General features: G+C 57.6%; 109 protein-coding genes (2 of these 109 cut by a window edge). 74 read left to right on the forward strand and 35 right to left on the reverse strand.

Annotation, left to right across the window (positions count from 1 at the left end):
- Positions 1-669: the 3' portion of a pyridoxine 5'-phosphate synthase gene (gene pdxJ, locus FDP08_RS17365; RefSeq protein ID WP_137437552.1), read on the forward strand. It extends 81 nt beyond the left edge of the window; the window shows 669 of its 750 coding nt (coding positions 82-750); the start codon falls outside the window, past its left edge; it ends in the stop codon at positions 667-669.
- Positions 670-687: 18 nt separating this feature from the next.
- Here pdxJ and FDP08_RS17370 read toward each other — a convergent pair whose 3' ends face one another.
- Positions 688-3,567: an ATP-binding protein gene (locus FDP08_RS17370; protein WP_137437553.1), complete on the reverse strand. Its 2,880-nt coding sequence runs from the start codon at positions 3,565-3,567 to the stop codon at positions 688-690.
- Positions 3,568-3,814: 247 nt separating this feature from the next.
- Between FDP08_RS17370 and cysM the strand changes: the two genes are divergently transcribed.
- The 5 genes from cysM to FDP08_RS17395 all read left to right on the forward strand — a co-directional run bounded on the left by cysM (position 3,815) and on the right by FDP08_RS17395 (position 9,704).
- Positions 3,815-4,708: a cysteine synthase CysM gene (gene cysM, locus FDP08_RS17375; protein WP_137437554.1), complete on the forward strand. Its 894-nt coding sequence runs from the start codon at positions 3,815-3,817 to the stop codon at positions 4,706-4,708.
- A gap of 35 nt (positions 4,709-4,743) precedes the next feature.
- The gene (gene rlmD, locus FDP08_RS17380) at positions 4,744-6,081 is read left to right on the forward strand and encodes a 23S rRNA (uracil(1939)-C(5))-methyltransferase RlmD (RefSeq protein ID WP_137437555.1); all 1,338 of its coding nucleotides are present in this window, start codon (positions 4,744-4,746) and stop codon (positions 6,079-6,081) included.
- Between the two features lie 58 nt (positions 6,082-6,139).
- Positions 6,140-8,377 carry a GTP diphosphokinase gene (gene relA / locus FDP08_RS17385; protein WP_137437556.1) on the forward strand — a complete coding sequence of 746 codons (2,238 nt, stop codon included), beginning with the start codon at positions 6,140-6,142 and terminating at the stop codon, positions 8,375-8,377.
- Positions 8,374-9,231 (forward strand): nucleoside triphosphate pyrophosphohydrolase, encoded by an 858-nt coding sequence (gene mazG / locus FDP08_RS17390; RefSeq protein ID WP_137437557.1) that lies wholly within the window; start codon positions 8,374-8,376, stop codon positions 9,229-9,231. Before relA ends, mazG begins: the two co-directional genes overlap by 4 nt.
- A gap of 128 nt (positions 9,232-9,359) precedes the next feature.
- Complete coding sequence (locus tag FDP08_RS17395; protein ID WP_137437558.1) at positions 9,360-9,704, forward strand: pilin assembly protein; 345 nt, start codon at positions 9,360-9,362, stop codon at positions 9,702-9,704.
- Between the two features lie 78 nt (positions 9,705-9,782).
- On the opposite strand, the gene FDP08_RS17400 is transcribed toward FDP08_RS17395, so the two are convergent.
- Complete coding sequence (locus FDP08_RS17400) at positions 9,783-10,016, reverse strand: hypothetical protein (RefSeq protein WP_027831232.1); 234 nt, start codon at positions 10,014-10,016, stop codon at positions 9,783-9,785.
- A 101-nt stretch (positions 10,017-10,117) separates the two neighbouring features.
- Here FDP08_RS17400 and ppc point away from each other — a divergent pair, with 101 nt between their 5' ends.
- The 7 genes from ppc (at position 10,118) to FDP08_RS17435 (ending at position 17,825) form a co-directional block, all read left to right on the forward strand.
- Complete coding sequence (ppc, locus tag FDP08_RS17405; protein ID WP_137437559.1) at positions 10,118-12,763, forward strand: phosphoenolpyruvate carboxylase; 2,646 nt, start codon at positions 10,118-10,120, stop codon at positions 12,761-12,763.
- Positions 12,764-12,788: 25 nt separating this feature from the next.
- Positions 12,789-14,159: an HDOD domain-containing protein gene (locus FDP08_RS17410; RefSeq protein ID WP_137437560.1), complete on the forward strand. Its 1,371-nt coding sequence runs from the start codon at positions 12,789-12,791 to the stop codon at positions 14,157-14,159.
- Positions 14,160-14,362: 203 nt separating this feature from the next.
- Positions 14,363-15,016 carry an adenylate kinase gene (gene adk / locus FDP08_RS17415; RefSeq protein ID WP_137437561.1) on the forward strand — a complete coding sequence of 218 codons (654 nt, stop codon included), beginning with the start codon at positions 14,363-14,365 and terminating at the stop codon, positions 15,014-15,016.
- A 4-nt stretch (positions 15,017-15,020) separates the two neighbouring features.
- Entirely contained in the window at positions 15,021-15,716 is a 696-nt protein-coding gene (gene tsaB / locus FDP08_RS17420; protein WP_137437562.1) for a tRNA (adenosine(37)-N6)-threonylcarbamoyltransferase complex dimerization subunit type 1 TsaB, read from the forward strand.
- A 33-nt stretch (positions 15,717-15,749) separates the two neighbouring features.
- Positions 15,750-16,547: an undecaprenyl-diphosphate phosphatase gene (locus FDP08_RS17425; protein WP_137437563.1), complete on the forward strand. Its 798-nt coding sequence runs from the start codon at positions 15,750-15,752 to the stop codon at positions 16,545-16,547.
- Positions 16,548-16,653: 106 nt separating this feature from the next.
- On the forward strand, positions 16,654-17,016 hold the full coding sequence (locus tag FDP08_RS17430) for a UDP pyrophosphate phosphatase (protein ID WP_137437564.1): 363 nt from the start codon (positions 16,654-16,656) through the stop codon (positions 17,014-17,016).
- A complete protein-coding gene (locus FDP08_RS17435; RefSeq protein ID WP_137437565.1) occupies positions 17,016-17,825 on the forward strand; it encodes a class I SAM-dependent methyltransferase in 810 nt (269 codons plus the stop codon). Before FDP08_RS17430 ends, FDP08_RS17435 begins: the two co-directional genes overlap by 1 nt.
- A 21-nt stretch (positions 17,826-17,846) precedes the next feature.
- Here FDP08_RS17435 and plsB read toward each other — a convergent pair whose 3' ends face one another.
- A complete protein-coding gene (gene plsB, locus FDP08_RS17440) occupies positions 17,847-20,315 on the reverse strand; it encodes a glycerol-3-phosphate 1-O-acyltransferase PlsB (RefSeq protein ID WP_137437566.1) in 2,469 nt (822 codons plus the stop codon).
- Between the two features lie 144 nt (positions 20,316-20,459).
- Between plsB and nudC the strand changes: the two genes are divergently transcribed.
- Positions 20,460-21,281, forward strand: a complete 822-nt coding sequence (gene nudC, locus FDP08_RS17445) for an NAD(+) diphosphatase (protein ID WP_137437567.1) — start codon at positions 20,460-20,462, stop codon at positions 21,279-21,281.
- Positions 21,278-22,126 (forward strand): glutamate racemase, encoded by an 849-nt coding sequence (murI, locus tag FDP08_RS17450; RefSeq protein ID WP_137437568.1) that lies wholly within the window; start codon positions 21,278-21,280, stop codon positions 22,124-22,126. The genes nudC and murI overlap by 4 nt, the downstream gene beginning before the upstream one ends.
- On the opposite strand, the gene FDP08_RS17455 is transcribed toward murI, so the two are convergent.
- The 4 genes from FDP08_RS17455 to FDP08_RS17470 all read right to left on the reverse strand — a co-directional run bounded on the left by FDP08_RS17455 (position 22,104) and on the right by FDP08_RS17470 (position 28,232).
- Entirely contained in the window at positions 22,104-23,111 is a 1,008-nt protein-coding gene (locus FDP08_RS17455; protein ID WP_137437569.1) for a DUF2156 domain-containing protein, read from the reverse strand. The genes murI and FDP08_RS17455 overlap by 23 nt on opposite strands.
- Positions 23,112-23,160: 49 nt before the next feature.
- Positions 23,161-23,814 (reverse strand): class I SAM-dependent methyltransferase, encoded by a 654-nt coding sequence (locus FDP08_RS17460; protein WP_137437570.1) that lies wholly within the window; start codon positions 23,812-23,814, stop codon positions 23,161-23,163.
- A 241-nt stretch (positions 23,815-24,055) separates the two neighbouring features.
- Complete coding sequence (locus FDP08_RS17465) at positions 24,056-26,230, reverse strand: EAL domain-containing response regulator (protein ID WP_137437571.1); 2,175 nt, start codon at positions 26,228-26,230, stop codon at positions 24,056-24,058.
- 22 nt (positions 26,231-26,252) lie between these two features.
- Complete coding sequence (locus tag FDP08_RS17470; protein ID WP_137437572.1) at positions 26,253-28,232, reverse strand: HDOD domain-containing protein; 1,980 nt, start codon at positions 28,230-28,232, stop codon at positions 26,253-26,255.
- Between the two features lie 316 nt (positions 28,233-28,548).
- On the opposite strand from FDP08_RS17470, the gene FDP08_RS17475 reads away from it, so the two are divergent.
- The 4 genes from FDP08_RS17475 to FDP08_RS17490 all read left to right on the forward strand — a co-directional run bounded on the left by FDP08_RS17475 (position 28,549) and on the right by FDP08_RS17490 (position 34,608).
- Positions 28,549-29,892, forward strand: coding sequence for a MinD/ParA family ATP-binding protein (locus FDP08_RS17475; RefSeq protein ID WP_137437573.1), 1,344 nt, complete (start codon positions 28,549-28,551; stop codon positions 29,890-29,892).
- A 238-nt stretch (positions 29,893-30,130) separates the two neighbouring features.
- Positions 30,131-31,669 (forward strand): fatty acyl-CoA reductase, encoded by a 1,539-nt coding sequence (locus tag FDP08_RS17480; RefSeq protein ID WP_137437574.1) that lies wholly within the window; start codon positions 30,131-30,133, stop codon positions 31,667-31,669.
- A 282-nt stretch (positions 31,670-31,951) separates the two neighbouring features.
- Complete coding sequence (gene acs / locus FDP08_RS17485) at positions 31,952-33,898, forward strand: acetate--CoA ligase (RefSeq protein ID WP_137437575.1); 1,947 nt, start codon at positions 31,952-31,954, stop codon at positions 33,896-33,898.
- Between the two features lie 44 nt (positions 33,899-33,942).
- Positions 33,943-34,608, forward strand: a complete 666-nt coding sequence (locus tag FDP08_RS17490) for a LuxR C-terminal-related transcriptional regulator (RefSeq protein ID WP_027831250.1) — start codon at positions 33,943-33,945, stop codon at positions 34,606-34,608.
- A gap of 173 nt (positions 34,609-34,781) precedes the next feature.
- Here the strand turns inward: FDP08_RS17490 and FDP08_RS17495 are convergent, their stop codons facing one another.
- Positions 34,782-35,762: a D-2-hydroxyacid dehydrogenase gene (locus FDP08_RS17495; protein ID WP_137437576.1), complete on the reverse strand. Its 981-nt coding sequence runs from the start codon at positions 35,760-35,762 to the stop codon at positions 34,782-34,784.
- A gap of 257 nt (positions 35,763-36,019) precedes the next feature.
- Here FDP08_RS17495 and FDP08_RS17500 point away from each other — a divergent pair, with 257 nt between their 5' ends.
- The 3 genes from FDP08_RS17500 to FDP08_RS17510 are packed head-to-tail and all read left to right on the forward strand — an operon-like array spanning position 36,020 to position 38,026.
- The gene (locus tag FDP08_RS17500) at positions 36,020-37,246 is read left to right on the forward strand and encodes a pyridoxal phosphate-dependent aminotransferase (RefSeq protein WP_137437577.1); all 1,227 of its coding nucleotides are present in this window, start codon (positions 36,020-36,022) and stop codon (positions 37,244-37,246) included.
- A gap of 5 nt (positions 37,247-37,251) precedes the next feature.
- Entirely contained in the window at positions 37,252-37,443 is a 192-nt protein-coding gene (locus FDP08_RS17505) for a CPXCG motif-containing cysteine-rich protein (protein ID WP_137437578.1), read from the forward strand.
- Positions 37,444-37,456: 13 nt separating this feature from the next.
- The gene (locus FDP08_RS17510) at positions 37,457-38,026 is read left to right on the forward strand and encodes a YceB family lipoprotein (protein WP_137437579.1); all 570 of its coding nucleotides are present in this window, start codon (positions 37,457-37,459) and stop codon (positions 38,024-38,026) included.
- Here the strand turns inward: FDP08_RS17510 and FDP08_RS17515 are convergent, their stop codons facing one another.
- A complete protein-coding gene (locus FDP08_RS17515) occupies positions 38,027-39,178 on the reverse strand; it encodes an isocitrate/isopropylmalate dehydrogenase family protein (protein WP_137437580.1) in 1,152 nt (383 codons plus the stop codon).
- Positions 39,179-39,371: 193 nt separating this feature from the next.
- Here FDP08_RS17515 and FDP08_RS17520 point away from each other — a divergent pair, with 193 nt between their 5' ends.
- Positions 39,372-40,139, forward strand: a complete 768-nt coding sequence (locus FDP08_RS17520; RefSeq protein WP_170979088.1) for an EAL domain-containing protein — start codon at positions 39,372-39,374, stop codon at positions 40,137-40,139.
- A gap of 21 nt (positions 40,140-40,160) precedes the next feature.
- Positions 40,161-40,517 carry a hypothetical protein gene (locus tag FDP08_RS17525; RefSeq protein WP_170979089.1) on the forward strand — a complete coding sequence of 119 codons (357 nt, stop codon included), beginning with the start codon at positions 40,161-40,163 and terminating at the stop codon, positions 40,515-40,517.
- 9 nt (positions 40,518-40,526) lie between these two features.
- On the opposite strand, the gene FDP08_RS17530 is transcribed toward FDP08_RS17525, so the two are convergent.
- Positions 40,527-41,420: a LysR family transcriptional regulator gene (locus tag FDP08_RS17530; protein ID WP_137437581.1), complete on the reverse strand. Its 894-nt coding sequence runs from the start codon at positions 41,418-41,420 to the stop codon at positions 40,527-40,529.
- Positions 41,421-41,540: 120 nt separating this feature from the next.
- On the opposite strand from FDP08_RS17530, the gene FDP08_RS17535 reads away from it, so the two are divergent.
- The 5 genes from FDP08_RS17535 (at position 41,541) to FDP08_RS17555 (ending at position 46,380) form a co-directional block, all read left to right on the forward strand.
- Complete coding sequence (locus tag FDP08_RS17535; protein ID WP_137437582.1) at positions 41,541-42,752, forward strand: acyl-CoA dehydrogenase family protein; 1,212 nt, start codon at positions 41,541-41,543, stop codon at positions 42,750-42,752.
- A gap of 229 nt (positions 42,753-42,981) precedes the next feature.
- Complete coding sequence (locus FDP08_RS17540) at positions 42,982-43,797, forward strand: SDR family oxidoreductase (protein WP_137437583.1); 816 nt, start codon at positions 42,982-42,984, stop codon at positions 43,795-43,797.
- A gap of 42 nt (positions 43,798-43,839) precedes the next feature.
- Positions 43,840-44,904, forward strand: a complete 1,065-nt coding sequence (locus FDP08_RS17545) for a phosphotransferase family protein (protein ID WP_137437584.1) — start codon at positions 43,840-43,842, stop codon at positions 44,902-44,904.
- Positions 44,904-45,593 carry a histidine phosphatase family protein gene (locus FDP08_RS17550; protein ID WP_137437585.1) on the forward strand — a complete coding sequence of 230 codons (690 nt, stop codon included), beginning with the start codon at positions 44,904-44,906 and terminating at the stop codon, positions 45,591-45,593. Before FDP08_RS17545 ends, FDP08_RS17550 begins: the two co-directional genes overlap by 1 nt.
- A 16-nt stretch (positions 45,594-45,609) precedes the next feature.
- Entirely contained in the window at positions 45,610-46,380 is a 771-nt protein-coding gene (locus tag FDP08_RS17555; protein WP_137437586.1) for an SDR family oxidoreductase, read from the forward strand.
- A 2-nt stretch (positions 46,381-46,382) separates the two neighbouring features.
- Here the strand turns inward: FDP08_RS17555 and FDP08_RS17560 are convergent, their stop codons facing one another.
- Entirely contained in the window at positions 46,383-47,252 is an 870-nt protein-coding gene (locus FDP08_RS17560; protein WP_137437587.1) for a DUF6279 family lipoprotein, read from the reverse strand.
- Between the two features lie 214 nt (positions 47,253-47,466).
- Between FDP08_RS17560 and FDP08_RS17565 the strand changes: the two genes are divergently transcribed.
- Positions 47,467-48,891, forward strand: a complete 1,425-nt coding sequence (locus tag FDP08_RS17565) for a DUF4397 domain-containing protein (protein WP_137437588.1) — start codon at positions 47,467-47,469, stop codon at positions 48,889-48,891.
- Between the two features lie 133 nt (positions 48,892-49,024).
- Here FDP08_RS17565 and FDP08_RS17570 read toward each other — a convergent pair whose 3' ends face one another.
- The 3 genes from FDP08_RS17570 to dacB all read right to left on the reverse strand — a co-directional run bounded on the left by FDP08_RS17570 (position 49,025) and on the right by dacB (position 52,048).
- Positions 49,025-49,834 (reverse strand): OmpA family protein, encoded by an 810-nt coding sequence (locus tag FDP08_RS17570; RefSeq protein ID WP_137437589.1) that lies wholly within the window; start codon positions 49,832-49,834, stop codon positions 49,025-49,027.
- A gap of 26 nt (positions 49,835-49,860) precedes the next feature.
- Positions 49,861-50,235: a DUF4398 domain-containing protein gene (locus FDP08_RS17575; protein WP_137437590.1), complete on the reverse strand. Its 375-nt coding sequence runs from the start codon at positions 50,233-50,235 to the stop codon at positions 49,861-49,863.
- A 292-nt stretch (positions 50,236-50,527) separates the two neighbouring features.
- A complete protein-coding gene (dacB, locus tag FDP08_RS17580; protein ID WP_427901861.1) occupies positions 50,528-52,048 on the reverse strand; it encodes a D-alanyl-D-alanine carboxypeptidase/D-alanyl-D-alanine endopeptidase in 1,521 nt (506 codons plus the stop codon).
- 326 nt (positions 52,049-52,374) lie between these two features.
- On the opposite strand from dacB, the gene FDP08_RS17585 reads away from it, so the two are divergent.
- Positions 52,375-53,298 (forward strand): aldo/keto reductase, encoded by a 924-nt coding sequence (locus FDP08_RS17585; RefSeq protein ID WP_137437592.1) that lies wholly within the window; start codon positions 52,375-52,377, stop codon positions 53,296-53,298.
- Positions 53,295-53,981, forward strand: a complete 687-nt coding sequence (locus FDP08_RS17590; RefSeq protein WP_137437593.1) for a DUF6064 family protein — start codon at positions 53,295-53,297, stop codon at positions 53,979-53,981. Before FDP08_RS17585 ends, FDP08_RS17590 begins: the two co-directional genes overlap by 4 nt.
- On the opposite strand, the gene dkgB is transcribed toward FDP08_RS17590, so the two are convergent.
- A complete protein-coding gene (gene dkgB / locus FDP08_RS17595; protein WP_137437594.1) occupies positions 53,950-54,759 on the reverse strand; it encodes a 2,5-didehydrogluconate reductase DkgB in 810 nt (269 codons plus the stop codon). The two genes, FDP08_RS17590 and dkgB, sit on opposite strands and share 32 nt — an antisense overlap.
- Positions 54,760-54,883: 124 nt before the next feature.
- Here dkgB and FDP08_RS17600 point away from each other — a divergent pair, with 124 nt between their 5' ends.
- Entirely contained in the window at positions 54,884-55,297 is a 414-nt protein-coding gene (locus FDP08_RS17600) for a GFA family protein (protein ID WP_137437595.1), read from the forward strand.
- A gap of 23 nt (positions 55,298-55,320) precedes the next feature.
- Here FDP08_RS17600 and FDP08_RS17605 read toward each other — a convergent pair whose 3' ends face one another.
- Positions 55,321-56,403 carry a PQQ-dependent sugar dehydrogenase gene (locus FDP08_RS17605; protein WP_170979103.1) on the reverse strand — a complete coding sequence of 361 codons (1,083 nt, stop codon included), beginning with the start codon at positions 56,401-56,403 and terminating at the stop codon, positions 55,321-55,323.
- Positions 56,404-56,660: 257 nt separating this feature from the next.
- Between FDP08_RS17605 and FDP08_RS17610 the strand changes: the two genes are divergently transcribed.
- Positions 56,661-58,838 (forward strand): TonB-dependent siderophore receptor, encoded by a 2,178-nt coding sequence (locus FDP08_RS17610; protein WP_137437597.1) that lies wholly within the window; start codon positions 56,661-56,663, stop codon positions 58,836-58,838.
- Between the two features lie 96 nt (positions 58,839-58,934).
- Here FDP08_RS17610 and FDP08_RS17615 read toward each other — a convergent pair whose 3' ends face one another.
- The 6 genes from FDP08_RS17615 to FDP08_RS17640 all read right to left on the reverse strand — a co-directional run bounded on the left by FDP08_RS17615 (position 58,935) and on the right by FDP08_RS17640 (position 65,905).
- Entirely contained in the window at positions 58,935-59,795 is an 861-nt protein-coding gene (locus tag FDP08_RS17615) for a (2Fe-2S)-binding protein (RefSeq protein ID WP_137437598.1), read from the reverse strand.
- Complete coding sequence (fhuB, locus tag FDP08_RS17620; protein ID WP_137437599.1) at positions 59,782-61,812, reverse strand: Fe(3+)-hydroxamate ABC transporter permease FhuB; 2,031 nt, start codon at positions 61,810-61,812, stop codon at positions 59,782-59,784. Before fhuB ends, FDP08_RS17615 begins: the two co-directional genes overlap by 14 nt.
- Positions 61,802-62,734 carry an ABC transporter substrate-binding protein gene (locus tag FDP08_RS17625; RefSeq protein WP_137437600.1) on the reverse strand — a complete coding sequence of 311 codons (933 nt, stop codon included), beginning with the start codon at positions 62,732-62,734 and terminating at the stop codon, positions 61,802-61,804. Before FDP08_RS17625 ends, fhuB begins: the two co-directional genes overlap by 11 nt.
- Positions 62,724-63,497, reverse strand: a complete 774-nt coding sequence (locus FDP08_RS17630; RefSeq protein WP_137437601.1) for an ABC transporter ATP-binding protein — start codon at positions 63,495-63,497, stop codon at positions 62,724-62,726. Before FDP08_RS17630 ends, FDP08_RS17625 begins: the two co-directional genes overlap by 11 nt.
- A 93-nt stretch (positions 63,498-63,590) precedes the next feature.
- On the reverse strand, positions 63,591-65,381 hold the full coding sequence (locus FDP08_RS17635; protein WP_137437602.1) for an ABC transporter ATP-binding protein: 1,791 nt from the start codon (positions 65,379-65,381) through the stop codon (positions 63,591-63,593).
- A gap of 71 nt (positions 65,382-65,452) precedes the next feature.
- Positions 65,453-65,905, reverse strand: a complete 453-nt coding sequence (locus tag FDP08_RS17640) for a YaiI/YqxD family protein (RefSeq protein ID WP_137437603.1) — start codon at positions 65,903-65,905, stop codon at positions 65,453-65,455.
- Between the two features lie 110 nt (positions 65,906-66,015).
- Between FDP08_RS17640 and FDP08_RS17645 the strand changes: the two genes are divergently transcribed.
- Genes FDP08_RS17645 through FDP08_RS17660 form a run of 4 tightly spaced genes read left to right on the forward strand, consistent with a single transcriptional unit; the run spans position 66,016 to position 69,529 of the window.
- Positions 66,016-66,582, forward strand: coding sequence for a histidine phosphatase family protein (locus tag FDP08_RS17645; protein ID WP_137437604.1), 567 nt, complete (start codon positions 66,016-66,018; stop codon positions 66,580-66,582).
- 36 nt (positions 66,583-66,618) lie between these two features.
- Entirely contained in the window at positions 66,619-68,580 is a 1,962-nt protein-coding gene (locus FDP08_RS17650; protein WP_137437605.1) for an alkaline phosphatase D family protein, read from the forward strand.
- Between the two features lie 57 nt (positions 68,581-68,637).
- The gene (locus FDP08_RS17655; RefSeq protein WP_137437606.1) at positions 68,638-68,976 is read left to right on the forward strand and encodes a zinc ribbon domain-containing protein YjdM; all 339 of its coding nucleotides are present in this window, start codon (positions 68,638-68,640) and stop codon (positions 68,974-68,976) included.
- Positions 68,977-69,013: 37 nt separating this feature from the next.
- Positions 69,014-69,529 carry a phosphate-starvation-inducible PsiE family protein gene (locus FDP08_RS17660; protein ID WP_137437607.1) on the forward strand — a complete coding sequence of 172 codons (516 nt, stop codon included), beginning with the start codon at positions 69,014-69,016 and terminating at the stop codon, positions 69,527-69,529.
- 26 nt (positions 69,530-69,555) lie between these two features.
- Here FDP08_RS17660 and FDP08_RS17665 read toward each other — a convergent pair whose 3' ends face one another.
- A complete protein-coding gene (locus FDP08_RS17665; RefSeq protein WP_137437608.1) occupies positions 69,556-70,284 on the reverse strand; it encodes a tellurite resistance TerB family protein in 729 nt (242 codons plus the stop codon).
- Positions 70,285-70,500: 216 nt separating this feature from the next.
- On the opposite strand from FDP08_RS17665, the gene FDP08_RS17670 reads away from it, so the two are divergent.
- Complete coding sequence (locus FDP08_RS17670) at positions 70,501-71,013, forward strand: copper chaperone PCu(A)C (RefSeq protein WP_170979090.1); 513 nt, start codon at positions 70,501-70,503, stop codon at positions 71,011-71,013.
- A 309-nt stretch (positions 71,014-71,322) separates the two neighbouring features.
- Positions 71,323-71,742: a GFA family protein gene (locus FDP08_RS20725; RefSeq protein WP_137437609.1), complete on the forward strand. Its 420-nt coding sequence runs from the start codon at positions 71,323-71,325 to the stop codon at positions 71,740-71,742.
- Between the two features lie 96 nt (positions 71,743-71,838).
- Here the strand turns inward: FDP08_RS20725 and FDP08_RS17680 are convergent, their stop codons facing one another.
- A complete protein-coding gene (locus FDP08_RS17680) occupies positions 71,839-72,468 on the reverse strand; it encodes a TetR/AcrR family transcriptional regulator (protein WP_137437610.1) in 630 nt (209 codons plus the stop codon).
- A gap of 202 nt (positions 72,469-72,670) precedes the next feature.
- Between FDP08_RS17680 and FDP08_RS17685 the strand changes: the two genes are divergently transcribed.
- The 6 genes from FDP08_RS17685 (at position 72,671) to FDP08_RS17710 (ending at position 76,635) form a co-directional block, all read left to right on the forward strand.
- A complete protein-coding gene (locus FDP08_RS17685) occupies positions 72,671-73,621 on the forward strand; it encodes a homocysteine S-methyltransferase family protein (RefSeq protein WP_137437611.1) in 951 nt (316 codons plus the stop codon).
- A 225-nt stretch (positions 73,622-73,846) separates the two neighbouring features.
- Positions 73,847-74,314, forward strand: coding sequence for a nucleotidyltransferase family protein (locus tag FDP08_RS17690; protein WP_137437612.1), 468 nt, complete (start codon positions 73,847-73,849; stop codon positions 74,312-74,314).
- An 85-nt stretch (positions 74,315-74,399) separates the two neighbouring features.
- Entirely contained in the window at positions 74,400-74,816 is a 417-nt protein-coding gene (locus FDP08_RS17695) for a GNAT family N-acetyltransferase (protein ID WP_137437613.1), read from the forward strand.
- Positions 74,817-74,902: 86 nt separating this feature from the next.
- A complete protein-coding gene (locus FDP08_RS17700) occupies positions 74,903-75,622 on the forward strand; it encodes a lysophospholipid acyltransferase family protein (RefSeq protein ID WP_137437614.1) in 720 nt (239 codons plus the stop codon).
- A gap of 131 nt (positions 75,623-75,753) precedes the next feature.
- Positions 75,754-76,182: a GFA family protein gene (locus FDP08_RS17705; protein WP_170979091.1), complete on the forward strand. Its 429-nt coding sequence runs from the start codon at positions 75,754-75,756 to the stop codon at positions 76,180-76,182.
- A gap of 147 nt (positions 76,183-76,329) precedes the next feature.
- Positions 76,330-76,635 (forward strand): NIPSNAP family protein, encoded by a 306-nt coding sequence (locus tag FDP08_RS17710; RefSeq protein ID WP_137437616.1) that lies wholly within the window; start codon positions 76,330-76,332, stop codon positions 76,633-76,635.
- Positions 76,636-76,743: 108 nt separating this feature from the next.
- On the opposite strand, the gene vapC is transcribed toward FDP08_RS17710, so the two are convergent.
- From vapC to FDP08_RS17725, 3 genes are all read right to left on the reverse strand, one after another.
- The gene (gene vapC / locus FDP08_RS17715) at positions 76,744-77,145 is read right to left on the reverse strand and encodes a type II toxin-antitoxin system VapC family toxin (protein WP_137437617.1); all 402 of its coding nucleotides are present in this window, start codon (positions 77,143-77,145) and stop codon (positions 76,744-76,746) included.
- Entirely contained in the window at positions 77,142-77,336 is a 195-nt protein-coding gene (locus FDP08_RS17720) for a type II toxin-antitoxin system VapB family antitoxin (protein WP_061334038.1), read from the reverse strand. The genes vapC and FDP08_RS17720 overlap by 4 nt, the downstream gene beginning before the upstream one ends.
- Positions 77,337-77,465: 129 nt before the next feature.
- Positions 77,466-77,825 (reverse strand): hypothetical protein, encoded by a 360-nt coding sequence (locus FDP08_RS17725; protein ID WP_137437618.1) that lies wholly within the window; start codon positions 77,823-77,825, stop codon positions 77,466-77,468.
- An 85-nt stretch (positions 77,826-77,910) separates the two neighbouring features.
- On the opposite strand from FDP08_RS17725, the gene frdA reads away from it, so the two are divergent.
- The 7 genes from frdA to FDP08_RS17760 all read left to right on the forward strand — a co-directional run bounded on the left by frdA (position 77,911) and on the right by FDP08_RS17760 (position 84,173).
- Entirely contained in the window at positions 77,911-79,707 is a 1,797-nt protein-coding gene (gene frdA, locus FDP08_RS17730; protein WP_137437619.1) for a fumarate reductase (quinol) flavoprotein subunit, read from the forward strand.
- Positions 79,704-80,540, forward strand: coding sequence for a succinate dehydrogenase/fumarate reductase iron-sulfur subunit (locus FDP08_RS17735; protein WP_228263377.1), 837 nt, complete (start codon positions 79,704-79,706; stop codon positions 80,538-80,540). Before frdA ends, FDP08_RS17735 begins: the two co-directional genes overlap by 4 nt.
- A complete protein-coding gene (locus FDP08_RS17740; protein ID WP_170979092.1) occupies positions 80,540-80,932 on the forward strand; it encodes a fumarate reductase subunit C in 393 nt (130 codons plus the stop codon). The genes FDP08_RS17735 and FDP08_RS17740 overlap by 1 nt, the downstream gene beginning before the upstream one ends.
- Before the next feature lie 2 nt (positions 80,933-80,934).
- Positions 80,935-81,285 carry a fumarate reductase subunit FrdD gene (frdD, locus tag FDP08_RS17745; protein WP_137437621.1) on the forward strand — a complete coding sequence of 117 codons (351 nt, stop codon included), beginning with the start codon at positions 80,935-80,937 and terminating at the stop codon, positions 81,283-81,285.
- Between the two features lie 75 nt (positions 81,286-81,360).
- The gene (locus tag FDP08_RS17750) at positions 81,361-81,702 is read left to right on the forward strand and encodes an EthD domain-containing protein (protein ID WP_137437622.1); all 342 of its coding nucleotides are present in this window, start codon (positions 81,361-81,363) and stop codon (positions 81,700-81,702) included.
- A gap of 513 nt (positions 81,703-82,215) precedes the next feature.
- On the forward strand, positions 82,216-83,346 hold the full coding sequence (locus FDP08_RS17755; protein WP_228263378.1) for an alcohol dehydrogenase family protein: 1,131 nt from the start codon (positions 82,216-82,218) through the stop codon (positions 83,344-83,346).
- 317 nt (positions 83,347-83,663) lie between these two features.
- Positions 83,664-84,173 (forward strand): MgtC/SapB family protein, encoded by a 510-nt coding sequence (locus tag FDP08_RS17760; protein ID WP_137437623.1) that lies wholly within the window; start codon positions 83,664-83,666, stop codon positions 84,171-84,173.
- 287 nt (positions 84,174-84,460) lie between these two features.
- Here the strand turns inward: FDP08_RS17760 and FDP08_RS17765 are convergent, their stop codons facing one another.
- Positions 84,461-85,243: a DUF5602 domain-containing protein gene (locus FDP08_RS17765; RefSeq protein ID WP_137437624.1), complete on the reverse strand. Its 783-nt coding sequence runs from the start codon at positions 85,241-85,243 to the stop codon at positions 84,461-84,463.
- A 320-nt stretch (positions 85,244-85,563) separates the two neighbouring features.
- The gene (locus tag FDP08_RS17770; protein WP_137437625.1) at positions 85,564-85,896 is read right to left on the reverse strand and encodes a DMT family transporter; all 333 of its coding nucleotides are present in this window, start codon (positions 85,894-85,896) and stop codon (positions 85,564-85,566) included.
- Positions 85,897-86,196: 300 nt separating this feature from the next.
- On the opposite strand from FDP08_RS17770, the gene FDP08_RS17775 reads away from it, so the two are divergent.
- Positions 86,197-87,030, forward strand: coding sequence for a PEP-CTERM/exosortase system-associated acyltransferase (locus FDP08_RS17775; protein WP_137437626.1), 834 nt, complete (start codon positions 86,197-86,199; stop codon positions 87,028-87,030).
- A gap of 155 nt (positions 87,031-87,185) precedes the next feature.
- Here the strand turns inward: FDP08_RS17775 and FDP08_RS17780 are convergent, their stop codons facing one another.
- On the reverse strand, positions 87,186-88,091 hold the full coding sequence (locus FDP08_RS17780) for a response regulator transcription factor (RefSeq protein ID WP_137437627.1): 906 nt from the start codon (positions 88,089-88,091) through the stop codon (positions 87,186-87,188).
- Positions 88,078-91,461 (reverse strand): hybrid sensor histidine kinase/response regulator, encoded by a 3,384-nt coding sequence (locus FDP08_RS17785; RefSeq protein WP_137437628.1) that lies wholly within the window; start codon positions 91,459-91,461, stop codon positions 88,078-88,080. Before FDP08_RS17785 ends, FDP08_RS17780 begins: the two co-directional genes overlap by 14 nt.
- A gap of 310 nt (positions 91,462-91,771) precedes the next feature.
- Here FDP08_RS17785 and urtA point away from each other — a divergent pair, with 310 nt between their 5' ends.
- The 15 genes from urtA (at position 91,772) to FDP08_RS17855 (ending at position 105,432) form a co-directional block, all read left to right on the forward strand.
- A complete protein-coding gene (urtA, locus tag FDP08_RS17790; RefSeq protein ID WP_137437629.1) occupies positions 91,772-93,043 on the forward strand; it encodes an urea ABC transporter substrate-binding protein in 1,272 nt (423 codons plus the stop codon).
- Positions 93,044-93,126: 83 nt separating this feature from the next.
- Positions 93,127-94,053: an urea ABC transporter permease subunit UrtB gene (gene urtB / locus FDP08_RS17795; protein WP_137437630.1), complete on the forward strand. Its 927-nt coding sequence runs from the start codon at positions 93,127-93,129 to the stop codon at positions 94,051-94,053.
- A 9-nt stretch (positions 94,054-94,062) separates the two neighbouring features.
- Positions 94,063-95,262 (forward strand): urea ABC transporter permease subunit UrtC, encoded by a 1,200-nt coding sequence (gene urtC, locus FDP08_RS17800; protein WP_137437631.1) that lies wholly within the window; start codon positions 94,063-94,065, stop codon positions 95,260-95,262.
- Positions 95,262-96,020, forward strand: coding sequence for an urea ABC transporter ATP-binding protein UrtD (gene urtD / locus FDP08_RS17805; protein WP_170979104.1), 759 nt, complete (start codon positions 95,262-95,264; stop codon positions 96,018-96,020). Before urtC ends, urtD begins: the two co-directional genes overlap by 1 nt.
- 2 nt (positions 96,021-96,022) lie before the next feature.
- Positions 96,023-96,712, forward strand: coding sequence for an urea ABC transporter ATP-binding subunit UrtE (urtE, locus tag FDP08_RS17810; protein ID WP_137437633.1), 690 nt, complete (start codon positions 96,023-96,025; stop codon positions 96,710-96,712).
- 26 nt (positions 96,713-96,738) lie between these two features.
- Complete coding sequence (locus FDP08_RS17815; protein ID WP_137437634.1) at positions 96,739-97,785, forward strand: aliphatic amidase; 1,047 nt, start codon at positions 96,739-96,741, stop codon at positions 97,783-97,785.
- A 15-nt stretch (positions 97,786-97,800) separates the two neighbouring features.
- Entirely contained in the window at positions 97,801-98,844 is a 1,044-nt protein-coding gene (locus FDP08_RS17820) for an AAA family ATPase (protein ID WP_137437635.1), read from the forward strand.
- A gap of 104 nt (positions 98,845-98,948) precedes the next feature.
- Positions 98,949-100,181: a formamidase gene (gene fmdA, locus FDP08_RS17825; RefSeq protein WP_137437636.1), complete on the forward strand. Its 1,233-nt coding sequence runs from the start codon at positions 98,949-98,951 to the stop codon at positions 100,179-100,181.
- Between the two features lie 5 nt (positions 100,182-100,186).
- A complete protein-coding gene (locus tag FDP08_RS17830; RefSeq protein ID WP_137437637.1) occupies positions 100,187-100,540 on the forward strand; it encodes a zinc ribbon domain-containing protein in 354 nt (117 codons plus the stop codon).
- Between the two features lie 198 nt (positions 100,541-100,738).
- On the forward strand, positions 100,739-101,749 hold the full coding sequence (locus FDP08_RS17835; protein ID WP_137437638.1) for a DctP family TRAP transporter solute-binding subunit: 1,011 nt from the start codon (positions 100,739-100,741) through the stop codon (positions 101,747-101,749).
- A gap of 60 nt (positions 101,750-101,809) precedes the next feature.
- Positions 101,810-102,304 carry a TRAP transporter small permease gene (locus FDP08_RS17840; RefSeq protein WP_137437639.1) on the forward strand — a complete coding sequence of 165 codons (495 nt, stop codon included), beginning with the start codon at positions 101,810-101,812 and terminating at the stop codon, positions 102,302-102,304.
- Positions 102,294-103,598 (forward strand): TRAP transporter large permease, encoded by a 1,305-nt coding sequence (locus FDP08_RS17845; protein WP_137437640.1) that lies wholly within the window; start codon positions 102,294-102,296, stop codon positions 103,596-103,598. Before FDP08_RS17840 ends, FDP08_RS17845 begins: the two co-directional genes overlap by 11 nt.
- Before the next feature lie 121 nt (positions 103,599-103,719).
- Positions 103,720-103,881, forward strand: a complete 162-nt coding sequence (locus FDP08_RS20350) for a hypothetical protein (protein WP_170979093.1) — start codon at positions 103,720-103,722, stop codon at positions 103,879-103,881.
- 45 nt (positions 103,882-103,926) lie between these two features.
- Positions 103,927-104,193 carry a DksA/TraR family C4-type zinc finger protein gene (locus FDP08_RS17850; protein ID WP_137437641.1) on the forward strand — a complete coding sequence of 89 codons (267 nt, stop codon included), beginning with the start codon at positions 103,927-103,929 and terminating at the stop codon, positions 104,191-104,193.
- A gap of 240 nt (positions 104,194-104,433) precedes the next feature.
- On the forward strand, positions 104,434-105,432 hold the full coding sequence (locus tag FDP08_RS17855; RefSeq protein WP_137437642.1) for a chemotaxis protein CheB: 999 nt from the start codon (positions 104,434-104,436) through the stop codon (positions 105,430-105,432).
- Between the two features lie 18 nt (positions 105,433-105,450).
- On the opposite strand, the gene FDP08_RS17860 is transcribed toward FDP08_RS17855, so the two are convergent.
- The 4 genes from FDP08_RS17860 to FDP08_RS17875 form a co-directional block, all read right to left on the reverse strand.
- A complete protein-coding gene (locus FDP08_RS17860) occupies positions 105,451-105,903 on the reverse strand; it encodes a universal stress protein (protein ID WP_137437643.1) in 453 nt (150 codons plus the stop codon).
- Between the two features lie 102 nt (positions 105,904-106,005).
- Positions 106,006-107,214 carry an efflux RND transporter periplasmic adaptor subunit gene (locus FDP08_RS17865; protein ID WP_137437644.1) on the reverse strand — a complete coding sequence of 403 codons (1,209 nt, stop codon included), beginning with the start codon at positions 107,212-107,214 and terminating at the stop codon, positions 106,006-106,008.
- 21 nt (positions 107,215-107,235) lie between these two features.
- Complete coding sequence (locus FDP08_RS17870; protein WP_137437645.1) at positions 107,236-109,614, reverse strand: ABC transporter permease; 2,379 nt, start codon at positions 109,612-109,614, stop codon at positions 107,236-107,238.
- 4 nt (positions 109,615-109,618) lie between these two features.
- Positions 109,619-110,341 (reverse strand): ABC transporter ATP-binding protein, encoded by a 723-nt coding sequence (locus tag FDP08_RS17875; protein WP_137437646.1) that lies wholly within the window; start codon positions 110,339-110,341, stop codon positions 109,619-109,621.
- A gap of 230 nt (positions 110,342-110,571) precedes the next feature.
- On the opposite strand from FDP08_RS17875, the gene ndhC reads away from it, so the two are divergent.
- From ndhC to nuoF, 5 genes are all read left to right on the forward strand, one after another.
- On the forward strand, positions 110,572-110,988 hold the full coding sequence (gene ndhC, locus FDP08_RS17880; protein ID WP_137437647.1) for an NADH-quinone oxidoreductase subunit A: 417 nt from the start codon (positions 110,572-110,574) through the stop codon (positions 110,986-110,988).
- A gap of 72 nt (positions 110,989-111,060) precedes the next feature.
- Complete coding sequence (locus FDP08_RS17885) at positions 111,061-111,738, forward strand: NuoB/complex I 20 kDa subunit family protein (RefSeq protein WP_137437648.1); 678 nt, start codon at positions 111,061-111,063, stop codon at positions 111,736-111,738.
- Between the two features lie 49 nt (positions 111,739-111,787).
- Complete coding sequence (gene nuoC / locus FDP08_RS17890) at positions 111,788-113,560, forward strand: NADH-quinone oxidoreductase subunit C/D (protein ID WP_137437649.1); 1,773 nt, start codon at positions 111,788-111,790, stop codon at positions 113,558-113,560.
- Positions 113,560-114,075 carry an NADH-quinone oxidoreductase subunit NuoE gene (gene nuoE / locus FDP08_RS17895; protein ID WP_137437650.1) on the forward strand — a complete coding sequence of 172 codons (516 nt, stop codon included), beginning with the start codon at positions 113,560-113,562 and terminating at the stop codon, positions 114,073-114,075. Before nuoC ends, nuoE begins: the two co-directional genes overlap by 1 nt.
- Positions 114,072-114,756 carry the beginning of an NADH-quinone oxidoreductase subunit NuoF gene (nuoF, locus tag FDP08_RS17900; RefSeq protein WP_137437651.1) on the forward strand. It continues 686 nt past the right edge of the window, so 685 of the gene's 1,371 nt are visible here — the first part of the coding sequence; its start codon is at positions 114,072-114,074; its stop codon lies beyond the right edge, outside the window. Before nuoE ends, nuoF begins: the two co-directional genes overlap by 4 nt.

Consider the following 114,756-nt stretch of genomic DNA (forward strand, 5'->3'; position numbering starts at 1 on the left):
ACCCGCTATCCTGATCCGGTTCAGGCGGCCATACTGGCAGAAGAGGCCGGGGCTGATGGCATTACCATTCATCCCCGGGAGGACCGCCGCCACATCCAGGATCGGGATGTACTGCTGCTCAAGGAAATACTGACCACCAAGATGAACCTGGAAATGGCGGTTACGGACGCCATGCTGGCCTTTGCTGAACAGGTGCGCCCGGAATGCGTATGCCTGGTGCCGGAAAAGCGCGAGGAGCTGACCACGGAGGGCGGGCTCGATGTGGACGGCCAGGAAGCCCGTGTCGCCAAGGCTTGCGAGCGGTTGGCAAGGATCGGCACAGAGGTGTCCCTGTTTATTGACCCGGACATTGCACAGATCGATGCCGCTGTCCGGTGCGGTGCGCCGGTGGTGGAGCTCCACACGGGCGAATATGCCGAAGCTGCTACGCCAGACGCTGAAAATGCCGCATTTGATACCCTGGTGACTGCGGTTGAGCATGCCCGGAAAAAGGGCCTGATTGTGAATGCCGGTCATGGCCTTCACTACCATAATACCGAACGCGTTGCGGCCATCGGCGGCATCAACGAGCTGAACATTGGCCATGCCATCATTGCGAGGGCTGTTTTCACTGGTCTGAAAGAAGCGGTCAGGGACATGAAGGCCATCCTGGTAGGCGCCCGCGGGTAAGCGGGCGCCTCACACACTTCAATCTGCAGTAGCCTGCTGATTTTGCTGGCGGAAAAGTTGCTGCCAGTCGGTCTGTTCACTCCAGGTTTGCAGGCGCTCCATGGCAACGAGCAACTGGCCTTTCTGGTATTCGGCATCCGGTGAGGCGCATTTCAACGCCGTTTCCAACTGGTTGGCGGCGCCTCGCAGTTCCGGTACTCCGCAGTATCGGGTGGCGCCGTGCAGTTTATGCACGCACTCCAGTAATTCTTCCCGCTCACCGTTTTCCCAGAGCCTGTTCACGCGGTCCAGATCTGCGCGAATCTGCTCAACCAGCATGCTGAACAATTCCTCTGCCAGGTCTGCTTTGCCGGCAGCCAACTGGATGCTCTCGGCGATGCTGACGCAATCCGGCTGTTTCTTGCGGGTGGAGGGGCGCAGTGCCCGGCGGGTATCGCGAACCTCCGGTACAGGCAAATATCCGGTCGCGGATTCTGCATCGCAGCTATACCCGGTGTAGTCGTAGATAATGTCGATCAGCTGGCTGTTACTGATCGGTTTGGCGAGATACCCGTCGAATCCCTGGCGCGAGAGCCGGTCCTGCTCTTCTGCCAGCGCATGGGCGGTGAGGGCAATGATACGGGTGCGATGGCTGTTGCCATCAAGGCCCCGCAGTCTTTCAGTGGTCTCGACGCCATCCATTCCCGGCATCTGCAGGTCCATGAAAACCAGATCAAACGGCTTCTGCCGTGCCTTGCTGAGGGCTTCGAAACCACTGCTGGCACCCTCGGCTTCAATCCGGCAGTCGTGTAACAGGGTCAGAACCAGTTTCAGGTTGGCGTCGTTATCGTCCACGGCCAGCACCCGCGGTACCCGGCCAGACCGTTGGGCTGTCGCCCGTGCCTCGGCCGGCACCGGAAGCTGTCGCTGTCCGCTGCTTATACCGTGTACCAGTAACAACAGCTCATCGTAGAGGGAGTCACGGCATACCGGCTTGGTAAGGTGGCCGCTGGCCAGGCCGGAGAGCGGTGTGTCATGTGTATCCAGCGTCGGGGTCAGCAATAGAGTGCGGCAGTCTCTCTCCAGTTCCAGGGTCCGTACCAGCGAGCAGTACTGGCTGGAGTTAAGTAGATGCCGGGTGATGCCGAGGAGGGCAATGGCGTAACCGGATTGTGCTCTCTGGGCCTCCTCGATCTGCTCCTGCATGGCGCCTGGCGAGGCAACCCGGTCTACCGTCATGCCCCATTCCCGTAGCAGGTGTTCTACTGCCAGACCAGTGGTTTTCTGTTGCTCCAGATAGATAACCCGCTCGCCGCGCAGGGCGTCTTTCGGTGCGATAGCCTCTCCGGTGGAGGACATCTCCGATGTCAGGGTAAACCAGAAGGTGGAGCCCTTGCCGAGTTCGCTTTCCAGGCCAATCTTGCCGCCCATTTCCTCGACCAGGCGCTTGGAAATGGCGAGTCCGAGACCGGTGCCACCATACTGCCGGGCGGTGGAGGCGTCCGCCTGGCTGAAGGCATTGAAGAGGGACTGCTGCTGGGCCCGGGAAAGGCCAACGCCGGAGTCGGTAATGCTCAGCCGCAGGGTCATCCGGTTACCTTCCTTGTCTTCTTCCTCCAGGCTGGCCCGTAAAACCACTTCACCGGTCTGGGTGAACTTGATGGCGTTGTTGACCAGATTGGTGATCACCTGCTTTACCCGCAGCGGGTCACCCATGATGTTGTCCGGTACATCGTTGTAAACCAGTGATACCAGGTCCAGATTCTTGCCATGGGCTGCCGGAGCCAGCATGACCATGACTTCCTCGACAATGTCACGGAGCTGGAAAGGAATGCGGTCGAGAATCAGTTTGCCGGCCTCGATTTTGGAGAAATCGAGAATATCGTTGATGATCGTCAGCAGGATTTCCGACGACTTGCGGATGGTACTCAGGTGGTCCCGCTGCTGGCGGGGCAGGGGGCTTTTCAGCAGCAGCTCGGTAAAGCCGATAATGCCGTTCAGGGGCGTGCGGATCTCGTGGGACATGTTGGCCAGGAATTCCGATTTTATGCGGCTGGCTTCAAGTGCTTCCTTGCGGGCAAAATCCAGTTCGATGTTCTGGATTTCGATGGTCTCCAGGGTTTCCCGCAGGTCTTCCGTGGCCTGGTCAATGTTCTGCTGCATCTCGGCCTGGGCGTTGCTCAGCTCCCCGGCCATGGCGTTCAGGCCCGATTCCAGTTGCTCGAATTCCGGGCCGGCGCCGGTATAGACACGGGTATCGAGTTTGCCTTCCTTGAGCCTGGCCACCGCTTCGTTGAGTTCGAACACCGGGTCCGTGAAGGCGCGGCTGAGGCGCAGTGCGATCACCAGGCTGAGGAGAACCCCGCCCAGCACCAACAGCAGAGAAATCAGCAGTGCCTTGTAGGTTTCCTTCTCGGTACGAACATGTGACATCTCCACCGTGACCCAGCCAATCGGCTTCTTGCCACTGCCCACACTCTGGCGGGAATCCGGCGCCAGCATGCTTTCAATCATCAGATCCTGCAGGTAAACCGGAGTGACAAATACCGTGCTGTCCGGTCTGCTGATCTGCCTGGCTTCGTCGCCGGTCAGGGCTTCCTTGGCGACGTCATCGGAGCTGCCAGGGCCGGTGTGGAGCAGCCGGCTATGCTCACTGTCGAAGAAGGTAATGGAACGAACGTCCTGCTCTTCCAGCAGGGCGTTGGAAAGGCTGCTCAGGAGGCTGCGATTGGCAGTGAAAAGGCCATACTCCGACCCGGCAGACAGTTGCCGCGAAAGGGATTCGCCACGATCCTTGAGCAGGTTTTCAATATTGTTGACCCAGCTGTAGGTAAAGAAAAGTCCCAGCATCAGGGTGGTCAGAAGGGTGGGGACGAGCGTCACCACAAGTACTTTTTTGCGTATGCCCCAGCGCCGCATAGTGTGTTCCCGATTGACTTCGCCGGCCGGATATCCGGCATTCTTCCCTGTCAGAATAGATGATTCCAACCAATCTGGCCGTGTTAGAGCTCCCGGATATAGCCCGCAGTCATGGATATAGCGAGAAGCTGTATTGGGAGGCAGCGGATATTCCGCGTATCATGCGAACCCGGAGTGTACCACAGGCTTGTGTTGTCGGCGTTAATGGCTGGCCGCGGGTTGCGGAAGATTTGAAGAAGGTAAAAGCATGCATTTCCCGACCATAGAAGATTACGTAGGGCATACGCCCCTTGTCAGGTTGCAAAGGCTTCCCGGTAAGACCAGCAACGTGATTCTGGCAAAGCTGGAAGGCAACAACCCGGCAGGTTCAGTGAAAGACCGCCCCGCGATCAGCATGATTCAGGAAGCGGAACGGCGCGGTGAAATAAAGCCTGGTGATACGCTGATTGAGGCCACCAGTGGTAACACCGGTATCGCGCTGGCAATGGCGGCGGCGATAAAGGGTTATCGCATGGTACTGATCATGCCCGAGAACGCGAGCGAAGAGCGCCGGGCCTCCATGCGGGCCTACGGCGCCGAGATCGTCAGTGTTACTAAAGAGGGTGGCATGGAAAGCGCTCGGGATCTGGCTCAGAAAATGGAGGCGGAAGGCAAGGGCAAGGTACTGGACCAGTTTGCCAACCAGGACAACCCGCTGGCGCATTACCGCACTACCGGCCCGGAAATCTGGGAGCAGACCGGGGGCAGGGTCACCCATTTTGTCAGCTCCATGGGCACTACCGGGACCATCATGGGTGTCTCCCGATATCTCAAAGAGCGCAATCCCGATATCCGCATAGTAGGCCTGCAGCCAAAAGAAGGTGCATCCATACCGGGTATCCGTCGCTGGCCGGAAGCCTACCTGCCGAAAATCTACGATGCTTCCCGCGTCGACACCGTGCTGGATATTGGCCAGCAGGAAGCCGAAGACACCATGCGTGCACTGGCCAGTGAAGAAGGCATCTTCTGTGGCGTTTCCTCCGGTGGCTCCATTGCCGCGGCACTGAAACTGTCTGCACAGGTTGAAAACGCGGTGATCGTGGCCATTATCTGTGACCGGGGCGACCGTTACCTGTCTACCGGTGTGTTTCCCGGCGCCTGAATTAACCAAGACCAGACCCCAGCAAGAGACGTCCTATGAGCAGAAGACGCAGGAAAGTCCTGCCCACCGAGCCGGTGCGTTGTGTTATTGAAACCCTGAGTCACGACGGCCGCGGTATCTCCCGTGACAATGGCAAGGCCCAGTTTGTGGACGGAGCGCTTCCGGGTGAGACGGTGATGGCCAAGGTGATCAGCTCACGCAGCAAGTTTGACGAACTGCGGACAGTCGAGGTGCTGGAAGCCGGTGAAGGCCGGATTACGCCACCCTGCGAGTTTGCGGACCTGTGCGGAGGCTGCAGCCTGCAGCACATGGACAGCGATGCCCAGATCCGGTTCAAGGAAGACACCCTGCGGGAACACTTTGCCCATTTCGGGGGCATCGAGCCGGAAGAGTGGGTGCCCCCCATGCGCTCACCGGCACTTGGCTATCGTCGCAAAGCCAGGCTGGGCGTGAAGTATGTGCCGGCACGGGAATCGGTCCTGGTGGGGTTTCGTGAAAAACGCAACAGCTTCCTGACCGATATCGACCGTTGTGTGGTTCTGGACCCGCGTATTGGTGATCGCATTACCCCGCTGCGGGAAATGCTCCATGGCCTGGAGGCCTATCGGCGCATTCCCCAGGTAGAAGTGGCCTGTGGGGACCAGGAGGCTGCAATGGTGTTCCGCAACATGGACCCCTTGAGTGAATCAGACACCGCAGCGCTGATCCGCTTCGGCCAGGCCCATGAATTGCATATCTACCTGCAGCCGAAAGGGCCGGATACGGTGCACAGAATCTGGCCGGATTCCGGCGAGGAACGTCTGTCCTATCGCATGGAAGAATTCGACCTGACCATGAAGTTTCATCCCATGGACTTTACCCAGGTCAATGCAGGGATCAATCGCACCATGGTACACAGGGCCGTGGAGTGGCTGGACATCCAGCCTGGCGAGCGGGTGCTCGACCTTTTCTGCGGGCTGGGGAATTTTACCCTGCCGTTGGCGCGTCGTGCCGCTCAGGTGGTTGGCGTGGAAGGCGATGAGGCCATGGTGGTTCGTGGTCGGGAAAATGCGGAACTCAACGGGCTTTCGAATGTCGCATTCCACGGTGCTGACCTGCAGGCGGATTTTACGGCACAGCCGTGGGCGGCAGAGGGGTTCGACAAGATCCTGATTGATCCGCCACGTTCCGGCGCCCAGGAGGTTTGTGAATACCTGACCGCTTTCGGCGCCAAACGGATCGTGTATGTTTCCTGCAACCCGGCCACGCTGGCCAGGGACGCAGGGGTTATGGTGCGAAATGGTTACCGGCTGGTGAGGTCGGGTGTTATGGACATGTTTCCCCACACCACGCACGTTGAATCCATGGCAATGTTCGAACGCGTGGATAACTGATGAACTTTGGTGCCGGTCACGGATGGCCGGATAAGCGACCAGGAAGAACAAGAGCGATATGGTAAAAGTTCGCGAAGATTACGCAGTCACGGGCGATGGACAGGTGGATATCGAACGCTGGGTTCGCCAGATCGAATCCCAGACACACCTGGAAGATGCCGAACAGTTCCGGCGGGCATGCGAAAAAGCGGCAGCTATCGATTTTCAGGCAGTCCGGGAAGATCGCGTATGGGCACCCGGCGCTAGCAGCTTCCGTACCGGTATTGAAATGGCCCAGGTGCTGGTGGAGCTGCACCTGGACCAGACCAGCCTGGTGGCGGCGATTCTCTACCGGGCGGTGCGCGAAGAGCGTATTCCCCTGGAGGAAATCCGTAAAGAATTCGGTGACGAGGTGGCCGGGCTGATTGATGGTGTTCAGCAGATGGCGGCCATATCGTCGATCCACCATCCGCTCAAGGGCAATGTGCTCGGCCAGCCCGAGGGCCAGCTCGACAACGTCCGCAAGATGCTCGTCACCATGATTGACGATGTCCGGGTGGCATTGATCAAGCTTGCTGAGCGGACCTGCGCCATCCGTGCGGTGAAAAATGCGCCCGAAGAAAAGCGCATGCGCGTTGCCCGCGAGGTTTTCGACATCTACGCACCCCTGGCGCACCGCCTCGGCATCGGCCATATCAAGTGGGAGCTGGAAGACCTCTCTTTCCGCTACCTGCACGAATCGGCCTATAAAAAGATTGCCAAACTGCTGGATGAAAAGCGGCTGGATCGTGAAAGTTACATCAAGCGGGTGATCACCTCCCTGAAAGGCGAGCTGGGGGCTTCCGGCATAGAGGGGGAGCTGTCGGGGCGCGCCAAGCACATCTACAGCATCTGGCGGAAGATGCGCCGCAAGGGAATCGATTTTTCCCAGGTCTACGACGTACGTGCGGTACGGATACTGGTGCCGGCCGTGCGTGATTGCTATGCCGCACTCGGCATTGTGCATACGCTGTGGCGCCACATCCCCAACGAATTTGATGACTACATCGCCAACCCCAAGGAAAACGGCTATCAGTCCCTTCATACCGCGGTGATCGGACCGGAAGGGAAAGTGATGGAAGTCCAGATCCGCACCCATGCCATGCATGAGGAGGCGGAGCTCGGGGTTTGTGCCCACTGGCTGTACAAGGGCATGGACAAGGGCAACCGTTCGGTGGGCTACGACGCCAAGATCAACTGGCTGCGTCAGGTCCTGGAATGGCAGGAAGAACTGGGCGACCTGTCCGGCCTGGCCGACCACCTGAAATCGGACGTGGCATCCGACCGGGTGTATGTGTTTACGCCGGAAGGCCACGTGGTGGACCTGCCCCAGGGTGCCACGCCTGTGGATTTTGCCTACCGCGTTCATACCGAGATTGGCCACGCCTGTCGTGGAGCCAAGGTCAACAGCCGCATTGTGCCGTTGACCTATCCCCTGAAAACCGGCGACCAGATATCCATTCTCACCTCCAATAACCAGGCGCCGAGTCGTGACTGGCTGAACCCCAGCCTGGGCTATATCCAGACCTCCCGCGCCCGGGCCAAGGTGACCCACTGGTTCAAACAGCAGGACCGTGACCGCAACATCATTGACGGCAGGGCGATTCTGGAGGATGAATTCAGGCGGCTGTCGCTTTATGACGTTGATCTGAACGACCTGGCCCGCAAGGTGAATTACCAGGCGGCCGAGGACATGTTTGCGGCGGTGGGAGCCGGCGACCTCCGTCCGACCCATGTCGCCAATATCGCCCAGCAGATGCTGGAGCCGAAATCGGAACAGCTGGACCTGAAGCTCAGCACCCTGAGGCGCAAGCCCTACGATACCGAGTCGGACATCCAGATCCGGGGTGTCGGCAAGCTCAAGACCCAGGTGGCGAAATGCTGCAAGCCACTGCCCGGAGATCCGATCGGTGGCTACATTACCGTGGGCCGCGGCGTGACTGTCCACCGGCAGGACTGCATTACCTTTCTGAGCCTCAAGGAGTTCGAGCCCAACCGGATTATAGAAGTAAGCTGGGGCGGACAACCCGTTGCCGTGTATCCGGTGGATGTGGAGATCCAGGCGTATGACCGTTCCGGATTGCTGCGGGACATCACCCAGGTGCTGTCGTCGTCCAAAAGTGATGTGTTGTCGCTGAACACCATGTCCAACAAGTATGAAAACACGGCCACCATGACGGTGACGGTGGAAATATCCAGCCTCGACCAGCTGGCCCGGTTGCTGGCTCAGATCCGCAACCTGCCCAACATCATCGACGTCAGGCGCAAACGCTCATGAGCTATACCATTGACGACCTGAAAACCCTGATGGCACGGCTTCGGGATCCTGAGACGGGGTGCCCGTGGGATACCCGCCAGACCTTCAGAACCATCATGCCCCACACCCTGGAGGAGGCCTATGAGGTTGCCGATGCCATCGACCGGGAGGATTATTCGCACCTGGAGGATGAACTGGGCGACCTATTGTTCCAGGTGATCTTCTACAGTCAGATGGGGAAGGAGCAGCGCCATTTCGATTTTGACTCGGTGGTGGACAACCTGGTGCGAAAGCTGGTCCGACGTCATCCACACGTGTTTCCCGATGGCACCCTGGAAAGCCGGATCGAGCCGGACAATCGCCCCGGTGAAGCCGAAATCAAGGCCAACTGGGAGCGCATCAAGGCCGAGGAGCGGGCGGCGAAACCGGAAAAATCAACTGGCTCCGGGCCTGCAAGACGGCTGGATGGTATTGCCCGGACACTCCCCGCAATGGTGCGTGCTGAAAAACTTCAGCGCAGGGCAGCCAACCACGGCTTTGACTGGCCGGATGTCGAACCGGTGTTCGACAAACTTCATGAAGAGATCGATGAACTGAAAGAAGCCTGGTATGACGCCCGCTCCGGCGCCGGCCCGGTGGAGGCTGTCGAGGATGAACTGGGGGACCTGCTGTTTGTATGCGTTAACCTGGCACGGTTCATGAAGGTTAATCCCGAGCAGGCCCTCAATAGCACCAATCACAAATTCGAGGCGCGATTTCGTGCCATTGAGGAACACCTCGAACGCGAAGGCCGTGATATGGATGGTGAGTCACTGGAGGCGCTGGATGCAGTCTGGCAGGCTGTCAAAGGGATTGAAAAACAGCGGAAAAAGTAACGGATAAGTACAATCCGTTACCATTATTTCCGCCCCCGGTGCGGTTGCTTCGTCTACACTTCCGGTTACGGATGCACACCTTTTGTGCGTCTGGTGGGCCACCAAGAAGATGCAGGAGTGAAGGCACCATGAAAATCAAAGATCTGGTCAATTACTGGGACAAGCATGCACGTGGTCGGCTGACCCGGGATGCGTATTTTGCCAACCTGTCCGACCAGCATCACCAGCGACTGGAAAAACTGGCCGCGCTGTACCCGATGAAGTCCTCTCAGGATCTCATGCGGGACCTGATCTCCGCTGCTCTTGACGAATTGGAGACCAGCTTTCCTTACGTCCAGGGCTCAAAGGTTGTCGCATTCGATGAGGACGGCTTCGAGATCTATGAAGATCAGGGCATGACCCCACGCTTTATCAGCCTCAGCCAGAAGCATATCCAGAAGCTCAAGGCACGCCAGCTGGAATCGGTTGCCTGATCAGGCCAGCAGCCTGATCACAACGGACCTGCGATAACCACGGGGTGGTCCCGCCACCCCGCAGTAGACTGCCCGCCGTTATTTTTCCTTGCCTTCCAGTTTGTCCTTCAACGGGCTCAGCCGGACCAGGTCGTCCAGTGCTGCACCGATCATGTCATTCAGAATATCGCTTTCCGAACGGTCCGGGTAAAGTTCCGCCAGCGCAGCTATGCGCGCAGCATCTTCCAGCGGCAAACGGAGATTGTAATCGTGGCTCCGCTCGACAGGTTCTTTCTTGCCTTCCCAGTGTTTGGGCAGATCGGTTACTTTCATGAATACTCCTTGCGGCCACAGGCTTTAATCGTTAGACAGGCTTTAAGAGTAAATAGTATCGTAAGTTTACTTCGCCTCCGTCAATTTAAAAGGACGTCAATGTGACCGAGCTACACCCCGAACTCCGAGAAAACGTGCGCATGCTGGGTGAGTTGCTGGGACAAAGTATCCAGCGCCAACCTGGCCAGGACTGTTACGAGCTGATTGAAGAAGTGCGCGCGGCGGCCAAGGCAGATCGTCTGCAGCAAAGTGGTTCCGGTCAGCGCCTGGTCGCCCTGCTGGGAAAATTGCGTGATGACGAGCTGCTACCGGTAACCCGCGCCTTTAACCAGTTTCTCAACCTGGCCAACCTGGCTGAGCAGTATCATGGCATTCGACGTAAGCGCGGCCACCAGTCTGACCTGATGGTGGAGTCCCTCAGTGAGGTGTTCACTCGCCTCAAGAACGGTGGTGTCAGTGCGGAGGATCTGCATCGGCGGGTTGCCGACCTGCGTATAGAATACGTGCTCACCGCGCACCCTACGGAAGTGGCGCGCCGCACACTGATCATGAAATACGACGAGATGTCAGACTGCCTGGCACAACTGGATCATGATGACCTGATGCCCGCGGAGCGCGAAGAAATCGTGGACCGGTTGGCGCAGCTGGTCACCGAAGCATGGCACACGGACGAGATACGCCACGAGCGACCAACGGCGGTAGACGAAGCCAAGTGGGGATTTGCCGTTATCGAGAACAGTCTTTGGCAGGCCCTGCCGCGTTTTCTCCGTAGCCTCGACCTGTCGCTTTCCGAGGCTACGGGGAAGGGGCTGCCGCTTGAGGCTTCGCCAATCCGCATTGCCTCCTGGATGGGGGGTGACCGTGACGGCAACCCCAACGTCACCCATGAAGTAACTCGCAAGGTGTTTCTGCTGGGTCGGTGGATGGCCGCCGATCTTTATCTGCGGGATATCCAGGCGCTGCGTGCCGAACTTTCCATGTGGCAGGCCAGCGATGAATTGCGTGCGGTCACCGGGGATTCCCGCGAGCCCTATCGCATAGTGCTGGCAGGGCTGCGGGATAAGCTGATCAAGACCCGGGATTGGGCGGAAGCCAGCGTTGCCGGCGAGCCGGCGGATACCAAGGATATCCTGTTTGCCAACGAGGATTTCACCGGTCCCCTGGAGCTGTGTTATCGCTCCCTGGTTGAGTGCGGCCTGGAAACCATCGCCAACGGACCGCTGCTGGATACCATTCGCCGGGCTCACACCTTCGGTCTTCCGCTGATTCGCCTGGACATTCGACAGGAAGCATCCCGCCATGCAGCGGCGGTGGCTGAAATGGTGGACTACCTGGGAATGGGCGACTACCTGTCGTGGTCAGAACAGGAACGCCAGGACTTCCTGGTGCGTGAGCTCAAGGGCCGGCGCCCATTGGTACCAAGACACTGGCGGCCCTCGGAAGAGGTCGGCGAAGTGCTGGCAACCTGTGAGGTAGTGGCGCAACAGACACCAGAAGCCCTGGGCTCTTATGTCATTTCCATGGCCAGCAAACCGTCAGACGTACTGAATGTGATTCTGCTGCTGCGCGAAGCCGGCATGGAAAACCGGATGCGGGTGGTGCCGCTGTTCGAGACTCTTGATGACCTGCGTGGTGCACCCGACAGCATGGCGGCGCTTTATAATGTGGATTGGTACCGGGATTATTGCGAGGGCCGCCAGGAAGTCATGATTGGCTACTCCGACTCGTCCAAGGATGCCGGCCAGATGATGGCTGCCTGGGCTCAGTACCAGGCCCAGGAACAGCTGACAGAAGTTGCCACGGAGTACGGCATTCACCTGACGCTGTTCCATGGCCGTGGTGGCACTGTAGGCCGTGGCGGCGGCCCCGCCAACCGTGCGATTCTGTCCCAGCCGCCGGGGTCGGTTAATGGCAGCTTCCGGATCACCGAACAGGGTGAGATGATCCGCTTCAAGTTTGGCCTGCCCCGGCTGGCGGAACAGAGCCTCACCCTGTATACCACGGCCGTGGTGGAGGCCACCCTGGCACCACCCCGTGGACCGGAACCGGAATGGCGCGAGGTCATGGACTGGCTGACGGAGCGGTCCCTGAAAGCTTACCGGGACGTGGTCCGGGATAATCCCGAGTTTGTTCCCTATTTCCGCCAGGTTACCCCGGAACAGGCCCTGGGCAAGCTGGCCCTCGGCAGCCGCCCGGCGAGGCGCAAACCCGGCGGCGGCGTGGAAAGCCTGCGGGCCATTCCCTGGATATTCGCCTGGACCCAGATGCGCCTGATGCTGCCCAGTTGGCTGGGTAGTGACGTTGCCCTGGAAGAGGCTTTCCGCGAGGACCGCGTGCCGGTGCTGCGGGAAATGATGCAGAAATGGCCGTTCTTCAAGACCTACGTGGATATGCTGGAAATGGTGCTGGCCAAATCTGATCTGCGAATTGCCAGCTACTATGAACAGACCCTGGTCAGCGACCCTGAATTGCTGGAGCTGGGCAGAAGCCTTCGGGAACGCCTGCAGGGTTGCATCCGCCACTTGCTGGAACTGAAGGAGCAGGAGACGCTCCTGGAACAGGAACCTGTATTTGCCCATTCCATGCGTGTACGTAATCCGTATACTGATCCGCTACACTACTTACAGGCCGAACTGTTGAAACGCGACCGCGAAAGTGAAGGCAAAGGCGAAGTTCCGGACATGGTAGAACGTGCCCTGAAGGTCACCATGGCAGGCATCTCGGCGGGTATGCGGAACACCGGATAATGAAACGGACCACAGGAGTAACGCCGTGGCGTTAGCGGCAAGACTGGAAGGTTTTCTGGCTCGCAAGGGTATCGCCTACCGTGAACTGGCGATTGATCAGGTGCTCAACTTCGATGCCGCGGTTATGGCGTCTGGTCGCTCGCAGGACGAGTTTATCCGTGCCACGCCGTTGATCGACATCAACGGCGTCATCATGGCTGTCCATGGATACAACACCACTCTCGATATGGATCTGGTCCACAAACTTACGGGCAGGCGCTTGCAACCACTGACCGCCCGCCAGTCCGCACGCCTGTTTGCAGACTGTGACCCGGGGTTCCAGCCACCGGTAGGCGCTGCCTATGACATACCGGTATTGGTCGATCAGGACGTACTGGGTTACTCGCGCACGCTGATGTGCTGCGGTACCGACAACACTCTGTTGGAACTCGACCGCACGTCATTGGCCAGGGCATTGGCCGATGCTTCACCGGGACACCTGGTGATTCGTGGCCAGAACAACGGAGAACGTGAGGCACTGACGCTGGAAGAGGTGGCCGATAAACTACAGAAGTTATATCGCCTGCCCCCTATGCCGGCATTGGCATTACGTATTCTGAGGCTGACTGCCAACACCGAGGCCACTGCCCGGGAACTGGCGGAGCTGATCGAGTTTGATCCGAGTCTGACGGCGCAGATCATGCGCTACGCCCGGTCAGCACTCTTCAACTATCCCGGCCAGATCAACTCCGTGCAGGAAGCGGTTACCCGTGTGCTTGGCTTCGATCGCGTCGCCCACATAGCCCTGGGTATCGCGTCAGTCCGCGCTTTTGAAGTGCCCCGTCAGGGAATGCTGGGGATGGATCAGTTCTGGCGGCACTCACTGTATTGCGCCTTCCTGTGCCAGCGTATGGCACCGAAGTGCAATGCTGACAAAGGGCTGGCCTATCTTTGCGGTTTGCTGCACAACTTTGGCCTGTTACTGATCGGGCATCTGTTCCCACAGGAGTTCAACGAGCTCAACACCCTTCGCGAAGCCAACCCGGAAGCCAGCATGCATTCACTGGAGCAGCAGGTATTCGGTGCCGATAACAACCAGCAGATGCTGGCCGTCGGCCATGGCGCCATTGGCGGTATTCTGCACCGGTTGTGGGAATTGCCGGATCCGGTGGTCAAGGCTGCCGGTATGCACCAGCACCAGGGATATCAGGGCGAGCATGAAAGCTATGTGCTGATGGTTCAGCTTGCCAACGGGTTGCTCAAGGAGAAGGGCATCGGGGATGAGTTCAACCCGGATGATCTGACTGCCCTGGCAACGCCCCTGGGGCTTTCAGACGGCGATCTCACACTGCTCAGTGAGGAGATCGACAAGGTTTCCGGAGATCTGGACGCGTTGGCACTTTCCCTGTCATCCTGACCCCGAATGCTTGCAGATGACAACCTGATGTAACCTTTTGGTGCATGCTACGGAGGTCCACTTTCTCTGAGGTGGCTGAGTTCGTATAATGCGCCTTCTTCGGCATGGCGCATCGGGCTGTGGCCGGCGAGAGGCTGTCGCAAAGCCGCAGGGTTTTGCCACAGCTTTTCAAATGATAATGACTACAACGGGAGCACAGCGTTATGAGAATCATCATGTTAGGCGCGCCAGGCGCGGGCAAGGGGACTCAGGCCCAGTTTATAACCGAGCGGTTTGGTATTCCCCAGATTTCCACCGGCGACATGCTGCGCGCAGCGGTCAAGGCCGAGTCGGAGCTTGGTAAACAGGTCAAGGAAGTGATGGCTTCCGGAGGCCTGGTGTCTGATGACATCATCATTGCGCTGATCGAAGAGCGGGTCAAACAGCCGGACTGCAAGAACGGCTTCCTGCTGGACGGTTTTCCCCGGACCATTCCCCAGGCTGAAGCCCTGAAAGATCAGGGTATCGACATCGACTACGTGGTCGAGATTGCCGTTGACGACGAGGAAATCGTGAGTCGTTTGTCGGGTCGCCGGGTGCATGAGGGCAGTGGCCGCATCTACCACGTGAAATACGATCCGCCCAAAACCGAAGGCAAGGATGATGAAACCGGTGAACCTCTCGTTCAGCGCGCCGATGACCAGGAAGAGACAATTCGAAAGCGCCTGAAGATCTACCACGAGCAGACGGCACCGCTGGTCAACTATTATCAGGACTGGGCGAAGAAAGACCCGGCTGCTGCCCCGAAATACGTGCGTGTTGAAGGCGTTGGTGGCCTTGATGACATCCGCGATCAGATCCTTACCCAATTGAAGTAACGGCGTGAAACTACTGGCACTGGATACCTCGTCCGAGGGCTGCTCGGCGGCTCTGTTGGTGGATGGCAGCGTGGCGGAGCGGTTTGAACTTGCTCCCCGGGGGCATACCCGACTGCTGATGCCGATGGTCCGCGAGCTTCTTGCTGAACAGGGTCTGGTGCCCGCTGAGCTTGATGCCCTGGCATTTGCCTGTGGTCCGGGGTCTTTTACCGGTCTGCGAATTGCCACGGGGGTCGTTCAGGGTCTGGCCTATGGCCTTGACGTACCTGTTGTTCCGGTGTCGTCACTGGCCGCCGTCGCAGCGGATGCCATTGCCCGTTTCTCACTGTCTGACGGTGCCGGTATCGCTGTGGCGTTTGATGCCCGTATGGGCGAGGTCTACTGGGCGTGCTATATCTGCCGGGCCGGCCAGCCAGAGCTGATGGGTGACGAGCAGGTATGTGCGCCGGAATCCGTTGCCCTGGTCTCGGGCAGTTCGGACTGGTTTGGTGCTGGCCAGGGTTGGGCGTTGCGGGACAGCTTTCCGGCCGCCGTTACCGGCGCGATGACGAAAATCGATGCATCCCTGGTACCCAGAGCTTCCCGAGTCGCTGAACTGGCCGCCCTTGCGTTTCATGAAGGTGCCGTTGTTTCTGCTGCAAAGGCCCAGCCTGTCTATATTCGCGACGAAGTTGCCTGGAAGAAACTCCCCGGCCGTTGATAACCTCCCCGCTACCACCCGGAAACACTGCCCATGGAACTGTGGCACATTATTGTATTGGCTGTTATTCAGGGGCTGACGGAATTTCTTCCGATCAGCAGCTCAGCTCACCTGATTCTGCCGTCGCAGATTCTGGGCTGGCCGGATCAGGGCCTCGCCTTTGATGTGGCGGTGCACGTGGGCACCCTGGCGGCGGTGGTCTGGTACTTCCGCAAGGAAGTTGTCAGGCTCACCGTTGCCTGGGCAGGAGATACTGCCCGTGGTCGGGTGGGGCAGGACAGCGGGCTTGCCTGGGCGGTTATCGCCGGTACTGTTCCGGCCGGTCTGGCAGGGATCCTGCTCAACGATTTTATCGAGTCCTCACTGCGCTCCGGCCTGGTTATTGCCGCCTCTACCATCGGCTTTGGCCTCGTGCTCTGGTGGTCGGATGCGGTGGGGCGCCGTGCCCGGGAATTGCCATCCCTGACCATGAAAGATGCCGTGATCATCGGGGTGGCCCAGGCACTGGCTCTGATTCCCGGCACCTCCCGCTCCGGTATAACCATCACCGCCGCATTGTTCCTTGGCTTTGGCCGGGAGGCAGCGGCACGCTTTTCGTTCCTGCTCTCTATTCCGCTGATCCTCGCCGCCGGCCTGTTGAAGACGCTCGAACTGGTAGAGCAGGGTGGGGCAACCGACTGGGCTGCCATTGCACTGGGCGCTGCGCTGTCGTTTGTCAGCGCGGTGATCTGTATCCACCTGTTCCTGAAGTTTCTTGAGCGGCTCGGCCTGATGCCGTTTGTCATCTACCGGATGGTGCTTGGCGTGTTGCTGATTGTCATGCTGTGGTAGTACGCTGCGGTAGAGAGCAGAACAAAATGTGACCAGCCAGCTTTTAAAACCGGGTTAAATCTTTCATAATCCGGGTTCAGTTATAACCACAACCGGTGTGCCTGAAATGATTGGTGGTGTAAATCCTAACAGCGGCCTTCCGTTCCAGTCCGGCAATAACAGCCCGGTCAGGGAGCGCAGTGATGTGGCCCGTGCACCAGCGACAGCGCCGGATAACAACAGCGATGCGGTCCGGCGGGACCTCTCCGACACCCGTTCCCGTAATGCCGAAGCACGGCCAATTCCTTCCTCAGAGTCCCTTGGGCGGCGCATTGAAGCCCGCCAGGCGGCAGAAGATGTTAGGCTGGAGCGTTTTCGCGCCGACGAAGTACCCCTGAATACCTCAAGAGCCTTATCCACGTTTGCCGATGTGGCCGCCCGGGGCGATGCCCCTGATAATGTCCTGGCCGGCATCGATATTCTGGTTTGATGTCTCTCCCGAACAGCCCCCCTGAACTCGCCGTTGCCTGCAGCCCCCTGGGTGATGGCCTTGCCGCGAAGCTGATGGCTGAACAACTCTCGCTGCCGTTTCTTGGTACGGTGCGCCCACGCGATGTCCGGGATTATCCGGTGCTACTGTTTTCCGATGAAAACGGCCTTGGCCTGCAGGTAACTGGCAAAGGGGCTCCGGGCCCGGTCCGGGCAGAATTCGTAACGGGAAAGGCGGGATATCGCAGAGAGCATGGCGGCGGTACCGGCCAGTTGATCGCTAAAGCGGTTGGCCTGCAGAAAACAAGGCAAGCGCTGCATGTTCTGGATGCGACTGCGGGCCTTGGTCAGGACGCGTTTGTGCTGGCGTCCCTGGGCTGCAAGGTGACGCTTTTCGAGCGCTCACCGGTTATACATGCGTTGCTCAGTGATGGTCTTGCCAGGGCCGCCCTGAACGAGCAGAGCGCGCCGCTGGCTGCGCGCATGGCGCTGCAGCCGGGGAACAGTATTGACTGGCTTGGGCGGGCGGAGAAAGGTGCAGTGGATGTCGTTTACCTCGACCCGATGTTTCCCCACCGGGACAAGTCGGCACTGGTAAAAAAAGAGATGCAGGTATTCCGCACGGTGGTGGGTGACGACGACGATTCCCCCGAACTGCTGGCAGCGGCTCTGGCAGTGGCAACCTACCGGGTGGTCGTCAAGCGCCCCCGCAAGGCCGACCCGGTGAGCGGCCCGGAGCCTACCACCCGTACTGAGGGTAAAAGCAGCCGCTATGATATCTATTCCATCAAGGCGCTACCCGGCAGTTAATGTACGGGTAACGCCACATACTCAGGCCCCGAGCATGGTCACCTGCTGGATGGCCTGGCGTTTTTCCACGCTCAGAACCAGTCGGGCGTCTTCTGCAACTTCCTCAAGACCTTCGCTGTAGCACAGCAGCCCGTCTTCGTCGGTGGTGATCACGCCATTGTGCTGCATGTTGGCGATAAAGCTGCGGAACAGGGTTTTATCAAAGAATTCCGGGGCATTGAGGCCAAACAGAATAGACATGCGCTCGGCCAGCAGAGTGCTCTGCTCTTCCAGCTCGGTGGCAGTGATCTTGCCAGAACCGTATTTGCGCAGTATGCCGATGGCAATATGGTAGCGCTCCAACGTCTGGATAATGAATCGCGACAGTATCCGTAGACGAAGCATGGCATCGGTGCCCTCTTCGGGGCGGCTGATCCTGTCATCGTCTTCCTCGAAAAGCAGGCCCCTGGACACCAGCACGTCGATCCACTGATTGACAACACCGGCAATATCGTCCGGATGATACTTCAGGAACAGCTCTGATCTCAGGTAGGGGTAGGCAACGCTGGCAAGGAACTCGATCTTCTCCCTTCGCAGTGACTGCTTGTTCTCGAACAGGCTGGCGATCAGTGATGGCAGGGCGAACAGATGCTGAATATTGTTGCGATAGTAGGTCATCAATATGGCGTTACTGCCTTCCAGGGCAATGATGTCGCCAAGCTTCTGGGGCTGGCGGGTAACCAATCCCATGTTCTCACAGTAGGCCACCCAGTCCCTGCCATTGCCTTCCGGCAACGTGATGGTCTCTGCGTAGGGGTAGGCTTTCAGCAGGTCTGCGTACTGATCCATCAGGCGGATCAGCTGTCCCTCATCCATGGCCAGCCGCTCGGTGCCCAGCAATGCGGTGGCGGTAATGCCAATGGGGTTGACTGCAACCGCGGCATTGATATTGGAAGCAACACGGGTCGCCAGTTCAGACACCGCCTGATTCAGCCACTTTGGCCGGTATTCGGAATCGTAGGCTTCTTCGCGCCAGCTGGGCTCGATTTCGTCCAGCACACTGGCAAGTGGAATCGCTTCGCCGAAGTTCAACGCCACCCTGCCGAAGGAGTTGTTCAGTTTGCGGACAGTCTTGGCCAGGGCGAACACGCTTTCCTTCTGTTTTTTCTTGCCCCGCAGCTCACCCAGATAGGAGCGGCCTTCCATCACCTTCTCGTAGCCAATGTAAACCGGTACAAACACGATGGGCTTGCGGTGGTCCCGCAGGAAACTGCGGACGGTCATGGACAGCATGCCGGGCCGCGGTTGCAGCATTCGTCCGGTGCGGCTGCGCCCACCCTCGACAAAGTACTCAACGGAGTAGCCCCGCGAGAACATCACGTGCATGTACTCGTTGAACACTGTGGCGTAAAGCGGATTGTCACGGAAGCTCCGGCGCATGAAAAAAGCACCGCCACGGCGCAGGATAGGGCCGACAAGGGGCATGTTCAGGTTGATGCCGGCGGCAATGTGCGGCGGCATCAGGCCGTTCTTGTAGAGCACATAGGACAGCAGCAGGTAATCGATGTGGGAGCGGTGGCAGGGAACATAGACCACGGCATTGTCCTGGGCCATTTCCTTGGCCACCTGGATGTTGTTGATGGAAATGCCGTTGTAAATGCGGTTCCACAGCCACGACAGCAAAACTTCCATAACGCGGATGGTGACAACGGACATGTTTGCGGCGATTTCATCGGCGTACTTGTAGGCCTTGGCGCGAACTTTCTCCGGGGGAATGTCGTCCTTGCGTGCCGTTTCGCGGATGGCTTCCTTGACCGCCTGGGTGCGCACCAGGCCGCCGACCAGTGTACGGCGATGTGACAGATCCGGGCCCAGAACGGCCTGGCGTACACGGCGGAAGTGGGTACGGAGCATGCGTGCCAGTTTGCGGTTGGCGCGATCCTCACTGTGACGGTATTCGTCGATGACCTGTTTCAGGGACAGCGGCTGGTTGAACTGCACGTAAGTGCTGCGGCCGTGCACCAGAATGATCAGGAATTTCTGCAACCGACCAGCCACCGACCAGGTGTCTGAAAGCAGAAGCTTGACCAGAGATTTTTCCTTGTCCGGGGAGCGCCCCCAGAACAGCGATACCGGCACAATCTGTACGTCCTGCTCCGGGTGCTCCAGGCCGTGGCGAACCAGTGCACGGAATTCACTGGTGGGAATCGGTGTCCGGCGCCGCTGGAACAGGCCACCAATCCTGCGATACAGAAAGAAAAATGAATGGTTTGGCCCGTTTTTCACCGGCAGGGAGGATTCTGCCCCTGGCAGACCGGCGCTCAACACTTCCTGCTCCAGTACCAGCCGGCTGGATAGAGAGCTGTACTGCAGCACGTAACAAACCGGCTTTTCCGGATCCAGTCCCAGCGCTTCAGAGCTATTACCGCTTACATCCGTCCGGACCCACAAGAACAGGATCTTGCGGAAAAGGGTCAGGATCAGGCTGCGAAGACCCAGGAAAAAACGCATAAATGGTCGCTCCGGTTCACAAAAACAGGCGCTAAGTTTACTTGGTTGCGCACGGTGCCGAAAGACATGATGTCGTTCAGTTGTATTGCACCGGTATGGTACATTTTCATCTCATGCCTTCATGATAGCTGCAGGATCCGGATTATGGCGATATGGACACCCGGTTGGTCGACAAAAGCCCCTGGCGATAATGACCTTGTGTTGGCGATTGCTGGCGACGCGGTTCTGAAGCCGGATTCCGGGTGGCTGCATCCGTGGCAGGTAGTATCGCCATTTGTCAGGGCTGAGACCGGCCCGATTTATGTTGGTCAGTGGGGCTGTCAGGGCGCTTACGTTGCTGAAACGGACGCCGATGCCCTTCCGGGCCAGCCTGAGCCCGTGCCATTGAGGGATGCTCTGTTAATGATGGAAGACGCACCGGCAGATATGCTGGGGACCGCGTTCCAGGTTCACCAGTGGTGGCGGGACCATCAGTTTTGTGGGCGTTGTGGTGGCACTACCGGCATGCATCCCCTGGAGCGGGCGAAGTGGTGCGACGCTTGTGGCATTCCCTGGTATCCGCGGCTCGCACCCTGTGTGATTGTGGTCATCCGCAGGGATGACCACATGCTTCTGGCCCGTTCCTCACGGGTAAAACGCCACTTTTTCAGCCTGATTGCAGGGTTTGTGGAGCCAGGCGAGAACATTGAAGAGGCCGTGGCCCGGGAGGTCAAGGAAGAAACCGGTCTGGACGTCAGCAATGTCCGTTACCAGGCTTCCCAGCCCTGGCCGTTCCCCCATCAGCTGATGTTGGGTTTTTTTGCGGATTATGCCGGCGGTGACCTGGTGCTGCAGGAAGACGAAATTGCCGAGGCGGACTGGTATCGGCCGGGTGAGTTACCCCCGGTGCCGCCTTCCACCACGATTGCCGGTCGGTTGATTCATGCCATGGCAGGGGAAATCCGTGGGAGGGGGGCACAATCGTGACAACGCCCAGGGTGCTGGTCTTCGATTCCGGTGTTGGCGGCCTGAGTATCGCTGCCTGTATCCACAAGCAGTTGCCTGCAGTCCGGTTAGTTTACCTGGCAGACAACGCCGGCTTCCCCTACGGTAACCAGCCGGAATCGGTGGTTATAGAGCGTAGTCAGGCCCTGATCTCGGCCGCCACAGAGGCATACCCCTGTGACGTTATTGTCGTTGCCTGCAATACCGCCAGTACCGTCATGCTTCCGCATTTACGGGCCATGACAACCATACCGGTCATCGGTGTTGTACCCGCCATAAAGCCTGCCGTGTCACTGTCTGTTAATCGCCGCATCGGTGTACTGGCAACGCCGGCAACAGTGCGGCGCCCCTACCTGGAGGACCTGATCACTGACTTCGCCGATGGCTGCACCGTTGAGCGCCTGGGGCATCCGGATCTGGTGTACTGGATTGAGCGTCTTGTCACTGGTGTACAGGTCCCTGAGGCGTTGTTATCCGAAGCGCTACAGCCGTTTCGTGAGGCGGGTGTGGATACGGTGGTGCTGGGCTGTACCCATTACCCTTTGATCGGTGACCTGTTAAAAGCGCAATTGCCTGAGGTGAAATACTGGGTGGATTCCGGTGATGCCATTGCCCGCCGCGCAGCCTGGCTACTGGAACAGCAGGGTCATGCAGCTGACAGTCTGGAATGCCCGATTGATAAGAGGCCTGTTGAAGCAGCTCTGTTCACGGGTGAGGCGCCAGGTGGCCTGGGCGCGTTCCTTGATCAGCTCGGCCTGGGCAGCACAGATATTCGGGGGCGGTGGCCGGCAGCGGTTGAGCCTGTTACAGCAGCCGGGTCAGTTTGAACATTGCCAGGAATTCCAGCGCTGGTAATGAGCGGCGGTGGCAGCAATAGGTTTTGAAGTTTTCGCCACGGAACCTCGACTTGGTGAACTCCAGCCCCTTGAAGTTGTAAAGGAAATTACCCTTCTCATACAGGCCATGCATGATGCGCTTGAGCAGGCGGCTTTCCTGGTGCTCGGTAGCCCGGTCCAGTGACAGCGGGATCAGTCCCAGATCCAGGAAGGGCACACCTTCGGCCTTGAACACATCCATGGCATGAGCCATCAGAGTGTAGAAAATACCCTGACGGAAATCGGCATTGGCCCTGGAAATATTGGGTACGTAGCTGATGATCTCGTTGTTGCGGTAGATGGGGTCAAAATAGATAAAGCCCACGGCCTTGCCATCCTGGTAGGCATAGAAGTGACGCTCGTTTTCCCGGTACTCCATCTCCATGGGGCGAATGAGGAAACGGATTTCCTTGCTCTTGCATTTACGCGTGCGAATCCAGGCGTCGGAAATTTCCCGCGTATGGTCGTCGCTGAAACGCTCCTTGACAGTGATGCCGTTCTTCTCGGCCTGGTTCAGGGCCGTGCGCAGAATCTGCTTCTTCTTGCCGGTCAGGGACCAGTTTTTCAGGTTGATGCGGGACTCGCTGCCAAACTGGGTGCCATACAGGCCGAATCGGCGATAGAGATGATCCACCACCGGTTTGGACACCTGAATATAGCAGGCGTTGGGGAAGCGCTGATGGAACTTCTCCAGGACGAATCCGAAGTGCTCTGGCGCAGTGACCGGGTCTGACAGAACAAAGGTTCCGCCCCACTTGCGCATGTAGGCCAGGTAGCCGACGCCGGGGACGTCGAAGTACTGCATGCCCGGCTGCAGCGTGGAAAATGACTGGGAGTGGGTGCCGTACTTCTTCAGGTAACCGACACGTTCCGGGAAGGTAAAGGCGCATTCATCCAGTGACTGGATGCCGTCGAGCGAAAGAATCTGATCTGACATGGTGTTGCTCCCCCGGTTGTTGTTTTTTAATCGGCGCGAGGACTGCTGGCTACGCCTGTTTCTGTCCCAGAATTGACCAGTAGCAGTTCATGTTCAGCAGCTTGAAGTGCTTCTTCTCGGTAACCTGAAGGCCAAGACGCTGCATGTGCTCGGGGTAGTTGTAGATCTTGTGGAAAGCGTTGTTGGCAAACAGCCAGAAGATGAAAACGGCCATGTACCAGTACATCTTCTTGAACAGGCGGGCGACAAGGTTGCCGGTGGGGTAACAGAAGTCGCCAACTACAACCCTGGCATCGGCTTTGCCCAGTCGGATCAGGTGCTCCAGCACCCGCACCATCATCTCTTCGTCAAAGACATTGAGGAAAAAATTGGCCACCACCATGTCGTAGTGCTCGTACTCATCCACTTTCATGATGTCGCTGTGAATACGGCGGATAGTGAGGTGTGGGGCCTCTTTTTCCTGGGCTTCTGCGAACTTTCGCAACATGGTTTCAGACAGGTCCACTACGGTGACATCGGCGCCCAGCTCTGCTGCGCGGATGGCATCACGACCATGGCCGACTCCGGCAAACAGGATGCGGTCACCGGGCTGGACGGTTTCCACATCAAGCATGGCGGTCTTGCAGCGGTGGATGTTCTTGCCGCTATAGAGGTTGCTCAGAAAATCGTAAACCGGACCAATGTATTTGTATTTGTCATGCATGGTGACTTCTGCCTGTCCATATCCAGTGGAGGCTTCCATCGTTCTTGTAATGGTTGGTTCACCGTGTGGTGAATTCGATGGAAGCGCCTGATGGATTTGAGCTTAGAGAAGCCGATGGGGGAATTATGTGCAGTGATGCGCATTTTCGGATACATAAAGTAACGAACAGCAACACTTTGCAAACCAGATCAACATTTTAGATCAGAGTGTCCGACAATGGAGTATCGAGTATTTCGGCAGGTCAGAATGCGACGGCGCGGGCAGGAATGTGGCCGAGGGTTTTCTCGATGACATCGGCCGGCCGCGCCGGGCCATAGAAGAAGCCCTGAACCTGGTGGCAGCCAAGGCTTTTGAGGTAGGCCAGTTGTTCGTCGGTTTCCACGCCTTCTGCGACGATTTCCAGTTTCAGGCCATGGGCCATGGCAACGATCGCATTGACGATGCAGGCGCCGTCCTCGCCACTGCGAATGGCCTTGACGAAGGACTGGTCCACTTTCAGGGTGTGGATGGGCAGGCGGTGGATGTAGTTCAGGGACGAGTAACCGGTGCCGAAATCATCAATCGCGATCCTGACGCCTAATGCAGCCAATTCACGGAGTTTCTGACTGATCTGCTCAAGATCGTTCATGATCACGTTTTCAGTGATTTCGATTTCCAGGTTTTCCGGTGGAAACCCATGGGAGTTAATCTGCTCCATCAGAGTCTCAACAAAGCGTGGATGTTCCACCTGTACCGGCGACAGGTTCACCGCCAGCCGCAGGTCGCTGTGACCATCACGGATCCATTGGCCGACATCGCGACAGGCCCGGTCCAGTACGCATTCGCTGAGTTTGGCGATCAGTTTGGTTTCTTCCGCCAGGGGCAGGAAATCCCGGGGGTACAGCAAGCCCCGTTCAGGATGTTGCCAGCGTACAAGGGCCTCGAGGCCCACTATCCGGTTGCTAGTGGAGCAAACCTGGGGTTGGTAGAACACCCGTAATTCGTCTCTCTCAAGCGCCAGCCTCAGGTCACGCTCCAGGTTCAGGCGGTTGGCGGTATCAATGCTCATGCTCTCGGAATAGAAACGATACCCGTCCTTTCCTCGGGCTTTGACATGGTACATGGCGATGTCGGCATTCTGGATCAGGTGGTCCATCGACTCACCCGCTTCCGGATAGATGGCGATGCCGATACTCACGCCAACAAACACCTCGTGATCACCCAGCTGGAATGGCGCTCGCAGGGCCTTGATCAGTTTCTTGGAAATCTGCCTTGCATCCTCATGGGTATGGATGGACGGGAGCAGAAGGGTGAACTCATCACCACCAAAGCGGGACAGGGTGTCGCCCTTGCGCAGGCAGCGTTCAAGCCTCTGGGTAACGGCCTGCAGCAGGCGGTCGCCCATGGCGTGGCCAAGGGTGTCGTTGATGACCTTGAAGCGGTCCAGGTCGAGAAACATCACCGCCAGTTTCTGTTCACTGCGGCGGGCATGGGTAATCGCCAGATCAAGCCGGTCCTTGAACAGGGCACGGTTGGGCAGTCGGGTCAGCAGATCGTGATAGGCCTGGAAGTTGATAAAGGCTTCTGCTTCCTTGCGCTCTGTAACATCGCGCGCGGTGCCGTAATAACGGGCTTCCCGGCTGGCATACTTGCCATCTTCGTCATTGGAGTGGGGCCAGGTTTCCGGGTCGATGGGGAAGGCGGTGATTTCAAAATGCCGGTTGGCCTTGCGGCTGCCCCGGGTTTTCAGGCGTACTTCCAGGGTGCGGGGGTTGTCCGCGGAAATATTGGGGCCCTTCAGGGCATAGGTGCCCCTGGTAATGTCCCGGTCGTCCAGTATGTGGCGAAAGTGCCGGCCACAGAGCTCGGTGGGCTGGTAGCCCAGCAGGCTTTCAATCTTGCTGTTCACAAAGCAGAAATGGCCGTCGCCATCGAGCATGAACACAATGTCGGGGGAACTGTTGACGATGTAACGGTGAAGTTCTTCCGACTTCTCCAGGCGCATGCGTATGTGTTCATGGGCGCGCATCAGCGAGCGCTTGCCCAGAACGCTGTTTACAGTCGCCAGCAGTTCTTCCGGGTCAAAAGGCTTACGGATGTAGTCCAGTGCACCCCTGCGCAGGGCCCGACTGACGGAGCTGAACGAGCTTTCCCCGCTGACAACGATCACACCACAGTCTGGTTGTTCTGATGACAGCCGCTCCATGACATCGAATCCGTCCACATCAGGCATGCGCAGATCCAGCATCGCCAGATCAAAGGATTCAGTCTCGAGAATCCGGTAAGCCATACGGCCGCCTTCCGCCTCGGTGACGTCATACCCCTTGCCCTTGAGCAGTGATGCCAGGCCGGATAGCAGTCTCGGGTCGTCATCGACGACAAGAATACGTGCCTTTGCGCCGTTGCCGGAGGTCCATTCGGTGCTCGAAGGTTTCATTGTTTACGCCCGTCGCTTTTCGTCATTCGTCATCGTTTTTGTTATTTGCCGCTGAGGGGAACAGTATTCGGAATGCTGTCCCTCCACGCCCTGTGCGGCAATTAATGATGCCCTCCATGTCATCAATGAGTTGTTTTACCACGCTCAGGCCGAGGCCGCTGTGGCCCTTGCCCTTGGTGGATCGAACCGGAGAAAACAGGGTGTTGCGGATGTCGGCAGGAATTCCTTTGCCTGTATCCGCTATCTCCAGTTCAATCCAGGTTTTTCCGCTTTGCCAGACTGGAGCCAGGGTGTGGATAGATACGTCGCCACCCTCGGACAGGCTCTCGGCTGCATTGCGGACCAGGTTGATCACCACTTGCCGGATCACCGCGCGCGGAACCGAGACATCGGTGGGTTCGTCGCAAAGATCCAGCGTCAACGTTTTTTCGTCGCCGCTGAAAAGACTGTCTTCCAGCAGGTCCCGTAGTGTTCGCAGTTCATCGTTCAGGTTACAGGCCGCGGGCATCTCCGGAGAGTCATAGCCCGGGGTGCGGCTGATCTGCAGCAGAAGATCGCCGGCACGGTCCAGCTCATCCCGGATAACATCCAGCTCCTCCTGAACCTCGTCATCGTCAAGCCGGTTTCTCAACTGATAAATATATTGCCGGATGATGGTCAGCGGATTGCTGACTTCGTGAACCTGGCGGCGGATAGCGTCGCGGGTCAGCTCAGCGTCGATGCTTTGCTGGCTATCGTCACTGTCGGCCAACAGGGTAGCCACCGCTTGCGACAGCTTTTCGCTGAACAGTTGTCCCAGTTCTTCGGTCTGCCCGGAATTATCGTTATCGGTACCTACGGCAAAGACCCCGGCGCAGTGTTCGTCACCATTAACGGGAATGGCCACCAGTGAGGGGGTCTTCAGAAGGGACAGCAATTGCCGGTCCAGCACCGTCGGCGAACGGTCGTCCAGGCAAAGGGCGACGCCGCTGGTGAAAGCTTCGGTCAGCACACTGGTGGCTGGCCCGCTGGCAACCGTGAGATCGGGGATGTCGCCGTTGCTGGCAGACAGCAGGGTCAGGCCATCCCCGGCCTGGCCGAAATACAGTGCCGGCAGGCCGGTGATCAGCGTCAGGCTGTTGACCGTTGCGGCCAGGTACTCCTGAGCGCTGCCGCGTATCGGGGACAGGTCGAGCGCCTGGTTGGCCATGGCCTGTTTCAGTATTGTCTGCTTGAGTTTGTGGTTGGAGTGGCTGGCATCGTATTCATCGGACAACGGGATGCCAAGGGACTCGGCCACCCCACTGACTTCCTGGTCAATGCGCCGGTTGATTTCCCGCGTCAGTTCTTCGTTCAGTCCGAAAATGGTGCCGGCGGCGGCGATACCCGCGGCATCGGACTGCGCCAGCCTTGTGGCAAGGCTGATCAGTTTGACCAGGTGGCCCGCGTCACGGATCTCTGTGGGCATGGCCTGCTGGTAGCGCATGGCGTCGGCGGCCATGGGGCCAAGGCCCCAGGAGCTGACCAGCTCCGCAGCGATGTCGGCCTGATGGTCGAAATAATACTGCTGCGTATCTCCCGGCGGCGTCTTGAGGGCAATCAATTCGCCCACGTTGTGAAGCATGCCGAGCATGAAAGCCTGGTCGGGTTCAGGGTAGCGTGTCAGCGTTGCCAGAGCCCGGGCCGTCAGGGCTGTCGTCAGTGAGTGTCGCCAGAAATCCCTGAGTTGCTGCCACTGGTCTGCCCCGAGTTCATACAGGATCTGTCGCAGCGCGGCGGTCAGTACCAGGGTGTGAAAGCGGCGCGTTCCGAGTCGCAACAGGGCCTGGTCTATACAGCGAATTTCGGCGACGGCGCCGTAAAGCGCCGAGTTGGCGAGCGCCAGTACCCGTGACACCAGCGCAGTGTCGGCAGAAACAATGTCACTAATCCTGCGGTAGCTCTCGTCCTGATGACAGGCTTCCAGCGCCCTGAGGGTAACCTCCGGGAGACTTGGTAACTGTATGTCAGGGGCAATCTGCATAAGCCTGCCTGTGCAATACCTGATTAGTCGTTAGATTCTGACAGTTTGTCCATGAAAAAAACATCGGATCTGAGCTTAGACAATAAGCTGAATATATTAAACAGCTATTGGTCCTTTTTTAGGCAGAGTATTACCCGCCTTTTGATGTGTGTAAACTTTTTACAGATATAATGTAGTCGATGCGTTCATTTTGCGCGATCAGATAGCACGTTTTTGGCTACAGTTAGAGCACTGTCCGGGTTACACTTTGACGCAGTGCACAAAATTTCCCGAAATTGTGCCAGTCAGCGGATCAGACGGCGCCTTAGAAGAACTCATGACGGACTCCCTCACAGCCAGGCAGCACCAGAGCCAACCCAGAACACTGGCGATCACCGGTGGCAAGGGAGGTGTGGGTAAAACATCCGTCGCACTCAACCTTTCTCTTACCCTCGCCCGTGAGGGATACAAGGTTCTACTGCTGGACGGTGACACTGACCTTGCCAATGTCAGCATCATGCTGGGGCGGTATCCGACGCGGACCCTGGCCAATGTGATGGCCGGGGAGTGTGGCCTTCGCGATGTCATTATGGAGGCAGAGTGGGGGCTTCATATCATTCCTGGTGCGTCCGGAGTGGAGCAGTGTGTGGAGATGGCTGCGGATGAAAGCCTGCGTGTTCTCAGGGCGCTCTCCCGGCTGGAGAAAGATTACGATTACGTGATAACCGACACTGCATCCGGCTTGCAGAAGACAGGCATGCACATGATTGCTGCTGCAGAGCTGGCCTGCCTGGTGGTCACGCCCGATCCCGCCTCGTTGACGGATGCGTTTTCGCTGATCAAGTTGCTGATTCGCCGTGGCTATCGAAGGACGCCCAGTGTTTTGGTCAATATGGCTCAGGGTGCCAGCCAGGCAAGGTCGGTTTTTCAGCGTCTGGACGCTGCCGCTCAACGCCATCTGGGGGTGCAGCTGCATTACCTGGGGGCTATCTGGCGGGATGAAACGCTGCGCCAGTCTGTACTGAATCAGCGCCCCGTGGCTCTGATGCCGCCTTCGGACCCGTCCTGTCGCCAGTTTCGCACGCTCTCCGACATGCTGAATGTGCGGTTACGCCAGCTTCCTCCGCGAAAGGCAGGGATTGCGGCCTACTGGCACCGGGTATCGACAGCACCGGGGGAATCTGCTCCGGCCACCCTTAATAGTGACCCCTGCCAGCCAGTGGATCCAACGGCGGAATGTAAGCGACTGATCGCCGATATTGGCAAAGTGCTGACAGATAGCAATGATGCGGCCTTGCTGCGTTATGAAGCGTTCAATGGCTTTTTTGCACTGTTGGGGCGCACTATGGATGAAGACACGATCGAAATCCTCCAGACAGGCCTGGCGGCTCTTGACTGGCAACGGCTTGGCAAGGATCAGCGGGCCCATCTGGCCACCCACCTTCACCACATAGCCAGCCAGATTGATCCGGACTCTGTCCAGCGCGATTCCATTCAGCATGATTCAGTCAAGAACAGGGCGCAGCAGGGCGGACCGGGAAGGGGACGTGAACCCTACTATGACCGTATCAGCTTTGGCGACCAGAGCCGGCTGGTGAGAGCGCTCAGGGAGCAGCCTTCCGATATTTCCCTGGATCAGTTGTTACGGTCCCTGGCGGATAGTGACAGGAACGGATCCTGACTGTTTTTCTGTCTCTTCTTTTTCCTGGAAATCACCTTATATTATCGTCATTTTTTTTACGCTTTTTGTAGCGTAACTTTGCAGTGTGTCACCGCACTGTAATGGCGTCTGTGCAAATATTGACCTTATTCCCCGGAATCGTGGCCCGCAATATGCAATGGTCAGGGAACCGTTATTTTTAATCTGAAACCAACTGCACTTATTGGCTGCACAGTGACTACGAGAAGGAGTTCACGCCATGGAAAAACAGCACCTACAGACCGGAACGTCGGCGTCCGCCGTTCTTGAACAGCTTCGCGGCAAGCACGTGCTTATCACCGGTACTACAGGATTTCTCGGTAAGGTAGTACTGGAAAAGCTGATCCGTGCGGTACCTGATATCGGCGGCATACACCTTCTTATACGGGGCAACAAGCGCTACCCGGGAGCCCGGGAGCGTTTCAACAACGAGATTGCCAGTTCGTCTGTATTCGAGCGCCTCCGGCACGAGGATAACGAAGCCTTCGAGAATTTTCTGGAAGACAGGGTTCACTGCATTACCGGTGAGGTCACGGAGCCCCGATTCGGCCTGACACCAGACCGCTTCCAGGCGCTTGCCGGCCAGGTCGATGCCTTTATCAATTCCGCGGCCAGCGTCAACTTCCGGGAAGAACTCGACAAGGCGCTGAAAATCAACACCCTCTGCCTGGAGAACGTGGCGGCCCTGGCCAGGCTGAACAGTAAGATGGCCGTGATCCAGGTATCCACCTGTTACGTGAATGGCAAGAACTCCGGACCGGTTACCGAGTCCGTTATCAAGCCTGCCGGCGATGCCATTCCCCGCAGTACTGGTGGCTACTATGAAATTGATGAGCTTGTGCATCTGCTGCAGGACAAGATTGCCGATGTTCGCTCCCGTTATTCCGGCAAACTGCTTGAAAAGAAACTGGTGGACCTGGGGATTCGCGAAGCCAACATTTATGGCTGGAGCGATACCTATACCTTTACCAAGTGGCTTGGCGAGCAGTTGCTGATGAAGGCGCTGTCAGGCCGGTCACTGACCATCGTACGCCCATCCATTATCGAGAGCGCCCTGGAAGAGCCGTCGCCTGGCTGGATTGAGGGTGTGAAGGTTGCCGATGCCATTATTCTGGCTTATGCCCGAGGCAAGGTGTCGCTGTTCCCCGGCAAGCGCAGTGGCATCATTGATGTGATTCCGGTGGACCTGGTTGCCAACAGCATCATCCTGTCCCTGGCTGAAGCTATCACAGAGCCGGCCCAGCGACGGATTTACCAGTGTTGCAGCGGCAGCTCCAATCCGATTTCACTGGGTAAGTTCATTGACCACCTGATGGCCGAGGCGAAGTCCAACTACGCTGACTATGAACAGTTGTTCTATCGCCAGCCCACAAAGCCTTTTATTGCGGTAAACCGCAGACTGTTTGATGTGGTGGTAGGTGGTATGCGACTGCCGTTGTCCATCGCCGGCAAGGCGCTGAGGCTGGCGGGCCAGAACCGGGAGCTGAAAGTTCTGAAAAACCTGGATACGACCCGGTCGTTGGCCACCATCTTCGGGTTTTACACGGCGCCGGATTATGTTTTCCGCAACGATGGACTGATAGCGCTGGCCTCCCGTATGGGCGAACTGGACCGGGTGCTGTTTCCGGTGGATGCTCGCCAGATTGATTGGCAACTCTACCTGCGCAAGATTCACCTGGGCGGGCTCAATCGTTACGCCCTCAATGAACGCAAGCTGTATAGCCTGCGCGCCACCCAGTCCCGAAAGAAAGCAGCGTAAAACCTGCAGGATGTCGGATCCCCGCCTCCCGGGGATCCGCTTTTCACTTGTTGTTTCTGCCAGTGGGTCTATCCTTTATGGCAGGCTCCTGAACAACAGCGTCACCCCTTGTGAAGTCGTCATTCTGGCTAAAAGTGCTGGCGCATTAGGACGTTAGTCTAATTCATTGTTCACTGGCACGCATGTTGAACTATGGGTATCCGTCTTCAGGGCTTTTTTGCCCGCACGCTCTACATTACAAAACCGATAATGACAACAGACTCTAACTAAAGGGGGAGCACAATGACTGATAAACAGGTTTATCCGGTAAGCCCGGATGTGGCCAAAAGGGCCCTGCTGAACCGGGATCAGTACGATAAAATGTATCGCCAGTCGGTAGACGACCCGGAAACCTTCTGGGCCGAACACGGCAAACGCCTTGACTGGATCAAGCCGTACTCCAAGGTGAAAAACACCACGTACGATTACGACAACCTCTCCATCAAGTGGTTTGAAGACGGCCAGCTGAATGCGGCCGCCAACTGCCTCGACCGTCACCTGGAAAAGCGCGGTGACCAGACAGCGATTGTTTTCGAAGGTGATGACCCCGGCAATTCCCGTAATGTGACCTACCGCGAACTGTACGAAGAAACCTGCAAGTTCGCCAACGTTCTGAAAGATCAGGGCGTCAAGAAAGGCGATGTGGTCACCATTTACATGCCCATGATCGTGGAAACCGGTGTTGCCATGCTGGCTTGTGCCCGTATCGGTGCGATCCACTCTGTTGTCTTCGGTGGTTTCTCGCCGGAAGCACTCGGCGCCCGCATTGCCAACGGCAAATCCCGCTTTGTCGTAACCGCTGATGAAGGCGTTCGCGGTGGCCGCAAGATTCCACTGAAGAAGAACGTGGACGCGGCACTCAATAATGAAGCCGGTGCTGACGTCGACAAGGTAATTGTGGTCAAGCGCACCGGTGGCGATGTGCCCTGGAAAGATGGCCGTGACCAGAGCTATGAAGAGCTGATGAAGGGCGCGTCTACGGATTGTCCTGCAGAGCCAATGAATGCGGAAGATCCGCTATTCATGCTCTACACCTCAGGCTCCACCGGCGCTCCGAAAGGGGTGCTGCATACCACGGGTGGTTACATGGTCTTCACCTCCATGACCCACGAATACGTATTCGATTACCACGACGGCGACGTTTACTGGTGTACAGCAGACTTCGGCTGGGTCACCGGCCATAGCTATATCCTGTATGGCCCGCTGGCTAACGGCGCAACCACCGTGCTGTTCGAGGGTGTGCCCAACTACCCGGACACCTCCCGCATGGGTCAGGTGGTGGACAAGCACAAGGTGAATATCCTGTACACCGCGCCCACCGCCATCCGCGCCCTGATGGCCGAAGGCGAGTCCTGCATGGACGGCACTACCCGTGAAAGTCTGCGCCTGCTGGGTTCAGTAGGTGAGCCGATCAACCCCGAGGCCTGGGAGTGGTACCACCGGGTTATCGGTAACAGCAAGTGTCCGATTGTCGACACCTGGTGGCAGACTGAAACCGGCGGCATCCTGATATCGCCGCTGCCCGGCGCTATCGACCTGAAGCCAGGGTCAGCCACAGTGCCGTTCTTCGGCGTGAAGCCGGCACTGGTGGACAACGATGGCAACATCCTGGAAGGCAAGGCTGAGGGTAACCTGGTTATCCTGGACAGCTGGCCAGGCCAGATGCGCACCATCTATGGTGACCATGAGCGCTTCAAGCAAACCTATTTCAGCACCTACAAGGGCATGTACTTTACCGGTGACGGTGCCCGCCGTGATGAAGACGGCTATTACTGGATTACCGGCCGCGTGGACGACGTGTTGAACGTGTCTGGCCACCGCCTGGGTACCGCCGAGGTCGAGAGTGCCCTGGTATCCCACGACAAGGTTGCCGAGGCCGCTGTGGTAGGCTATCCGCACGAAATCAAGGGGCAGGGCATCTATGTCTATGTCACCCTGGTTCACGGTGAGGAACCTTCCGACGAGCTCAAGAAGGAACTGGTGCAGTGGGTGCGTAAGGAAATTGGCCCGATCGCATCTCCGGATGTGATTCAGTGGGCGCCGGGACTGCCAAAAACCCGTTCTGGCAAGATTATGCGCCGGATTTTGCGTAAGATTGCATCTAACGAGCACGACCAGTTGGGCGATACGTCCACGCTGGCGGATCCGGGTGTGGTGGATGACCTGATCAGCGGTCGTGCGAACAAGTAAGGCCTGTCTGTGATCAGACTATGCACCTGTGAGGAATCTGTTGAATGACACAAACCATTATCGTCGCCGATGATCACCCGCTGTTTCGAGCAGCTTTGAAGCAGGCGGTCAGTCAGGCGGTACCTGATGCCAGAACAGTGGAAGTGGACAGCATCAAGGCGCTGCAGGCGGCGGTGGAGTCGCATCCGGATGCGGATCTGGTGTTGCTGGATCTGAACATGCCGGGCGCCCACGGTTTCTCCGGGCTCGTGTTCATGCGCGGGCAGTATCCGGGATTGCCGGTGGTGGTGGTGTCAGGATCGGAAGAGATGCAGGTAATGCGCCGCTCGATCGACTACGGGGCGTCGGGCTTCATTCCGAAGTCCGCGCCTCTGCCGACCATTACCGAGGCGATTCAGGCTGTCCTGGAAGGGGACGTCTGGTTGCCGGAAGGTGTGGCGGACAAGATCGAGCGTATGCATTCGGACATGACGGATTTCTCCGAGAAACTGGCGTCGCTGACGCCGCAACAGTTCCGGGTGCTGGGTATGCTGGCCGAGGGGCTTCTGAACAAACAGATTGCGTACGATCTGGACGTGTCTGAGGCAACCATCAAGGCGCATATTACAGCGGTGTTCCGGAAACTGGGCGTTCGTAACCGGACCCAGGCGGTGATCGCGATTCAGCAGATGGAGATTGATCCTTCGGATACGTCGTTGTCTGGTAGCTGATTGGTTTGAGGATTTATTGGTTCCAGAAAAGCGGAAATCCTGTTTAGGATTTCCGCTTTTCTGGTTTACGGGGGCTGGATTGTCGGATTACGCCTGCGGCTAATCCGACCTACGTTTCCGGGCCTGCTTCCCATGTAGGTCGGATTAGGCAAAGCCGTAATCCGACAACTCACTCACTTACTGGCATACCCCAACTTCTTGTCCACAAAATTGAACAAATCCTGGCCCTTGTGCCAGCGGTCCAAATTCTCAAGAAACTGGTCCGTCAACGCCCGTTTCCAGCCGATGAAATCCCCGGACATGTGCGCGGTCATAATCACGTTCTCCATGTCCCATAGCGGATGATCCGCCGGCAGGGGCTCTTCCTCGAAAACGTCCAGGGCAGCGCCGGCGATATCGCCGTTGTTCAGGGCGGTAATCAGGTCGTCGGTTTTCACCACCGGGCCACGGCCGATGTTAATCAGGCGGGCAGATGTGCGCATGGACTTGAATGCTTTCTCGTCGAACAGGCCTTCGGTCTGTGGGGTGAGCGGGGCGGCGATCACGACAAAATCCGCAAGGCCCAGTTGCTCGGTCAGATCGTCATTGCCATGTACCGCAATGAAATCAGGGTCGTCATGGCGGGGTTTGCGAGCAACGCCGTGGGGCTTCAGGCCGGCCGCCTTGCACAGCCGGGCGATCTGGCCGCCAATGGAGCCGGCGCCAACGATGAGCACCTGCTTGCCTTCGGCTCTCTCGGTATCCCGGTGCTGCCATTTGTGTTCGGACTGGAGCTTCAGTGAGCGAGGGAAATCCTTGGCGAACATCAGGATGGTACACAGCACGTATTCGGCAATCGTTCTGTCAAAGATGCCCCGGGCGTTGGTCACAACGACATCGCCTTTGATCAGATCAGGGAACATCAGCGCATCAACACCAGCGCTGGTGGCGTGAATCCACTTCAGCTTGTCGGCCGACGGCCAGGCGGCAGCCAGTGCTTCGGTACGGAAATCTGTCACCATCATCACGTCGGTGCCCGGCAGGGTATCTCGCAGGGTAGGCTCGTCAGAGGCAAAGCGAACCTCTGCCCGTGCCCTCAGTGCATCCATGCCGGGAGGTTCTTTCTCTCCGGGTGCTGTCAGAACGGTCACAACCGGTTTGCTGTGTTGGGTCATCTGTCCTCCGCCATGCTGTTTGTCCGCGTCCGGTCGCGGGAATCGACAGTCCGGATGTCAGGCTTACAGTCTGGTATCTGACTGTGGGCTGGTCAACCTGAGCCGTTATAGGATAAAGGTCGTAGACCCTGTAATGACGGCGCTGGCGGCCTTTCAGTTTATCTGTTGAATCTTTCTGTTTAATGTCTTGTACGCCCCCTGTTTACTGACTAACCTGCAGGGGTAGCTACTTCTTTGCCCCGTTTCAGGAGGTGTTTATGGCAGAAGCCGCCAATAGAGAAACCGGCCAGACCAAACCGCGTAAAGTGAAATATCGCAAGAACAAGGCCAGCTGGAACCCGGCGATGCAGGCGGTTCCGGTACCGGGCATTCGTCGCATGGTGAATATGGCGGCCACCATGAAGGATGTCATTCATCTTTCCATCGGTCAGCCGGATCTGCCAACACCCAAGCATGTGATCGATGCCTATATCGATGCCCTCAATGCGGGCCAGACAGGCTATACCATGGATGCGGGCTTGCCTGAGCTGCTGGTAGCGCTGCGCGATTATTACGGAGCCCGCTACGATCGCAAACTGACACGGGACAACATCCTGATTACCAGTGGCGCCACCGAGGCCATGTACCTGGCGATTTCGGCCACGTCCGCTCCGGGGCGTCAGTTCATCGTGACAGACCCGTCTTTCCTGCTTTATGCGCCCTTGATTCGTATGAACGGTGGTGAGGTGAAGTTCGTCCCCACCCGCGCGGAAAACGATCACCAACTGGATCCTGATGAAGTCATCCGGGCGATGGGTTCACGTACGTTCGCCCTGATCCTCAACAATCCGAATAACCCCACGGGTGCTGTTTACCCCCGCAGCACCATAGAAACCATCCTTGAAGAATGCGCCTACCGTGGAATCCAGGTATACGCGGATGAAGTATACGACCATCTGATTTTCGATGATGATGACTTTGCCAGCGTGCTGAAATGCTCGATGGACCTCGACAACATCATGTGCATCAGTAGTTTCTCAAAGACCTACAGTATGGCGGGGCTGCGGGTAGGCTGGGTGATTGCAAGCCAGGCGGCCATCAAGTCCCTCCGCCGGTTCCACATGTTCACAACGTCGGTGGCGAACACGCCCTCGCAGTTTGCCGGTGTGGCCGCCCTGACCGGCGACCAGCAGTGTGTCAGGAACATGGTGGATATCTACCGTGAACGCCGGGACAAGGTGGTGGAACTGATTGACCAGACGCCTTACATGACAGGTTACAAGCCCGGAGGTGCCTTCTTTGCCTTCCCGGATCTGCCCCCGCATGTGGATGGCTCCGACCTGGCATTGCGAATGCTCAAAGAGACCGGCGTCTGCCTGGTTCCCGGTGATGCATTCGGTGAAGCCTGCACCAATGCCGTCCGTATCAGTTTCTCGACCACCTGTGAGAAACTGGACGAAGCGTTCGACAGGATCATCCCCTGGATGGCGAAGCAGCAGTTCTGACCGCCATGTCAGCCCTGGACTCGGTGCTCATCCAATGCCCCTACTGTTGGGAGACGCTGGACATCAGCGTCGACCCTTCAGTGGCAGAGCAGGAGTACGTAGAGGATTGCCAGGTGTGCTGCCAGCCCATCGTGGTTCATGTGGTCCTGGACGAGAATCTGACACCAACGGTGGATGTCCGGGCCGAGAACGAATAAGGAGATTGCCCTGATGTTCACCACCCCTTCCCGACTCATATCGGTTGTCATGCTGATTTCCCTCGCGTTACTGGGAGGCTGTGCCAGTCTGTCTCCCTATTCCATATCCGAGGCGACACTGGAGCGACACCTTCAGGATACGGTCAGCGAGTTTGACCGTCAGCAGTTGCAAAGTGGCTCACCACTGAGCCTTAACCTGAGCAATGCCGATATCACCCTGGGGCCGGATGGTCGTGACGTGGCGGTGATTGATTTGCGGGGCCAGGTGTCCCTGAATGCCCTGCTGGCAAAGCTGCCTGTGGATATTGCTCTGAAAGTGGAGGGGGCTCCGGTCTACGACAGCGAAGAGAAGGCCATTTACATTCGTCGCCTGCAATTGCTAGAGAGCAGTATTGAGTCGCCGTTTTTCAAGGGGGACCTGAAGCCCGTAACGGACACGGTTATGCGGGCGGTTGCCCAGATGCTGGAGACCATGCCGGTCTACCGGCTGGATGAAAAGGACTTCACCCAGCGGATGTTCGGAATGGTCCCCATGGGCGTGCGGGTAGCGCCCGGGCGGCTTGAGTTTGTTATGGCCGAGTAATCATTTCAGGCGGTCGCGGACAGCCTTGCCAATTTCCTGGGTGCCTCGTCTGGCACCGGCATTCTCGGCCAGGTCGGCAGCGACGGCATCAAATAACTCCCGGCCTGCGGCAGCGACTGCGGGGTCGTTACGACCCAGCCAGTCCAGCATGCGTGCCGTGGTAAACAGCATGGCGGTCGGGTCAGCGAGCCCCTGGCCGGCGATGTCCGGCGCACTGCCGTGGGTCGGCTCGAACATGGAGGGCATGTCGGGGTCGTCCGGGTTCAGGTTGCAGGAGGGGGCTACGCCCATGCCACCGGAGAGCACAGCGGCCAGATCGGTCAGTATGTCGCCCTGAAGGTTGCTGGCAACCACCACATCGAAGGCCCAGGGGGCCTGGACAAACTTCATGCAGGCAGCGTCCACCAGTTCGTGGTGTGTTGCCACATCCGGGTATTCCCTGGACATCTCCTCGAAGGCTTCGGTGTACATGTCGCCCCAGTAGCGCAGCGCATTGCGTTTGGTAACGATGCACACCTGGCTTTCGCAGATTTTGCCATCCAGTGTCTTGAAATGACGGGTTCTGCCTTCTTCGGCACGGGCGGCCGCACGCAGGCGGGCCTGCTCGAAACCATAGCGGATAATCCGGTCGGTGGCGCGGCGGGTGAACACCTCCATCTGGGTAGCCACTTCGTCCGGTGTGCCCTTGCGGAGTCGGCCGCCCTGGCTCACATACTCGCCCTCGCTGTTTTCCCGGATCACCAGCATATCAATGTCTTTGGCACGTTCGTCGGCCAGATACTGACGGGCACCGGGAAGAAGCCTGGCAGGCCGTTCGCAGACCCACTGGTCAAACCCTTTGCGCATGTCCAGTAGTGGTGCCAGGGAAATGCTGTCAGGCAACAGGTAGCGGTCAGGGTCATCGACCGGGCCGGGATCACCCAGCGCACCCAGAAGAATGGCATCGTACTTTTGCAACTGGTCAAGAGCATCGGCAGGCATGGATTCCCCGTTCTCTTCATGCCAGGCGTGGGATGGCCAGGGGAAGCGGGTCCACTCCAGGGGAAGATTGTGACGAGACCTCAATGCTTCCAGGCAGTGCACTGCCTCGGCAACCACTTCAGGGCCGATTCCGTCACCGGGGGTGACGGCAATACGGATTTTCTGGGCCATTCCGGATACTCCTTCGGGTCGCTTTGTACGTATTGAAAGTTGTGTGCTTCAGTGTAGTCATGTGACACAAGGAATCCACACGATTTAACAAGACATAGCTTTCACCGGCAATGGTTTGATGGCTATAGTTCAATTTATTGCTTTAGGATGTGTTGTTATGACTATTGAGCCGTTAAATTGGTCTGGAGTTTGAGTGCATAATAAGCCTGCCGTTCTGTTTGACGAGTCTCATTGCGAGCAATGCGCTTGTGGAGAAGGCCTCGATTTTGCGTTTACCTTCGCCTTCCAGCCGATCGTGGATATCACCAGTGAGAGCGTGTACGCATACGAAGCCCTGGTTCGGGGGCCGGAGGGCGAGGGGGCATACAGTGTTCTCTCGAAGGTGAACGAGAAAAACCGCTACTCCTTTGACCAGATATGCCGGGTAAAAGCCGTAAAGCTGGCGGCACGTCTGGGTATGGAAACCAGGCTGAGCATCAACTTCATGCCCAATGCGGTGTATAACCCCGAGTATTGCATCAGGACCACGCTCGCTGCCGCGCAAACGTACAAATTTGATACCCGCAAAATCATTTTTGAACTGATCGAGACCGAGGACCTGTCTTCGCTTGATCATCTGGTGAATATCATCAATTCCTACAAGGAGATGGGGTTCCATACGGCCTTGGATGACTTTGGCGCCGGTTATTCGCGCTACAATATCCTGATCGCCAGTCCGCCAAACCTGCTGAAGCTTGATATGGCCCTGGTGCGAGACGTTCATAAAGAGCCGAACAAGCAGGCAGTGGTAGCTGGTATCATTACAATGATGACGCAGCTCGGCGGGCGAATCGTGGCTGAAGGCGTGGAAGAAAAGGAAGAGTATTTCTGGCTGCGGTCTCAGGGTATTACGCTGTTCCAGGGGTATCTGTTCGCCAAGCCGGGGTTTGAGTGCCTGCCGAAGCCTTACTTTCCCTGTTAGAAAAGCATCTGAGGATCAACTTTGTTCTATCGCCTGATTACCATCGTTGGCGGACTCATTTTCGTCATTGTCCTGTTCGCCCTGATCTGGTTCTTCTGCAAACAGTTTCTGCTTCGCCACGGCGTCAAAGATCAGGTGTCCGACCGTGCCACAGAACTGGCCACCTGGACATTTGCCGGCGTGGGTGTGGGCCTGGTATTCGCGGTTATGGGTGCCTTTGTCCTTGGCCCCTGGGCTTTCTACCGCACCCTGCGGGGCCATGATGCGCCGGTGTCCGACGGTGCCGCCATCTGGTGGGGTTTTGGTATTGTCGCCGCCTCGCTGGGCATCACAGCCGCAGGTTTCCTCGGGTTCCTGAAGCTGGTTGGTGCCTTTTAGCGTCAGCATTCAGGCAATACTGTTCAGTTGCTCTCGGAACCAGATCAGCGCCGGCTCCCTTTCATAGGCCTTGTGCCAGTATAAGTGCACATCGATAGCCGGCAGGTCTGCGGGGGCGGTGTGAATGTCGATGTCGGCACGCTCGGCGATAATGCGAGCGTAGTTCTCCGGCATGGTCAACAGCAGGTCGGTTCCTTCTGCTACCCGGCAGGCGGCGTAATAGTGCTGGCACCTCAGCCGGATGTTGCGCTGCACCCCGAACCGCGACAGCTCGAAATCCTCGATGCCCGGCCCCTCAGAGCGGGACGATACCAGCACATGCTTTGCCTCAAGGTACTTGTCCATGGTCAGCTCACCGCCGATCAGCGGGTGCCCCTTTCTTGCCAGTACGACAAGCCGGTCTCGTCGTAGAAGCTCATGGGCGGTCTGGTTGCTGACCGGCAGCAGTACATCCACCGCAAAATCCAGCTTTCCTGCTGCCAGCTGGGTCTCCATATCTCTCCGTGGCACCCTCTGGCTGACAATCTCCAGCTCCGGATAGCTCTCCAGTCGGCCCATCAGCTTTGGTAAAAAGGTGGACTCAAGAATGTCCCGCAATGCCAGCGAGTAGGTTTTGCGCTGGTTGACAGGATCGAAGGCGTGGAACTGATTTACCGCGCTCTGTATCTGGGTCAAACCCGGACGCATGGATTCCAGAAAGCGACGGGCCAGGGGCGTGGGCACCATCTGGTTGCCCTGGCGGCTGAACAGTGGGTCATCGAAATGCTCCCGCAACCGTGACAGGGAATGGCTTACCGCCGGCTGGGTAAGGTGCAGGGCCCTGGCCGCCCGGGTCAGGCTCCCTTCCCGGTAAATGGTGTCGAATACGTGCAGCAGGTTCAGGTCCAGCCGGTTGAGCGCCACAAGTGCCTCCTGTTTGCGAATAAACAGATCTTATAATAAAGGATAAGAATAATTCAGTCGCGTAATAGTTGGGGGAAATCTAGACTGGTGCCATATCGGTCAAACCACGAGGATACGGCGATGGATTTCAATATTTCCGAAAAAGGCCAGGACTATCTCAAGCGCGTCAAAACCTTCATGAAGGAAGAGATCTTTCCCATTGAAGAGCAGTACCACAAGGAGCTGATGGCAAAGGAAAACCCCTGGGTCGTGCTGCCTGTCATCAAGGAACTGAAGGAAAAAGCCAGGGCCCAGGGCCTGTGGAACATGTTCTTTCCGGACGAAAAGAACGGTTGTGGCTTGCTGAACTCCGACTACGCCCTGATTGCCGAAGAAACCGGCCGCAGTTTTATCGCCCCGGAAATCTTCAACTGCAACGCGCCGGACACCGGCAACATGGAAGTGCTGATCCATTACGGCTCCGACGAACAGAAAGCCGAATGGCTGCCCCGCCTGCAAAGCGGTGAGGTCCGCTCCGCGTTCTGCATGACAGAGCCGGGCGTCGCCTCTTCCGACGCTACCAACATGGAAGCCACGGCCATCGTGGAAGGCGATGAGGTTGTCCTCAACGGCCGCAAGTGGTGGAGCACCGGTGTTGGCCACCCGGACTGCAAGGTCGCCATCTTCATGGGCCTGACCGATCCGGATGCCCACAAACACCGCCGCCACTCCATGGTGCTGGTGCCGTTGGACACTCCCGGCGTCAAAATCGAACGTATGCTGCCGGTATTCGGCGCCTATGATGAGCCTTATGGCCACGGCGTTGTCTCTTTCGAGAACGTGCGCCTGCCAAAGAGCGCCTTCATTGCTGGCCCGGGCCGCGGTTTCGAGATCGCACAAGGCCGTCTGGGACCTGGCCGCGTACACCATTGCATGCGGGCCATTGGTGCCGCGGAACGTACACTTGAATTGCTGATCAAACGCGCCACCAGCCGCGAGGCGTTTGGTCGCCCGCTTGCCAAACTGGGCGGCAACCCGGACATCATTGCCAATGCGCGTATGTCGATTGAGCAGGCTCGTCTGCTGACATTGAAATGTGCCTGGGCTCTGGATACCAAGGGTATTTCGGGTGCCTTGCAGGAAGTGTCGATGATCAAGGCGGTGATTCCCAAGATGCTGCAGCAAATTGTGGATGATGCCATTCAAATTCACGGAGGTGCCGGTGTCAGCGATGACGATTTCCCTCTGACCCAGCTGTTCGCCTATGCTCGGGTTCTGCGCCTGGCCGATGGCCCGGACGAGGTTCATCGGGCGATGGTTACTCGCCTTGAGCTGGCTAAATACCGGAAGTGAGCCCGCTAATTTCGGAGTGTGAGCGAACGGACGGGGCATTCTGAAACACGCTCAAGCACGTCCATGTGGCGCTTGAGCTCCGCCATCCATGGCTCCGCACAGTTTCAGAACGCCCCGTCCGTCCGCTCAGTCGAACTTTGGGAGTCGGACCTCAGCGCGTTCCGCCCCCAGCTCTCGCGCGGATTCAGATAGAACGAACTCAGATAACTAAGACAACGGTGAAACACAGATGACACAGCGAGTATTTATAACCGGCGGGGCCAATGGCCTGGGCCGGGCGATTGCGTTGAAGTATGCCAAAGAGGGAGCCAGGGTCTGCATTGGTGACATTAACCCGGAGCAGGGTGTTGCGGTAGAGCAGGAGATTAACAACGCCGGAGGCGAAGGTTACTTTGTTGAGTGCGATGTTCGGCGGCTGACGGACCTGGAGAAGATCTGTGCGGACTTGACCAATAAATGGGGTGGGGTGGACGTTGTGGTGAATAACGCCGGCGTTGCCTCCGCAGGCTCCATTGAAGACACCACCATGGCCGACTGGGAATGGATCATGGATATCAACGTGCTGGGTGTGGTCCGGGGCTGCAAGGCCTTTACCCCGCAGTTCAAGAAACAGGGCGCCGGTGCGTTCGTGAATATCGCCTCCATGGCAGGGCTCATGCTCGCGCCGCTGATGGGCAGCTACAATGTATCCAAGGCAGGTGTGATTGCGCTTTCGGAAACCCTGAGCCAGGAACTGAGAGACTCCGGTATACACGTCAGCTGCGTATGCCCGGCGTTTTTCCAGACCAATCTGACCAGCAGCATGCGGTCGGATATTCCCGGTATTCAGCAGAACGTCAACAAATTGATGAAGCGCTCCACCATCACCGCTGAGGATGTGGCGGACGATATCATCCGCTCGGTAGAAAAAGGTGATTTCTGGGTACTGCCCCACGCCAAGGAGCGTCGTATGTGGATGGTCAAGCGCCACGCGCCCAAGGCGTTTGACTGGCTGATGCACCAGGAGAGCAAGCGCTGGATGAAGAAAATGGGCGGCAAGGGCTGAACACCGCCTGCTGCCATATTGATAACCAGAGGAGAGCCCTGAATGACCCAGATCGACCAGGCTGTTGATATCCGCGAAGGTGAAGAGCTGGATGTCGCGGCTGTTGACCGCTTCATGAAGCAGGCCATTCCGGACCTGGAAGGCGCGCCTGCGATCAAGCAGTACCCCGGCGGTGCTTCCAATCTGACCTACCAGGTGGATTACGGCGACCGCTCCTACGTATTGCGCCGGCCGCCATTCGGCAAGATTGCCAAGTCCGCCCACGACATGCTGCGGGAAGCGAAGGTGATGCGGGCGCTCAAGCCCGAATTTCCCTACGTTCCCGATATCGTCGCGATCTGCGACGACCACGATGTGCTGGGTTGCGATTTCTACGTGATGGAGCGTCTGAAGGGCATCATCCTGCGCCAGGATTTTCCCAAGGACTTCGAGCTCAGCGAGGCGGATACCCGCAAGCTGTGCCTGAACGTGATCGACAAATTGGTCGATCTGCATAATGTAGATGCGAAAGCCACCGGCCTGGACAAGCTGGGCAAGGGCGCCGGTTATGTACAACGCCAGATTGGCGGCTGGAGTGACCGTTTCCGCAAGGCGAAAACCGATGACGTGGGTGACTTTGAAACCGTCATGGGCTGGCTGAACGACAAGATGCCGGACGACATTGCCCAGGTGGTTATTCACAACGACTATCGCTTCGACAACGTGGTGCTGAACCCGGACAACCCGTTCGAGGTTATCGGTGTGCTGGACTGGGAAATGGCCACCATTGGAGACCCGCTGATGGACCTGGGTAACAGCCTGGCCTACTGGATCGAGGCAGACGATGAAGGCCCGTTCCAGATGCTGCGCCGGCAACCCACCCACCGCCCGGGCATGCTGACCCGCAAGGAAGTGGTCGCTTACTACGCTGAAAAGTCCGGCCTGAAAATCGACAACTTCGACTTCTATGAAATCTATGGCCTGTTCCGGCTGGCGGTGATTGTCCAGCAGATCTATTACCGCTTTTACCATGGCCAGACCAAAGACAAGCGCTTCGCCGCCTTTGGTCATGCCGCCAATTATCTGGAGAAGCGTTGCCAACGACTGATCGAAGCGAGTGACCTGTAATGGCAACGATCTATCTGATTCGCCACGGTCAGGCCAGTTTCGGCAAGGAAAACTACGACCAGCTGTCGCCCCGGGGGTGGGAGCAGGGCCGTGTTCTTGGCCGATGGTTCGCCGGGAAGGTAACGCCCAGTGCGGTGTTTGGCGGCAACATGGAGCGCCACCGGGAAACCGTAGAGGCCCTTGCCAGTGGCTACGGCGACACCCTCCCGGACATGCAGGCGGTTGAGGGTTTCAATGAGTTTGACCATACCCAGGTGGTTGAGCGCCTGCGCCCCGAATGGGAAAACCGTGAGCGTATGGCGAGGGACCTGGCCGCATTCCCCAAACCCGCGAGAGCGTTCCAGCAGGTCTTCGAGGAAGCCATGGTTCGCTGGGTCAGTGGCGAGCACGATAACGAGTACGCCGAAACCTGGGGCGATTTCCGCGAGCGGGTGATCACATCCCTGGAGCAGCTGATTGAATACGCAGACGGTGGTGACACCCTGGTGTCCACCTCTGGCGGTCCCATTGCCGTCATCGCCCAACACCTGCTGCAACTGAGCGATCACAAGGCACTGGAAATGAATTCCGTCATCGCCAACACCAGTGTCACACGGATCCTGCACTCCGGGGCCCGTCGCAGCCTCGCGGTGTTCAATAATTACAGTCACCTGGAAGCGGAAGACGCCTCCCTGGTGACTTTCCGATAACAAATTGAGGTGAAGAATGAGCAAGCAAGACCTGTTTGACCTGAGCGGCAAAGTGGCCCTGATCACCGGTGCCAGCCGTGGTATTGGCGAGAGTATCGCCCGCACCCTGGCCAACTATGGCGCCCACGTGATCGTCAGCAGCCGCAAGATTGATGGCTGCGAGGCCGTGGCCGGCAGCATCCGCGAGGCGGGTGGCAGCGCAGAAGCCTATGCCTGCCATATCGGAGAAATGGACCAGATTGAAGACATCTGGCAACACATCGAATCAAAGCACGGCAAGCTGGACATCCTGGTGAACAACGCGGCGGCCAACCCCTATTTCGGCCCCATAGAGGACACCGATCTGGGTGCCTATCACAAGACCGTGGACGTGAACATTCGCGGGTATTTCTTCATGTGTGCCCGTGGCGCCCAGATCATGAAGAAGAATGGCGGCGGGTCCATCATTAACGTGGCGTCTGTAAACGGGGTGAATCCTGGCCACTTCCAGGGCATCTACTCGGTAACCAAGGCGGCGGTTATTTCCATGACCAAATCGTTTGCCATGGAACTGGGACAGCAGAATGTGCGGGTGAACGCCCTGTTACCGGGGCTGACCGACACCAAATTTGCCAGTGCGCTGACCAGCAACGAAGCCATCAAGAAGCAGGCCATGGCCCACATTCCGATGAAGCGGGTGGCGGATCCGGACGAGATGGCAGGTACGGTTCTATATCTGGCCTCCGGTGCCTCCAGCTATACCACAGGCACCTGCATTAATGTGGACGGCGGCTATCTGACAATCTGACCTCAGTTGCTCGTGTTTTCGGTATCCTCGCCGACACAGGCGAGGGTATCGAAGTCTCCCTTCAGTTCTGAAGCCCGCCCCAACAGATGATCAAGGTGGCGCTGGTCCGCCTGTTGTAAAAGGTCTGTCATCAGCTCTGCTATGGCAGTTCGGCTGTCGTCCATCATCTGTTGATAACGTTCCCCACGGACTTCTTCGTTATTGTCGATCAGGTAACCGATACGGTCGCTGAAACGGTCGCTGTCCCTCTCTTCCAGGGCATCCAGCAACGCCTCCTGCCAGTTGCGCCGGCCTTCCAGCCAGATTTCCGTCTGTTTACCCCGGGCTTTTGACCACCTGCTGACGGTTGCCAGCTGACTGTCATTCAGTGGGCCCAGCCAGCGCTCGACCCGCTCCGTGGTGCGCTCAGCCCGGGCTGCCCGGGTCTGTTCCGGGTTATCCGCCAGAAGTTCGTCTTCCAGTTCCTGCTGGCTTTCCTTCATGTTCTCAGCGAGCTGGCGGACCTGCTCATCGGTCAGACTCGCCAGAAGCCGTGCAGCGGCAGGTTTGGCCCGATCCATCAGTGGCGGGAAGAAAGCAAACAGTTTCTCCTGATGCCAGGCCACCGTCGACTCATCAAGGTCGCCGGAACGTACGTCGCTTTTGAGCCGGGTAAGCCATTGGGAATATTGCGGCAGTTCGGTGCTGCAATGCCACTGGCGAAGGTTCCGTATGTCCCGTTCCAGCCGGGATTCCTGCTCCGATGTCATGGGGATGTAGTCATCCACCCACCAGACGATGCCCCAGTCCGCGTAGCGATATGCCAGTTTGGTGGAGCTGCACCCTGCCAGTACCAGCAGGCTGAATAACGTAATGAATAGATAGCGGCCCATAAATTCCTGCCCTGGTAATTTCTCTGAACCATACGTTGATTGACGGCTTTCAGATGGAGTTCACGAACAATCATGTGAATTGTCAAATTTTGTAAATCCGATTTCGGCGCACACCCGTAAGTTGCTTTTACGTACAGGTCAGGGACTGAATCTGTGCAGGTTCGAACCACATTTGCACATCTCAATGACTAATCTGCATTAAAGGAGCAGAACAATGACAAGTAAATACGCACTACCTGTAGCGGTCGCAGGCTCTATAGTGCTTGCGGGTTGTTTTGATAGTTCCAGCAGTTCCTCTGATCCTGCACCGATAACAACTCAGGTGCGTGTGATTCACGGTGTATCGGACGCCCCGGCAGTAAATGTGGGTATCGACGGCGACGTCGCTATTGCGGGAGCGGATTTCAAACAGGCTGCAATCCTTAACCCCGCTGTCGGGAGCTACTCCGTGACCGTGGACGGACTGCTTCCGGGGTCCGAAACGGTGACGGTTATCGGGCCAGCCGATCTGACATTTGAAGAGGGCATCAGTTACGACATCATTGCCTCCGGCAGTGTCGGTGCTGATACCGTTGCTCCCATACTTCTCTCGGACAACGGTGAACGCAGTAATCCGGATTCCGTGCGGCTCAGGGTGGCTCACCTGTCGCCAGCCGCCCAGCAGGCCGCTGGCGGGGCCGTCGATGTCTACCTGACACCAGCCTCGGCGGGAGATGCACTCCCGGCTGATCCCAATTTCAGCTTTTCCTTCGGAGATGACGTAGGCCCCCTGGAAGTGGGTGCCGATACCTATCGCATCCGTGTCACGCCGGAGAACAGTGACGTGGTCGTTTACGATAGTGGGGGTGTGCCACTGGCGTCCGGAGCGGATCTGTTGATTGGTGCAGTCGACAATACTGTGTTCGGTGATTCACCGGTCAGCCTTCTTGTGGTTGACGGCGGGGAAACTCTCGAGCTCCTGGACGTGGATACCGGCGCTGGCCTGCGTGCAGCGCACAATTCCTCCGATGCCGGTGAAGTGGATGTGTATCTGAACACCGAACCGGACGGAACATCCGCCGCCGTTACGGCACTGGCGTTCGGTGAAACGGTCCCCTCGGTTGCGTCAACGGGCTCTTACGTGGGCCTGGATGTGGGTGATAACCGGTTGGCTATAACCGCAACTGGCGGCACTGACGCGGTAATCGACGAAACCATCGATTTTGCCAACGGGCAGTTGCTGACCATCCTGGCAGCAGGGTCAATCAACACAGAGATAGAGCCGCTGGTGTTCCCGGATGACAATCGTCGCATCGCGACCGCGGCCAAACTGAGGGTCATCCACGGTGCTGTGGAAGCACCAGTTGTCGACGTGTATCTGTTGCCAACGGTGGACACCGGTGCCGGGGATACAATGATCGGAAACGCAGAGCCCGCCTTACCGGATTTCGCATACGGGAAGTCTTCAGGATACCTGCAGGTCGCCGCGGACGATTACGTAGTCGTCATTACCGACACGGATGGTAATGAGTTGTTTAAGTCCGGCAGCCTGACGCTGGAAGCCGGGGGGGTATATGGTGCAGTGGCCCGTCTCAATCCCGAACCGGCCAGCACGGCAACGGTTACATTGCTGGACGACTTTGTTCAGGCGCAAAACTGATCCAGTGAGGAGGAACAACGTATATCTACCCAGTATCGTTTTAAAGCGTTGAGTCTCTGCATTGGTGAAGTGCTTTGCCCCGGCTTTCCAGCCGGGGCATTTTTATGGCTAACTATTAAATGAACGATTGCCGTTACCGCGAATCGATATTGCCTTCCTCGTCGGAGATAACAATCTCCACCCGGCGGTTTTGCTGCCGCCCGCCAGACGTATCATTACTCGCTACCGGGAACTCTTCGCCAAACCCCTTGGTTTCTACCCGATCACGACTGATACCCATGCTGACCAGGGCATCACGGACTGATTCCGCCCGGCGCTCAGACAGTTCCTGGTTGTAGGAAGCCGCGCCGGTACTGTCGGTATAGCCTTCTACGCGTACCCGGCGATCCTCGTATTCCCGCATGAACTCGGCCAGTCGCTCAACGGTTGCTTCACCGGAGGATTTCAGTTCGGCCCGGTTGAGGTCGAACAGTACATCACCAAGAGTCAGAACCATCCCGCGGTCTGTTTGCTCGGCTTGCATGGCTTCCATTTGCAGGCGAAGCTCTTCCGCTTCCCGTCTGGCTTCCGCTGCTTTATCGGAGCTCATCTGTAGCTCCAGCTTCCTGCGCCGTTCCTCCGCGGAACTGATCTGTTCCTGCAATTCTGCGCGCCTTCCCTGTTCGGCGGCAATTTGTGCGTGCCGATTGGCAAGGTAGGCTGCATGCTCAATCTCGACAATATCCGCGTCACCTTCCAGCAGCGATTCCGCACGGGACAACTGGTCCCTGGCCTCCCTCAACTGACGATCGCCGCTGCGGGCCACGTTCGGGTCGTTCCTGATTTCCTCGTAGGCAGCCCTTGCTTCCTCGATTTGCTCGTTGTTCTGGGGCGTACCGGCACAGCCGGCCATCAGGACAGAAAAGCTCACTGCCATGCCCAAAGTCATGTTGCGCTTGTTCATAACAATCTCCTGTTTCCGCTGAGGCCTTACTGGCGTTCTTCGATTCGTTGGCGAAGAGCTTCAATATTGGTATTGATCTCTTCCACCGCCTGCTGTGCCTTCGCGGTGTCCGAGCGTGCCCCGGCCAGTTGGGCATCAACGGTAGCTTTCTCCAGAAGGCGGGTTGCCTCCATATATTTTTCCGCTTCGATCAGTTCTTCCGCGTCGGCCACCCTGTTCTGCGCCTGGTTCAACAGTACTGGCTCGAAGTCTCTGGCATCTGATGAAACTGCCTGCTGGATGGCTGACTCGGCAGATTGCAATTGCCCATCCGGCCGCTCTACAGAACTGGCACAGCCACCCACAACGACAGCAATGCCAATAATGCCGGCAGCGCCTAACATCGAAGTATGCTTGTTCATGCACTATCTCCTTCCAGTGAAGGGCGAGGACTGTTTGTCTCGCCCGAACTCAAGTAGACACCGCTTTAAACGGAACACCCTTATTCAGGGACCACGTTCTCCAATCGGAGTGCCTTCTCCCGCTACGCTTAAGACTAGCAGGTGGTTCAGATCCCGACATGACGGTATGGAAATAAACTCCGGCTGTTCATCTTTCTGGTCTTTTTTTCCAGTTCTTTCGGTCGCGGTTGTTGGCAGGGCCACAACCGCAGGGGGGGGGGAGTATTTGACTCGAGCTGTTTACGCCGTAGGCTCAGCGAATCTCGGTGCCACTGGTCGGCGCCTGGGATAGCGTGGTCCCGGTCGGCGGGCGGTGATGAAGGGAGTAGATAATCCGGTCCAGTACCGCCTGACCGTTCCAGGCCGGGTCATTGTTGACCATGCCGACAACCGCCCAGGTGGTGTTGGTATCGTCCCGCGTGAAGCCGGCAATAGAACGAACGTTTTCCAGATAACCGGTCTTGATGCGCCCTTTGCCGTCAAGGCCGGTGTTTCTGAGCCTCCTGGCCATGGTGCCGTCCATTGCAATCAGCGGCATGGAGGCCATCAGGTCAGCTGAGTAATCGCTGTTCCAGGCGTGTTGGAGGATCTGGGCACCCTGGCGGGCAGTGATGCGACCGTGACGGGTCAGGCCCGCACCATTATCAATAACCATGCCTGCGGTATTGACGCCTTTGTCCTGAAGCCACTGATAGATGACGCGGATGCCGGCAACCCGGTCGTCTTCATCGTCATCCAGCCGGTACTCCGAGCCAATGGTCAGCAACAGCTGGCGGGCCATGACATTACTGCTCCACTTGTTGATGTCGCGCACCATGGTAACCAGGTCGGGCGAAGTGGTTTTCAGTAACAGTCGGGCGTCTTCCGGTGTGCTGGCCAGCAGGCTCTTGCCGCTGATCTCGATGCCCATATCCGTGAGCAGCGAGCGTATCAGCGAAGCGGTGTATTGCTCATGGGGCAGTACAGACAGATACGCGGTCGTGCGGCAACCCTGGGGTAGCTCACCCGTTACCCTGACGGTGACCCGGTGGTCGTCATGGAAGATGGGCTCCCAGTCAAAGTTTCTACGGGCGGGGCAGGGCCCTTCAGCCGCTGCGGTTACCCGGTTGTCGATCACAACATCGTTGAGTGAGGGCGCACTCCAGGCCTGGGTGCCGCGCTCGTCGGCCCGAACCTGGAAATGCACCAGGTTAAGGTTGGTGAGGTAGGGCGAGGGCTGAACCAGAAATGGCGCATGGGGATTGTTGCCGTTGTCGTCGAAGACAGGCAATCCCTCTGCCAGCTTGAACACGTCACCATCCAGAACAAGATTGCCATTGATGGCGCTGATACCCATGCCGCGAAGCTCACTCAGGGTGCTCCACAGGCGCTCGATGGTCAGCTTCGGGTCGCCGCCCAGGTCGACATAGAAGTTGCCGTTGAGCGTGTCGCCCACAAGCTCACCATCGGTATAGAAGTTGGTGTCCCAGTGATAGGTCGGCCCCAGGGTTTCCAGCGCTGCATAGGTGGTGACCAGCTTGAGAATGGAACCGGGGCTCATCAGCGCGTCGGCGTTGATATACTGCTCGATGCCGGGGCCGTTCAGGGGGATGGCCGCCATGCTCAGCGCGTGCTCGTCATTCAGGGACTGAAACGCGTAATCCCGCACCTGGCTGCTCCAGGTTTTCTTGGTGCTGGCGGCCGGGTCAGAAGCGAATGCAGTGCCAATTGAGAGTATGGCTGCCAGGGTGGAAACGAGCAGGCGCGGCACAGCTCTACCATGCTGGCAGCCCATTCCGTTGTGTGTCTTGTAACAATGGCTTCGTGCCGTCAGCAACATGGTGCAACGCTCGTTGATTCTCGATCTACTTACAATAGCCCAAAATTCAGGCTCATACTATGTGGAAAGGCTATACATGACGTTAAAAAATGCCAGTAGTGTCGTTGTTTATACTACCTTTTTGTTAAGGGATGTAAGTGCTCTATTTAATCAACAGGTTAGCAACCGGACATCGTGCAGCGTTACGATAGTCAGCAAGAACAAAACCTGAACCAGTGCGGGTACGTAGTGCAATTATGAGCGGTGCAATCATGAGCGCAACGGATACCGGAGGCTGAGGCATGGCAACACAATGGACCCGACGACAGTTCCTGGCCGCACTGGCGGCCACCGGCCTCTCACTTCGCATGCCGGTACTGATGGCAGCACCCGGCGAGGCAGCGATCACCCGGTCCATTCCCTCCTCCGGCGAGCGGTTGCCCGTGATTGGCATGGGTACCTGGCGCACGTTCAATGTGGGCGGGGACCAGCATCTGGTGAACGAGCGCACCGAGGTGTTGAAGGCGTTCTTTGAACGGGGCGGCACCCTGGTGGACTCGTCGCCCATGTACGGCTCGGCCGATGATGTCATGGGGGAAGCACTTGAGACCCTGAACGCCCATGACAAAGTGTTTGCTGCCAACAAGATCTGGACCCGGGATGGCGGTGCCACCCGGGAGCAGGACAGGGAAACCCGCGAAAAATGGGGCATCGGGCGCTTTGATCTGCAGCAGGTACACAATCTGTTGGCGTGGGAGGAACACCTGGACACCCTGAAGCAGATGAAGGCAGACGGGGATATCAGATATCTGGGTATCACCACCTCCCACGGCCGGCGCCACCGGGATCTTGCCCAAATCATGGAACAGCAACCCCTCGACTTTGTGCAACTGACCTACAATGTACTGGACCGGGAAGCGGAACAACGCCTGTTGCCGCTGGCAAGAGAGCGGGGCATTGCGGTCATTGTGAATCGCCCGTTCCAGGGCGGCAGCCTGTTCCGTCGCTTCCAGTCCGAGCCATTGCCCGGCTGGGCAGAGGAGGCTGGCTGTGGCAACTGGGCCGAGTTTTTCCTCAAGTTCATCGTGTCCCACCCGGCGGTCACCTGTGCCATTCCGGCGACAACCCGTGTGGAGCATATGGAAGAGAACATGGGCGCTTTGTACGGGACGCTTCCTGATCAACAACAGCGCCGGAAAATGGCCGATTACGTGGCGGGGTTATGACCGATGTGAATTGGTTGAGCTATTCACTGTCTGACTTTCTGATGTTCGGGCCGGAGGTGTTTCTCCGGCTCTTTGTTCGTATCAATCAGGATTTCTGGCCCTGGCAGGCCATTGCGGTTGCAATGATGCTGTTGATTGCCGGGTTGCTGGCGCGTGGTGACAGGCTGGCGAAACGGGGCACTCTGTTGCTGCTGGCGGCCGCCTGGATGTGGTGCGGTGCCGGGTTCCTGAGGGAGTATTACGGGCCCATCAATATACCAGCCGCCTGGTTTGGCTGGGCCTTTATTCTGCAAGCTGCGCTGTTAACCGTGGCGGCGCTGGTCTGGCCCTGGGATGGACGTTCTGCAGCGCCTGCGCGCCGATGGCAGGCGGGCATCGGCTGGTTGGTGATGGCGTCGCTGCTGCCATTGCTGGCAGTGGCGCAGTCCGGAAACTGGCAGGGCGTCGCCCTCTTCGGGATCACGCCAGACGTGACCGTTGCCGCCTCTCTACCCTGCCTGCTGCTGTTGCCCAGGCGGGTTCGCTGGCTGTTTCTGCTGCTGCCGTTGCTCTGGTGCCTGTTCAGTGCGGCAACCTTGTGGACGCTTGGCACACGGCTGATGTTTGTCCTTCCCGCTGCCACACTGGCGCTGACGATGGTTAGCTTCTGGTTCAGTCCCAGGCCGGCGCAAAGTCCGGGTTAGCGATTCGTTCACCACGGTCCAGCTTGTCGATCTGAGCGATTTCATCCGCACTGAGCGTGATTTCGAGCGCATCCAGGTTGGCTTTTTGGTGCTGGGGGCGCGTTGATGATGGAATCGGTACCACGCCCCGGGACACGACCCAGGCAATGGCAATCTGTGCCGCAGACGCATTGTGCTCCCGGCCGATGCGGATCAGGGTTTCATCTTCCATTACCTTACCCACGGCCAGCGGCATGTAGCCTGTCACAGTAATGCCCAGTTTCTGCGCATGCTCAACCACCTTGCGATTGGCCAGGAAAGGATGGACCTCAACCTGGTTGGTGAAGATGGCCGTGTCGCCCAGAATCTCTTTCGCCTGGTCCATCTGGGCGCAGGTGAAGTTGGATATGCCGATGTGTGACGTCAGCCCCTCCCGTTGTGCGTCTCGTAAGGCACCGAGGTAGTCCGCCATGGGCACTTCGTCGTTCGGTGACGGCCAGTGGATGAGGGTGAGATCCACGTGGTCTGTTTTCAGCCGCGCCAGGCTGTCGTGCAGGCTGTTGATCAGGTCACTCGGGCGAAGCTGGTCGTGCCAGATCTTGGTGGTCAGGAAAATCTCGCGACGGGGGATGCCGCTGGAGGTGATGCCATCGCCCACTTCAGACTCATTCCCATACATCTGGGCGGTATCGATATGCCGGTAACCCAGAGAAAGGGCGCTTTTAACCGCCTCACGCGCATCGTTACCTTTCAGGCGGAAGGTGCCCATACCGATTTTCGGAAGTGTGCTGAATGCCATAGTGTCCTCCTTTGCAAACGCTCTGACTTGTATGTGGTGCCCGCCCGCTGGTTCTTCAAGTGGCAGGTGGTTATCATAACGGCCGCGGGAAGATGGCGAGCCGACTAACGACTGAGGTCAAATAATGCTGACTGGGCAATGCCTTTGTGGCGATATCAAACTGGAATACGACGGGCCGTTGGGGCCCATAGCCCTGTGCCATTGCAGCCAGTGCCGGCGTGCCCATGGCAGTGCTTTTTCCGCCAGCGCGCCGATTCAGAAAATCCGTACCCGTTTTACCGCGGGTGAAGAGCTGGTCCGGGAATACGAATCCCGCCCGGGCAAGTACCGGGGTTTCTGCCCCCGCTGCGGCAGCCAGCTGTACAGCCGGGTTGATGCCATTCCCGGTATCCTGCGCCTGCGGGTCGGCATGATCAACGAGCCTTTGGGCAAAGGACCGGCATCACACGTTTATGTCGGTTCCAAGTCGGACTGGTTTGCCATCACGGACGATATTCCCCAGTACGACAAAACCGAAAGAAGCTATGATCCGAACTGACGCTCCGAACTGAGGGCACCGGATCATTCCGCGGGTACGATCCGGTAAACCTTGCCGTCGGAATGGTCTGTCAGTAACCAAAGGACGCCGTCAGGCCCCATCCGCACATCGCGGATACGTTCGCCCAGGTCTTCCAGCAAATCCTCTTCCTCTTTGACGTCCTCGTTTTCGATACTCAGGCGTACCAGCTTACGCATCTTCAGTGCGCCCACAAACAGATCGCCTTGCCATTCAGGAAACTGGTCCCCGGTGTAGAACGCCATGCCCGAGGGGGCAATGGACGGGTCCCAGTAATGCAGCGGGTCAGTCACGCCCTCCATGGTGGTCTTGTCGGTAATGGGCACCCCTGAATAATCGATGCCGTAAGTGACGTCCGGCCAGCCGTAGTTGTTACCGGCACGAATAATGTTGATCTCGTCGCCGCCCCTGGGCCCATGTTCGTGGCTCCAGATTTCACCAGTCTCCGGATGAATGGTCATGCCCTGGATATTGCGATTGCCGTAGGTAAAGAAGGTGTCGTTTACGGTGGGGTCGTCGGTGAACGGGTTGCCGGGAGCCGGCTCGCCGTCAGTGGTCAGGCGATGCACGCCACCGGCATCGTCATCCGTCGCCTGGGCACGGTTCATCTCGCCCCGGTCACCCACGGCCACGTACAGGTTGCCATCGCGGTCGAATTCCATGCGGCCAGCGAAGTGCCGCCCGGTGGTACCGCGGGGCAGGGCTTCGAAAATCACCTCTACATCCGCTAACCGGTTGCCATCCAGTTTTGCCCTTGCCACCCGAGTGGTCATGCCTTCGCGGCTTACCTTGTGGGCGTAGCTGAGAAACAGGATCTGGTTAGTCTCGAAATCCGGGTCCAGGATCACGTCCAGCAGGCCGCCCTGGCCAGAAACGACAAGTTCTGGCAGTCCGCTCACCGGTTCGTCTACCAGCGAGCCGTCACGGATGATTCTTAACCGTCCCTCACGCTCGGTAACCAGCATGGAGCCGTCCGGCAGAAACGCAAGGCTCCAGGGGTGTTCAAGATTCTGTGCCACGGTTTCCAGACGGAACTCCGCCTTATCGGAAGAAAAAATCTGTTCCGACGCCGCCGTCGCTGAAAGCATCACAAAGCTGAGGCCGAGGATCAGTCGTGTGCCAGTTCGCATGGGAACCTCCGTTTCTGTTGGCGCCGTTCAATCCTGACTGATATTTGAGGATAGCAGTTGGAGTGTGCTCCAACGAGGCGTCTTGTCTCGCAAGGGTATATAGGGCGACAAAAAATCAATGGATCAGTGTTTTGGTATTTCAAACGATAATGATTCGTATTAATATACGAGAATGAGATTTAAGCCCTGTAATAAACCCTGAAACGGAGAAAAAGATGTCCCGAATTCCGGAACCCCTGTTCCGCCGAAAGGCGCTGTTCACCGCAATCGTTTGTGCAAGCCTGCCGGCTTTCGCTTCGGCCCAGGACAACCAGCCCACAACACTCCAGGCACTGGATGTATCCGCAGAGCGTGTTCAGGTGTCCTCTGAATCCACCGGCAGTTACACCAGCGGGGCAACCACAACCTCCATGAAGATGGAGCTCGGCCACCGGGAAACACCGCAGGCAATAACCGTGGTGACGCGCGAGCAGATGGACGATTTTGCGCAAAACGATATCAACGATGTGCTGGAGGGAACCACCGGCGTGACCGTGGAATCCGTTGAGACAGATCGCACCTACTACACATCCCGCGGTTTCGATATCAACAACTTCCAGTACGATGGCGTCGGGCTGCCGGCGGTATACGACAACGTGCAGGGCGAACTGGATACGGCCTTCTTTGACAGGGTTGAGGTGGTGCGCGGTGCGAACGGCCTGATGGCCGGTTCCGGTAACCCGGCGGCAACCGTTAACTTCATCCGCAAACGCCCGACAGCACAGACCAATGCCTCTGTTGCGGTCACCGGGGGATCCTGGGGCAAGAAGCGCATTGTGGGGGATGTGTCGGGTGAGGTTTCGGAATCCGGGGCCGTGCGTGGCCGTGTGGTTGCCGGTTACGAGGACAAGGATTCCTACCTCGACCGCTACAGCAACGAAAAGCAGATGTTTTACGGCGTGCTTGAGGCAGACCTGACGGACACCACGCTGCTGACGCTGGGCCATTCCATACAGACCTCGGACACCGACAGCCCGCTTTGGGGCGCGTTGCCGCTGTTCTACACCGATGGCACCGCAACAGACTTCGCCCGATCAACCAGCACCGCTTCAGACTGGTCCTACTGGGACAACACCCAGCACAACAGTTTCGTGGAGCTGCAGCAGGAGCTGGCTGGCGGCTGGCGGGCCAAGGGCACCGTATTCCGGCTGGAGAATGACAGTGAATCAGAGTTGTTCTACCAATACGGCACGCCGGATCCGCAAACCGGTGACGGGTTGCTGGCCTATCCGAGTCAATACGATCTCAACGTAGAGCAGTTGGTGGTAGACGCTTATGCGACCGGCCCCTTCGATCTGGCAAATCGGACCCATGAGCTGGTGTTGGGAGCCACCTGGTCCCGCTCAGAAACGGTGGACGAGTCCCGCTATGGTCAGGGTATTGGTAACGCGCTGCCACCTCTGAATGAGTGGGATGGCAATTATCCGCGGCCCACGTTCGATAATGGTGTTGGCGGATCAGACTGGACGGATCGTGAAACCGCAACCTACGCTGCAGCCCGCTGGACCCTGACCGACAACCTGACAGCCATTACCGGTGTCCGTCTGACCTGGCTCGACAGTAAAGGCACCAGCTACGGCGCAGAGAAAACCACCAGTTACGATGCGATTGAAACGCCCTACGCCGGGCTGATCTACGATCTGAACGACAACCATTCCGTGTATGCCAGTTACACCGAAATCTTCACGCCGCAAACCGAGCTGGACATCAACCGGGATCGCCTGGACCCGATCGATGGCGTGAACTACGAGCTGGGCCTGAAGAGCGAATTCCTGAATGATCGGGTGAACACCACGGTCGCGCTTTTCCAGACGGAACAACAGAACGTGGCTGATGTTGCAGGCACCTTCGCGGGTACTCTGGACGCGTACTATCGCGGCATAGACGGACTTGAAAGCCAGGGTGTTGAGCTTGAGTTCGTGGGCGACGTAACCGACCGAATCCAGCTGTTCGCCGGCTACACCTATGTGGACATCGAAGATGCCGATGGCAACTCCGCCAAACCCTTTGTGCCGGAGCACCTGGCCCAGCTGCGGGGTACCTGGAAAGTGCCGGGCGTCGAAGGGCTTGAGCTGGGCAGCAAGGTACGCTGGCAGTCGTCCATCAGCCAGGATCAGGGTGTGGCCACCACCGGGCCGAACGCCGGAGCGAAGATCGTCACCGAACAGGAAAGCTATGCGGTGGTGGACATGATGGCCAGCTATGACTTTGCCCGTGACTGGAACGCCACGCTGAACGTGAACAACGTGACCGACGAGAAATACATCGAAAGTCTCAAAAAGTTTGGCACTTCTGCCCAGGGTTTCTATGGCGACCCGGCGAACGCCAGCCTGACAGTCTCCTGGGTCTACTGATCCGGAGGTAAAGAGAGGGCGGGAAATCACTCCCGCCCTCATTGATGACAAAAGGGAGGAAAAGGAATGACGCCCGAACAGGAAATGATTGAAGGATTAAAGCTGGCGGCAGGCGCTGGTATGGTTATCGGCGTGGTTGCCATTGGCCTGGCCCTGGGCTCGGCTATCGGGGTTTGATGGCTGGCTGAGAGCTGCCAGTCGCTCCTTCCGATAGACGCCACAGGTGCCGCAATAACCCCCCTCGGATAACAGATACTTCAGGCAACATCCCTTCCGCTGCGGAATGGCCGTGGTTTGCCCGCCAAACACCGCCGGAATCCAGTCGATGAACTGGTTGGCGTCATTGCGAAACTCCCCCAGCCAGCGCTGGGCCAGGTCACAGGTTTCAGCAGGCTCTGCCAGATTCCATACCGCCGAAAACGGCGCCCCCAACCCGAGCCCGATGCTGCTCCAGTAGGCTCCGGGGCTCACCCCCATCCGCTGCCTGAACACCGGGTACCAATCCCGTGTCAGCTTCCCGACCGAGCGGACAAAGCACTCCTCATCGACAGCAGGCACACCCGGGGCCTGGAACCAACGGGACGTCACCGGTTCCCCCTGCTCAACAGGAGCGAGAAAAATGCGCCGGGGATCGGGCAGGGGAGCCTGGCCATCCCGGAATAGCCGCAGGGTCAGTGGGGCAATCACGTTTAACGCGAGATCCTGCTGAAGCACGGAAACACGGGCCCGTATGGCGCGGGAATCGGAAGCTTCCGGGTAATCGGTCTGGACCTGGTCAGTCAGCAGTGTCGGCTGTTCCAGACACTGCGCCAGAGAAAACAGACCGGGGCGTTCGTCGGCAGAAGGTTGAAGTGCCTGGCCGAGGATGGACTCCCGGTCCAGCCCGGCGGATGCCAGGAGTCGGGCGTAACGTTCGGCCCATGTGCCTGACAGGCAGGCGTATTCAGGATCGGCCATGGCGGCTCAGCCCCCACAGGAAATAGATGCCGCCCACCAGCGCCGCCAGCAACCCGGCCGGCAACTGGCTGGGGAAGACAATAATCCGGGAAAGATAATCTGCCACGGCAAGCAGCAGGCCCCCGACCAGGGCCGCCACAATCATCTGCCGACCGACGGTTTGTTGCCCCAGCACCCTTGCCAGGTGCGGGGCGATCAGCCCCACAAAACTGAGGGGGCCAATGACCACAGTCGCGGCGGCGGTCAATACCGCAGCCAGTAGCAGCAGCAATAGCCGGGCACGGGATACCGAAAGCCCGAGAGACGCCGCAGCGGTATCGCCGAGGGGCAGAATGGTCAATGGGCGCACAATCAACAGCAGCAAGGTGCTGACCAGCACGACAAAGCCCAAGAGGCCGAAAGCCTCGCCTTCAGAAATCAGCCAGGTGGAGCCATACATCCAGTTCAGCAGTTGCGAGGCAACGGTGCCGCCAGAAGCCATCACCAGCCGCAGGCCGGCGTCCATGAACACATACAGGGCCAGACCACCGAGCAGAAGCTGATTCCCTGCAAACCGGTGTTTACGGGCGAGCAGAATCAGTAGCCAAAGAGCGCCCGCGGCGCCCAGTGTGGCCGCGCCAAGCTGGCCAATCCGGCTGACTTCGGCGCCCGTAAGCACAATCAACACCATCACCAAAGCGGCACCGCCACTGATGCCCAGCATCTCCGGGCTGCCCATGGGGTTGCCCGTCATCCTCTGAATCAGTGTGCCGGCCAGCCCCAGCGCCACTCCGGCAAGCATGGCTGCCAGCAGTCGGGGACCACGCCACACCCAGGCATCGCCCCATTGTGTTATTGATGTCCAGTGCCAGCCGTCCAGTCCCGGAGCCCAGCCCATGGAGACAACCACGGTGGTTACCAGCAGTGTGGTAACGATGCCGGTAACCAGAACGGGTGATCGGCGCCTGGGCAGAAAGCCGCCCGGGCCGGATTCCTGCCCAGGCATGTGATGGGTGTTCCTGAAACTCTGAAGCGCGAGCAGGATGACCGGGCCGCCAATGAGCGCGGTGGTGGTGCCTGTGGGCACCAGGGAACCGTTTCCCCAGGTGGACGCCCAGTGCGCCAGGGTGTCGGCCAGCAGTAACAGACCGCCCCCCATAAGGGTGCTCCAGAGCAGTTTGTTGCCCAGTGTGCGGGCTCCCAAGAGCCGGGCCAGAACTGGCGCGGCCAGGCCCACAAAGGCCACCACGCCAACCCGGCTGACAACCGTGGCCGTCATCAGCACCACCAGAAACAGCGCCAGTGCCCGTATAAGCCCGACTCTGGCGCCCAGGGCACTGGCGGAGGTCTGCCCCAGTTGCAGTAATTGCAGCGGCCGCGTCAGCAGCAACATCAGAATGGCGAGTACCAGTACCCGGGGCCAGAGCTCCATGAACGGCCCCCAGTTGTTCTGTACCAGCGAACCGGCGCCCCAGATAAACAGATTGCCCAGCCACTCCCCCTTGAGCAGCAGGAACGCCATGTTCATGGCTCCCAGGAAGAAGGTGATGACCAGGCCTGCCAGAATAACCGTGACCGGAGAGAATCCGAGCCGCCAGGTGAGCGCGATCACCATGCCGATGGCGAGCAGACCACCACCAATCGCTGCCAGGTCGGGACTGAATGCCAGCAGCCCGGGTGCAAACAGCGTGGCAACGGTGACGCCGAACTGGCCGCCGGCTTCCACACCAAGGGTGGTGGGGGAGGCCAGCGGGTTGCCCAGTACCTGCTGGGTAATGGCCCCGGCCAGCCCCAGCCCGCAGCCGATCAGGATGGCGATGGACACCCGGGGTGCCCAGCTGTAGTGGGCCAGAACCGAGGAATAGTTGTCAGGATCAAAGGTCCAGAACGCCGACACCAGCGCGCCGGCATCCAGTTCGCCCAACCAGGGGGCGGAACTGGCAATCAGCGCGCCGACCCACAGAATAACTGCCGCCACCGGCAGTTTTGCGGGAATGACCGGGCGCGACGCGGGCAGGCCGGAGGCGTCAGCGTACATTGTCGGAGCCTCCTTCCAGCAGGGCATCTGTCAGCATGGTTGCCAGCCGTTTTACCGAAAACACACCGCCGAATGGCCACACGGCGTCTATCCGGTAAACCTCGTTACGCCTGACCGGGGCCAGGTAGGTCCAGAAAGGGCTGTTGGCCAATGTGTCGGCAAGCCCGGGCAAAATCGGGGAGATCACCACAATGCGACTGTTCTGGTAAGGGGCGATGGCTTCCAGCCCGACAACCGAGAATCCCCAGAAGTTGCCCTGCAGGGGCCAGGCGTTTTCAAGCCCGAGGGCCGTCAGGGTGGTCTGGTACAGGCTGTTGGGCGCGTAAACGCGCACATGTCGGTCATCCACGAAATTCACCAGGGCCACCGGTTTGCCGGTCATGCCTGCGTCTTCCAGGCGTTGGCGCTGGGTTCCCAGGGTCTGTTCGAGGTCTTTCAGAATGGCATTGGCCCGGTCTTCACGGCCGAGCATGTCAGCGAGTGTGGTCAGCATTTCGCTGGCCTTCTCGAAGGGCCGATTGCCTTCCCTGTACACGCTGATCACGTAGGTCGGTGCAATCCGTTCAAGCAGGCTGGAGGCAGGCGCCATTTCCGAACTGGTGACGATCAGGTCCGGTTTCAGTTCCGCGATGGCTTCCAGGCTTGGCGCCACGCGGGTGCCAATATTGTGAACACTGGCTGGAAGCGCAGGCTCATTCACCCATACATCGTAGCCATCCCGGTCGGCCACGCCCACCGGTGTTACGCCAAGCAACAGCAGAGCTTCGGTGGCAGCCCAGTTAAGGGTAACAATGCGCTTAGGGGTGTCATCCAGGGTGATGGTGCCGTACTCGTGTTGCCAGGTTTCAGCGCTGGCCGGTAACGAGAGCAAGCCGATGAACAGCAGTGCCAAAAAGGCTCTGGCGGAATACTTAATGGACATAGGAAACCCACTGCCCCGGCGCACGCTCCATCACGCCCATGGGGACACCGTAGATGGTTTCCAGTATCCCTGAATCCATGATCTCCCGCGGGCTGCCGTCTGCAATCAGTTGCCCGGTTTTGAGCGCTACCAGGCGGTCGCAGAAGCGGGCGGCCAGGTCCACATCGTGCAGAACCACGATTACGGTCAGCTCCCTTTGCTCGGCCAGGCGATGCACCAGGCGCAGGGTTTCCACCTGGTGTTTCACATCCAGCGCCGAGATGGGCTCATCAAGCAGCAGGCAGCGGGTTTGCTGGGCCAGCAGCATGGCAATCCATGCCCGCTGGCGTTCGCCTCCGGAGAGCGTGTCCACAGAGCGATGCTGGAAGCGGTTAAGCCCGGTGTCTGCAATAGCCTGCTCGATCAACTGACGGTCTTCGTTGTTGTAGCGGCCCAGTGGCCCGCGCCAGGGATAGCGGCCCAGAGCGACGAGTTCCCTTACTGTGAGGCCGTCGGTGCCCGGCGGATGCTGGGGCAGGTAGCCCACCGTACGCGCAAATTCCCGAGCGCCGGTAGTGTGGAAGGAAGTGCCCAGCAGGCTGACGTCGCCGGCAGTGTGGGATATTTGCCGGGCCAGAACCTTGAGCAGAGTCGACTTGCCGGAGCCGTTATGCCCGAGCAAAGCGGTAACCTCGCCTTCCCGGAAGTCGATGTTGATGTTCCGGAGAATGGAGGTGTCGCCGATGTTCACATCCAGGCGGGATACTTCGAAGAACGCAGACATGCAGGCTCCAATGATTCTGAAGGCCTGCAGCATAATCTAAATGCGAATTACTATCAATAATGTTATGTGTTTCTTGATAGCGGGTGCCAGGCACTATGCCTGGCCGGTTTGTACCCGCCACTGGGCGGTATAGGCGCCGTTGCTTTCCAGCAGATCCTCGTGCTGGCCGGACTCCACAATCCGACCTCCGTCCACTACCGCAATAGTATCTGCATCCACAATGGTGGACAGGCGGTGAGCGATCATGATCACCGTGCGGTTATGGCCGATGCGCTTTAGCGAGCGCTGGATGGCGGCCTCGGTTTCATTGTCGACGGCGCTGGTGGCTTCGTCGAGAACGAGGATGGGGGGATCTTTCAGCAACGCCCGGGCAAGGGACAGGCGCTGGCGCTGTCCGCCGGACAGCCTCACGCCCCGTTCTCCCACGGCGGTGGACAACCCCTCTGGCAGCGCTTCAATGAAAGACCAGGCTTCAGCGGTTTTTGCCGCCTCAATGATCTGTTCGTCGCTGGCGCCCGGGAATCCGTAGGCGAGGTTGTCGCGGATGCTGCCTTCGAACAGGTAAACATCCTGGCTCACCAGCCCGATGGCTTCCCGCAGGGATTTAATGCTGACGGACTGGATGGGCTGCCCGTCGATGCGAATCTGGCCGCCCGTCGGATCGTAAAAACGCAGCAGCAGCTTGATCAGTGTCGACTTGCCGGAGCCGGTAGCGCCCACAAGCGCCAGGGTGTTTCCGGCCGGTACCTGTACGGAAATATTGTCGATACCGGCACCACTGGACGGATAGTGAAAGCTTACTTCCTCGAAGCTGACTTCACCCTTTACCGGTTGCTCCAGGGTTTTGCGGGCGTCGTCTTTCACATGCACCGGCTCGGCCAGCAGGTCGAGAATGCGGCGGGTACTGGCCATGGCCCGTTCAAACAGGTCGATCACTTCCGCAAGGCCGGTCAGGGGCCAGAGCAGGCGCTGGGTCAGGAACACCAATACCCCGTAAGCGCCGACATTCAGGTTGCCTTTCAGCGCCATCATGCCGCCGACGGTAAAGGTGGCCAGGAATCCCGCAAGAATCGCCATGCGGATAACCGGAATAAAGGCCGAACTGATACGAATGGCCCTGCGGTTGGCCTCCACATACGCCTCGCTGCTGGCCTTCAGGCGCTCGGCCTCGCGCTTTTCAGCGGTAAAGCTCTTGATGGTGGCAATGCCTCCCAGGTTGTTGGCCAGTCGGCTGGAAAGGTCGCCCACCTTCTCCCGAACGTCCGCATACAGTGGTCCGGCCTTGCGCTGGAAGTAAAACGCGCCCCAGACGATCAGCGGAATCGGTGTGAATGCCAGCAGTGCAATCAGTGGAGACAGCACAAAGAACACCGCACCCACGGCAACAACGGTCACCACCACCTGGATCATGGCGTTGGCGCCGCCATCCAGGAAGCGCTCAAGCTGGTTGACGTCATCGTTCATGGTGGCCACAAGCTGGCCGGAGCTGCGGGCTTCAAAGAAGCTCATGTCCAGTTTCTGGGCGTGCTCGTAGGCATCCTGCCGCAGGTCGGACTGCAGGCGCTGGGCCAGGTTGCGCCAGAGGATCTGGTACAGGTATTCGAAGATGGATTCGCCGGCCCAGATGAAGAAGGTGAGGACGGCCAGAATGGTGATCTGTTCCTGGGCGGTTTCAAACCCCAGGCCCGCCACAAAGCTCTCTTCCTGATTGACCACCACATCAATGGCAACACCAATCAGGATTTCCGGGGCAATATCGAACAGCTTGTTGATCACGGAGCAGGTGGCTGCGGCGATGATCTTGCGGCGATAGCCTCTGGCATAACGCAGAAGGCGCCCGAGCGCTGCGAAACTGCTGGTGGTCTTGTGGGAAGGCTCGCTCATGATTCGCTCCGCTTGCGCCAGAAAAGCGGCAAGGGTAGCGGATTTCTCAGGGTTTTAAAACAGAATCATTATCACTTGCGGTTGTTCCGTTGCAGCCAGCGGTCCAGCTTGTCCGCAAATTCCTTGCGGTCGGTCTGGCCTAACGGTGGCGGTCCGCCGGTGACCTGGCCGGCGTTTCGCATCTCTTCCATGAAGTTGCGCATGGCCAGGCGCTGGCGGATATTTTCTTTGGTAAAGGCCTGGCCGCGCGGGTTGAATACGTCCGCGCCTTTCTCGATGGCTTCGGCGGCCAGGGGGATGTCCTGGGTGATAACCAGGTCACCCTGGTGCATCTGGTCCATAATTTCGTTGTCGGCCACATCAAAACCCTGGGGCACCTGCCGGCGTTTGATGTAAGGGCTCGGGGGCAGGTTAATGGCGTGGTTGGCAATGAACGTTGTTTCAACCTGCCAGCGGGTGGCGGCGCGGCAGAGGATTTCCCGAATGGGGACGGGGCAGGCGTCGGCGTCGACCCAGATTGGCATGGATGGTTCCTTTGTTGGTTCGGTTCTGTGCGGAGTTTACCTTTTGTTGATGTGAGCCTGGTAGGGTGGGCTCGCGTATCTCTCTACATTGTTTCGGGGAGGTGTTGATTATGATCAGCCGGTTGTTGTTATCGGGTTTGTTGAGTTTTGTCTTCTGCTTTAACGCATTCGCCGCTGATGCCAACGCAGAGGCCTGGGAGGCTCTTCGAGAGGGCCGGGCGGTTTTGATGCTGCGGCATGCCCTGGCGCCGGGTACCGGGGACCCGGCCAATTTCAGAGTGGACGACTGCTCCACACAGCGTAATCTGAACGACACTGGCCGTGAACAGGCGAGGGCCTGGAAGCCTTTGTTGGCGGAGCATGGTATTGATCAGGCGCGGATGTTCAGCAGTCAGTGGTGCCGTTGTCTGGAGACGGCGCGCGAAATGAACGTGGGGCCGGTGGAGGAGATGAAATCGCTGAATTCGTTTTTCCGCAACCGCGGTGACGGGCAGATGCAGACCGAGCAGACGATTGCGATTGTGAACGAGCTGGAACCCGGGCCGCCGGTGGTGCTGGTGTCGCACCAGGTGAACGTGACGGCGCTGACGGATGTGTACCCCTCATCTAACGAGGGAGTGGTGATTGCACTGCCGCTGTCCGAAAACCCGACCATACTGGCGAGGGTCTCGCCTTGAGGTCAGGTAAATGTCGAAGTGTGTCAGGAGGATTAAATGAGCGAACGGCCTTTGCAGTCCTTGCCGCCAGTACTGGCCGGGCCGATTCTCAGGCACACCACTTTTGACAGGCTCACCCTCTGGCTGGTGGGGTCCTGTTCGCTGGCCCTGCGGTTGCGCCTTTATCGGGAGGATGCCAGCAAGCCGTGGATGGATCGGGAGCTTTCCGAAAACGAAGTCACCCGGATACGCTTCGGGGATCATGCCTGGCTGCATTTGATCGATGTTGAGCCCGACGATGCGCTGCCGGTGAACACCCGCATCGGGTACGACCTGGGTGTATCCGGCGCTCTGTCGCCTGAGAATGGCGATGGTAAAGAATCCTGGATCGAGCAATGGGCGCCACACCTTTGCATGCCGGGATCCAGCCGGCCCGATTTTGTCATTAAAGAGCGGTTGGACCGCCTGGCCCATGGCTCATGCCGGCGGCCTCATTCCTCGGCGGCCGACGGGTTGGTGAGGGTGGACCAGACGCTACTGGAAGCCCGGTCTGACATTGCCAAACGACCCGCTTTGATGCTGATGACCGGCGACCAGATCTACGCCGACGATGTCGCAGGCCCCATGCTTCGGGCCATACACAGCCTGATCGATTGCCTGGGCCTGTACGATGAAGTGCTCACCGGGAGCTCGGTCAGTGATAGCAAGGCATTGCGGGAGAACCCGGACACCTACTTTCACCGGGAAAAGTTGCTGCCGGATATTCGCAGCAACGAGGCGCTGGTAGAGCGTTTCTTTGGCGGCGTCAGGAAGCCGGTATTCACCACCGCCAGCGCCCACAACCACCTGATCTCCTTTAACGAAGTCATGGCCATGTACCTGTTGGTCTGGTCGCCCGTGTGTTGGCACCTGGTCACCATGGACCGACCGGCACTGTCCTCGGTAGACGCAGGGGTCTACCAGCAGCAGCAAGCCGCTATCGACGAATTCGTGGCCGGATTGCCCCGCGCGTCACGGGCATTGGCGCATCTTCCAACCTACATGATCTTCGATGATCACGACGTGACGGACGACTGGAATCTGTCTGCCCTGTGGGAAGCTACAACCTACGAACACCCGTTCTCCCGTCGCATCGTGGGCAATGCCCTGGTCGCCTACCTGCTTTGCCAGGGGTGGGGCAATAACCCCGATGCCTTTGACGACATCATGCCGGCTATCCGGTCGCTGGCGTCATCGGCGGAGCAGGGCGCTGTGTTTGATCAGGCGCTGCAGGACCAATTGATTAATCAACTGCTGCAGTTCGAAAACTGGCACTACAATCTGCAGACCTCACCGCGCATTGTGGTGCTGGATACCCGTACCCGTCGCTGGCGCAGTGAGCTAAACCGCGCCAGACCCTCTGGTCTGCTCGACTGGGAAGCCCTGAGCGAATTCCAGCAGGACATCATGGGCGAAAAGGCCGTGATTGTGGTGTCTCCCGCGCCCATGTTCGGTGTGAAGTTGATTGAAGTGATCCAGAGCGTGTTCACCTTCTTTGGCAAGCCACTGGTGGTGGACGCAGAAAACTGGATGGCCCATCGGGGTGCCGCCAGTGTGCTGCTGAACATCTTCCGCCACTCGCGTACCCCGGAAACCTTCGTGATCCTCTCTGGCGACGTTCACTACTCCTTCGCCTACGACGTGCGCCTTCGCCACCGGCCGGACCGGCCGAGAATCTGGCAGATCACCAGTAGCGGCATCAAGAACGAATTCCCCCACACCCTCATGGAGTGGCTGGACCGCATCAACCGCTGGCTCTACGCGCCCTGGTCACCACTGAACTGGTTCACCAAGCGTCGGCGCATGCGGGTAACACCCCGGGAACCCGAGGGCCGAGATGCGGGCGAAAGACTCTGGAATAACGCCGGAATCGGCATCGTTGAACTGGATGAGGAAGGTGCGCCCACAAACATCACACAACTGAATTCACGCTCCGGCGGAACTCAGTTCCTGAAGCCTGAACGCCAGGATGACGACTAGGCAGGGGCTGTTCTCTGGTATTATCGTGACCTTAATCCCTTGCTCAGGAAATCTCTGATGTCTCAGTTACCTCCGTGCCCTCAATGCCAATCCGAATACACCTACGAAGATGGCGTTCAGCTCGTGTGCCCCGAATGCGGGCATGAATGGAGCGAAGCGGAAGCCGCCGTTGCCGAAGCCGGTGCAGTGATTCGTGACGCCAACGGCAATGAACTTCAGGATGGTGATACGGTCTCTGTGATCAAGGATCTGAAGGTCAAAGGCTCCAGCTCCGTGGTAAAGGTTGGCACCAGGGTAAAGAATATCCGCCTGGTAGAGGGCGACCACGATATCGACTGCAAGATCGACGGCATTGGTGCCATGAAACTGAAATCCGAGTTCGTCAAAAAAGCCTGATTCGGAACGTTCATCGCGGGCTGTATGGAGAGATTGAATGGCCGATCACGATAAAGAAGTAACACCTGCCCAGTCACGACCTGATAATCGGCACGAACTGCATCAGGAGCTTCCGATTGATTTCCCTGATCCTTTTTTCCGCGGTCTGCACCGGGTCATTCGCTTTGCGATCCGGGTGCTCGCGGTACTGATGGTCGCGGTTATTCTCTGGGGCGTTGGCGATGTTATTTACATCATCTACGACAGACTGATCACGCCACCTTTCCTGCTGTTGAATATCAACGATATTTTCTACACCTTCGGTGCCTTCATGGCGGTGCTGATTGCGGTGGAAATCTTTATTAATATACGGCTCTACCTGGGCACCAACGTCTTTCCAGTGCAACTGGTGGTCGCCACGGCGCTTATGGCCATTGCCCGGAAAGTCATTGTGCTGGATTTCGAAACACTGGCGCCCATGTACCTGCTCGGTATTGCCGCGACCACATTGGCGCTGGGTGTCACCTACTGGCTGTTAAGGCAGGGCAATCAGTATCACGACTGGGATGACTGATCGCCCTGTGTTCGAAGGGTGACTGGCTAAACGCCCGCTGCAACCTGGACCTGTTTCTCCAGCTCCCTGGCAAGGGCTGGCTCCAGCGTCAGGGCATTTGCCAGCTGGTCCAGCCATGCCCGCTCCATGGGGTTCTGATCGTCGATCATCACCGCACTGACGATATAGATTTCCCGGCTCGCCTGGGGTGAGTCCGCGCTCCGGGCCAGGGCGTTGGCGTCCAGCGGGGCGTCGAACTGCTGCTGAATCCAGGCGTGCAGTTCGTCATCGGGCCCGAGCTTTTCGATCTCCTGGGTAAGCAGCGCTCGCTCGTTGGCGTCGACATGCCCGTCAGCCCGTGCCGCCATAATCATGGCCTGGAGTATTTCCAGGCCACGCTGATCCTGGGCACTGCCTTGCAGCTGTTCCAGTGGTTGGCCTTGCCGGGCGTTGTCGGCCACCGGGCCAGAGGATTGCGCCTGGTAGTTCTGGTAGGCCTTCCACGCCAGCACACCAACGCCAGCCAGGGCGCCGTATTTCAGAGCCTTCCCGCCCATGTTTCGACCCCGTTTCGACCCCAGCATAAGCCCGACAGCACCACCACCGAGCAGACTCTTGACGTCGATGCCGCCGGAGCCTGAACCTCCGGACCCGCCGCCACCGAACTGCGATGCGAGATTGCCCACCATGCGGTTTATATCGGTACCTCCTCCTGTGCCTGGCTGGCTTCCGGATGCCTGGTTCATCAACTGCTTGAGAATGTTCATCGCGTTCATGTATTCACTCCTGAATTGCGCCTATGGCTAAGCTGGTCATTTGGTTGAGGCATTTCTGTATCCGCTGGTATGACCGTGGCGTTCAGATTTGGTGCCCGAATGCCGATATAACATTGGATGCAAAATTGACGGTGAGGCTTGTCATCAGCGGCGGCGAAAGTGACACTGTATTCGTTTTGCCAACCTGTTGATGACAAACCTATAAAGCGAGGCTCCATGAAAACACTCACCGCGCTGACCGCAAACGTGCTGTTCGGGCTCACCCTTCTTGCGGGCATGCTTTCCACCCCCGCACTGGCCCACGAATACACCGAAGGCACCATCACCATCGACCACCCCTGGAGCCGCCCCACACCCCCGGGCGTACCCATGGGCGTTGGCTATATGGCCATCACCAACCATGGTGACAGCGACATCACCTTCAGCAGCGCCACCACCCCCAGAGCAGAAAAAGTCTCCATCCACGAAAGCACGATGAAAGACGGCACCATGAGCATGCGCCCGTTAAAAGACGGGCTGCCGATTCCCGCCGGCGAAACCGTGGAACTCAAGCCCCACGGCTACCACCTGATGCTTGAAAAGCTGAAAGGCCCCTTGAAAGAAGGCGAGAGCGTTCCCCTGACACTAACATTCGAGGGCGCGGCGGACATGAACGTTGAATTAAACGTTGAGCCGCTGGATGGAGGCATGCAGAAGAAAGACAACGGAATGGACCATTCCGGGCACTGAAAGCTGCTGGCTGGAGTTATACGAACAGGGGCGTATAACTCCAGAGCTCCTGCCCCATGCAATTGAATCTACAGGTTTATTTATCGAAGGAACCGGGGTTATACGAACGGAGGGCGCTGGAATTATACGAATGCGTTCGCAAAACGCCATTTTTGCCAGGTTGAGTGCAGCGCTTAAGATTTTGAACTATATTGGTTTTTTTGGACACGGGTTGGTCGGGCGTTTGGAGTTATACGAACGTGGGATAGGCGCCCGGAGTTATACGAACGGGTTCGTATAATACGCTGTTAAGTGTCAAAGGATTGATCGATGAAAGGTGAATGTCTCTGCGGAACAGTGAAATTCGAGATTGAAGAGGAAATTCGAAACCTCTATCAATGTCACTGTTCGTTGTGCCGCAAAGCTACCGGAGCCGCAGCTAATGCCGCGACTTTTGTGCAGGGTAGCGCTTTTCGTTGGGTGTCAGGCGAGAGTCAAATCAGGTCTTACAAAAAGCCCAGCGGCTTCCGAAGCGATTTCTGTTCCGTATGCGGTAGTCCGGCTCCTAACAGCCTGAGGGGCAGCGGAATGGTTTGGATTCCTGCCGGTTTACTCGATGAATTGGTTGCATCGCGGATTTCTGCCCACCTCCATACAAAGTCCGCTGCACCCTGGGAACAAGAGTCTGCAGAGTGCATTCGGCTGGACGGTGGGCCTGACAGCCTGGAATCACTTAACAAATTGTTGTAGTTCGTTCCGGCCTAAGGCCTCCACCGGACGCCCCTGTCGGGGCGCCGCTAAACCAAAGCGTTATATAGGTTGCAACAACCGGGTATGATGCCGGGCCTATGTACGTTGCGATGCCGGACCGAATATCATCCGCAAAAAGTTCCGGTAAAGCAGCAGCTGTTTTCCGAGATGTTTGTTCTGATTGAAAACCCTTACCAGCAGGATGCCACCCTCAACGACGGTGGTGAACATGTCAGCCAGTTCTTCCAGATCAACATCCATGCAGGGCTCATAAACCGTCGCAATTTTTCTTAACCGCTGTGCGATCAGTTCCCGCCAATTGAGTACGCCGCGACGAACCATCTCCGCGACTTGCTCGTCAGTCTGATAGCGTTCATAGGTGAAGGTGACGACCAGGCATCCCGGGTGGGTGAGTTCCATGTTAGTCATGGTTTCGGCAAATAGATTCAGGAATATCAGCAATTGCTGGAGCGGATCTTCTGAGAGTGAATCGGCTCGGGTAAACAGGTCGGCAAAAATCTGGTCGTCGTTCTTGAGATAACGCCTTACCAGTGCCTTAGCCATCTCGTTTTTATCAGCATAGTGATAAAAGAAACCGCTTTTGGTTATGGCTGCAGCATCCACGATTTCGTCGATCCCGGTGCTTGAAAAACCGCGCTCCAATATAAGGCTCTCGGCAGCAGCCAGAATTCTTTCCTGTGTGGCACTGGATCGGTTGGTCGGCACGGTGACCTCACTTTCGTCGTTGAAACTGTACCTGGAGTAAAGTTTTCTGCTCGACGATCAGAAGGAAGGAATGGAAAATTTTATAAGTCTCTGATTTTAGGCATTCTAATTCTGATGTTTATTCCCACCTCAAGTGCTTACAGGTATGAACCGCGTTACCTAAGATAGACGCTTCACAGTGACAACAACTTCAGGAGCGAATATGAGCCTTTACCGACAAGCACTGCCACAACTGGGAAACCAGCTTTTCATAACCGACGGCGGACTCGAAACTAGCCTCATCTTTCATGATGGAATCGAACTGCCTTACTTTTCGTCATTTGTATTACTGAAAGATCAACAGGGTCGAGATGCCCTGAGAAAATATTATCGGAGCTACGCCCGGATAGCAAAGCAAGCGGGACTAGCCTTTATTCTGGAATCACCAACCTGGCGTTCTAACCGTGACTGGGGTAATAAAATCGGTTTCACACAAGCTGAGTTGCGTGAGGTAAATCTTGCGGCAATCGCGTTGATGGAATCGATTCGTGACGAGTTTGAGAGTCACGATCAGCCGTACGTCATTAGCGGATGTATTGGTCCGCGTGGCGATGGGTATCGCTCCGATGCTCGAATGACCCAAGCGGAAGCCCGGGACTATCACTCTGAACAAATCCGGAGCTTCGCGTTAAGCTCAGCCGATTGCGTCACGGCAGTCACGATGAATTACGTCGAGGAGGCCATTGGCATTGCAATGGCCGCGCGTGATTTCGACATTCCGGCGGTTATTTCATTTACCGTTGAAACCGACGGTCGTCTGCCCAGCGGTGAAACCCTTGATGAGGCTATCGGGCTGGTTGACGAGGCATGCGATGGCTACCCTGCCTATTACATGGTCAACTGTGCTCACCCCAGTCACTTTGAATCGAGCCTGGCTGCGATGAAGCATATCAACCGCCTGCGCGGCATCCGTGCGAATGCTTCTCGGTGCAGTCATGCAGAGCTGGATGAGGCAGAAGAACTTGATGATGGCAATCCCGAGGAATTCGGTCTCGACTATCGCCGCTTGCGTCAGCGTTTCCCCCAGATAAACATCGTTGGCGGTTGTTGCGGGACGGACCACCGTCATATTGAACAACTCAGTCTGCAACTAGTGGAGCGGGAGGTCGCATAGGGATAAATGGTTCGAGGAATCGAAGCGCGCCTTAAGCCTCGATTCCTCTATTCTGTTTTCGATCTTATCAGGACATTGAATTGGAAAATCGGAACTGGAAAACCGGGACAGATTTATTTGATGGTACATAACTAGGCCAGTCACGGCGACGCCTACTACATTGCGGCTTCGCCTCCATTTCGTAGTCGAGCGTGCAAAGCGGCGTTATGCGCAAAAGGAGGACGCGTGCATCATTTAGCAGCCCAATGGATTGTGGGGTTACTGAGAGATAGGAATATCCCCTTTCTGATCTGTGGCGGACTCGCAGCAAAGGGCTATGGCTCTGAGCGGCCTCTGAATGATATCGACCTTTTCGTCCCCGGTGAGTATTTTTCGGTTGTGGTTCAGGCCGGCCAGGAATTTGTATCCAAAGCTGCTACTCATCGCAAAGAGGAAGGCTGGGATCTAACTTACGTCCAGTTCAAGTATGAAGGTATCAAAGTGGAGGTCGGTAGCTCTGACGGTCCGCGAATTTTTGATGCAAGTAACCAGGCCTGGGTTCCGCTTAGCATAGATTTTTCTCGATATGCGACCGTGTATTTGCTGGGCCTTGAGCTTCCCCTTATGTTGAAGGACGACTTGGTCCAATATAAATCCGCGCTCTCACGTCCGGTGGATATCGAGGATATCCGTGCTATCCGTCAGAGTGCATAACCAGGCCATGCACCGGATGTCAAAACCTCTGCTTCGCGCCGGTTTTGCCACCGGTGATGGCGAGCGTTAATTACCAAGGAAAGGTATGACCATCGAGTTCAAAGTTAACCATCCCGTCACTGCCGATCAATTCATTGGCCTGCTTGAGAGCTCGACACTCGGGGAGCGCCGGCCTATGCAGGATCGCGCATGTCTTGAGGGGATGGTGGCAAACTCCAACCTGATCGTTAGCGCTTGGGATGGTTCGTTGCTGGTTGGTATTGCCCGCAGCGTTACTGATTTCCACTATGCCTGCTATTTGTCGGATCTCGCAGTCCACGAGGATTATCAGAGATCAGGGATAGGCAAACGGTTACAGTTATTGACCCAGTCACAGCTTGGGCCTCACTGCAAAGTCATACTGCTCGCTGCCCCAGCCGCCAGCACTTATTATGGTCGTCTGGGGTACGCGCATAATGAACGGTGCTGGCTTTTGGAGCCCGGAGTAACCATTGGCAATTAACAAGGTATTGCAGTTTGTTCCGGGCCTATGGCCCTCCACCTGACGTCCCTAGCGGGGCGCCGCTGAATAACGGCGTTAGGTAAATTATGGATATTATTAATCAACTAATTCGTTATGTTTTATCGATAAGTCTGATGGTTCCTATGCTGGGAGCCGCGGTAGTTGTCGCTCCAATTTCCTTAGATCGCAGTTGGCGAATTATTCGTAGCTGGAGTCAAACAACGATGAAGATATTTGGGGTCGTAGTCGAAGTTAAATTTGAGAACGGTCAGTCTCAGCTCGAGGAAGGTGGAGTTATAGTTGTCCTCAATCAACAAAGCTTAATTGTCCCAACGGCTATTTCCTCAAGATGTGATAAGCGGCTGATGAGTATTTGGAATATCGAATACGCGCTTATTCCATTCTTAGGTTGGGCGACAAGCTTGATGGGGTGGGTCATTGTTCGGCAATGGCCCAAACAATCAAAGAGACAACTACGCAAGGCTGCTCTTTACGCAAAAAACGGTGGTTTAATTCTGATATCGGCAGAGGGAATGCGGAGTATTGATGGAGAACTGATGCCTTATAAAAAAGGTGCGGCGGTTCTGCCGATTGAGTCGCAGGCTCTTATTCATCCTCTTTACATTGCTGGTGCTAGGCATTGCCTTCCGGTAGGTGAATGGAGGATTCGGCCTGGAACAATTGTTCTTCATTACTTAGAGCCTATTCCAACGAAGGGGCTCACCTATGACGATCGAAATTCTTTGCTAGAGAAGCTTCGAGTGGTAGCAGAGGTTAAACATGCTCAATGTAAACAAGCCAATTAATCGTCCACCTAACAAGGCCAGTCATGCTCGCCCACAAAGAAACGTGGGCTGGACTCGTTTCACTCGCCCATGCTGGCGGCGTTATGTCTCCGCAATCCGCCCAGACGAAACTAGCCACAAGGGAGAAACACGTGAATGACACGCATCAGGGCGGCTGCCTGTGCGGCGCGGTTCGCTACACTGCAACTGGCCAGCCGAAACGCGTAGTGGTTTGCCACTGTGCGTCATGCCAACGTCGTACCGGCTCTGGGTTCGCAGTTGAGGCATTGTTTCCAGAAGCACAAGTCAATATCGAAGGCGAATTGCGTCAATATCGGTTTGTATCAGACTCGTCTGGCCGTTGGTTGGAGCTGAATTTCTGTTCGCAATGCGGAACCAATATCTGCTTGACTCTAGAGGTGCTTCCCGGCGCCCGGATGTTAGATGCAGGAACATTCGATTCACCCGAATGGATTGACCCTAGGGTACATGACTTCCACTATCTCTTCGTTCGCAATGCTCAATGTTGGTCAGAGCTTCCAGATGACATTCAGGCCTATGCACAATTCTATGGAGATTAAGGAATCAATGCTGTGATTGCGAAGCAAGGAACCACGAACCGTATGTGGATCGCGCCTACATTTGACATAACAAAGCGATCCAACCGACTGGCGACGACGCCAGCGGTTGATTGCTGGCGTTACAAGGCTAACTGAGAGGAAGTTCAAGTGGTTACCTGCTACCTAAAGTACGTCATAGATCCCTACAAAGCCGCCGAGTTCGAGCGCTATTCCAAGATGTGGATACCTCTGGTCCAGAGGTTCGGCGGTCAGCACCATGGGTATTTCTTGCCTTCCGAGGGTGCCAACAATATCGCCATCGCACTATTCACGTTCGAGTCTCTGGCAGCCTATGAAAAGTACCGGGAGGCCTCGTTCGAAGACTCGGATTGCCAAGCTGCCTTCAAATACGCTGAAGAAACTCGTTGTGTACTAAGCTGTGAACGCAGTTTTATGAGGCCGGTTTTTGAGTGAACTTGTAACAAGTGTATTAAGTCTGTTCCGGCCCGATGGGCCTCCACCGGACGCCCTAGTCGGGCGCCGCTAAACAAAAGCGTTGCACGACCATTAAATGCTTAGGTGTTATGTTTCTCTCAAGGCAGGCTCAAGTCCAAGGTGATCAACAAAAGGGACAAAGTCGCGATCCAGGAACAATAGGGGTAGCTCCTTCTCTATGCAAAATGTCGCGATGATCACGTCGGCAGTCTTTCTGATCGTGATGCCCCTTTTACGAAGTGCTCGATAATTGTTGGCGCACTTGGCTGCCATATCTTTGCCAAACATTTCATATTGTTCCAGCGCGAGCAGGCTTTGTTTGGTCTGACGATATTGTTTGTCGTTGCGGATGCCTTGCAGGATTTCCAGAAATATGAGGTCTCCAATAGCGACAGATCCTTGGATTATCGAGGCATCCAGCAAGTCCGTTTGAGGGTTTTTGGCGCCGTTGAAGTAGTCGATCCAGACGCTGGTATCCACCAGTATCATCGGGCGCTCCGCATTTCATCCAAGTCGCCTTCCCACTTGATTTTGCCTCGCAGCTTTCGAATCTCCTGCTGCTTGCTCAGCTGGACCAGAAGTTTCAGGCCTTGCTCAACGGCCTCTTTTTTGGTTTCGTAGCCGGAGGCTTTGAGGGCTTCGGCCATCAACTGATCGTCAATGACAATGTTCGTTCTCATGGTGCACCTATGTGTATGTTCGCCAGTTTCTATACACAATCTAGCACTTCAGGGAAAACATAACAATCGGCTGCACAGGGACCGATTTTCCGCCGCTTCGCGGCTCCAAACCGGCGCGTGAGCCGGGCGTTAGCGTTCGTCTGTGGCGGTCGGGGTCACCCAGGATGCCTCTGCGTCCAGAAGGTATTGGTAGAGCCCCTGGGTTGTGCTCTCGTCGTACATCGCCATTTCCGGTGTTGAATGGCACTCCTTGAGTTCAGCCAGTTCTTCATCACTCAGTTGTTCCAGCATAACGTAGCTGACTAATTGGCAATAATTGGCCGTTTCACCGGACATCTTTTCGAACTCGGCCTCATTATAGAATTCGTCCATCATTTCCCGGGTTCGCCCCAACATCGGGTACTTTTCCTTCATGTCCAGATTTATCAGCCAGAACATCTGCTTTGTGGTCTTCAGCCAGATTTCCGGATTGCGATATTGGTGCTGCATTTATTACTTGAACTCAGGATCAATCACGACATACTGCGGTTAGTGCTGTACTCAAAATAACAATATCCAGAGACGGAACGCACTTATGTCTGAAGCATTCGAGACCATTCACGCCGATGTCATTGTCATCGGTGCCGGGGGTGCCGGATTGCGTTCGGCCATTGCCGCAGCGCAAGCCAACCCCGCCGGAAAAGTCGCCCTGATCTCCAAAGTCTATCCGATGCGAAGCCACACGGTGGCCGCCGAAGGTGGCGCGGCCGGCGTCGTTCAGGCCCATGACTCCCTTGAACATCATTTTAACGACACCGTATCCGGTGGCGACTGGTTGTGCGATCAGGACGTGGTGGACTACTTCACTCACCACGCTACCGAGGAGATGGTGCAGCTGGAACACTGGGGCTGCCCCTGGTCGCGCAAGGACGATGGCAGCGCGGCGGTACGACGTTTTGGTGGCATGAAAATCGAGCGCACCTGGTACGCCGCAGACAAAACCGGCTTCCATATACTGCACACCCTGTTTCAGACCTCGCTGCAATATTCCAACATCCATCGTTTCGATGAGTTCTTCTGCACCGATCTGATCGTTGATGACGGACGCTGTCAGGGGGTTATTGCCATCGAGATAAAAACTGGTGACATCAAGGTCTTTCTCGGCAAGGCTATTGTAATGGCCACCGGCGGTGCCGGTCGGGTCTTCCGCTTCAACACCAATGGCGCCATCGTCACCGGTGACGGCATGAGTATGGCCTATCGCGCCGGTGCCGCATTGCGGGATATGGAGTTCGTGCAATACCACCCGACGGGCCTGCCCGGCTCCGGCGTTCTGATTACCGAAGGCTGTCGGGGTGAAGGCGGGACCTTGCTGAACCGCCATGGCTACCGATATCTGCAGGACTATGGCCTGGGACCCGAGACGCCCATCGGCAAGCCGGAAAACAAGTATATGGAGCTTGGGCCGAGGGACAAATTGAGCCAGGCCTTCTGGCATGAACAGCGTAAGGGTAATACGGTCCCAACGCCGCTGGGCGATGCCGTGATGCTCGACCTGACCCATCTGGGCGAAGCCAAATTGCTGCAACGTCTTCCGATGATCTGTTCGCTGGCCAGACACTATGTCGGGATTGATCCGGTCAAGGAACCGATTCCCGTCCGACCCGCCGTCCATTACACCATGGGCGGCATCCGCACAGACATCCACGCACAAACGGAAATCGCCGGACTCTATGCCGCCGGAGAATGCTCCAGTATCGGCCTGCATGGCGCCAATCGACTGGGCTCCAATTCGCTGGCTGAACTGCTGGTCTTTGGCAAGGTGGCGGGGGAGCAGGCAGTCGACCACGCTTCCAGGCAGCCGCCCTGCAACACCGACGTACTGCTCCGCTTTGCCCAGGATAAGGTGGCGGAACTGACCGCCCTGAGAGCGCAAAAAGGAACGGAAAAATCCAGCCATTTGCGTCATGAGATGGCGGCAGCCATGGAAAAGGCTTTTGGCATCTATCGACTCGGCGATGAAATGCAAACGGGTCTGGATACGATCAACGAACTCAAGGCCCGTTACAAACAGGTCAATGTTGAAGATCAAAGCCGGGTTTTCAATACTGAATTTCTGATGACGCTGGAACTGCGGTCCTGCCTGGAACTGGCTCAGGTGATGGCCACATCGGCGCTGCATCGTAAAGAAAGCCGTGGCGCCCATCAGCGGCTCGATGACTATAAAACCCGCGATGATGAGAACTACCTCAAGCACACCTTGATGCACTATTCGCCGGACGGCGACCCCATACTGGACTATGAAGCCGTGAACATTACCCGCTCCCAACCCCGAGAGCGGGCCTACGGCGCAGCAGGGGAGCAGAAAAACAAGCAGGAGGGCGGGTCATGACAGACACGACCACAAACCATAAAACAGACACTGCATCCTCAAAAAACGATGACAGAATGACGCTGGAAATCCTGCGCTATATCCCGGGAACGCATTCAGAACCCACATTTCAACGCTTTGACATCCCCTACGTTGAAGACTGGTCCATTCTCGACGCGCTGGGCTATATCAAGGATGAGCTGGACTCAAGCCTGGCCTACCGGTGGTCCTGCCGTATGGCGGTTTGCGGCTCCTGCGGCATGATGTTTAACGGCGTACCCAAGCTGGCCTGCGAAACCTTCATCCGGGACTACTATCCCAGGGCGATTCGTGTTGAACCACTGGAAAATTTTGGCATTGAACGGGATCTCGTAATCGATCAGGAACCCTTTCTGGAAAAGCTGGAAAGCGTCAAACCTTACATTATTGATGCCATGGCCAACGCTCCTTCCGGAAAACCGGGGGCGCCAGCGAGTCATGAAAGGGAGACCATACAGGCCGGCGAGAACAAACAGACGCCGAAAGAACTGGCAATGTTCGACCAGTACAGCATGTGCATCAACTGCCTGCTGTGCTACAGCGCCTGCCCGCAGTTCGGACTGAACCCGGCGTTTCTTGGACCGGCGACGATCTCACTGGCCCATCGTTACAATCAGGATAACCGCGATCACGGCACTGCGGATCGCGCCCCTGCACTGAACGAAAAAGACGGCGTCTGGTCCTGTACCTTTGTCGGATACTGCTCCGAAGTCTGCCCGAAATCCGTTGATCCGGCATCCGCCATACAACAGGAAAAAGTCCGGGGTGCAACAGACTGGGCACTGTCATGGATCTTGCCAAAAGGAGCCCGCTGATGCGCCAGCCACCCTATCATCGTCCCCATGATTCCTTGTGGTACCTGCGTCGATCCGTCTATCGCCGATACATGATGCGAGAAGCAAGCAGTGTCTTCATTGGCCTTTGGATGCTGAATCTTATTATTGGCGTCCTGCGACTGAGTCAGGGGGAAGCGGCCTGGACGGCCTGGCTGACATGGCAACAGCATCCACTGATGCTGACTTTCAGCGGTCTGACGCTCATCATGGCCATGGTGCATTCTATTACCTGGTTTGCGATCGCGCCCAAGGCCATGCCGAAATTTATCGCCGGCAGAGCTGTTGTTCATCAGCAGGTCGTGATCGGACACTGGCTGGTCTTTGGGCTGGTGAGTCTGTTTCTGCTTATTGCCGTTTACTGGGGGGCCTGAACATGCGCTGGAAACACCATGAACCTTTTTTCTGGTCTCTGTTTGGCGCAGGTGGCGTGGTCAGCGCTTTTTGCGCACCGGTCATCGTATTGCTGATCGGCTTTCTGCTGCCCTTGCACTTATTGCCTGAAGCGGCATACAACTATGAAAGCCTGCACGCATTGGCTCAGAGCCTATGGGTAAAAGGCGCGGTATTGATGATTGTCGCGCTGAGCCTCTGGCACTGTGCCCACCGTCTCTTTCATGGGCTGCATGATTTAGGCGTATCGACCGGCCCTCTGGCGCGCACCCTGACCTACGGCCTGGCCGGGTTCTGCAGTCTGGCCCTGCTGATTGTGTTGCTAACACTGTGATTATAAAAACGGTGATCATCAAACCCGTGAACGTAAAAACCAACGCACGAAGTCTTTGAAGCAGGGTTCAAGAAGATGATTAAAGTCATTGTCGCCATCAAGAAAAACCCGGAATTATCGGTCGCAGACTTTCAGAACCACTGGCTAAACCAGCATGCCGCACTGGTCAAAAATAACCCGGCCGCGCAGCGATACATCCGTAAATACATCCAGTGTCATACCCTCCCATCCGAATATGACGCATCGGGCAACGCAGCGTATGACGGTACCGCAGAACTCTGGTTCGACAGCGTTGAGGACAAGGAGAAATTCTTTTCCGACCCGGACTATGTCCGCGAGATTCAACCCGATGAGCGCCGCTTCGCCGACATGGAGAATACACGTTTTTTTGTAACCGAAGAGCGCAGCATTATTTAGGCAATCATTAGGGGCTGTTGACGTTTCAATCTTTGCTTCTGGGAGGGACACTTTTGTCTGCCAGGGTCAACGTGGTTGAGCCCGAATACAACGTCGTTTACCTCGATACTAGTAATGGGGTCCTTGCGCTTCAGGGTGAGGTTGGAGGGGAGTATCGCGCAGGCAAGGCAAATGGGATCTGCCTGGCATGGGCATGGATTTGAAATCACGTTCAAGGGAATATCCGACAAGTCTATGCTGATCCAGTCAATTTATTGTGGGTCTGAGCCAGATGGTCTCAGTGAATGTTTGAGGCTTGGAATTGGAAACTATTCGAATGAATGGGTCAAAACTTAACAATACGCGTCACGCGGATGCCCTTTACGCCGCTCCGCTCTGTAAAGGCCACCGGTGCGCTCTGCGTTAAGGTCCCGCTTGTCGCGACAGCACGCTAATAACCGGGGCTGAAAGTTTCATACTGGTTACGAACTCCGCAACTTCGGTCTCGAGATTTTCACATTATTTGGAAGACGTATGCCTGATCTGACTTACCTACGACCATTCGATCCCGTTCGATTCAACGTTCGCGGCGACCAACCGGTGATGAAAGCGGTGGTGACCACGGGCAACGGCGGTTACGAGAGGCTCGACTACTGCGATGTCCCCATCCCTGTACCGGGGCCGGGCGAAGTTTTGCTGAGGGTCTTGGCGGCCGGCGTCAATAACACAGAAATCAATACACGGATTGGTTGGTATTCCTCATCGGTTCAAGGCGGCACCGAGCAATTATCTGAAACGAACGATGGGCCAAAATTTGAGGATGGTGGCTGGAACGAGTCAACACCGTTTCCATTCATTCAGGGAACAGATTGTTGTGGCGAAGTGGTCGCCTGGGGTCAAGGTACGAAAGCGCCGGATATTGGGAAGCGCGTTCTCGTCAGGGCCTGTATGCGTCTGAATGGGTTTGATTCTCTGGATAATCTCTGGATGGGGTCGGATTTTGACGGAGCATTTGCTCAATACGTGACCGTACCGGCTAGCGAGGTATTTGAAATCCAAAGCGACTGGCGTGACGTTGAGCTTGCGACTATCCCCTGTGCCTATGGAACGGCGGAAAATATGCTGCATCGAGCAGGCGTTAACAGCGCTGACCGTGTGCTGGTTACCGGGGCATCGGGCGGGGTTGGATCAGCGGTCGTCCAATTGGCCAAGCGCCGGGGTGCCTATGTAATAGCCGTGGCCGGCGAAAGTAAGCTGCATTCTGTCAGGAGCCTGGGTGCTGACCAGGTGATTGCCCGGGGCCTGGACTTGTCAGCTGAGGTTCAGGACTCTTCCGTGGATGTTGTTATCGATAATGTCGCCGGTGAGCAGGTCGGGAAGCTGTTGAAGTTGATGGCTCGTGGTGGCCGATATGCTTCGTCTGGCGCAATTGCCGGCCCGATCACCACCATCGATATGCGCGATTTTTATCTCAAGGACCTGACGCTGATTGGTTGCACAGCCTGGGACGAACCGATTTTTTCAGATCTTATCGACTACATTGAAAAGGGTGAGATACGTCCTCTGGTCGCAAAAACGTTTGAGCTGAAAGACATAGCGATTGCCCAACAGGAATTTCTCAAGAAGACGCATTTTGGAAACTTCGTCCTGGTGCCGCCGCTATGAAAGCTTCTCCTTGCCGGCAGTAACTGAAAGGTTTTTTTCAAATCCCGGGATCCTACCTATGCAATCTACGCCACAGGCGCGTGGTTGCTGGCGTTAAACGACAGCCGACTCTAAAACGGATCAGATTCGCAATGCCTCACGGCTTGGCTTAGTCTGGATGGACGGGTCGATTTTTGTCCCGTGCCGACGGTCAGGGAGTGTACTCGGGTCCTTAGTCATGGACGCCTCAGCGTAAACGGCCTATTTTCTGGCTCGCCTCCTGATTTTCCATTCAGAGCGTTTTTGGTATCCCCTTTGTCCTGCCTAATGAGAAGCCCATGAAAGACGAGATAGCGCTGGCTGGCGAAACCATCATGACCGAGTTTGCCAGCTTCAATGACCTTGCCGAGATGGTTGTTGTCCTGATCAGGCTTTTGCTGGCCGGACTTCTTGGCGGCCTTCTGGGTTTTGAACGGGAACGACGGGGAAAGGCTGCCGGGCTGCGTACTCATATGCTGGTTTGCATGGGCGCAGCCTTGTTCATCCTGATTCCACAGACAGCCGGAATATCCGACTCGGAAATGAGCCGCGTTATCCAGGGTGTAATTACCGGGATCGGTTTTCTGTGCGCAGGCACCATCATTAACGGTAACGACGAGCAACGTGCCCGCGGGTTGACCACGGCAGCAGGCATCTGGTTTACCGCAGCGATAGGCATTGCAGTGGGGCTGGGCCGCGAACAGACAGCAATAGTATGTACATTGCTAGCTTGGATCGTACTCTACGTGGTGCCGATGGTTTCGGGCTCCAGACGCCTGGGTACAAGCGAAAAGGATAATGACAGCTAGCTATCCTGAAGCGGGAGCGGAAGGCCTCCCGAAATACCCCATGGGGTAAAGGTTATGGCTGCTTGAATACTGAAATTCCGGGATTGAGGGACAATCAATCCGAAACTGGAAATCGCCGGCAAAACTGGCCGGCTGAAAAAAACGAGATCGAAGGCGGTGGAATCCATGCCCAGTTTTGGGTTTTTCTACAGCCTCGTTACCCTGCTGGCGGAAATCTCCCTAACCCGCATTGAGCGGGGCGCCAGTCGCCAAAGCACTGAAGCGCAAGCTGGCGCCCTGGAGCAGACTCAGTCAAACCTGGCCAGGTTCTGGAGCGCGATGGTGTACTCACCCTTTCCGGCATCAAATCCAATCCGGTAGGTTGCCGGATACCATGCCGGGTAGCTGTACCGCTGGGGTTGCTTTATCGGTGACGTCATTTCCGGAAGCGACTCCAGAAAGGCCAGTGAGATCATTGGCTCAACGAACATAAGTTCGCCTTTGTAATAACCGTAGATGAAGTTATGGGTGAATGGTTGGCCCTGGAATTCGTGCCCTGCAGGGTCCAGGCCGTGCATTCCCATCCTGTCCACGGCCGCATCCGGGGGGATGACATAGCCAGTTGGAACCAGTTGTGGGTCTGGTGCCATCATGGCCATTTCACGGCCCTTGCCATGGAAGGTTATGGCTTCACGTTCACCCCCGCTGATCAGGTAGAAATGCACGTCAAAATGGGGAACGTTGTAGACCCCTTCCGGAATATGCCCGACCGGGTTCCAGTCCAGGACAACGTGATCGTAGCCTGTTTGTGGGCCGGCTTCTGGCATTGGCAATGAAAATTCCCAGACCATTTGATCGGCGTGAGCCGCAGGAAGTCCCTGAAGCGCATCCTTGCTCAAAATGACAGACACGGATTCAGGTTCGTTCATTCCGTTGCTGGTCACCTCCACTCGCGCAGTGCCATTACCGACATCAATCGGGGCTCCGGTGAAAATCTGAGGATCGGCAGCGGTGGCGACAGTGGCGAACCCAAGGCAGGCCAACGTAATGACGGAAAGGTTGGATCGGAACGGGCAAAGAGCAGTTTTCATCTCATCACTCCTCAATGACAGAGGCCTTGCGGCACTGGCTAGTTAGCCTGGTTGTAACCACAAGGCGTTAAGCCATTGCCCTTCGGGCTGACTCAGAGGAGATCGGATTTGGCAGGCTGGGCTGACAGCAGTAAAACGCGCTTCCTGTCTCTGCACGCTTCTCCCTACTACCACCAGAACGGTATTTGGCTGGTTTAAATTAATATATCATTTGGCTTGGATTTGGCCACTGAAAAGTTGTTCAGGGATAGCCCTTGCCCGCCAACCCATCACCACTTACCGAAGCGTTGACGTTCCCTGTTCCCACTCAGCCTGATAAATCAGTGCACAGTGGCCTTCGAGAACAGGTTAATCACCGCAACACCGGTGATGATCAGCGCCATACCAATCACACTGGCAGCGTCCAGCGTTTGCCCGTAAATCAGCCAGCCGATAAACGTCACCAACACAATACCCAGCCCCGCCCAGATGGCATAGGCCAGGCCCACCGGGATTTCCTTCAGTGTGATCGAGAGGAAGTAAAAGGCAATGGCATAGCCTGCAATCACCAGCAGGCTGGGCCAGAGTCTGGTGAACCCTTCACTGGCTTTCAGCCCGCTGGTTGCCACCACTTCTGCAACAATGGCAATGCCAAGAAATAACCAACTTTTCACTGTGAATCTCCCGTACCGCACGAAATTGGGAAGCAGACCATACCAGCCCTTATCGCCGCCTGACAGGGTGGCTATCAAAAAGCAGAAGCGCCCGGGCCGGTGGCTTAGCCTGCAAACATCAACTACGCTTTTCCATGTGTAATGAAGAAAGCCGCCAATACGTTTGGATAACGCGCTGATACCTGTCATCGTTCTATCTGTGTACCCAATAGCCCGCCCCTGGCTATCCCGGCGGACTTTTAATCGATATGGCCTATGCAGTACTACACTTCCTACGAGGGAGGATCGGAGGACTTGCTCATGCCTGTACATTCTTCATTTCATAACGAAGGAAAACATTCAACAGCCTTCGGAGGGACCGAAAATCTTAGTGACATCTTCAAGTCCTTTTTTAAGATTGAGGTCGCCACCACCGAGGAAATGATCAATAAAGTCTTTGAAGTCCGGTACCAGGTTTACTGTATTGACAGACCCTTTGAAGACCCAGATCAATTTCCCAACAACAGGGAACATGATGCTTACGATTCGGGCTCGGCTCATGCCCTGATCCGGCACCGTAGAACCGGAGATAGCGTCGCAGTTGTTCGACTCGTTCTGGCGGGCTATCACCCGGAGCAGTCAGACTTCCCAATGGAAGAGCCCTGCATCCACAGAATGAGCGAGCAAGCCCAGGACACGATCGCGGAGACGCCCCGGCAACACATGGCCGAGATTTCCAGAATGGCGGTATGTAGGGAATTTCGCCGGCGCCTTAACGAACAGGGATCACCCGCAGGTGTTACAGATCAGACTACCTACGCCGATGCCGAGAGCGGCAAACGCGCCATGCCCTATATCAGTCTGGGCCTGTTCGCCGCTATCCTGCGGATGTCAGTCAAACACAATGTCACGCACTGGATGGCAATAATGGAGCCGACTCAATTGCGTCTGTTAAAGCGTTTTGGCGTGGAGTTTGATCACGTTGGACCGGTAATCGAGTATCACGGCCTTCGCAGGCCCGCCTTCACCGAAGCGGCGTCTCTGATCAATGGCATTCTCCGGCGCCGCCCGGATGTCTGGGACTTGATCACCGAATCAGGTCGCTATTTGCCTCCCATACCCCTCAACCGGCGAACGACGGCTCCCCGTCGGTAAATTCAGCGTGCTTCCACGCCCCCAGATCATTGATCCGGGGTGAGGGTAACGGCTAGGGCCCGCCCACACTGGGCCTCTTGGCCCGGGTCGCGAACGGCTTCCGAAATCAAATACCAGCAGTGCCAGGCTGGTGGCTCCAATTCATTCGCCGCCACTTATTGTGCGGCCAGTAGTCGGATTGCGCTGGCGGCCGCTGCGGTCCGGTTTTCGACGCCCAGCTTACGGAACACCTGCTCCAGGTGTTTGTTCACGGTGCGCGGGCTCATGTCCAGAATCTGTCCGATTTCCCGGTTGGTCTTGCCATTGGCAATCCAAAATAGCACGTCGGATTCCCGCAAGGTCAAATGGAATCGTTCCTTGAGCGCAGCGGCGGCGCTGTTCTGAGTCTGCGGGGTTTTCAGCCGCAGCAGGTATTCCCGGCCGTCCACTAACGCCAGAAATTCCACCGAGCGCGGCGTGTCCATGATTCGCAGCGGCATGTTGTGTCCCGGCTCCAGGTTATGGCTGAGCCACTCCTCCAGCCGGGATTTCACTGCCGGGAACTCAGGGTGGGTGGTGTCAGGCAGGCTTCGGCAAACATGGGGCGTGCCCCATAGCAGGTTGCCTTCCCGATCTACGGCAAACAGATTCTGGCCTGCGGTATCCAGGGCGCTGCGAGCGCTCCTGGTCATCCGTGCATTGGCAAGGTGAACGTCCATGCGCGCCAGCAGTTCCGTGGTATTGATGGGTTTGTTGACGTAGTCCACGCCACCGGCGTTCAGGCCCATCACCACGTGTTCAGTGTCGCTCAGGCCCGTCATGAAGATGATGGGGATATCGGCAAACGCCGGATTTTCCTTGAGCCGACGGCAGGTTTCAAAGCCATCCATATGGGGCATGAGCGCGTCCATGAGCACGACGTCCGGGGTGATATTCCGGCTGATGGTGAGCGCCTGGTTGCCTTCAAGTGCTACCAGCACGGTCATGCCGGCTTCTTCCAACGCATCGTTGATCATTCGAATGGAGTCGACCGCGTCATCCACGACCATCACAACAGTCTTCTGGTCATCATGAAGCTTCATGTTCAGCTACCTCGAGTAATACAAGAATTTTCTCAAACTGAAAATCGTTGGTGAGCTGGGTCAGCTCGTCGGTAAAGCATTCGTGCGCTTCGCTTCGGTGCTTCAGCTCGTGCAGCGCTTCCAGCAATCCCTTGCGGTGGCCGATGCGGGCAAGCTCTGCCAGGGTCTGCCGGTGCACTATCTCGGGCAGTGGAAGCTCGCCTGTTTCGGGTACCGGAATGGCCGCCAGCGGCTCGGCACTTTTCTCAAATCGCCACTCCAGGTCCAGCAGCGAGGCGATGGTGTCGAGCAGGAGGTTCAGGCGCACGGGTTTAATGATGTAGCCATCGTGCTGGCGGGCTGAATCCACGGGATGATGGCCTTCGTTGGCATCGGCGGACACCATCACCACGGGCATTGTATGCTTGTCCGCCCGCAGTTGTTGCAGCACTTCCCAACCGGTATGGCCGGGCATGGAGACGTCCAGCAGAACCAGGTCCGGAGATTCGCTCTCGACGGTTTTCTGAACCTCAAGGGCATTGCCGATGTCGACGATCTCAAATCCGAGTGGGGACAACATGGCCCGTAGGACCTGGCGATGGGAGATGTCGTCATCCACGAGCAGGATCTTTCGCCGGATACCCTCGTAGCCGTAGATCCGGCGCGCCGGTACCGTGATGCCACGGGGCATGGCGCTGTGCAGGCTGGACAACATGAGGCTGACCTTGAAGGTGCTGCCCTGGCCGGGCTCGCTATCCACACTGATATCGCCGCCCATGATTTCCGTCAGTAGTCGGGTGATGGTCAGGCCCAGGCCGGTACCCACGCGACTCTGTCCCGGCAGACGGATACGCTCGAAGGGCCGGAAAATTCGTTCGATGTTTTCCTCGGCGATGCCTTCGCCTGTGTCCCGTACGGTAAATTCGGCGACCTGGCTGCGGTAACGCAGAGTCAGGGATACCCCACCCCGATCAGTGTATTTGATAGCGTTCGAGAGAAGATTGATGAGAATCTGGCGCAAACGTTTTTCATCCGTGGTCACCAAGTCCGGCAGCGGATTCGGGCAGTGGTAGTTAAAGGCCAGCCCCTTCTCTTCAGCCTGCAGCCGGAACATGGTGACCAGTTGTTCCATCAGTAATCCGATGCGTACCTGATCCCGATGCAGGTCCAGCCGGCCGGCTTCGATCTTGGAGATGTCCAGCAACCCTTCAATCAGGTCGGCCAGGTATTCGCCGCTGCGGCGGATCACCCCCACGGCCTCCTTGCGGTGGTTGGGTATCGACTCATCGTTTTCCATGAGCTGGGCATAACCCAGAATCGCGTTCAGCGGAGACCGGAGTTCGTGACTGATGCCTGTCAGGTATCGGCTTTTCGCACCATTGGCAGCTTCAGCCTGCTCCTTGGCCTTTTGCAGAGCCTGGTCTGTCCGCTCGTGAGCGACAATTTCTTCCACCAGCAGTCGGGTTTGCCGCCCGGATTCTTCCTCCGCGACCACGCGGCTTTCGTGGGCCAGCACAAACAGCCAGCAGATCACGCCGGTCACGATCAGGAGGATAAAGAACACTTTCCACAGGGTAACCGACAGCAGCAGGGCCTCGGGCGCCGAGGCCACTGGTGTCTTGGAATGTATCAGCCACAGCAGCAGACCTGACACGCCGTTAATCAGGAACAGGAGCGTCAGGAAGTGACCAAGGCGGGAGTGAAGTCGGCTCAATACAGACTGGGGCATCAGCTTGCTGAGAAACTGCTGCAGTTGTTCCTGATAACCGGCGCCGGGCTTGCACACGTCGCCGCAGCGGGCATCCAGGGAACAGCACAGGGAACAGATGGTGCCGTCGTAAGCCGGGCAGGTGGTCACATCTTCCGGTTCGAATTTGTGCTCACAAATCGTGCATTGCACCAGTTGGTGGTCCGTTGCCAGGGGCACGAAGGGCCGGGCAGTATAAAACCGGCCCTGGGTCTTCCAGGCAATCAGCGGCGCGGTTACCAGTGCTACCGCCAGGGCGATGAAGTGGGACAGAGCCTGGGCAACGTCACCAAGCACGCCGGTGTGGCACACGATACCCACCACTGACGCGGCGAGCATGGCACCAACGCCTACCGGGTTGATGTCGTAAAGATGAGCCCGTTTGAACTCTATGTGCCGGGGGCTGAGCCCGAGCGGCTTGTTGATGACCAGGTCGGCCACCAGCGCGCCGACCCAGGCGATGGCAATAATGCCGTAAAACCCGAGGGTTTCCTCCAGCGCCCGATAGACTCCCAGTTCCATCACCAACAGGGCAATCGCGACGTTGAAGAACAGCCAGACCACGCGCCCGGGGTGGCTGTGGGTCAGGCGCGAGAAGAAGTTGGACCAGGCGATAGAGCCGGCATAGGCGTTGGTGACGTTGATCTTGAGCTGGCACAGAATGACAAAAATACCGGCCATCGCCATGGAGATTTCCGGGGAGTGGGTGATGTAGCTGAACGCCACCAGATACATCTGGGTCGGATCCGCCGCTTCTGCGGCCGAGATGCCCTGATTAAGGGCCAACACGGCCAAAAAGGAGCCGGCCAGAATCTTCAGCATGCCAATCACGATCCAGCCGGGCCCGCCGGACATGACGGCCAGCCACCACCGGCGCTTTTCCGCCCGGTTCTGGGGTTCCGGAATAAAACGCAGAAAATCGACCTGCTCGCCAATTTGGGCAATCAGCGAGAACACCACCGCGGCGGCGGCACCAAACATCACCACATTGAGGCCCTGGCCGGCGTTCACACCCAGACCGTCAAACTGAGTCCAGTCACTGATGGAGGAGGCATCGGCGTAGATGATGAACACAAAGGGGGCCAGCTGCAGCAGAATCCACACCGGCTGGGTCCAGACCTGGAACCGGCTGATGGTAGTAATGCCGTGAGTGACCAGGGGAATGATCACCACCGCGCAGATCAGGTAGCCGAGCACCAGGGGTATATCGAACAGCATCTCCAGGGCCATGGCCATGATCGCCGCCTCAATGGCGAAGAAGATGAAGGTGAACGACGCGTAGATCAGCGAGGTAATGGTGGAGCCGATGTAGCCGAAGCCAGCGCCGCGGGTCAGCAGATCAATATCGACACCGTAGCGGGCGGCGTAGTAGCTGATCGGGATGGCGGTCAGGAAGATCACCAGGCTGACCATCAGAATCGCCGCTACGGCGTTGTCGAAGCCGTAGTGCAGGGTAATGGACCCGCCAATGGCCTCCATGGCGAGAAACGAGATAGAGCCCAAAGCGGTGTTGCTGACCCGTGCCGCCGACCAGCGCCGGGCGCTCTTGGCGGTAAAGCGCAGGGCATAGTCTTCCAGCGTCTGGTTGGCGACCCATTGGTTGTAACTGCGCCGAACCCGGAAAATATTTTGTCGTGCGGCCATCGTTGCCTTGCCTGTATTACCTGGGGCGTCGCCCGGTTTTGGTGCGGTTCTATGGTTTGGCGCACCGGAAATGAAGGCCTCATCAAGTTCCGTGCCATTGCTCGGTGCGCCGGGAAATGCGGTCACATTTATTTCGTGTACCTGCGTTTTAGCCTGTGTGGCCTGGGACCGGAATGCGTCAAATGACGTAGGGCGCTGGGGTGAATGCCGAATGGGCACCCATGAGGGGTCCGAGCAGAATGTTTGACGTGGGCGCTGTGCTTTCGGAAGGAAGCGCGGTACCGGCTTTCAAACACTGCGAGGATTCACCATGGATACGACAGATATAGCCGCCAGCGGGCGGTCGTTCAGCAAGGGATTAGGGTTTCGAAAGAGCCTGATGACACTGGCGGCGTCCGTCATGCTGGCCACGTCCGCGCAAGCGGCTACGCCGAGCACGGATGAGGTCAACACTACCGGACTGGCGGTCACTGATGACACCGTCACGGTCGGCATCCTGCACTCCATTACCGGCACAATGGCGATCAGTGAGATCGGTTCGGTGCAGGCGGAAAAACTCGCCATTGATCAGATCAACGCTTCCGGCGGCGTGCTCGGCCGCCAGATTGACTTTGTCCAGGAAGACGGCGCCAGTGACTGGCCAACGTTTGCGGAAAAGTCCCGCAAGCTGCTGCGCCAGGACAACGTCGCCGCCATTTTCGGTGCCTGGACTTCAGCGTCCCGTAAAGCGGTACTGCCGGTCATGGAGCAGTACAACGGTATGCTTTACTACCCGACCTTCTATGAGGGCCTTGAGCAGTCTCCGAACGTGGTTTACACCGGCCAGGAAGCGACTCAGCAGATCCTTGCCAGTCTGAACTGGGCTGCCGAAACCAAGGGTGCGAAAAGCTTCTATCTGCTCGGATCGGACTATATCTGGCCGCGTACCTCCAACAAGATCGCCCGCAAGCATATCGAGGATAAGCTCGGCCTCAAGGTTTCCGGTGAGGAGTACTACCCGCTGGGCCACACTCAGTTCAACTCGGTCATCAACAAGATCAAGCTGAAGAAGCCGGACGTGATCTTTGCCTCAGTAGTCGGCGGCTCCAACGTGGCCTTCTACAAGCAGATGAAAGCGGCCGGTATCGACTTCACCGACGAAAAGCCATTGCTGCTGACTATCTCCGTTACCGAGGACGAAATCCGCGGTATCGGTGGTGAGAACGTAGACGGCATCTACGCCTCGATGAAGTACTTCCAGAGCCTGGACAACGCCAACAACGAGGAATTTGTAGCGGCTTTCAAAGAAGCCTACGGCGATGACATGGTGATCGGCGACGTTACCCAGGCGGCTTACCTCGGCCCCTGGTTGTGGAAAGCAGCGGTTGAAAAAGCCGGCTCCTTCGATATCGACAAGATCCGCGAAGAGTTCGCAGGCATCGAGTTCAAGAAAGCACCAGAAGGCTACGTGCGCATCCACGAGAACCATCACCTGTGGTCCAAGACCCGTATCGGCCAGGCTCAGACTGACGGCCAGTACAAGGTGGTCTTCGAGACCGAAGAACTGATGGAACCCGATCCTTTCCCGGAAGGTTACCAGTAAGGCCGGATAGCCGGTGCCTTCGGGCGCCGGCATCCATCGGCGCTACAACGCGAAGCATGTTGGTTTGAACGGGAGATAGGGTCATGTTTGATGGCTACACCAGCAGTGAATTGATGTCGATATTTGCCATGCAGGGGTTTGCCGGGCTCTCCCTGTTTTCAGTGTTCGTACTGATGGCCCTGGGCCTGACGATCATCTTCGGGCAGATGGGTGTGATCAATATGGCCCACGGGGAGTTCATGATCCTCGGCGCCTACACAACCTACCTGACCTCCGGGTTTTTCCAGTCGTACCTGCCGGGGCTTTTTGGCGGGTATTTCTTTATTGCCATGATCCTGGCCTTCCTGGTCTGCGCTGCATTAGGGGCGCTCGTGGAGTGGCTCATGATACGGCACCTCTATCACCGACCTCTCGATACCCTGCTGGCGACCTGGGGTCTGAGCCTGATCATGCAGCAGGCTTACCGCTCCATCTTTGGCGCCCGGGAAGTGGGTGTCGACCTGCCGCAATGGATGCTGGGCGCATTCAATGTGACCGATCTGGTGCAATTACCGATTAACGGCCTGTTCGTAATGATCATCGCGCTATCTATTGCTGTGGGGCTCTACCTGCTCATGTATCGCTCCGGCTATGGCAGGAAAGTGCGTGCTGTGGTGCAGAACCGCCCCATGGCCGAAGCCGTGGGTATCAACAGTGCCGGTATCGACCGGGCCACCTTTGCCCTCGGGTGTGGTATCGCCGGTGTTGCGGGCGCTGCGTTCACCATGATCGGATCAACGGGGCCCTCATCCGGCCAGGCGTACATCGTTGATACCTTCCTGGTGGTGGTGTTTGGCGGCGCGCAAAGCCTGATTGGCACCATCGTGTCTGCCTTCGGCATCTCCCAGGCCCAGTCCACCATGGAGTTTTTCCTCAGTGGTTCCATGGCCAAGGTACTCACCCTGCTGGTCGTCATTGGCATTCTGATGCTTCGTCCGGAAGGACTCATGGCCCTCAAGGTCCGTCGCTAGGAGATTGTGATGAAAACTTCATCCCCATTGAAATGGTTCGCCTCCCGTGAGGGGCTGTATTACCTGGGACTGGCGGCGCTGCTGGTCATCATACTGCCGCTGATACTGGATCCGTTCCGCCTGAATATGGTGGGCAAGTACCTGACCTACGCCTTCGTCGCGATTGGGCTGGTGATGTGCTGGGGTAAGGCCGGCATCCTCAGCCTGGGGCAGGGCGTGTTCTTTGGCCTCGGTGGCTACTGCATGGCGATGTTCCTGAAACTGGAAGCTTCCACACCGGAAGCTACCGCTATCCAGTCGACCCCCGGTATCCCGGACTTTATGGACTGGAACCAGCTCACCGAGCTGCCCTGGTTCTGGGAACCGTTCCACAGCTTCTCATTCACCCTGTTGGCGGTGATCGGTGTGCCGGTGTTGCTGGCCTTCGTGATCGGACTTGCCATGTTCACCCGCCGGGTGGGTGGCGTGTACTTCGCCATCATCACCCAGGCCATCGCCGCCGTCCTGACCATCCTGATCATCGGGCAGCAGGGCTTCACCGGTGGCGTAAACGGCATTACCGACCTGCAGACACTGAAGGGCTGGGACATTCGAACCGACGAAGCCCGGAACATCCTTTACTTCGTCTGCGTCGGCATGCTGTTCCTGGTCCTGTTTGTGGCGCGCTTTGTCCAGAACAGCAAACTGGGCCGCATCCTGGTGGCCATGAACGCCCAGGAAACCCGGGTGCGTTTCTCCGGCTATGACGTTGCCGCGTTCAAGATCTTCGTGTTCTGCCTGGCCGCGGCTTTTGCCGGTGTCGGTGGTGCCATGTTCACGCTGATCGTGGGTTTCATGTCGCCGTCGTTCATCGGCATCGTCGCTTCCATTGAGATGGTCATCTTCTGCGCCCTGGGTGGCCGGTTGTCCATCCTGGGTGCGGTCTACGGAGCGCTGCTGGTCAATGCCGCCAAGAGCGGGTTTTCGGAATCCTTCCCGGAACTCTGGCCATTCGCCATGGGCGCACTTTTCATTGGCGTGGTACTGGCTTTCCCGAATGGTATGGCCGGTCTTTACCAGACCTATGTCATGCCTCTGGAAGACAAGATCTTCAGGCGGAACAAGGCTAAAGCCACAGCTGCGCCCAAACCTGAAGCCACCAGGCCGACGGCTGACAAAACTGATGATTACGATCCGATAATCGATCGCTACAGCCCGGAGAAATCATGATGAATGCAGCCAAGAGCAAAAAAGGGGATTTTCTGCTGGCGGTTGAGGGACTGACGGTTTCATTCGATGGCTTTAAGGCTGTCGATGACCTGTCCTTCTACCTCGACCCCAAGGAAATCCGGGTGATCATCGGCCCCAACGGTGCGGGCAAGACTACTGTGCTGGACCTGATCTGTGGCAAGACCAAAGCCACCGCTGGGTCCATCAAGTTTGCGGGTAAGGAGCTGACGAAACTGAAGGAACACCAGATCGTTCACTCAGGCGTGGGTCGGAAATTCCAGACCCCCTCGGTGTTTGAGGACCTGACCGTGTTCGAGAACCTGGAGCTGTCTTTCCCCAGGGGCCACAGCGTGATGGGGGCGCTGGCCTTCAACCGGGATCCGGCCGTCCTCGCTGCGGTTGAGGAAGTGGCGGAGACCATCTTCCTGACGGATGTGCTGAACGAATCGGCCGCTTCGCTCAGCCACGGCCAGAAGCAATGGCTGGAGATTGGCATGCTGCTGATCCAGAAGCCGGATTTGCTGATGCTGGACGAGCCGGTGGCCGGTATGTCGGTCACGGAGCGGAAGAAAACCGCCGAACTGCTCAAGGTGATCACCAAGGACCATACGGTGCTGGTTATTGAGCATGACATGCAGTTTGTCGGCGACATCGCCGACCGGGTCACCGTCATGCATCAGGGCAAGGTTTTATCGGAAGGGTCCATCGAGCACGTGAAATCTGACCCGAAAGTCGTCGAAGTCTACCTGGGGCACTGATCATGCTGAGCATAAAACATCATTCGGTGGCCTATGGCCAAAGCACCATCATCGATGACCTTAACCTGGATGTGGAGAAAAACGAGATTGTCGCCGTGGTGGGCCGTAACGGCATGGGCAAGACCACGCTGATGAAATCCCTGGTGGGGATGACGCCGACGAGGGGCGGAGAAGTCAGCCTCGACGGCACCAATATCTCCAACTTGAAGAGTTTCCAGCGGGTGCGTGCCGGGATCGGCTTTGTGCCCCAGGGGCGGATGATTTTTCCCACCCTGACGGTGCGGGAAAACATCGAGACGGCCCTGGCGGCGGTGGGCGAGAAGAAGGTGCCTGAGGATCTGTACGAGCTGTTCCCGGTGCTCAAGGAAATGCAGAACCGGCGCGGCGGCAACCTGTCTGGCGGCCAGCAGCAACAGCTGGCGATCGCCCGGGCCCTGGCCACCCGGCCCAAGGTGCTGCTGCTGGACGAACCGACCGAAGGCATCCAGCCCAACATCATCAAGGAGATCGCCAAGACGTTGCGGAAAATTCGTGATGAGCGCGGGCTGTCGATTGTGGTGTCGGAGCAGGTGCTGAGCTTTGTGATGGACGCGGCGGACCGGATTCTGGTGATTGAGAAGGGCGCTATCGTCCACGAAGAAAGCCGGGCCGACGCGGACCAGGACAAGATTGCCAGTTATCTGGCGGTGTGACCGATTGAGCAATCAGGAGACGAACAATGAGACACGGTGATATTTCCAGCAGTAACGACACCGTCGGCGTGGCGGTGGTGAACTACAAGATGCCCCGGCTGCACACCAAGGCCGAGGTGCTGGACAACGCCCGCAAGATTGCGGACATGATCAAGGGTATGAAGGTGGGCCTGCCGGGGATGGACCTGGTGGTGTTCCCGGAATACAGCACCATGGGCATCATGTATGACAACGACGAGATGATGGAAACCGCCGCCACGGTACCCGGCGACGAAACCGCCATCTTCTCCGCCGCCTGCCGCGAGGCCAATACCTGGGGCATCTTCTCGCTGACCGGTGAACGCCACGAGGATCATCCCAACAAGGCGCCTTACAACACCCTGATTCTTATTAACAACGAGGGTGAAATCGTTCAGAAGTACCGCAAGTGTGTGCCCTGGTGCCCGATTGAGGGCTGGTATCCCGGTGATACCACCTACGTGACCGAAGGCCCCAAGGGCATGAAGATCAGCCTGATCATCTGCGACGACGGCAACTACCCGGAAATCTGGCGGGACTGCGCCATGAAGGGCGCCGAGCTGATCGTGCGCTGCCAGGGTTATATGTACCCGGCCAAGGAGCAGCAGGTGATGATGTCCAAAAGCATGGCCTGGGCCAACAACTGCTATGTGGCGGTGGCCAACGCCTCGGGCTTTGATGGCGTGTATTCCTATTTCGGCCACTCCGCGATCATTGGTTTTGATGGCCGTACCCTCGGCGAATGCGGGGAGGAAGACATGGGCATTCAGTACGCCCAGCTGTCGGTGAGCCAGATCCGCGACGCCCGCAAAAACGACCAGTCCCAGAACCACCTGTTCAAGCTGCTGCACCGTGGCTACACCGGTGTTCATGCCTCTGGTGATGGTGACAAGGGCGTGGCTGACTGCCCGTTCGAGTTCTATCGCACCTGGGTGATGGACGCCCAGAAGGCGCAGGAGAATGTGGAGGCCATGACCCGCACCACCGTGGGTACCGCCGAATGCCCGGTGGGCGACTTGCCTGTTGAGGGCAAGGAAAAATCCGCAGGGGCTTAAGCCCGGGAGGCGTTCATGCCGTTTATCAACGAACGGCTGGAAGCCAACCGGGAATCCATTGAAAAGGACCGGGCCGCCTCAGGCCCGGTTCGTGCTTCCCGGTTCCGCTTCGAGCCCGAAGCCGTGATGGCCCGCCTGCGGGACAAAATCGTTGGCCAGAATGAGGCCCTCGCGGCCATGGAATCCATGCTGGTGCGGGTGAAAGCCGACATCGGCGAAGAAAACCGGCCGCTGGCGGTGCACCTGTTCCTTGGCCCCACCGGGGTGGGTAAGACCGAAACCGTACGGCTGATCGCCGAAGCCATCCACGGCAACCGCGATGGCTTGTGCCGCATCGACATGAACACCCTGGCCCAGGAGCATTACGCCGCCGCGCTGACCGGCGCACCGCCGGGCTATGTCGGCAGCAAGGAAGGCCACAGCCTGTTCGATCTGGACAAGGTACAGGGCTCGTTCAGCAAGCCCGGCATTGTGCTGTTTGATGAAATTGAAAAGGCCAGCAAGGAAGTGGTCCGCACCCTGCTGAACGTGCTGGATACCGGCCGGCTGGTGTTCCCCTCCGGCAATCGGGAGATCGACTTCCGCAACACCCTGATCTTCATGACCAGCAACGCCGGAGCGCTGGATGCCGAGGCGCACGAACAGACTTACCAAAGCGGCTGGCGCCGCTGGCTCGGCTTCTCGCCAGGAAAGGGCGGGGCCATAAGGGATAGCGCTCTTCGCCGGCATTTCGACCCGGAATTCCTCAACCGAATTGACCAGATCCTCACCTTCAACCGCCTCACCGACAACTGGCTGGAGGCGTTGCTGGATATCGAGCTGGCGGGCCTCAACCGCCGGTTGTCGAAAAAGCACGCCGAGTTGTCTTTGTCGCCCGAACTGCGTGAGGAGCTGCGCCGTGGCTACGACGCCCGCTATGGCGCCCGGGAAATGCTGAGGGCCTTCCGTCAGCGCCTGGAGCCGGCGGTAGCAAAGGCGCTGCTGGCGTATCCGGACTGCCACCGGTTTGAGGCTGGCGTGAAGGGCAGAGAGGTGACCGTGCACCAATACGTCGAATGACGTAGGTACCGGGGGTATTTCGCGAATACTCCCCCGGGGCCGGATTTCGGATAGTGAAGCTGTTACCTAAACCTGTAAGCCAATAATACCAAGGAGCCTCCGTTATGGCTGAAACCATTATCAAGATCGATCTGAACAAGTCGGCCTATGAGAACGACAAAATCCACAACCGCTGGCACCCGGATATCCCTCTGGTGGCTACCGTTAAGCCCGGCGATGACTTCATCGTGGAGTGCTACGACTGGACCGGCGGACAGATCAAGAACGACGACAACGCCGACGACGTGCGTGATGTGGATCTCAGCCAGGTGCACTTCCTGTCTGGCCCGATTGGTGTGGAAGGCGCGGAGCCCGGCGATCTGCTGGAAGTGGACATCCTCGACATCGGCACCTTCGAAGAGAGCCAGTGGGGCTTTAACGGTTTCTTCTCCAAGCAGAACGGCGGTGGCTTCCTGACCGAACACTTCCCGGAAGCCCAGAAGAGCATCTGGGACTTCAACGGCATGTTCACCAAATCCCGCCACATTCCGAACGTGGAATTTGCCGGCCTGATTCATCCGGGCCTGATCGGCTGCCTGCCGTCCAAAGAGTTGCTGGACACCTGGAACAAGCGTGAGGCCGGACTGGTCGCCACCGACCCGGAGCGGGTGCCGGAACTGGCAACCCTGCCGGATGGTTCGACCGCTCACATGGGTAAGATGACCGGTGATGCCGCCAAAGCCGCAGGCGCGGAAGCGGCCCGTACCGTTCCGCCCCGTGAGCACGGCGGTAACTGTGATATCAAAGACCTTTCCCGTGGCTCCAAGGTCTACTTTCCGGTTTACGTGGATGGTGCCGGCCTCTCGGTTGGTGACCTTCACTTCAGCCAGGGCGACGGTGAAATTACCTTCTGTGGCGCCATCGAAATGGCCGGCTGGATTCACCTGCGGGTTAACCTGATCAAGGATGGCGTGAAGAAGTACGGCATCAAGAACCCGGTGTTCAAGCCCAGCCCGATCAAGCCCCGTTACGACGACTACGTGATCTTCGAAGGCATCTCGGTCGACGAAGACGGCGGCCAGCATTACCTGGACGTGCACGTGGCGTATCGCCAGGCCTGTCTGAACGCTATCGAATACATGACCAAGTTCGGTTACACCAAGGCCCAGGCCTACGCGATTCTCGGCTGTGCTCCGGTGGAAGGCCACATCAGCGGCGTGGTGGATATCCCGAACGCCTGCGCCACGCTCTGGCTGCCAACGGGCATCTTCGACTTCGACATCAACCCGTCCGCCGACGGACCGAAGAAAATGGTCAGTGGGGGCATGGACGTACCGCTCTCGAAAGACAAGGAGTAATCGCTATGCCTGTGTATGACTACAAGTGCCGTGAGCATGGACTGTTCAACACACTGGCAACCATGGAAGACAGTGCCAAGCCGGTGGCATGCCCCACTTGCAAGACGTTGTCGCCCAGAGTGATTGTGTTGCCACCGGAAATTGCAGTCATGGACTCCAGCAAACGGGCTGGGCTGGACAGGAACGAACAATCCCGGCATGAACCAGTATTTTCCACCGCCGAACGCCGGGCGAATGACAAGGAGCACAGCCGAAGTTGTGGCTGTGGCCAACCCAAACCCGGCAAGTCGATGCTGTTTTACACCGCCGACGGGAAGAAAATGTTCCCGTCTATGCGACCCTGGATGATCAGTCACTGATCTCAGGTTTTAACACTGTCACGTGTTTGCCCCCATACACTGGGGGCTTTTTTTTGCCTGTGGGGAAGGTATTCCAAGGCGTTTCGTCTCTGGCTCCGTTTATTGCCTTCCGAAAGGTCCATTCCTATACTCGCTTAGCGGGTCGCTGCCTGATCAGCGCAACCATCCGTCTAACTCCAATAAAAAAGGGAAAACCTCATGTTGAAACGTTGCACATTTCTGGCTGCTGCGGCCGCTACGCTCCTGTTCAGTGCTACCTCTCATGCCCAGTACAAGGATGAATACACCGTCTCCACCGTCCTCCCGTCTGCTTTTCCCTGGGGGCAGGCTGCCGACAAATGGGTGGAATTGGTGAAAGAGCGCTCTGACGGGCGCATCAACATGAAGATCTACAGCAACTCCCAGTTGGTCTCAGGCGATCAGACCAAGGAGTTTTCAGCCATGCGTTCCGGGCTGATTGATATGGCGGTCGGCTCCACCATCAACTGGTCGCCGCAGGTGCCTGAACTGAACCTGTTCTCCCTGCCTTTCCTGATGCCGGATTATGACGCCATTGATGCGATCACCCAGGGTGAGGCCGGTGAAGCCGTCTTCGCGGCCATCAAGAAACGCGGTGTCACTCCGCTGGCCTGGGGCGAGAATGGCTTCCGTGAACTGTCCAATTCCAAGCTGACCATCGAGGAGCCGGCTGATCTGGACGGCCTGAAGATCCGCGTGGTCGGCTCGCCGCTGTTCCAGGATACCTTCACGGCCCTGGGCGCCAACCCGACCCAGATGAGCTGGGCCGATGCCAAGCCGGCACTGACCACCGGTGCCGTCGATGGCCAGGAAAACCCGCTGTCGGTCTTCGATGTGGCGCGTATCGACCAGGTTGGCCAGAAGTACCTGACCCGCTGGCACTATATGGCGGACCCGCTGGTGTTCGCAGTCAGCAACAGCATCTGGGACCAGTTCAGCGCGGAAGATCAGGAATTGCTGAAACAGGCGGCGGTCGATGCCGGGCAGTGGGAAATCGAAAAATCCCGTAGCGAAATTGATGAGACCCTGGCCGCCATCAAGGACCGGGGCGTGGAAGTTACCGAGCTGACAGATGAACAACGCGACGCTTTCGTAAAAGCCACCCAGTCCGTTTATGGAGAATGGACTCCGCGCATTGGCGAGGATCTGGTCAAGCAGGCACAGGAAGCGGTTGCCAACCGTAACCAGTAACAGCGACCTGCCCAGGCGCCTGCCGCCACCGGCGGGCGCTTTTTCCGAACCGGAGTCTCCATGCCGTCCCGTCCTCCCAAGTTCCGGCCCGACGCCTGGCTGGCCACCATCGCCCTGGTTGCGATCTGCCTGATCAGTCTGGGTAATGTGATCGTTCGCTACGCGACCGATGCTTCGTTTGCCTTTACCGAAGAGTTCTCGGTGTTCTTTCTGGTGATACTCACCTTCGGGGGGGCGGCGGTGGCCGCGCGCCACAACCAGCACATCCGCATCGAACTGATCGAGCACTACCTGCCAGCTTGGGCCCGAAGGATGGTATTTGTGCTGCAATGGCTGGGCGGCGTTACGGTCCTGGGCATCATGACCTGGTACGGCAGCACCTTTGCCATGCAGGAATATCAGTGGGAATCACTGTCTCCGGGGCTGGGGCTGCCTAACTGGATCTATGTGATCTGGCTGCCGCTGTTGTCCGTTGCCATCATCATTCGCATGACTCAGAACCTCATCGACCGCCTGCGTGGCAAGGAAGATCCGGAGGTGATCCATGAGTCCTGATCTGCTGATGATCGGCAGCTTCCTGCTGGCACTGATGCTGGGGATGCCGGTGGCGATTGCCCTCGGCCTGGGGGGAGTGGTGGGTATCGTGGCCGGCCTGCCGCCAACCATGCTGGGCACCTTCGGTACCAACACCTATAACAGTGTGGCCAAGTACCCGCTGATTGCGATTCCCCTGTTTATTCTCACTGGCCTGATATTCGAGCGCGCGGGTGTCGCCGCCAGTCTGGTGCGCTTTGCCCAGGCAATTATTGGCCCCCGGCACGGCGGCCTGACCGTGGTCGCGGTGCTGGTGTGCCTGATCATGGGTGGCATGAGCGGTTCTGGGCCTGCCGATGCGGCCGCTGTCGCGATGGTGATGCTGCCGAGCATGCGCAAAGCCGGCTACCCCCAGCCGTTTTCGGCGTCACTCATTGCCGCCTCGTCCTCTACAGCGATCCTGATTCCGCCCTCCATTGCACTGATTCTCTATTCCATCGTGGTGCCCGGCGTAGATCTGCGAGCTCTGTTTGCCGCGGGAATTTTTCCGGGCATCCTTGCGGGCGTGTCCCTGCTGGCGCCAGCGTTATACTTTGCCAAAAAATACCGTTGGGAAGACCCGGAAGCGGTCGAGCGACCGCCGTTCTGGCCCAGTTTCAAGGCAGCCCTGCCAGCCCTGTTTGCGCCGGTGATCATTCTCGGAGGGCTCCGTTCGGGTCTCTTCACTCCGACTGAGGCTGCGGTGGTTGCTGTCGCCTACGGGGTGCTCGTCGGTTGCGTGCTTTATCGCAATCTCAGCATCCGCAATCTCTGGAGCCTGATGACGGAAGCCGCCGTTACCTCCGGCGTGGTCATGTTCATTATCGCGCTGGCGGGTATTTTTGCCTGGGCGGGCACCACCCTTGGAACCTTCCAACACCTGGCCGATGCTTTGCTATCCCTCTCCGAAAATGGCTGGGTGTTGCTGGGGCTGGTGATGGTGCTGGTTCTGATCGCCGGCATGCTGCTGGATGCGATCTCCATCTACCTGATCCTGATCCCGATCGTGCTGCCGCTGATGAATCATTTTGGCTGGAACCCGATCTGGTTCGGCATCCTGCTGGCTATGAACATCGCCATCGGCCAGTTCACGCCGCCGGTGGCCGTTAACCTGATGGTCACCACCCGGATTGCCAACATCCGCCTGGAGCACACCATAGGCTGGGCGATGGTCTTTGTCGCCGCCATGGCGGTCAGCCTGGTGCTGGTAATGCTGGTGCCGGGCATCGCGCTCTGGTTACCGGACAAGCTTGGTTATGTGGTGGGGCCATGGTAGCCGGGTAGAGGGCTATTGGTGATAGTGAGAATCTAATTTCGTTGTTATTTTCAACAATTTTTTCCTATTTCAGATATGATGAAAGAAGGCGAGCAAGCCTAACTTTAACCCGGAGAACATCATGAGCAAGAAACCCATAAAAGATACAGTAACTACCGCCTCAATTGAGGAGCAAACTGCTGAATTTCTGAAGTCCGGCGGATCTGTTGAATATGTGGTCAAGGGTAAAAGCGGACACATCGCTACTGCAGGTTCTAAGCAGATTAATCTGAAAGGTAGCTGATCAGATTGATGCCTGGCATCAATCATTCAGAGATCGGAGGACGCTATGGCTGGTGGTTGGTCACGGGATGGCGCTGTTCAGGATCAGATTGACGCGAGCGTTGAAGATGAAGTGAAACGCGCGCGGAGCCAATTGGCTGTTGGTGAAAGCGCCATCAATTGTGAAGAGTGTGACTGTGTTATTCCGGAAGCCCGCCGCAAAGCGATTCCTGGAGTTCGGTTTTGCGTTGCCTGTCAATCCGCTCTCGAAAAGCAGGAAACCCATGCCAGCGGCATCAATCGCCGTGGCAGCAAGGACAGCCAACTCAGGTAATCTCCAACACTTGAGAGGTTCATCCTCTTTTTTCTCGGGGCTGGCGGCGCAGCTGCTCTCGCTGCTCCACGGCTCCGAACTATACCGCCTTCAAGGACGGTATCCAGGCGCTTACCCGAGGGCTGGCCAAAAACCTCCCTCTGCACTCCGGTAGCCCGGGTCCACGAAGCTCTCGGCCAACGCCGTGATGAACGCCATCAATCAGGTACCAGGGAATCTGCTGCATCAGTGGAGGTAGTGATGAGTCAAAACACAAATCCAATGCCCATTGTTATTGGTGCGTCCGCCGGCGGCATGGCTGCTCTAAAAGACCTGGTAGCACAATTCCCGAAGGATTTTCCGGCGCCCGTTTTCATCGTTAACCATATGGGCGCCCATACCAGCGGTGAAACGCTTGTCCGGGTTTTAAACGAGAGCGGCAATCTCACCTGCGTACATGGACAGGATAATCAAACATTCAAAAGCGGTACGATATATCTGGCGCCTTCCGATCAGCATATGTTGATTGTGAAGGGAAAGATCCTCATCACCAAAGGGGCCAGGGAAAACCGTTCAAGGCCCGCTATTGATCCCTTGTTTCGCTCCGCAGCAGTGGCCTATGGCAACCGGGTAATAGGAATCATCCTGACGGGATACCTGGACGACGGCACCAGTGGCATGATGGCTATCAAACGATGCGGTGGCGTGTGCATTGCGCAAGATCCTGAGGATGCGTCTTATCCGGACATGCCGCAATCGGTCATCGCGAATGTCGGAGCGGACTATTGTTTACCGATATCCGGGATGGGGGCGTTGCTATCCGAGCTTGTTCAGAGAGAGCTGCCAGAGAGTGGGCCGGTTCCGGAAGACATAGTGATCGAGTCAAAGATCGCACAGCGGGTTTTGAGCGATTTGTCTTCTGTCGAGGCACTCGGTGAGCAGGTACCGTATAACTGTCCGGACTGTGGTGGGGTGTTATGGCAAGTGGTGGAAGGAAAACTTCTACGGTATCGCTGCCATACCGGCCATGCGTTTACCTCCTCGGCGCTGCTTGCTCAACAAACGGTAAAGATCGAAGAAACGCTCTGGGTTGCGCTGAGAATGTTTGAGGAACGGCAGAACCTGCTGGTAATCATGAGCGAAAAGGAAAGCAAAAAATCTCCCTCATCGATTTCCCAGCGGGCTACTGATTCTCAAATCCATATCGACCGCATTCGTGCCATGCTGAAGGCGACCGATAAAGATTCCCACGGCGCATGAGGCGGCTGTGCTTCCGCCTCAGTGCTGGTGTTGTTCGCTCACAACGGTAACAGGCCCGTTGGCGTGCCTGACGACCTTTTCACTGATACTGCCCAGAGTAAGGCTCCGCACTGTCGAATGGCCGCGTCTTCCCATCACCAGGTGAGTGCCCGGATTGGCTTGCAGGTATTCGATGATTTCGTGGGCTGGCTCACCTTTGAGGAGAACCTCATCAGTCGGCTCCGCTATCCCGCTCACGGCCTCTTTTACGGCATCGAACACTTTGCGCCCGTAATCCTTTGCCTCTTCCTCAAGTTCAGTGGGCCATACGCCGCTGATCACCAGTCGCTCTACCTTTGAGCCCGGAAACACGGTTAGCAGCTTGAGTGACTGGCCCGTGGCTTTGGCCAGATTGGCCGCCATTTTTGCGGCGTGTAACGACTGATCTGAACCGTCACAAGCAACGACAATGCATGAAGTATCGCTGGCCATGATTCGTTCTCCCTTCCTGTTGGATGTTCTATCAACGTAACACTGATACGGTCATAGTATGGTTGACTCAGGTCATATCGGCGAACTGCTTGTTAATCGCTATCACCTGATCCGAACCTGGTCGCCATCACTGAGCTCCCGGCCGGGATGACGGACTACCTGGTCGCCTTCGTTCAGTCCGCTCTCTATGGCTGTCACCAGACCATTGGTTCTGCCTGTTTTCACCGTTTGTATTACCGCATGCTCGTCCCTGATCAGAAAAACTGCGGGCTGGCCGCCGTGTTGAAAAACGGCGGAGGCCGGTGCCTGAAGCACATTCGCTGACTGCCAGAGAATGAATTCGGCGTCTACACGGTAACCGTCTCCCAGCATTGTCCAGCGTTCGCGGGGGGTGACTATGTCTGCTATCACCCTGACGCGCTGCTCCTCAACGCCAAGGGCCGAAACGTCTGCAAACCCGACGGGCTCCACTCGTCGAACCACGGCGTCAAGCAGGGTTCCGCCCCAGCCGCTGAGCCGTGCCTGAACGCCGGGTTCCAGCTTGACCGCATCGAAACTGAGTACATCCACCACGACTTCCAGAGCACCCGGGTCGCCAAGCTCGATTACGGCCTCGCCAGCCTGGATAACGCCTTCGCTTTTACGCAGCAGGTTCAGAACGCTGCCATTAACGGGCGACCGAATTGCCAGCCGCTCCGCCGGTTTTTCACCCTCTGAACGAGCTGCGGAAACCTCGAGCCGGGTCCTGGCCGCGGCCAATTCATGGGCGGCGACTTCTTCATCAAAGCGGGCAGATCGCAGAATGGCCTGGGTGCGGGCGGCGGTAGACTGGGCTTGTTGCAGGCGCTCATGGGATACAAAATCGGAGCTGTCCAGGGTCAGCAGTCGCTGGTATTCCGCCTCTGCCAGTTCAGCGTCTGCCGCTGCAGCCCGGGTTTTCTGGCGGACGGAGTTCAGTGCCGAGCGGGCGGCCTCTACTTTCGCTTCTGCTTCCGCCCGGCTGCGGGCATCGAGCACACTGGCTGGCATCGGGTCCACCTCGGTCAGCAGCTCGCCGGGAATGACCTGGTCGCCCACGTCCAGCTCCACCCGGTGCAGGTATCCGGTCACCGGCGAAGAAACCACATAGCGGTCTATTACCCGGGTTTTGCCTTCCTCCAGTATGGTGACCTCCATGGCCCCCCGTTGCACTGGTGCCAGGTCTACCCAGACAGGGTCCGGACGGAGGATAAAGGCCACCACAACAATGGCCAGAATGCCGAGGGTGAGCCAGAACAGCCACTTACCCGCCAAATGCTTACCTTCTGACATCGATGAAATTCCTATATCTGGTTATTCCCGGGTTTTCAGGACGGCCACGAGGTCGAGTTTACGCAATCGCCACCAGGTAATGAATCCGGATACCAGGGCAGAGACCATGACCACATTGGCGGCCAGCGCCAGCGTCCTGTCGGTGATGATCAAGGGTACCCGGTACAGCTCAGTCTGCATCATGGTTACTACCAGGCTTGCCAGTCCATGGCCAATGGCCCAGCCCAGGGGTATGCCCATTATCAGCAGGATGGCCAGTTCACCCAGTACAATATGGGCCACTTCATTGTGGCTGTAGCCCAGTACTCTCAGGCTTGCCAGATCCCGCCCCCGCTCTGCCAGAGAGATGCGCACGGTGTTATAGATGACGCCAAAGGCGATGATGCCACCCAGCAGGCTGATAACCAGAGTATAGGTAAGGAAGGTTTTTGCCAGAGTTTCAAAGAAGCTGTCCAGCATTGCCTGGCGGACATTGACGGCCATCACCCGTGGGGTGTCCCGCAGGTCCCGATAAACGGTTTCCGCCTGTTCCGGATCCAGGTTCATCAGCACCTGGTTGACGACTGCCCCTTCCTTTAGCGTCCGGTTCATTGCGGTCAGATTCATATAGGCACCCACGCCGAGAAACTCGCTGGTCACTCCGGCAACCTGCAGGTCCAGTACAGGGCGATGGCCCTCCAATATCCGGACCTGAACGGAGTCGCCGGCGGCAAGCCCCAGCTGTGCCGCCAGGAAGTCGGTCAGCAGCAGCCCTGCTGGAGGTATTGGCACTTTGTTAAGATGTTCGTCTACGACAAACTGCAACCGGGCATCGTCCGGGATGCCGGTCAAGGCGGTTCGCCACTGCCGGTGACCATTGACCAGCTCTACCGCCACGACACGACGGCCCTCGGTATAGCGCACACCGGGCTGCCGCGTCATTCCGTACATGGCAGACTGATGAACCGGGTCAGTCAGGCTGACGGTCAGGTCTTGTTGCTGAACCCGGGCAAACTGGGTGTGTACCATCAGCGAAACAGAGCTGAACTGGAAGTTGCCCACCATCACAACGGCTGTCGCCATCGCTATGCCTGTTACCGACAGCGCGGCGCGGGCCGGGCGCCGTGCCAGTTGCCGGACAATCATGCGGGATGGCTGGCTGAAGCGTATCCAGGACAATAGGCGCTCAGTGATAGTGACCCGATAGCTGGCAGGGGCTTCCGGCCGCATGGCCTCGGCCGGGGGCAGGGAAGCAGCACTGCGAATGGCTCGCCAACCCCCGATCCATGCGACAACAATGGTCAGCAAACCCAACAGCAGTACCCAAAAGGGGCTGACGTGGAACAGCAGTTCCGGGAACCGGTAGAACTCCATATAAAGTTCGCCCAGCGCCCGGCCCAGCCACATGCCGGTAGCCGTGCCGATCATCAGGCCAACCAGGGCAATGGCGAGCACCAACTGGCTGTAGTGCCAGCCAATCTGCCAGTTGCTGTAACCGAAGGCCTTCAATACTGCAATGATGTCCCGCTGGGTACTGATCAGCCGGGTGATCACAACATTTAGCAGAAACATGGCGACCGCCATAAAAATGGTCGGGAAGACCACTGCCATGGTTTTCAGCTGGTTCAGTTCGTCACTCAGGAAACGGTGGGAAAACTGGTCCTCGCGGGCATAGGCACCGGTGCTTCCGTATGGCGCCAGCAACTGGTCGAGCAATGTGATGACGCCTTCCACCGGAAACGCCGGGTCCACCTGCAACACCACGCTGTTGAAGGCGCCGCGCATATCCATTGCCGACGCGAGCGCTTCCCGGGCCATCCAGAGCACTCCGTAGCGTTCGTAGTCGGGTAACATCCCGCCCGGAGGGATGACATAAATAAATTCCGGAGATTCAACGATGCCGATAACGGTGAGGCTTTGTCGCCGGCCGTTGATGATGGCGCCCAGCCGGTCCCCAAGCTGAAGATCGTGGGCGTCGGCAAAGCTGCCAATTACTGCCACTTCATCGCTGCGTGCAACGTGTGGCAAACGCCCCTGGCGCAGGTAGACGCGGTTGACCTCCGGCTGCCCTTCGGGTGGCAATGAGACAAGGCGGGCGGAGGCAGGATCACTGAAACCAGGCACCTCGAGCTTTGCAACGCCTTCGACTCGTCCGCTTACGCGAGTAACACCGGGAATGTCCGCTACCCGTTGCAGAACGAAGCGCGGCGCACGTTTTAACGTGGCGAACACATCAGCAAACTGGTGTGCCTGATAATACTGATCACGGGTGACGGTGAGCGAGGAATAGTTCACCAGTGACAACAGGCACACGGCAATGCCGCCGGCGATCACCAGGGCGATGGCCAGGGTCTGGCCCCGAATCTGCCATAGCTCGCGGCGGAGTTTGGTATGCAAGGTACTGGTGCGAAAGAATGGCATGGCGTTACCAGCTCAGGGTTCGCGGGTCCTGCCGCGTTGAGTTGCGGTATTCACCACTGATGGTGCCGTCAGACAGCGTAATGACCCGGTCTGCCATCTGTGCAATAGAGGCGTTGTGGGTAATGATCACGGTAGTGGTGCCGGTTTCGCGGTTGGCGGTATCCAGCGCCGCCAGAACCAGAGTGCCCGTGGCTGAGTCCAGGGCGCCGGTAGGCTCGTCGCACAGCAACACCTCCGGGCGCTTGGCAATGGCCCGGGCGATAGCTACCCTTTGTTGCTCCCCTCCGGAGAGCTGGGCGGGGAAGTGGTCCATCCGTTGCTTCAGTCCCACCAGTTCCAGCGCGGCTTCCGGACTCATCGGGTTGCGGGCGATTTCGGTCACCGCAATAACGTTTTCCCGTGCAGTCAGGCTGGGTATCAGGTTGTAGAACTGGAACACGAAACCAACGTAGTCCCGGCGATAACGGGTCAGTTCCCGGTCATTGGCCCGGCTCAGGTCGATGTCCTGGTATTTCACCTCGCCACTGGTAGGCACGTCCAGCCCGCCAAGAATGTTCAGCAGGGTGGATTTGCCCGAGCCGGAGGCTCCCAGCATCACCACCAGCTCGCCGGAAAAGAGATCCAGGTTCACTCCCCGCAAGGCGTGCACCTCAATCTCCCCCTGTTGATAGGATTTCGTCAGCCCGGAGGTGTGGAACACCGGTAGGCCGGAGGTGGGTCTGTCCATGCAAAAGGCCTTTGCCCTGAATTGGTTTGCGTCCACTGCCATCGCCTCGGTTCTTCAACCAGTGAAGGTATAGCACAAGTTGTTCCTATATATCAGCGAGGCGGAGCTTCATATCTATCGCGCTCATTATTTGCGCAATCGCCCATCCGTTGTTAGGTTTTAAGAAAGAACGTTTTATTTCGTACTACCCGTCTTCCCAACGGCAGCCTCCAGGGTGCCATGGAGAGCGCATGGCAGACACTGTCAGTGAATTGCTGGTCCGCTACTGGGCTACCGGCTTTTTTATCGTGGCCGCGCTGGGCCTTTGCGCCGTTATGGTGGGCGTCTCCAGCCTGCTTGGTGGGCGCAGCCAGGGTGTCAGCAAATCTCTTCCATTTGAATCCGGCATTCTCGGCACCGGCGATGCCCGCCAGCGCTTTTCCGTCAAGTTCTATCTGGTCGCGATGCTATTCGTGATCTTCGATATCGAAGCCGTGTTCCTGTTTGCCTGGGCCATTGTTATTCCCGACGTGGGCTGGGCCGGGTTCTGGGGCGCGGCAGTATTTATTCTGATCCTTCTGGTTGGCCTGCTGTATGACAGTCGTACCGGTGCCCTGGACTGGGCGCCGGAATCATCTCGTGGCAGGCCCCGTAGTCCGGCAGGCTGATCCAACGCACCCAATCAAGGTGCTGGCCCGCGGTGTTTATACCGCCGGGTCCGGTGCCCATGGAGGCGCAGTATGTCCTATACCCTGACCAGGGCAGAGCAAACCGCACAAGGCAGTAGCCGGTATCCGGTTCAGCAGCAGGAGCCGTCTGAGGATCCGGTCAAGCGTCAGCTTGAGCGCAACGTGTTCACCGGCAAACTCGGCGAAGTTCTCAATAACGCCGTCAACTGGGGCCGCAAGAACTCCCTGTGGCCGTACAACTTCGGGCTGTCCTGCTGCTATGTTGAGATGACCACCGCTTTCACGTCGCCCCATGACATTGGCCGCTTTGGCTCAGAAGTCATCCGGGCCTCGCCCCGTCAGGCAGATTTCATGGTCATCGCCGGTACCTGCTTTATCAAGATGGCACCGGTAATTCAGCAGCTCTATGACCAGATGCTGGAGCCCAAGTGGGTGATCTCGATGGGCTCCTGCGCCAATTCCGGTGGCATGTACGACATCTATTCCGTAGTGCAGGGGGTGGACAAGTTTCTGCCCGTGGATGTGTATATACCCGGTTGCCCGCCACGTCCCGAGGCCTTCCTGCAGGGGTTGCAGTTGCTGCAGGACTCGATCCAGGAGGAACGCCGGCCCCTGTCGTGGGTGGTGGGCGATCAGGGAGTCTATCAGGCAGAGATGCCTTCCCAGCGGGAAAAGTGGCGAGACCGCCGCATTCAGGCCACCGAGCTAAGAACACCCGACAAACTCTGACCCGTTCGCCGTCGTTTCACCATCGATTGCCAGGAAGCGAATCACGACCATGAACACGGATACCGTCAGTACTCCGGGCCCCACCGGTGACAATCTGGCCGCCACCCTGAGAAGGGATTTCGGTGACCGTGTGCTTTACGAGCAGCACACCCTCACCGGTATGCCCGTGGTATGGGTGACGCGGGACGCACTGACCGATGTGCTTGGGTACCTGAAAACCCTGACCGCGCCTTTTGACCTGCTCTACGACCTCTCCGCTGTTGACGAGCGCCTGCACCGTGACCGTCGCGGTCTGCCACCGGCCGACTTCACGGTGTTCTACCAGCTGCTTTCCATCAGTCGCAACGCAGATATCATGCTCAAGGTGGCCCTCTTTGCGGATGACCTCAGCCTGCCCACAGTGACCGGAGTTTACCCGGCGGCGAACTGGTACGAGCGGGAAGTCTGGGACATGTTCGGTATCACCTTTGCCGGCCATCCCCACCTGACGCGTATCCTCATGCCACCGACCTGGTCCGGCCATCCTTTGCGCAAGGACTACCCCGCCCGGGCCACGGAGTTTGACCCCTATACCCTGACAGTGGAGGGCCAGCAGACCGAGCAGGAGGCCATGCGGTTCGAGCCCGAAGCCTGGGGTATGCAGCGGGAGCGGGACGGGGCCGAGTTCATGTTCCTTAACCTGGGCCCCAATCACCCCTCTGCCCATGGCGCTTTCCGCATCGTGCTGCAACTGGACGGCGAGGAAATCGTCGACTGCGTGCCTGACATCGGCTATCACCACCGGGGCGCCGAGAAGATGGCGGAACGCCAGTCCTGGCACAGCTTCATTCCCTATACCGACCGCATTGATTACACCGGTGGGGTGATGAACAACCTGCCTTACGTACTGGCGGCGGAAAAGCTGGCGGGCATCGAGGTGCCGGACCGGGTGAAGGTGATCCGGGTGATGATGGCGGAAATGTTCCGCGTCACCAGCCATCTGTTGTTCCTGGGTACCTACCTGCAGGATCTGGGGGCGATGACGCCGGTGTTCTATACCTTCAGCGACCGGCAGCGGGGCTATGAGGTAATCGAGGGCATAACCGGGTTTCGAATGCACCCGGCCTGGTACCGCATCGGCGGCGTTATGCAGGACCTGCCCCAGGGTTGGGGAAAACTGGTGCAGGGCTTTCTCGACTGGATGCCGTCACGGCTGCGTGAGTACGAGCGAGCGATGATGGAGAACGCCATCGTGCGCGACCGAACCCGTCATGTGGCTGCCTTCAATACCGCCGAGGCCCTGGAGTGGGGCGTTACCGGCCCCAACCTGCGGGCCACCGGATGCAACTTCGACCTTCGCAAGCAGCGCCCATATTCCGGTTACGAGCAGTTCGATTTTGAAGTTCCCCTGGGCCATAACGGCGACGTGTTTGACCGGGGCCAGTTGCGCATCGAGGAAATGCGCCAGAGTCTTCGCATTATCCAGCAGTGCGTGAACCACATGCCTGCCGGGGACTACAAGGCCGACCACCCGCTGACCACGCCGCCGCCCCGGGAGCGCATGCTGGAACACATCGAAACTCTGATTACCCACTTCCTCCAGGTGTCCTGGGGGCCGGTGCTCAAGCCCCAGGAATCCCTGCAGATGGTGGAGGCTACCAAAGGTATCAACAGTTATTACCTGACCAGTGACGGCAACACCATGAGCTACCGCACCCGCATCCGCACGCCGAGTTTTCCGCACCTGCAGCAGATACCGTCGGTGATGCGCGGTGGGTTTGTACCGGACCTGATTGCCCACCTGGGCAGTATTGATTTCGTGATGGCAGACGTGGACCGCTGATGATGGCAGACACACCACAGACAACCGTGCTGATTGGCAGCGATGGTTTCGACCTTGATCCGTCCGATGAAACCTCGATTATCGAGGAAATGGCTCATTACGAGCAGCCCCAGGCCGCCTGTATCGAGGCCCTGAAGATTGTCCAGCGCCGTCACGGCTGGGTGCCGGATAGTGCTATCACTGCCATCGCCCGGTTGCTGGGCATTGGTCCGGGCGAGGTGGAAGGTGTGGCGACATTTTACAGCCTGATTTTCCGCCAGCCGGTGGGCCGTCATGTCGTGCTGGTGTGCGATAGCAGTGCCTGTTTCCTGACCGGTTTCCAGGAATTAAGGCAGGCACTGGTGGCCCAGCTGGGGATTGATTACGGCCAGACCACCGAAGACGGGCGTTTCACCCTGTTGCCGGTCTGCTGCCTGGGTGCCTGCGATGGCGCACCAGCCCTGATGATTGACGATGACACCTACGGCCCGGTGTCTCCCGAAGATCTGCCAGGCGTGCTGGAGGATTATCCATGAGCCAGTTCATCGCCAGCCAGCGTGATTCGGTTCGCTATCGCAGCCGGCTGATGCAGACCGAGGCAGAGCGCCACCCTGAAACCCACCCATTGACGTGGCGGTTGCGGGATGACGGCGAGGTGGTCTGGCTTGAGGAGTACCTGAGTAAGGATGGCTACCGGTCCGTCCGCAAGGCGCTGGCCGATAGCGATCCCCAGGCCATTATCGCCACCATGAAAGACGCCAATGTAGGTGGCCGTGGCGGAGGCGGCTTCTCTGCCGGGCTTAAATGGAGCCTGACCCTGCAGGGGGATGATATGCCCCGGGGCTACCTGATCTGTAATGCCGACGAGATGGAGCCGGGCACGTTCAAGGACCGGCTGTTGATGGAGCATCAGCCACACCTTTTGATCGAGGGCATGATCCTGGCTGCCCTGGCCAACAATTCCTGTTTTGGCTACATCTTCCTTCGGGGTGAATATGTCACGGCCGCCCGGGTACTGAACCGGGCCCTGGAAGAGGCCCGGGCCGGGGGCTGGCTGGGCGCTGATATCAATGGCAGCGGCTTCGATTTTGACATTGCGCTGCACACCGGCGCAGGGCGATACATCTGCGGCGAGGAGACCGCCCTGATCAACTCTCTGGAGGGCAGGCGCGCCAACCCCAGGACCAAGCCGCCGTTCCCTGGCCAGTCCGGAGCCT

The sequence above is a fragment of the Marinobacter panjinensis genome (assembly GCF_005298175.1).
In the GTDB taxonomy this organism is placed as follows: domain Bacteria; phylum Pseudomonadota; class Gammaproteobacteria; order Pseudomonadales; family Oleiphilaceae; genus Marinobacter; species Marinobacter panjinensis.

Coding starts and splice junctions, on each gene's coding strand:
- FDP08_RS17370 (WP_137437553.1), bottom strand. CDS start 3,567: ATGCGGCGCTGGGGCATACGCAAAAAAGTACTTGTGGTGACGCTCGTC.
- cysM (WP_137437554.1), top strand. CDS start 3,815: ATGCATTTCCCGACCATAGAAGATTACGTAGGGCATACGCCCCTTGTC.
- rlmD (WP_137437555.1), top strand. CDS start 4,744: ATGAGCAGAAGACGCAGGAAAGTCCTGCCCACCGAGCCGGTGCGTTGT.
- relA (WP_137437556.1), top strand. CDS start 6,140: ATGGTAAAAGTTCGCGAAGATTACGCAGTCACGGGCGATGGACAGGTG.
- mazG (WP_137437557.1), top strand. CDS start 8,374: ATGAGCTATACCATTGACGACCTGAAAACCCTGATGGCACGGCTTCGG.
- FDP08_RS17395 (WP_137437558.1), top strand. CDS start 9,360: ATGAAAATCAAAGATCTGGTCAATTACTGGGACAAGCATGCACGTGGT.
- FDP08_RS17400 (WP_027831232.1), bottom strand. CDS start 10,016: ATGAAAGTAACCGATCTGCCCAAACACTGGGAAGGCAAGAAAGAACCT.
- adk (WP_137437561.1), top strand. CDS start 14,363: ATGAGAATCATCATGTTAGGCGCGCCAGGCGCGGGCAAGGGGACTCAG.
- FDP08_RS17425 (WP_137437563.1), top strand. CDS start 15,750: ATGGAACTGTGGCACATTATTGTATTGGCTGTTATTCAGGGGCTGACG.
- FDP08_RS17430 (WP_137437564.1), top strand. CDS start 16,654: ATGATTGGTGGTGTAAATCCTAACAGCGGCCTTCCGTTCCAGTCCGGC.
- FDP08_RS17435 (WP_137437565.1), top strand. CDS start 17,016: ATGTCTCTCCCGAACAGCCCCCCTGAACTCGCCGTTGCCTGCAGCCCC.
- plsB (WP_137437566.1), bottom strand. CDS start 20,315: ATGCGTTTTTTCCTGGGTCTTCGCAGCCTGATCCTGACCCTTTTCCGC.
- nudC (WP_137437567.1), top strand. CDS start 20,460: ATGGCGATATGGACACCCGGTTGGTCGACAAAAGCCCCTGGCGATAAT.
- FDP08_RS17455 (WP_137437569.1), bottom strand. CDS start 23,111: ATGTCAGATCAGATTCTTTCGCTCGACGGCATCCAGTCACTGGATGAA.
- FDP08_RS17460 (WP_137437570.1), bottom strand. CDS start 23,814: ATGCATGACAAATACAAATACATTGGTCCGGTTTACGATTTTCTGAGC.
- FDP08_RS17465 (WP_137437571.1), bottom strand. CDS start 26,230: ATGAAACCTTCGAGCACCGAATGGACCTCCGGCAACGGCGCAAAGGCA.
- FDP08_RS17470 (WP_137437572.1), bottom strand. CDS start 28,232: ATGCAGATTGCCCCTGACATACAGTTACCAAGTCTCCCGGAGGTTACC.
- FDP08_RS17475 (WP_137437573.1), top strand. CDS start 28,549: ATGACGGACTCCCTCACAGCCAGGCAGCACCAGAGCCAACCCAGAACA.
- FDP08_RS17480 (WP_137437574.1), top strand. CDS start 30,131: ATGGAAAAACAGCACCTACAGACCGGAACGTCGGCGTCCGCCGTTCTT.
- acs (WP_137437575.1), top strand. CDS start 31,952: ATGACTGATAAACAGGTTTATCCGGTAAGCCCGGATGTGGCCAAAAGG.
- FDP08_RS17490 (WP_027831250.1), top strand. CDS start 33,943: ATGACACAAACCATTATCGTCGCCGATGATCACCCGCTGTTTCGAGCA.
- FDP08_RS17495 (WP_137437576.1), bottom strand. CDS start 35,762: ATGACCCAACACAGCAAACCGGTTGTGACCGTTCTGACAGCACCCGGA.
- FDP08_RS17500 (WP_137437577.1), top strand. CDS start 36,020: ATGGCAGAAGCCGCCAATAGAGAAACCGGCCAGACCAAACCGCGTAAA.
- FDP08_RS17505 (WP_137437578.1), top strand. CDS start 37,252: ATGTCAGCCCTGGACTCGGTGCTCATCCAATGCCCCTACTGTTGGGAG.
- FDP08_RS17510 (WP_137437579.1), top strand. CDS start 37,457: ATGTTCACCACCCCTTCCCGACTCATATCGGTTGTCATGCTGATTTCC.
- FDP08_RS17515 (WP_137437580.1), bottom strand. CDS start 39,178: ATGGCCCAGAAAATCCGTATTGCCGTCACCCCCGGTGACGGAATCGGC.
- FDP08_RS17535 (WP_137437582.1), top strand. CDS start 41,541: ATGGATTTCAATATTTCCGAAAAAGGCCAGGACTATCTCAAGCGCGTC.
- FDP08_RS17540 (WP_137437583.1), top strand. CDS start 42,982: ATGACACAGCGAGTATTTATAACCGGCGGGGCCAATGGCCTGGGCCGG.
- FDP08_RS17545 (WP_137437584.1), top strand. CDS start 43,840: ATGACCCAGATCGACCAGGCTGTTGATATCCGCGAAGGTGAAGAGCTG.
- FDP08_RS17550 (WP_137437585.1), top strand. CDS start 44,904: ATGGCAACGATCTATCTGATTCGCCACGGTCAGGCCAGTTTCGGCAAG.
- FDP08_RS17555 (WP_137437586.1), top strand. CDS start 45,610: ATGAGCAAGCAAGACCTGTTTGACCTGAGCGGCAAAGTGGCCCTGATC.
- FDP08_RS17560 (WP_137437587.1), bottom strand. CDS start 47,252: ATGGGCCGCTATCTATTCATTACGTTATTCAGCCTGCTGGTACTGGCA.
- FDP08_RS17565 (WP_137437588.1), top strand. CDS start 47,467: ATGACAAGTAAATACGCACTACCTGTAGCGGTCGCAGGCTCTATAGTG.
- FDP08_RS17570 (WP_137437589.1), bottom strand. CDS start 49,834: ATGAACAAGCGCAACATGACTTTGGGCATGGCAGTGAGCTTTTCTGTC.
- FDP08_RS17575 (WP_137437590.1), bottom strand. CDS start 50,235: ATGAACAAGCATACTTCGATGTTAGGCGCTGCCGGCATTATTGGCATT.
- dacB (WP_427901861.1), bottom strand. CDS start 52,048: ATGGGCTGCCAGCATGGTAGAGCTGTGCCGCGCCTGCTCGTTTCCACC.
- FDP08_RS17585 (WP_137437592.1), top strand. CDS start 52,375: ATGGCAACACAATGGACCCGACGACAGTTCCTGGCCGCACTGGCGGCC.
- FDP08_RS17590 (WP_137437593.1), top strand. CDS start 53,295: ATGACCGATGTGAATTGGTTGAGCTATTCACTGTCTGACTTTCTGATG.
- dkgB (WP_137437594.1), bottom strand. CDS start 54,759: ATGGCATTCAGCACACTTCCGAAAATCGGTATGGGCACCTTCCGCCTG.
- FDP08_RS17600 (WP_137437595.1), top strand. CDS start 54,884: ATGCTGACTGGGCAATGCCTTTGTGGCGATATCAAACTGGAATACGAC.
- FDP08_RS17605 (WP_170979103.1), bottom strand. CDS start 56,403: ATGCTTTCAGCGACGGCGGCGTCGGAACAGATTTTTTCTTCCGATAAG.
- FDP08_RS17610 (WP_137437597.1), top strand. CDS start 56,661: ATGTCCCGAATTCCGGAACCCCTGTTCCGCCGAAAGGCGCTGTTCACC.
- FDP08_RS17615 (WP_137437598.1), bottom strand. CDS start 59,795: ATGGCCGATCCTGAATACGCCTGCCTGTCAGGCACATGGGCCGAACGT.
- fhuB (WP_137437599.1), bottom strand. CDS start 61,812: ATGTACGCTGACGCCTCCGGCCTGCCCGCGTCGCGCCCGGTCATTCCC.
- FDP08_RS17625 (WP_137437600.1), bottom strand. CDS start 62,734: ATGTCCATTAAGTATTCCGCCAGAGCCTTTTTGGCACTGCTGTTCATC.
- FDP08_RS17630 (WP_137437601.1), bottom strand. CDS start 63,497: ATGTCTGCGTTCTTCGAAGTATCCCGCCTGGATGTGAACATCGGCGAC.
- FDP08_RS17635 (WP_137437602.1), bottom strand. CDS start 65,381: ATGAGCGAGCCTTCCCACAAGACCACCAGCAGTTTCGCAGCGCTCGGG.
- FDP08_RS17640 (WP_137437603.1), bottom strand. CDS start 65,905: ATGCCAATCTGGGTCGACGCCGACGCCTGCCCCGTCCCCATTCGGGAA.
- FDP08_RS17645 (WP_137437604.1), top strand. CDS start 66,016: ATGATCAGCCGGTTGTTGTTATCGGGTTTGTTGAGTTTTGTCTTCTGC.
- FDP08_RS17650 (WP_137437605.1), top strand. CDS start 66,619: ATGAGCGAACGGCCTTTGCAGTCCTTGCCGCCAGTACTGGCCGGGCCG.
- FDP08_RS17655 (WP_137437606.1), top strand. CDS start 68,638: ATGTCTCAGTTACCTCCGTGCCCTCAATGCCAATCCGAATACACCTAC.
- FDP08_RS17660 (WP_137437607.1), top strand. CDS start 69,014: ATGGCCGATCACGATAAAGAAGTAACACCTGCCCAGTCACGACCTGAT.
- FDP08_RS17665 (WP_137437608.1), bottom strand. CDS start 70,284: ATGAACGCGATGAACATTCTCAAGCAGTTGATGAACCAGGCATCCGGA.
- FDP08_RS17670 (WP_170979090.1), top strand. CDS start 70,501: ATGAAAACACTCACCGCGCTGACCGCAAACGTGCTGTTCGGGCTCACC.
- FDP08_RS20725 (WP_137437609.1), top strand. CDS start 71,323: ATGAAAGGTGAATGTCTCTGCGGAACAGTGAAATTCGAGATTGAAGAG.
- FDP08_RS17685 (WP_137437611.1), top strand. CDS start 72,671: ATGAGCCTTTACCGACAAGCACTGCCACAACTGGGAAACCAGCTTTTC.
- FDP08_RS17695 (WP_137437613.1), top strand. CDS start 74,400: ATGACCATCGAGTTCAAAGTTAACCATCCCGTCACTGCCGATCAATTC.
- FDP08_RS17700 (WP_137437614.1), top strand. CDS start 74,903: ATGGATATTATTAATCAACTAATTCGTTATGTTTTATCGATAAGTCTG.
- vapC (WP_137437617.1), bottom strand. CDS start 77,145: ATGATACTGGTGGATACCAGCGTCTGGATCGACTACTTCAACGGCGCC.
- FDP08_RS17720 (WP_061334038.1), bottom strand. CDS start 77,336: ATGAGAACGAACATTGTCATTGACGATCAGTTGATGGCCGAAGCCCTC.
- FDP08_RS17725 (WP_137437618.1), bottom strand. CDS start 77,825: ATGCAGCACCAATATCGCAATCCGGAAATCTGGCTGAAGACCACAAAG.
- frdA (WP_137437619.1), top strand. CDS start 77,911: ATGTCTGAAGCATTCGAGACCATTCACGCCGATGTCATTGTCATCGGT.
- FDP08_RS17735 (WP_228263377.1), top strand. CDS start 79,704: ATGACAGACACGACCACAAACCATAAAACAGACACTGCATCCTCAAAA.
- FDP08_RS17740 (WP_170979092.1), top strand. CDS start 80,540: ATGCGCCAGCCACCCTATCATCGTCCCCATGATTCCTTGTGGTACCTG.
- frdD (WP_137437621.1), top strand. CDS start 80,935: ATGCGCTGGAAACACCATGAACCTTTTTTCTGGTCTCTGTTTGGCGCA.
- FDP08_RS17750 (WP_137437622.1), top strand. CDS start 81,361: ATGATTAAAGTCATTGTCGCCATCAAGAAAAACCCGGAATTATCGGTC.
- FDP08_RS17755 (WP_228263378.1), top strand. CDS start 82,216: ATGCCTGATCTGACTTACCTACGACCATTCGATCCCGTTCGATTCAAC.
- FDP08_RS17760 (WP_137437623.1), top strand. CDS start 83,664: ATGAAAGACGAGATAGCGCTGGCTGGCGAAACCATCATGACCGAGTTT.
- FDP08_RS17765 (WP_137437624.1), bottom strand. CDS start 85,243: ATGAAAACTGCTCTTTGCCCGTTCCGATCCAACCTTTCCGTCATTACG.
- FDP08_RS17775 (WP_137437626.1), top strand. CDS start 86,197: ATGCCTGTACATTCTTCATTTCATAACGAAGGAAAACATTCAACAGCC.
- FDP08_RS17780 (WP_137437627.1), bottom strand. CDS start 88,091: ATGAAGCTTCATGATGACCAGAAGACTGTTGTGATGGTCGTGGATGAC.
- FDP08_RS17785 (WP_137437628.1), bottom strand. CDS start 91,461: ATGGCCGCACGACAAAATATTTTCCGGGTTCGGCGCAGTTACAACCAA.
- urtA (WP_137437629.1), top strand. CDS start 91,772: ATGGATACGACAGATATAGCCGCCAGCGGGCGGTCGTTCAGCAAGGGA.
- urtB (WP_137437630.1), top strand. CDS start 93,127: ATGTTTGATGGCTACACCAGCAGTGAATTGATGTCGATATTTGCCATG.
- urtC (WP_137437631.1), top strand. CDS start 94,063: ATGAAAACTTCATCCCCATTGAAATGGTTCGCCTCCCGTGAGGGGCTG.
- urtD (WP_170979104.1), top strand. CDS start 95,262: ATGAATGCAGCCAAGAGCAAAAAAGGGGATTTTCTGCTGGCGGTTGAG.
- urtE (WP_137437633.1), top strand. CDS start 96,023: ATGCTGAGCATAAAACATCATTCGGTGGCCTATGGCCAAAGCACCATC.
- FDP08_RS17815 (WP_137437634.1), top strand. CDS start 96,739: ATGAGACACGGTGATATTTCCAGCAGTAACGACACCGTCGGCGTGGCG.
- FDP08_RS17820 (WP_137437635.1), top strand. CDS start 97,801: ATGCCGTTTATCAACGAACGGCTGGAAGCCAACCGGGAATCCATTGAA.
- fmdA (WP_137437636.1), top strand. CDS start 98,949: ATGGCTGAAACCATTATCAAGATCGATCTGAACAAGTCGGCCTATGAG.
- FDP08_RS17830 (WP_137437637.1), top strand. CDS start 100,187: ATGCCTGTGTATGACTACAAGTGCCGTGAGCATGGACTGTTCAACACA.
- FDP08_RS17835 (WP_137437638.1), top strand. CDS start 100,739: ATGTTGAAACGTTGCACATTTCTGGCTGCTGCGGCCGCTACGCTCCTG.
- FDP08_RS17840 (WP_137437639.1), top strand. CDS start 101,810: ATGCCGTCCCGTCCTCCCAAGTTCCGGCCCGACGCCTGGCTGGCCACC.
- FDP08_RS17845 (WP_137437640.1), top strand. CDS start 102,294: ATGAGTCCTGATCTGCTGATGATCGGCAGCTTCCTGCTGGCACTGATG.
- FDP08_RS20350 (WP_170979093.1), top strand. CDS start 103,720: ATGAGCAAGAAACCCATAAAAGATACAGTAACTACCGCCTCAATTGAG.
- FDP08_RS17850 (WP_137437641.1), top strand. CDS start 103,927: ATGGCTGGTGGTTGGTCACGGGATGGCGCTGTTCAGGATCAGATTGAC.
- FDP08_RS17855 (WP_137437642.1), top strand. CDS start 104,434: ATGAGTCAAAACACAAATCCAATGCCCATTGTTATTGGTGCGTCCGCC.
- FDP08_RS17860 (WP_137437643.1), bottom strand. CDS start 105,903: ATGGCCAGCGATACTTCATGCATTGTCGTTGCTTGTGACGGTTCAGAT.
- FDP08_RS17865 (WP_137437644.1), bottom strand. CDS start 107,214: ATGTCAGAAGGTAAGCATTTGGCGGGTAAGTGGCTGTTCTGGCTCACC.
- FDP08_RS17870 (WP_137437645.1), bottom strand. CDS start 109,614: ATGCCATTCTTTCGCACCAGTACCTTGCATACCAAACTCCGCCGCGAG.
- FDP08_RS17875 (WP_137437646.1), bottom strand. CDS start 110,341: ATGGACAGACCCACCTCCGGCCTACCGGTGTTCCACACCTCCGGGCTG.
- ndhC (WP_137437647.1), top strand. CDS start 110,572: ATGGCAGACACTGTCAGTGAATTGCTGGTCCGCTACTGGGCTACCGGC.
- FDP08_RS17885 (WP_137437648.1), top strand. CDS start 111,061: ATGTCCTATACCCTGACCAGGGCAGAGCAAACCGCACAAGGCAGTAGC.
- nuoC (WP_137437649.1), top strand. CDS start 111,788: ATGAACACGGATACCGTCAGTACTCCGGGCCCCACCGGTGACAATCTG.
- nuoE (WP_137437650.1), top strand. CDS start 113,560: ATGATGGCAGACACACCACAGACAACCGTGCTGATTGGCAGCGATGGT.